The sequence below is a fragment of the Methylobacterium sp. B4 genome (assembly GCF_003201865.1).
In the GTDB taxonomy this organism is placed as follows: domain Bacteria; phylum Pseudomonadota; class Alphaproteobacteria; order Rhizobiales; family Beijerinckiaceae; genus Methylobacterium.
This window is the reverse complement of record NZ_QJJJ01000003.1, coordinates 1-110,005: the sequence shown is the minus strand read 5'-3', so window position 1 is coordinate 110,005 and position 110,005 is coordinate 1. Positions and strand designations below refer to the sequence as shown.

General features: G+C 70.1%; 115 protein-coding genes and 1 riboswitch (1 of these 116 cut by a window edge). Of the genes, 45 read left to right on the top strand and 70 right to left on the bottom strand.

Annotation, left to right across the window (positions count from 1 at the left end):
- Positions 1-473 carry the 3' portion of a peptidoglycan-binding domain-containing protein gene (locus tag BY998_RS06170; protein WP_110350752.1) on the top strand. The gene continues 301 nt to the left of window position 1, outside the view, so only the last 473 of its 774 coding nucleotides appear in the window; its start codon lies beyond the left edge, outside the window; its stop codon occupies positions 471-473.
- Between the two features lie 43 nt (positions 474-516).
- Entirely contained in the window at positions 517-858 is a 342-nt protein-coding gene (locus tag BY998_RS06165) for a DUF1491 family protein (RefSeq protein WP_110350957.1), read from the top strand.
- 23 nt (positions 859-881) lie between these two features.
- Here BY998_RS06165 and BY998_RS06160 read toward each other — a convergent pair whose 3' ends face one another.
- From BY998_RS06160 to BY998_RS06070, 19 genes are all read right to left on the bottom strand, one after another.
- The gene (locus BY998_RS06160; protein WP_110350751.1) at positions 882-1,880 is read right to left on the bottom strand and encodes a DUF2336 domain-containing protein; all 999 of its coding nucleotides are present in this window, start codon (positions 1,878-1,880) and stop codon (positions 882-884) included.
- A 99-nt stretch (positions 1,881-1,979) separates the two neighbouring features.
- Entirely contained in the window at positions 1,980-2,873 is an 894-nt protein-coding gene (locus tag BY998_RS06155; protein WP_110350750.1) for a dihydrodipicolinate synthase family protein, read from the bottom strand.
- Positions 2,874-3,049: 176 nt separating this feature from the next.
- Positions 3,050-3,496 carry a hypothetical protein gene (locus tag BY998_RS06150; protein WP_110350749.1) on the bottom strand — a complete coding sequence of 149 codons (447 nt, stop codon included), beginning with the start codon at positions 3,494-3,496 and terminating at the stop codon, positions 3,050-3,052.
- A gap of 3 nt (positions 3,497-3,499) precedes the next feature.
- Positions 3,500-3,832: a flagellar protein FlgN gene (locus BY998_RS06145; RefSeq protein ID WP_110350748.1), complete on the bottom strand. Its 333-nt coding sequence runs from the start codon at positions 3,830-3,832 to the stop codon at positions 3,500-3,502.
- Positions 3,833-3,837: 5 nt separating this feature from the next.
- Positions 3,838-4,320, bottom strand: coding sequence for a rod-binding protein (locus tag BY998_RS06140; RefSeq protein WP_110350747.1), 483 nt, complete (start codon positions 4,318-4,320; stop codon positions 3,838-3,840).
- A gap of 72 nt (positions 4,321-4,392) precedes the next feature.
- Entirely contained in the window at positions 4,393-4,803 is a 411-nt protein-coding gene (locus tag BY998_RS06135; RefSeq protein WP_110350746.1) for a hypothetical protein, read from the bottom strand.
- 33 nt (positions 4,804-4,836) lie between these two features.
- A complete protein-coding gene (gene fliR, locus BY998_RS06130) occupies positions 4,837-5,607 on the bottom strand; it encodes a flagellar biosynthesis protein FliR (protein ID WP_110350745.1) in 771 nt (256 codons plus the stop codon).
- Entirely contained in the window at positions 5,604-7,685 is a 2,082-nt protein-coding gene (gene flhA, locus BY998_RS06125) for a flagellar biosynthesis protein FlhA (protein WP_110350744.1), read from the bottom strand. The genes fliR and flhA overlap by 4 nt, the downstream gene beginning before the upstream one ends.
- A 330-nt stretch (positions 7,686-8,015) precedes the next feature.
- Positions 8,016-8,282: a flagellar biosynthesis protein FliQ gene (fliQ, locus tag BY998_RS06120; RefSeq protein ID WP_110350743.1), complete on the bottom strand. Its 267-nt coding sequence runs from the start codon at positions 8,280-8,282 to the stop codon at positions 8,016-8,018.
- 59 nt (positions 8,283-8,341) lie between these two features.
- The gene (gene flgD, locus BY998_RS06115; protein ID WP_110350742.1) at positions 8,342-8,749 is read right to left on the bottom strand and encodes a flagellar hook assembly protein FlgD; all 408 of its coding nucleotides are present in this window, start codon (positions 8,747-8,749) and stop codon (positions 8,342-8,344) included.
- 5 nt (positions 8,750-8,754) lie between these two features.
- Positions 8,755-9,288, bottom strand: a complete 534-nt coding sequence (gene flbT / locus BY998_RS06110; protein WP_110350741.1) for a flagellar biosynthesis repressor FlbT — start codon at positions 9,286-9,288, stop codon at positions 8,755-8,757.
- A gap of 10 nt (positions 9,289-9,298) precedes the next feature.
- On the bottom strand, positions 9,299-9,649 hold the full coding sequence (flaF, locus tag BY998_RS06105) for a flagellar biosynthesis regulator FlaF (RefSeq protein ID WP_110350740.1): 351 nt from the start codon (positions 9,647-9,649) through the stop codon (positions 9,299-9,301).
- Positions 9,650-9,689: 40 nt separating this feature from the next.
- Positions 9,690-10,742: a flagellar hook-associated family protein gene (locus BY998_RS06100; RefSeq protein WP_110350739.1), complete on the bottom strand. Its 1,053-nt coding sequence runs from the start codon at positions 10,740-10,742 to the stop codon at positions 9,690-9,692.
- A gap of 7 nt (positions 10,743-10,749) precedes the next feature.
- Complete coding sequence (flgK, locus tag BY998_RS06095; RefSeq protein ID WP_110350738.1) at positions 10,750-12,219, bottom strand: flagellar hook-associated protein FlgK; 1,470 nt, start codon at positions 12,217-12,219, stop codon at positions 10,750-10,752.
- 79 nt (positions 12,220-12,298) lie between these two features.
- Positions 12,299-13,510: a flagellar hook protein FlgE gene (locus tag BY998_RS06090; protein ID WP_110350737.1), complete on the bottom strand. Its 1,212-nt coding sequence runs from the start codon at positions 13,508-13,510 to the stop codon at positions 12,299-12,301.
- Between the two features lie 169 nt (positions 13,511-13,679).
- Entirely contained in the window at positions 13,680-15,008 is a 1,329-nt protein-coding gene (fliI, locus tag BY998_RS06085) for a flagellar protein export ATPase FliI (RefSeq protein WP_110350736.1), read from the bottom strand.
- 4 nt (positions 15,009-15,012) lie between these two features.
- A complete protein-coding gene (flgF, locus tag BY998_RS06080) occupies positions 15,013-15,741 on the bottom strand; it encodes a flagellar basal-body rod protein FlgF (RefSeq protein ID WP_110350735.1) in 729 nt (242 codons plus the stop codon).
- Between the two features lie 4 nt (positions 15,742-15,745).
- Positions 15,746-17,005 carry a DUF1217 domain-containing protein gene (locus BY998_RS06075; RefSeq protein WP_110350734.1) on the bottom strand — a complete coding sequence of 420 codons (1,260 nt, stop codon included), beginning with the start codon at positions 17,003-17,005 and terminating at the stop codon, positions 15,746-15,748.
- Positions 17,006-17,126: 121 nt separating this feature from the next.
- Positions 17,127-17,621 carry a hypothetical protein gene (locus BY998_RS06070; RefSeq protein ID WP_245421493.1) on the bottom strand — a complete coding sequence of 165 codons (495 nt, stop codon included), beginning with the start codon at positions 17,619-17,621 and terminating at the stop codon, positions 17,127-17,129.
- 293 nt (positions 17,622-17,914) lie between these two features.
- Between BY998_RS06070 and BY998_RS06065 the strand changes: the two genes are divergently transcribed.
- Positions 17,915-18,214 carry a PilZ domain-containing protein gene (locus BY998_RS06065; RefSeq protein ID WP_110350732.1) on the top strand — a complete coding sequence of 100 codons (300 nt, stop codon included), beginning with the start codon at positions 17,915-17,917 and terminating at the stop codon, positions 18,212-18,214.
- 355 nt (positions 18,215-18,569) lie between these two features.
- On the top strand, positions 18,570-19,991 hold the full coding sequence (locus tag BY998_RS25010) for a flagellin (RefSeq protein ID WP_110350731.1): 1,422 nt from the start codon (positions 18,570-18,572) through the stop codon (positions 19,989-19,991).
- Positions 19,992-20,096: 105 nt separating this feature from the next.
- Here BY998_RS25010 and BY998_RS06055 read toward each other — a convergent pair whose 3' ends face one another.
- The gene (locus BY998_RS06055) at positions 20,097-20,777 is read right to left on the bottom strand and encodes a response regulator transcription factor (RefSeq protein WP_110350730.1); all 681 of its coding nucleotides are present in this window, start codon (positions 20,775-20,777) and stop codon (positions 20,097-20,099) included.
- A 391-nt stretch (positions 20,778-21,168) separates the two neighbouring features.
- Between BY998_RS06055 and BY998_RS06050 the strand changes: the two genes are divergently transcribed.
- On the top strand, positions 21,169-22,446 hold the full coding sequence (locus BY998_RS06050) for an aminotransferase class I/II-fold pyridoxal phosphate-dependent enzyme (protein ID WP_110350729.1): 1,278 nt from the start codon (positions 21,169-21,171) through the stop codon (positions 22,444-22,446).
- Between the two features lie 149 nt (positions 22,447-22,595).
- Here BY998_RS06050 and BY998_RS06045 read toward each other — a convergent pair whose 3' ends face one another.
- The 7 genes from BY998_RS06045 to BY998_RS06015 all read right to left on the bottom strand — a co-directional run bounded on the left by BY998_RS06045 (position 22,596) and on the right by BY998_RS06015 (position 30,791).
- A complete protein-coding gene (locus tag BY998_RS06045) occupies positions 22,596-23,714 on the bottom strand; it encodes an AAA family ATPase (RefSeq protein WP_110350728.1) in 1,119 nt (372 codons plus the stop codon).
- 20 nt (positions 23,715-23,734) lie between these two features.
- Complete coding sequence (gene hemF / locus BY998_RS06040) at positions 23,735-24,682, bottom strand: oxygen-dependent coproporphyrinogen oxidase (protein WP_110350727.1); 948 nt, start codon at positions 24,680-24,682, stop codon at positions 23,735-23,737.
- Between the two features lie 74 nt (positions 24,683-24,756).
- Complete coding sequence (locus BY998_RS06035) at positions 24,757-26,463, bottom strand: flotillin domain-containing protein (protein WP_245421492.1); 1,707 nt, start codon at positions 26,461-26,463, stop codon at positions 24,757-24,759.
- A 42-nt stretch (positions 26,464-26,505) separates the two neighbouring features.
- Positions 26,506-27,159, bottom strand: a complete 654-nt coding sequence (locus BY998_RS06030; protein ID WP_110350725.1) for an OB-fold-containig protein — start codon at positions 27,157-27,159, stop codon at positions 26,506-26,508.
- A complete protein-coding gene (locus tag BY998_RS06025) occupies positions 27,156-28,295 on the bottom strand; it encodes a PspA/IM30 family protein (RefSeq protein WP_110350724.1) in 1,140 nt (379 codons plus the stop codon). The genes BY998_RS06030 and BY998_RS06025 overlap by 4 nt, the downstream gene beginning before the upstream one ends.
- Before the next feature lie 207 nt (positions 28,296-28,502).
- The gene (locus BY998_RS06020) at positions 28,503-30,200 is read right to left on the bottom strand and encodes a methyl-accepting chemotaxis protein (protein ID WP_110350723.1); all 1,698 of its coding nucleotides are present in this window, start codon (positions 30,198-30,200) and stop codon (positions 28,503-28,505) included.
- Between the two features lie 141 nt (positions 30,201-30,341).
- Positions 30,342-30,791: a tRNA (cytidine(34)-2'-O)-methyltransferase gene (locus tag BY998_RS06015; RefSeq protein ID WP_110350722.1), complete on the bottom strand. Its 450-nt coding sequence runs from the start codon at positions 30,789-30,791 to the stop codon at positions 30,342-30,344.
- A gap of 119 nt (positions 30,792-30,910) precedes the next feature.
- Here BY998_RS06015 and BY998_RS06010 point away from each other — a divergent pair, with 119 nt between their 5' ends.
- The 3 genes from BY998_RS06010 to BY998_RS06000 are packed head-to-tail and all read left to right on the top strand — an operon-like array spanning position 30,911 to position 34,616.
- Positions 30,911-32,767 (top strand): ABC transporter ATP-binding protein, encoded by a 1,857-nt coding sequence (locus BY998_RS06010; protein WP_110350721.1) that lies wholly within the window; start codon positions 30,911-30,913, stop codon positions 32,765-32,767.
- 20 nt (positions 32,768-32,787) lie between these two features.
- Positions 32,788-34,209 (top strand): MATE family efflux transporter, encoded by a 1,422-nt coding sequence (locus tag BY998_RS06005; RefSeq protein WP_110350720.1) that lies wholly within the window; start codon positions 32,788-32,790, stop codon positions 34,207-34,209.
- A 59-nt stretch (positions 34,210-34,268) separates the two neighbouring features.
- Positions 34,269-34,616: a DUF3140 domain-containing protein gene (locus tag BY998_RS06000; protein WP_110350719.1), complete on the top strand. Its 348-nt coding sequence runs from the start codon at positions 34,269-34,271 to the stop codon at positions 34,614-34,616.
- Positions 34,617-34,650: 34 nt separating this feature from the next.
- Here BY998_RS06000 and mtnA read toward each other — a convergent pair whose 3' ends face one another.
- Positions 34,651-35,748, bottom strand: a complete 1,098-nt coding sequence (gene mtnA / locus BY998_RS05995; protein ID WP_110350718.1) for an S-methyl-5-thioribose-1-phosphate isomerase — start codon at positions 35,746-35,748, stop codon at positions 34,651-34,653.
- A 360-nt stretch (positions 35,749-36,108) separates the two neighbouring features.
- On the opposite strand from mtnA, the gene BY998_RS05990 reads away from it, so the two are divergent.
- Positions 36,109-37,152, top strand: a complete 1,044-nt coding sequence (locus BY998_RS05990) for a TadE/TadG family type IV pilus assembly protein (protein ID WP_245421491.1) — start codon at positions 36,109-36,111, stop codon at positions 37,150-37,152.
- A gap of 60 nt (positions 37,153-37,212) precedes the next feature.
- Here BY998_RS05990 and BY998_RS05985 read toward each other — a convergent pair whose 3' ends face one another.
- The 5 genes from BY998_RS05985 to BY998_RS05965 form a co-directional block, all read right to left on the bottom strand.
- Positions 37,213-37,416, bottom strand: a complete 204-nt coding sequence (locus BY998_RS05985) for a DUF1902 domain-containing protein (protein ID WP_110350956.1) — start codon at positions 37,414-37,416, stop codon at positions 37,213-37,215.
- A gap of 85 nt (positions 37,417-37,501) precedes the next feature.
- Complete coding sequence (serA, locus tag BY998_RS05980) at positions 37,502-39,109, bottom strand: phosphoglycerate dehydrogenase (protein ID WP_110350716.1); 1,608 nt, start codon at positions 39,107-39,109, stop codon at positions 37,502-37,504.
- A 163-nt stretch (positions 39,110-39,272) separates the two neighbouring features.
- Positions 39,273-40,448, bottom strand: coding sequence for a phosphoserine transaminase (locus tag BY998_RS05975; RefSeq protein ID WP_110350715.1), 1,176 nt, complete (start codon positions 40,446-40,448; stop codon positions 39,273-39,275).
- A 172-nt stretch (positions 40,449-40,620) separates the two neighbouring features.
- Positions 40,621-41,328: a tRNA (guanosine(37)-N1)-methyltransferase TrmD gene (trmD, locus tag BY998_RS05970; protein WP_110350714.1), complete on the bottom strand. Its 708-nt coding sequence runs from the start codon at positions 41,326-41,328 to the stop codon at positions 40,621-40,623.
- Positions 41,329-41,400: 72 nt separating this feature from the next.
- The gene (locus BY998_RS05965; protein ID WP_110350713.1) at positions 41,401-41,685 is read right to left on the bottom strand and encodes a hypothetical protein; all 285 of its coding nucleotides are present in this window, start codon (positions 41,683-41,685) and stop codon (positions 41,401-41,403) included.
- Between the two features lie 143 nt (positions 41,686-41,828).
- Here BY998_RS05965 and BY998_RS05960 point away from each other — a divergent pair, with 143 nt between their 5' ends.
- Together BY998_RS05960 and BY998_RS05955 are read left to right on the top strand one after the other, a co-directional pair.
- Positions 41,829-42,590: a methyltransferase domain-containing protein gene (locus tag BY998_RS05960; RefSeq protein ID WP_110350955.1), complete on the top strand. Its 762-nt coding sequence runs from the start codon at positions 41,829-41,831 to the stop codon at positions 42,588-42,590.
- Between the two features lie 67 nt (positions 42,591-42,657).
- Positions 42,658-43,452 carry a DUF4239 domain-containing protein gene (locus tag BY998_RS05955; RefSeq protein WP_110350712.1) on the top strand — a complete coding sequence of 265 codons (795 nt, stop codon included), beginning with the start codon at positions 42,658-42,660 and terminating at the stop codon, positions 43,450-43,452.
- A gap of 13 nt (positions 43,453-43,465) precedes the next feature.
- Here the strand turns inward: BY998_RS05955 and rimM are convergent, their stop codons facing one another.
- The 4 genes from rimM to BY998_RS05935 form a co-directional block, all read right to left on the bottom strand.
- Positions 43,466-44,137: a ribosome maturation factor RimM gene (gene rimM, locus BY998_RS05950; RefSeq protein ID WP_110350711.1), complete on the bottom strand. Its 672-nt coding sequence runs from the start codon at positions 44,135-44,137 to the stop codon at positions 43,466-43,468.
- Between the two features lie 151 nt (positions 44,138-44,288).
- Positions 44,289-44,651, bottom strand: a complete 363-nt coding sequence (gene rpsP, locus BY998_RS05945) for a 30S ribosomal protein S16 (RefSeq protein ID WP_110350710.1) — start codon at positions 44,649-44,651, stop codon at positions 44,289-44,291.
- Between the two features lie 105 nt (positions 44,652-44,756).
- Entirely contained in the window at positions 44,757-46,328 is a 1,572-nt protein-coding gene (gene ffh, locus BY998_RS05940; RefSeq protein ID WP_110350709.1) for a signal recognition particle protein, read from the bottom strand.
- Positions 46,329-46,346: 18 nt separating this feature from the next.
- Positions 46,347-46,568 carry a glutathione S-transferase gene (locus BY998_RS05935; protein WP_110350708.1) on the bottom strand — a complete coding sequence of 74 codons (222 nt, stop codon included), beginning with the start codon at positions 46,566-46,568 and terminating at the stop codon, positions 46,347-46,349.
- Positions 46,569-46,870: 302 nt separating this feature from the next.
- Between BY998_RS05935 and BY998_RS05930 the strand changes: the two genes are divergently transcribed.
- The 5 genes from BY998_RS05930 to BY998_RS05910 all read left to right on the top strand — a co-directional run bounded on the left by BY998_RS05930 (position 46,871) and on the right by BY998_RS05910 (position 51,094).
- A complete protein-coding gene (locus tag BY998_RS05930; protein ID WP_110350707.1) occupies positions 46,871-47,335 on the top strand; it encodes a hypothetical protein in 465 nt (154 codons plus the stop codon).
- A 353-nt stretch (positions 47,336-47,688) separates the two neighbouring features.
- On the top strand, positions 47,689-48,777 hold the full coding sequence (locus tag BY998_RS05925; protein ID WP_110350706.1) for an aromatic ring-hydroxylating dioxygenase subunit alpha: 1,089 nt from the start codon (positions 47,689-47,691) through the stop codon (positions 48,775-48,777).
- Positions 48,778-48,853: 76 nt separating this feature from the next.
- A complete protein-coding gene (locus BY998_RS05920) occupies positions 48,854-49,915 on the top strand; it encodes an MBL fold metallo-hydrolase (RefSeq protein WP_110350705.1) in 1,062 nt (353 codons plus the stop codon).
- Positions 49,916-50,000: 85 nt separating this feature from the next.
- A complete protein-coding gene (locus BY998_RS05915; RefSeq protein WP_245421490.1) occupies positions 50,001-50,435 on the top strand; it encodes a RusA family crossover junction endodeoxyribonuclease in 435 nt (144 codons plus the stop codon).
- On the top strand, positions 50,435-51,094 hold the full coding sequence (locus BY998_RS05910; protein ID WP_110350704.1) for a hypothetical protein: 660 nt from the start codon (positions 50,435-50,437) through the stop codon (positions 51,092-51,094). The genes BY998_RS05915 and BY998_RS05910 overlap by 1 nt, the downstream gene beginning before the upstream one ends.
- A 6-nt stretch (positions 51,095-51,100) precedes the next feature.
- Here the strand turns inward: BY998_RS05910 and BY998_RS05905 are convergent, their stop codons facing one another.
- The 3 genes from BY998_RS05905 to hslV all read right to left on the bottom strand — a co-directional run bounded on the left by BY998_RS05905 (position 51,101) and on the right by hslV (position 53,964).
- Complete coding sequence (locus BY998_RS05905; protein ID WP_110350953.1) at positions 51,101-51,913, bottom strand: EamA family transporter; 813 nt, start codon at positions 51,911-51,913, stop codon at positions 51,101-51,103.
- Positions 51,914-51,977: 64 nt separating this feature from the next.
- Complete coding sequence (hslU, locus tag BY998_RS05900; protein ID WP_110350703.1) at positions 51,978-53,291, bottom strand: ATP-dependent protease ATPase subunit HslU; 1,314 nt, start codon at positions 53,289-53,291, stop codon at positions 51,978-51,980.
- Between the two features lie 112 nt (positions 53,292-53,403).
- On the bottom strand, positions 53,404-53,964 hold the full coding sequence (hslV, locus tag BY998_RS05895) for an ATP-dependent protease subunit HslV (RefSeq protein ID WP_181425439.1): 561 nt from the start codon (positions 53,962-53,964) through the stop codon (positions 53,404-53,406).
- Positions 53,965-54,155: 191 nt separating this feature from the next.
- Here hslV and motA point away from each other — a divergent pair, with 191 nt between their 5' ends.
- The 8 genes from motA (at position 54,156) to BY998_RS05855 (ending at position 60,462) form a co-directional block, all read left to right on the top strand.
- Positions 54,156-55,031, top strand: a complete 876-nt coding sequence (gene motA / locus BY998_RS05890; RefSeq protein ID WP_110350702.1) for a flagellar motor stator protein MotA — start codon at positions 54,156-54,158, stop codon at positions 55,029-55,031.
- A gap of 13 nt (positions 55,032-55,044) precedes the next feature.
- Positions 55,045-56,058: a FliM/FliN family flagellar motor switch protein gene (locus tag BY998_RS05885; RefSeq protein ID WP_110350701.1), complete on the top strand. Its 1,014-nt coding sequence runs from the start codon at positions 55,045-55,047 to the stop codon at positions 56,056-56,058.
- Positions 56,042-56,338, top strand: a complete 297-nt coding sequence (locus BY998_RS05880; RefSeq protein ID WP_110350700.1) for a hypothetical protein — start codon at positions 56,042-56,044, stop codon at positions 56,336-56,338. The genes BY998_RS05885 and BY998_RS05880 overlap by 17 nt, the downstream gene beginning before the upstream one ends.
- 255 nt (positions 56,339-56,593) lie before the next feature.
- Positions 56,594-56,920, top strand: a complete 327-nt coding sequence (gene fliN / locus BY998_RS05875) for a flagellar motor switch protein FliN (RefSeq protein WP_110350699.1) — start codon at positions 56,594-56,596, stop codon at positions 56,918-56,920.
- Between the two features lie 22 nt (positions 56,921-56,942).
- Entirely contained in the window at positions 56,943-58,004 is a 1,062-nt protein-coding gene (locus BY998_RS05870; RefSeq protein ID WP_110350698.1) for a flagellar motor switch protein FliG, read from the top strand.
- Positions 58,005-58,041: 37 nt separating this feature from the next.
- On the top strand, positions 58,042-59,106 hold the full coding sequence (flhB, locus tag BY998_RS05865; RefSeq protein ID WP_110350697.1) for a flagellar biosynthesis protein FlhB: 1,065 nt from the start codon (positions 58,042-58,044) through the stop codon (positions 59,104-59,106).
- Positions 59,103-59,549, top strand: a complete 447-nt coding sequence (locus BY998_RS05860) for a hypothetical protein (protein ID WP_110350696.1) — start codon at positions 59,103-59,105, stop codon at positions 59,547-59,549. Before flhB ends, BY998_RS05860 begins: the two co-directional genes overlap by 4 nt.
- A 196-nt stretch (positions 59,550-59,745) precedes the next feature.
- A complete protein-coding gene (locus BY998_RS05855) occupies positions 59,746-60,462 on the top strand; it encodes a response regulator transcription factor (RefSeq protein ID WP_110350695.1) in 717 nt (238 codons plus the stop codon).
- Positions 60,463-60,468: 6 nt separating this feature from the next.
- Here BY998_RS05855 and BY998_RS05850 read toward each other — a convergent pair whose 3' ends face one another.
- The 7 genes from BY998_RS05850 to BY998_RS05820 all read right to left on the bottom strand — a co-directional run bounded on the left by BY998_RS05850 (position 60,469) and on the right by BY998_RS05820 (position 68,882).
- On the bottom strand, positions 60,469-61,125 hold the full coding sequence (locus tag BY998_RS05850) for a transglycosylase SLT domain-containing protein (RefSeq protein WP_181425438.1): 657 nt from the start codon (positions 61,123-61,125) through the stop codon (positions 60,469-60,471).
- A complete protein-coding gene (locus BY998_RS05845) occupies positions 61,079-63,055 on the bottom strand; it encodes a flagellar hook-length control protein FliK (protein WP_110350694.1) in 1,977 nt (658 codons plus the stop codon). The genes BY998_RS05850 and BY998_RS05845 overlap by 47 nt, the downstream gene beginning before the upstream one ends.
- 39 nt (positions 63,056-63,094) lie before the next feature.
- Positions 63,095-64,468: a chemotaxis protein gene (locus BY998_RS05840; RefSeq protein ID WP_110350693.1), complete on the bottom strand. Its 1,374-nt coding sequence runs from the start codon at positions 64,466-64,468 to the stop codon at positions 63,095-63,097.
- Positions 64,465-65,841: a MotB family protein gene (locus BY998_RS05835; RefSeq protein WP_110350692.1), complete on the bottom strand. Its 1,377-nt coding sequence runs from the start codon at positions 65,839-65,841 to the stop codon at positions 64,465-64,467. Before BY998_RS05835 ends, BY998_RS05840 begins: the two co-directional genes overlap by 4 nt.
- A 1-nt stretch (position 65,842) precedes the next feature.
- On the bottom strand, positions 65,843-66,580 hold the full coding sequence (locus BY998_RS05830; RefSeq protein WP_110350691.1) for a hypothetical protein: 738 nt from the start codon (positions 66,578-66,580) through the stop codon (positions 65,843-65,845).
- On the bottom strand, positions 66,580-68,280 hold the full coding sequence (gene fliF / locus BY998_RS05825) for a flagellar basal-body MS-ring/collar protein FliF (protein WP_110350690.1): 1,701 nt from the start codon (positions 68,278-68,280) through the stop codon (positions 66,580-66,582). The genes BY998_RS05830 and fliF overlap by 1 nt, the downstream gene beginning before the upstream one ends.
- Before the next feature lie 134 nt (positions 68,281-68,414).
- Positions 68,415-68,882: a helix-turn-helix domain-containing protein gene (locus BY998_RS05820; RefSeq protein WP_110350689.1), complete on the bottom strand. Its 468-nt coding sequence runs from the start codon at positions 68,880-68,882 to the stop codon at positions 68,415-68,417.
- Positions 68,883-69,065: 183 nt separating this feature from the next.
- Here BY998_RS05820 and BY998_RS05815 point away from each other — a divergent pair, with 183 nt between their 5' ends.
- The 3 genes from BY998_RS05815 to BY998_RS05805 all read left to right on the top strand — a co-directional run bounded on the left by BY998_RS05815 (position 69,066) and on the right by BY998_RS05805 (position 71,372).
- Positions 69,066-70,775, top strand: a complete 1,710-nt coding sequence (locus BY998_RS05815) for a chloride channel protein (protein ID WP_245421508.1) — start codon at positions 69,066-69,068, stop codon at positions 70,773-70,775.
- A gap of 79 nt (positions 70,776-70,854) precedes the next feature.
- Positions 70,855-71,082: a hypothetical protein gene (locus BY998_RS05810; RefSeq protein ID WP_110350687.1), complete on the top strand. Its 228-nt coding sequence runs from the start codon at positions 70,855-70,857 to the stop codon at positions 71,080-71,082.
- The gene (locus BY998_RS05805) at positions 71,079-71,372 is read left to right on the top strand and encodes a type II toxin-antitoxin system RelE/ParE family toxin (RefSeq protein ID WP_110350686.1); all 294 of its coding nucleotides are present in this window, start codon (positions 71,079-71,081) and stop codon (positions 71,370-71,372) included. The genes BY998_RS05810 and BY998_RS05805 overlap by 4 nt, the downstream gene beginning before the upstream one ends.
- Before the next feature lie 9 nt (positions 71,373-71,381).
- Here BY998_RS05805 and fliP read toward each other — a convergent pair whose 3' ends face one another.
- The 10 genes from fliP to flgB all read right to left on the bottom strand — a co-directional run bounded on the left by fliP (position 71,382) and on the right by flgB (position 77,756).
- Entirely contained in the window at positions 71,382-72,161 is a 780-nt protein-coding gene (gene fliP, locus BY998_RS05800; RefSeq protein ID WP_110350685.1) for a flagellar type III secretion system pore protein FliP, read from the bottom strand.
- The gene (locus BY998_RS05795; protein ID WP_110350684.1) at positions 72,158-72,643 is read right to left on the bottom strand and encodes a flagellar basal body-associated FliL family protein; all 486 of its coding nucleotides are present in this window, start codon (positions 72,641-72,643) and stop codon (positions 72,158-72,160) included. Before BY998_RS05795 ends, fliP begins: the two co-directional genes overlap by 4 nt.
- A 15-nt stretch (positions 72,644-72,658) precedes the next feature.
- On the bottom strand, positions 72,659-73,369 hold the full coding sequence (gene flgH, locus BY998_RS05790) for a flagellar basal body L-ring protein FlgH (protein WP_110350950.1): 711 nt from the start codon (positions 73,367-73,369) through the stop codon (positions 72,659-72,661).
- Positions 73,369-73,953: a MotE family protein gene (locus tag BY998_RS05785; RefSeq protein ID WP_110350683.1), complete on the bottom strand. Its 585-nt coding sequence runs from the start codon at positions 73,951-73,953 to the stop codon at positions 73,369-73,371. The genes flgH and BY998_RS05785 overlap by 1 nt, the downstream gene beginning before the upstream one ends.
- Complete coding sequence (gene flgI / locus BY998_RS05780; protein ID WP_110350682.1) at positions 73,953-75,080, bottom strand: flagellar basal body P-ring protein FlgI; 1,128 nt, start codon at positions 75,078-75,080, stop codon at positions 73,953-73,955. The genes BY998_RS05785 and flgI overlap by 1 nt, the downstream gene beginning before the upstream one ends.
- Positions 75,077-75,568 (bottom strand): flagellar basal body P-ring formation chaperone FlgA, encoded by a 492-nt coding sequence (flgA, locus tag BY998_RS05775; RefSeq protein ID WP_110350681.1) that lies wholly within the window; start codon positions 75,566-75,568, stop codon positions 75,077-75,079. The genes flgI and flgA overlap by 4 nt, the downstream gene beginning before the upstream one ends.
- 207 nt (positions 75,569-75,775) lie before the next feature.
- The gene (gene flgG, locus BY998_RS05770; protein WP_110350680.1) at positions 75,776-76,564 is read right to left on the bottom strand and encodes a flagellar basal-body rod protein FlgG; all 789 of its coding nucleotides are present in this window, start codon (positions 76,562-76,564) and stop codon (positions 75,776-75,778) included.
- 25 nt (positions 76,565-76,589) lie between these two features.
- Positions 76,590-76,940, bottom strand: coding sequence for a flagellar hook-basal body complex protein FliE (locus BY998_RS05765; protein ID WP_110350679.1), 351 nt, complete (start codon positions 76,938-76,940; stop codon positions 76,590-76,592).
- Positions 76,941-76,953: 13 nt separating this feature from the next.
- Positions 76,954-77,370, bottom strand: a complete 417-nt coding sequence (flgC, locus tag BY998_RS05760; RefSeq protein WP_110350678.1) for a flagellar basal body rod protein FlgC — start codon at positions 77,368-77,370, stop codon at positions 76,954-76,956.
- A complete protein-coding gene (gene flgB, locus BY998_RS05755; protein ID WP_110350677.1) occupies positions 77,367-77,756 on the bottom strand; it encodes a flagellar basal body rod protein FlgB in 390 nt (129 codons plus the stop codon). Before flgB ends, flgC begins: the two co-directional genes overlap by 4 nt.
- A gap of 156 nt (positions 77,757-77,912) precedes the next feature.
- Here flgB and BY998_RS05750 point away from each other — a divergent pair, with 156 nt between their 5' ends.
- Positions 77,913-80,561 (top strand): heparinase II/III family protein, encoded by a 2,649-nt coding sequence (locus BY998_RS05750; RefSeq protein WP_110350676.1) that lies wholly within the window; start codon positions 77,913-77,915, stop codon positions 80,559-80,561.
- Between the two features lie 40 nt (positions 80,562-80,601).
- Here the strand turns inward: BY998_RS05750 and BY998_RS05745 are convergent, their stop codons facing one another.
- Entirely contained in the window at positions 80,602-80,976 is a 375-nt protein-coding gene (locus BY998_RS05745; protein ID WP_110350675.1) for a hypothetical protein, read from the bottom strand.
- A 130-nt stretch (positions 80,977-81,106) separates the two neighbouring features.
- Positions 81,107-82,372 (bottom strand): glutamine-hydrolyzing carbamoyl-phosphate synthase small subunit, encoded by a 1,266-nt coding sequence (carA, locus tag BY998_RS05740; protein ID WP_110350674.1) that lies wholly within the window; start codon positions 82,370-82,372, stop codon positions 81,107-81,109.
- Positions 82,373-82,559: 187 nt separating this feature from the next.
- On the opposite strand from carA, the gene BY998_RS05735 reads away from it, so the two are divergent.
- Entirely contained in the window at positions 82,560-83,018 is a 459-nt protein-coding gene (locus BY998_RS05735) for a GatB/YqeY domain-containing protein (protein ID WP_110350673.1), read from the top strand.
- 9 nt (positions 83,019-83,027) lie between these two features.
- On the opposite strand, the gene BY998_RS05730 is transcribed toward BY998_RS05735, so the two are convergent.
- Together BY998_RS05730 and BY998_RS05725 are read right to left on the bottom strand one after the other, a co-directional pair.
- A complete protein-coding gene (locus BY998_RS05730; protein WP_110350949.1) occupies positions 83,028-84,137 on the bottom strand; it encodes an L-dopachrome tautomerase-related protein in 1,110 nt (369 codons plus the stop codon).
- Positions 84,138-84,208: 71 nt separating this feature from the next.
- A complete protein-coding gene (locus tag BY998_RS05725; protein ID WP_110350672.1) occupies positions 84,209-85,183 on the bottom strand; it encodes an SMP-30/gluconolactonase/LRE family protein in 975 nt (324 codons plus the stop codon).
- 129 nt (positions 85,184-85,312) lie between these two features.
- On the opposite strand from BY998_RS05725, the gene dnaG reads away from it, so the two are divergent.
- From dnaG to BY998_RS05690, 7 genes are all read left to right on the top strand, one after another.
- Positions 85,313-87,217, top strand: coding sequence for a DNA primase (dnaG, locus tag BY998_RS05720; RefSeq protein ID WP_110350671.1), 1,905 nt, complete (start codon positions 85,313-85,315; stop codon positions 87,215-87,217).
- Positions 87,218-87,420: 203 nt separating this feature from the next.
- Positions 87,421-89,421 (top strand): RNA polymerase sigma factor RpoD, encoded by a 2,001-nt coding sequence (gene rpoD / locus BY998_RS05715; protein WP_110350670.1) that lies wholly within the window; start codon positions 87,421-87,423, stop codon positions 89,419-89,421.
- A 152-nt stretch (positions 89,422-89,573) separates the two neighbouring features.
- The gene (locus BY998_RS05710) at positions 89,574-90,845 is read left to right on the top strand and encodes an adenylate/guanylate cyclase domain-containing protein (RefSeq protein WP_110350948.1); all 1,272 of its coding nucleotides are present in this window, start codon (positions 89,574-89,576) and stop codon (positions 90,843-90,845) included.
- Between the two features lie 53 nt (positions 90,846-90,898).
- Positions 90,899-91,021, top strand: a riboswitch (TPP riboswitch).
- A gap of 79 nt (positions 91,022-91,100) precedes the next feature.
- Positions 91,101-92,321, top strand: a complete 1,221-nt coding sequence (gene thiO / locus BY998_RS05705) for a glycine oxidase ThiO (protein WP_110350669.1) — start codon at positions 91,101-91,103, stop codon at positions 92,319-92,321.
- Positions 92,318-92,530, top strand: a complete 213-nt coding sequence (gene thiS, locus BY998_RS05700) for a sulfur carrier protein ThiS (protein ID WP_110350668.1) — start codon at positions 92,318-92,320, stop codon at positions 92,528-92,530. The genes thiO and thiS overlap by 4 nt, the downstream gene beginning before the upstream one ends.
- A gap of 1 nt (position 92,531) precedes the next feature.
- On the top strand, positions 92,532-93,353 hold the full coding sequence (locus tag BY998_RS05695) for a thiazole synthase (RefSeq protein ID WP_110350667.1): 822 nt from the start codon (positions 92,532-92,534) through the stop codon (positions 93,351-93,353).
- A 6-nt stretch (positions 93,354-93,359) separates the two neighbouring features.
- Positions 93,360-93,977 carry a thiamine phosphate synthase gene (locus BY998_RS05690; RefSeq protein ID WP_110350666.1) on the top strand — a complete coding sequence of 206 codons (618 nt, stop codon included), beginning with the start codon at positions 93,360-93,362 and terminating at the stop codon, positions 93,975-93,977.
- Here the strand turns inward: BY998_RS05690 and BY998_RS24680 are convergent.
- Positions 93,970-94,068, bottom strand: coding sequence for a heme-binding protein (locus BY998_RS24680; RefSeq protein ID WP_245421489.1), 99 nt, complete (start codon positions 94,066-94,068; stop codon positions 93,970-93,972). The two genes, BY998_RS05690 and BY998_RS24680, sit on opposite strands and share 8 nt — an antisense overlap.
- A gap of 339 nt (positions 94,069-94,407) precedes the next feature.
- Here BY998_RS24680 and BY998_RS05680 point away from each other — a divergent pair, with 339 nt between their 5' ends.
- On the top strand, positions 94,408-95,202 hold the full coding sequence (locus BY998_RS05680; RefSeq protein ID WP_110350665.1) for an inositol monophosphatase family protein: 795 nt from the start codon (positions 94,408-94,410) through the stop codon (positions 95,200-95,202).
- Positions 95,203-95,276: 74 nt separating this feature from the next.
- Positions 95,277-95,822 (top strand): adenine phosphoribosyltransferase, encoded by a 546-nt coding sequence (locus BY998_RS05675; RefSeq protein ID WP_110350664.1) that lies wholly within the window; start codon positions 95,277-95,279, stop codon positions 95,820-95,822.
- 194 nt (positions 95,823-96,016) lie between these two features.
- Here the strand turns inward: BY998_RS05675 and purQ are convergent, their stop codons facing one another.
- The 5 genes from purQ to BY998_RS05650 form a co-directional block, all read right to left on the bottom strand.
- A complete protein-coding gene (gene purQ, locus BY998_RS05670; RefSeq protein WP_110350663.1) occupies positions 96,017-96,697 on the bottom strand; it encodes a phosphoribosylformylglycinamidine synthase subunit PurQ in 681 nt (226 codons plus the stop codon).
- The gene (gene purS / locus BY998_RS05665) at positions 96,697-96,936 is read right to left on the bottom strand and encodes a phosphoribosylformylglycinamidine synthase subunit PurS (protein WP_110350662.1); all 240 of its coding nucleotides are present in this window, start codon (positions 96,934-96,936) and stop codon (positions 96,697-96,699) included. Before purS ends, purQ begins: the two co-directional genes overlap by 1 nt.
- Positions 96,937-97,061: 125 nt before the next feature.
- Positions 97,062-97,286, bottom strand: a complete 225-nt coding sequence (locus BY998_RS05660) for a hypothetical protein (protein ID WP_110350661.1) — start codon at positions 97,284-97,286, stop codon at positions 97,062-97,064.
- A gap of 245 nt (positions 97,287-97,531) precedes the next feature.
- Positions 97,532-98,134 (bottom strand): ActR/PrrA/RegA family redox response regulator transcription factor, encoded by a 603-nt coding sequence (locus BY998_RS05655; RefSeq protein WP_110350947.1) that lies wholly within the window; start codon positions 98,132-98,134, stop codon positions 97,532-97,534.
- Between the two features lie 36 nt (positions 98,135-98,170).
- The gene (locus BY998_RS05650; RefSeq protein WP_110350660.1) at positions 98,171-99,565 is read right to left on the bottom strand and encodes an ActS/PrrB/RegB family redox-sensitive histidine kinase; all 1,395 of its coding nucleotides are present in this window, start codon (positions 99,563-99,565) and stop codon (positions 98,171-98,173) included.
- Between the two features lie 155 nt (positions 99,566-99,720).
- Between BY998_RS05650 and phaZ the strand changes: the two genes are divergently transcribed.
- Both phaZ and BY998_RS05640 read left to right on the top strand, forming a co-directional pair.
- Positions 99,721-100,965: a polyhydroxyalkanoate depolymerase gene (gene phaZ, locus BY998_RS05645; protein ID WP_110350659.1), complete on the top strand. Its 1,245-nt coding sequence runs from the start codon at positions 99,721-99,723 to the stop codon at positions 100,963-100,965.
- A gap of 79 nt (positions 100,966-101,044) precedes the next feature.
- On the top strand, positions 101,045-101,770 hold the full coding sequence (locus BY998_RS05640) for a SprT family zinc-dependent metalloprotease (RefSeq protein ID WP_110350658.1): 726 nt from the start codon (positions 101,045-101,047) through the stop codon (positions 101,768-101,770).
- 21 nt (positions 101,771-101,791) lie between these two features.
- On the opposite strand, the gene BY998_RS05635 is transcribed toward BY998_RS05640, so the two are convergent.
- Positions 101,792-102,208, bottom strand: coding sequence for a hypothetical protein (locus tag BY998_RS05635; protein ID WP_110350657.1), 417 nt, complete (start codon positions 102,206-102,208; stop codon positions 101,792-101,794).
- A gap of 223 nt (positions 102,209-102,431) precedes the next feature.
- On the opposite strand from BY998_RS05635, the gene BY998_RS05630 reads away from it, so the two are divergent.
- From BY998_RS05630 to BY998_RS05615, 4 genes are all read left to right on the top strand, one after another.
- Positions 102,432-102,977 (top strand): invasion associated locus B family protein, encoded by a 546-nt coding sequence (locus BY998_RS05630; protein ID WP_110350656.1) that lies wholly within the window; start codon positions 102,432-102,434, stop codon positions 102,975-102,977.
- Positions 102,978-103,028: 51 nt separating this feature from the next.
- Positions 103,029-103,676, top strand: a complete 648-nt coding sequence (locus tag BY998_RS05625) for a hypothetical protein (protein WP_110350655.1) — start codon at positions 103,029-103,031, stop codon at positions 103,674-103,676.
- Between the two features lie 246 nt (positions 103,677-103,922).
- Entirely contained in the window at positions 103,923-105,737 is a 1,815-nt protein-coding gene (locus BY998_RS05620) for a glycosyltransferase family 2 protein (protein WP_245421488.1), read from the top strand.
- The gene (locus tag BY998_RS05615) at positions 105,734-107,404 is read left to right on the top strand and encodes a glycosyltransferase (RefSeq protein ID WP_110350653.1); all 1,671 of its coding nucleotides are present in this window, start codon (positions 105,734-105,736) and stop codon (positions 107,402-107,404) included. Before BY998_RS05620 ends, BY998_RS05615 begins: the two co-directional genes overlap by 4 nt.
- A gap of 13 nt (positions 107,405-107,417) precedes the next feature.
- Here the strand turns inward: BY998_RS05615 and purC are convergent, their stop codons facing one another.
- Both purC and nth read right to left on the bottom strand, forming a co-directional pair.
- Positions 107,418-108,212, bottom strand: a complete 795-nt coding sequence (gene purC / locus BY998_RS05610) for a phosphoribosylaminoimidazolesuccinocarboxamide synthase (RefSeq protein ID WP_003605938.1) — start codon at positions 108,210-108,212, stop codon at positions 107,418-107,420.
- A 194-nt stretch (positions 108,213-108,406) separates the two neighbouring features.
- On the bottom strand, positions 108,407-109,219 hold the full coding sequence (gene nth / locus BY998_RS05605; RefSeq protein ID WP_110350652.1) for an endonuclease III: 813 nt from the start codon (positions 109,217-109,219) through the stop codon (positions 108,407-108,409).
- Between the two features lie 20 nt (positions 109,220-109,239).
- Between nth and BY998_RS05600 the strand changes: the two genes are divergently transcribed.
- Positions 109,240-109,761 carry a DUF2244 domain-containing protein gene (locus BY998_RS05600; RefSeq protein ID WP_110350651.1) on the top strand — a complete coding sequence of 174 codons (522 nt, stop codon included), beginning with the start codon at positions 109,240-109,242 and terminating at the stop codon, positions 109,759-109,761.
- The last annotated feature ends 244 nt before the right edge of the window (positions 109,762-110,005 follow it).

The following is a 110,005-nucleotide window of genomic DNA, read 5'->3' as shown; positions in this document are numbered from 1 at the left end:
AGCCGCTCGCCATGAAGGCGCCTGCCACGCAACGGGACGTTCGCGCGGCCGAAGTGTCGAGGCCGGCGGCCGCTCCGGTGCGGGAGGTGTCCGTCCCGCCCCGCGACCCGATCGCCGAGATGATCCGTTCGGGCGAGACGACCGCCTCCGTCACGCCTAGGGCCGATGCGCGCAGGGCCGAGGCAAGAAGGCCAGAGCCGAAGACGGCCGAGGTGAAACCCGCCGGAAAGCCCGACGCGGCCAAGGTCGATGCTCCGAAGCCGGACCAGGCTGTGATCCGCGTCCAGAGGGCGCTGGCCAAGCTCGGCTATGGCCCGCTCAAGGATGACGGCCTGATGGGGCCGGGCACGAAGGCGGCGATCGAGAAGTTCGAGCGCGACCGCAAGCTGCCGGTCAAGGGCGAGGCCGCCGGGCCGACCCTGCGCGCCCTGACCCGCGAGGTGACGGCCAAGGCCGCCGTCCCGCAGGGCTAAGGCGGCCATCGACGCGGGGATGGCGGGCGCCTATCAACGCCCCATGCCACGTCTCCGCTCGGATTTCTGGGTCTCCGCGCAACTGCGCCGCCTCAATGGCGAGGGCATCCCCGCCGTGCAGCGCCGCCGCGGCTCCGCGGAGGCGGGCGCGATCTTCGTCAAGATCGACCGGCTCGACGGCACGGCCGACCTCTACGGTCCTGCCCCGCAGGCGCTGATCGAGGCGGAGGATTCGGGCGAGCGGCTCTTCAGCCCCATCCTCAGCGCTGCTCCCTCGCCGGATGTCGAGGAGCGGCTGTCCCGCGAGCTGCGCTTCGATTCCGACCTGTGGATCGTCGAGATCGACGACCGCGAGGGCCGGCACGGCCTGCCGCTCGCGGAATAGTCCTCAGCGCCCGCGAGCGCCGGTCAGCTCGTGCGGCGCAGGCGCGACGGGAGCACCGTGCGAAGGCCGCCGCGCTCGCTCGCCGCCACAGCCCCGCGCTTGGCTTCGGGGCCGTGCAGGGGCTGATGCTCTCCGCTCCCCGCCCGCTCCATCACGGAGGCGCCGAGGATCGCGCTGAGCAGGTCGCGGGCGGCAGCGCGGCTGGTCTCGCGGAACAGCGTCACCAGGGAAAAGACCCGGTCGACCGAGCGGGCCACGCTGTCGTTGAGGGTGAGGAAGACGAACACCGCCTCGCCCTCGCGCAGATCCGCCGCGCGCAAGGCCAGGGTCAGAAGGTCGTAGCGGGTGGTCGGGTCGCTGGCGGCCCCGAGATAGTTCGCGGGCAGGCCGAGTCCCTGGCCCAGCGTGGTGATGAAGCCCTGGATGTCCCTGCCGTGCGATTTCTCGACCAGGGTGGTGGCGAGCGCCCGCGGGGCCGGCGGGCAGGGGCGCAGGGCGGCGGTGGCCTCCACGGCCTCCCGGATCGCCCGGCGCTGCTCCGGACCGGCCTGCAGCCAGAGCGGGGCGAGGTCGGCGGGGGGAATGTCGGGACGCGCGAGCAGCGTGGCGCCGAGATCGGCGTCGGTGCGGGCGCGGGCGAGCAGGCGCTCCAGGGCACGCGTCCCGATCAGCGCGCCGGGGTTGGCGGCCAGTGCACGGTCCACCTCGGCCTCCGTCTCGGCCTCTTGCGGCGGGGCGACGGGAAAGCCCCGGGTCGCGAGCGCGGCGCGCACGGCGGGCGGCACGTCGGGGCAGCCGCCGAGCTTGTCGGCGACGATGCGCAGGGTCTCCTCGTCCACCGTGGGGATCAGCCCCGCGGCAAGCGACTCGAAGGCCTGGAGGATGGCGCGGTCGTGGACGGGGGCAGCGAGGAAGAGGTCGGTCTGCACCCGCAGGATCACGGGCTTCAGGTCCAGCGCGGGATCGCGCGAGAGTTCGATGAGGCCGGACAGGTCCGGCGCTTCGGCGACCGATGAGGACATGGCACTTCGATTACGCAGAACTGACAGGCCGCGAGTAGAACGGGTCTGCGTGAATCGACCTTTAAAGGGGTGCCGCCGCCACTGTCCCGCACCGGCCGATCAGGCGGGATCGAGCCCTCTCAGGACCTCGGCCACCCGGTCCTGGACCGGGGGCGGCAGCGGCAGGATCGGCCGCGGCGGATCGGCCCGGCACAGGCCGAGGATGCGTGCGGCCGCATAGGTGACCCGCAGGCTCGAATGCTCCCGGAAGAGATCCCAGAGCGGCTGCATCCGCGCATTCAGCGCCCGCGCCCGGGCGGCCTCGCCCGCCCGGGCCGCCGCCAGGATCGCGAGGCAGGGCTTGGGAAACAGGCCCGCCGCCACGGAATACCAAGCCTCGCCGCCAGCCAGCAGCGCCTCCACTGCGTTCCAGTCCCCGCTGAAGCCGAGCCGAAAGCTCGGAGGCACGGCGCGACGCAGGGCGTCGAGATGATCCGCGACTGCTGCGGCCTCCGGGGCTGGGCTCTTGAGCGCGGCGATGCCGGGGCGAGCCGCGAGCCGGCCGACCAGCGAGGGCGTGAAACGGAAATGCGTGGTGCCGGGATTGTCGTAGATGCACAAGGGCAGGCCGCCCTGCGCCGCGACCGTGGCGAAGTGCTCGAACACCTCCTCGTCGGTCAGCGGCGTGTAGGAGACGGCGGCCAGAAGTCCCGCCGTGGCGCCCGCCGCCCTGGCATCCTGCGCGAGCCGCACGGCCTCGTCGGTGCGCAGCGCCCCGATCCCGACGATGACCGGCACGCGCTCGGCGGCCTCGTCCAGGGCCGCGTCGAGCGCGCGGCGGCGCTCTTCGCGGGAGAGATAGGCGTAGGTGCCAGTGCTTCCGAGGAGCCCGATCGAGTCCACGCCCGCGGTCACCAGCGGGGCGATCAGGGCGCGCAACGCCGCGACATCCACCCGACCTTCGGGGGAGGTCGGGGTGATGGGGAAGGCGGACAATCCGGTGAAGCAGGTCATGGCCGCGGCAGGATGGGCAGGTGCTCGAGAGCGGTCAACGCGGAACCGGGGCACAGTCCTGGCTTTCGACCCGACCCGTCACTGCGGGCGTGAGCGAAGCAGTCGAGCGGAGCGACCAATCCGGTGAGGTCGCGCCCTGGATCGCTTCGGCTTCGCCTCGCGATGACGGCGTACGCCTACGAGCGCACCTCGCGCTTGGCCACGAAGTTCAGCTCGTCCACCAGCACGTCCTTCACCACGTCGGAGCCGAGGCGCTCGTTCACCTTGGTCCGAATCTGGGCGAGGCGGCCATTGATGTCGTAGCGGGCGAGCTTGCGGAAATCGATTGCGGTGTCGCCGTAGATCTGGCGGAAGGCCTCGTCGACGACGAAGGCGTTGGGCGCGACGGGCAGCGTGTGCATCAGCTTGGCGTCCGCCGTGAAGACCAGTACGGCGACGACGTAGCCCTGCACCTTGCCCTCGGCGACCATCGGAATATTGATGGGAGCGAGCTTCTGATATTGCAGCCCTTCGAGATAGGGCTCGGTCGACTTGGTGAAGAAGCCGCCGCCGAACGTCACCGCCGCGTAGCAGGAGATGATGGTGACGGCGCAGATCCACAGGCCGCTGAAGAGGACGCGCATCGCTCAGTCCCGTCCGGCACGCGCGGAATAGGTGCCGTCGGATTCGGCGGCCTGAAGGCTCGCCTGCAGCGTTTCGCCGACCTCCTCCACCGCCCGCAGGTGCAGGGCGACGGCCTCCTGGTTGCGGATCAGCTTGTCCCGCAGGCGGGCGAGCACGATGCCGGTCTCGGCGTCGAGGCTCGCGGGATCGATGCCGCGGGCAAGCCGGGTGAGTTCCAGCAGGCTCCGGCTCTTGGCCCGGTTGACCGCGTCGAGATCGAGGGCAGCGTTGGCCGCCAGAGCCTCGGTCTCGGCCTCGACCGTGGCTTCCAACCGCTTCAGGGAGTCGAGCAGCATCGGGATCAGACCTTGCTCGCCACGCCGGTGGCCGCGGGCGCCGCCGAGGGTGACACCGTCGCCCCCTCGGTGCGCGCGCCGCTCAGCATTCGGGCGATGCCGATGCCGCCGGTCTTCGCGATCTGCTGGCCGATCTGCTCGGAGAGCATCGACTTCCAGATGCCGCCGGCATTGCCCTTGCCGAACACGGTCTCGGCCTTGGGCAGCATCGCCTCGACGAATTGCTGGATCACCTGGCCCTCGAACTTGCGATAGGGGTCGGCGGCGGCGGTGCGGGCGGTGTCGTTCTTCAGGCCCGTCAATGTCCCGTGCACGTCGAGCGGCAGATGCGTGCCGAGGCCCGCCTCGCGGGCCGCCTCGTCCGCGGCGCTGGCGAAGGCGGCCGGGTCGCCGGGCCGCGACAGCTTGGCCGCTGCCTCTTGGTAGCGGGCCGGATCGGCGGCGCGAGCCACGTCCATGACGATGTCGGAAGGGGGGGTGATGCTCATCGGGCCATCGAACCTGACGCGGCGCAGGACACCGCGCCGCCAGAAGATCGGCCGGACCCTAGCCCCGCTGGCTTACGGGAGGCTTGCGTCGCGCGCCTGCGCGAGGCCGTCGAGCCGCTCCATCGCCTCGACCCGCTCGCGCTCGCGGCCGAGCGAGGTTTCGATCCGCTCGGCGCTCAATTCCGCGCGCTTGAGCGCGAGGCCCTGCTCGCGCACCGCGTCAGTTTGGGCCACGGTGATGCGTTCGAGTTCGGTCGCCCGGGCGGCGAGCCCCCGCAGGCGGCGGTTGGCGGCTTCGAGGAAGAGGTGGCCGTGGGCGGAGGATCCGACGGAGGCGAGCAGTGCGGCCCGATCCGCCTCCACGGCCTCGGCATCGCGCCGGGTCTGGGCGAGCTGCCACTCGGCGGCGCGGCGCATCTGCTCCTGCACGGCGGTGAGCCGTTCGGCCCGCTTGAGGCGTTTGGCGAGGTCGGCGGCGGACACGCGATCTCAGTCCTTCCCTAGCCCTTGCCTTCCCTAGCCCTTGCGCAGCCAGGCGAGGTAGCCGGTCAGGAACTGCGTCATGAACTCGCTCGACAGGGTGTAGAGCAGGATCAGCGCACCGAACATCACGAAGGGCGTGGCGACGAAGTAGACGGGGATCGTCGGGGTGAGCTTGTTCACGAAGCCGGAGGCGAGGTTCACCGCCACGGCGTAGATGATGAAGGGCGCCGCGATCCGGAGCGAGAGCGTGAAGGCCTCGCCGATCTGGTCGGCGATGCGCACCAGCGCCGTCTGCGTGCCGAAGCCGTCGCCGGGCGGGATGCGTCCGTAGGAATCGACGAGCCCGCGCAGCAATTCCCAGTGCAGGTCGGCGGCGAACATCAGCGCCACCACGCTGAACACGATCAGCGACTCGATCGCGGGCAGCGCCTCGGTGCCCTCGACCGGCGTGCCCGGCATCGAGCCGAAACCGACCATGGTCGAGACCGCGTTCATCACCGTCTCCAAGACGAAGACGAAGATGCGCCCGAGCAGGCCGATGAGCAGCCCCGTCACCGTCTCGCTGCCGATCCAGACCAGGGTCTCCGTCGGCGCCTGCCCGGGCAGCCGGCCCTGGAACAGCGGCAGCAGCAGCGGCGTGACGGCCAGCGACACCCCGCCCGCGATGAGCAGGCGCACCTGGGCCGGCACGCGGGGGCTGGAGAAGCCGGGCACGATCAGGAGGCATCCGCCGATGCGGCAGAAGATCAGGAAGGTCGCCAGGAAGGCGTCGCCGCCCAGCAGGCTCCCGAAGCCCGGGATCACGAGATGGTGCCCAGCGACTTGATCTCGACGCCGCGGGCGATCTCCAGATGCGAGAGGACGGGCAGCGTCGGGAACATCCGCTCGATGATCATCCGCACGTAGGGCCGGGCATCGGGGGCGGTGACGAGGGCGAAGCCGTGGACCTGCCGCATCCGCTCGCGGATCGCCTCGCCGGCTTCCGAGCCGAACTGCTCCACGAGGCGCGGGTCGATGTCGAACTCGATGACCTCGCCCTTGGCGTCGCGCTTCAGGCTCTGGTGGAAGGTGAGGTCCCAGTTGGCGCCGAGGCGCAGCACGTGCAGCACCCCGTCCTCGGCCAGATCGCCACAGATCTGCTGGGCGACGCGCATGCGCACGTGCTCGGCGATCTGCTCGGCGCGGCGGGCATGGGGCGTGATCTCGGCCACGGCCTCCAGGATCAGGTGCAGGTTGCGGATCGAGACCCGCTCGGAGAGCAGGAGCTTCAGGACCGCCTGGAGGCCCGAATGCGAGATCTGCGAGGGGCAGATCTCGTCGATGAGCCGCTTGTATTCGGGGTCGAGCCGGTCGAGCAGCGCCCGCATGTCCTTGTAGGAGAGGAACTGGGGCAGGTTGTTGCGGATCACCTCGGAGAGGTGGGTCAGCAGCACCGAGGCGCCGTCGATCGCCTCGAAGCCGGAGCGGCGCACCTCGCCGGCATAGGCATCGACGATCCAGAGCGCCCGCATGCCGAAGGCGGGCTCGCGCACCTCCTCGGCCGGCACGTCGGGGCGGGGCCCGTCGCCGACGACGACGAGCAGCTCGCCCGGCCGCATCTCCTGGGTCGCGGCCACGGTGCCGTGGATGCGGATCTGGTAGGTCTTGGGCGGCAGGTTGAGGCTGTCGGTGAGCTTGATGTCGGGCACGACGAAGCCGTACTGGCGCGCAAACTTGCGACGCATCTTGGCGACGCGATGGTGCAGCTCGGCATGGCTGCCCTGGATCTGCGCGGCGACCTGACGGCCGAGGCAGAGTTCGATCTCCGGCGTGCGCAACTGCTCCTTGACCGAATCCTTGACCTCCGTCTGCTTGGCCTCCTCCTCGCGGCGGGCCTTCGCGGCAACGAGGGCGGCCTGCGCGGCGCGGCGCTTCGGGATGGTGATCGCCACGAAACCCATCAGACCGGCCAGGGCGACGAAGGGCAGGAAGGGCAGGCCGGGCACGAGGGCGAACATCAGCATCAGCGCGGCGGCCACGATCAGAGCGCGGGGATAGGCGCTGAGCTGGCCGAGCACCGCCTCTTCCGCCGCGCCGCGGGTGCCGCCCTTGGAGACGAGGAGGCCGGCCGCGAGCGAGACGATCAGCGCCGGGATCTGCGAGACGAGGCCGTCGCCGACCGAAAGCTTGACGAAGACGTCCGCGGCCTGCCCGAGCGGCATGCCGTGGCGGGTCGTGCCGATGATGACACCGCCGAACACGTTGACGGCGATGACGATGAGCGAGGCCACCGCCTCGCCGCGCACGAATTTCGAGGCGCCGTCCATCGAGCCGAAGAAGGCGCTCTCCTCCTCCAGCTCCCGGCGGCGGCGCTGGGCCTCCTTGTCGTCGATCAGCCCGGCATTGAGATCGGCGTCGATCGCCATCTGCTTGCCGGGGATGGCGTCGAGGGTGAAGCGGGCGCCCACCTCGGCGATGCGGGTCGCGCCCTTGGTGATGACGAGGAAGTTGACCGTGATCAGGATCATGAAGACGACGATTCCGATCACGAAATCGCCGCTCATCACGAATTGCGAGAAGCCCTGGATGACGTGGCCGGCGGCATCCACGCCCTTCTGGCCGTTGGCCAGGATCAGGCGCGTGGTGGCGATGCCGAGTGCGAGCCGCAGCAGCGTCGCGATCAGTAGAACGGTCGGAAAGGCGGAGAATTCGAGCGGCTTCTGAATCCAGAGCGCCACCATCAGGATCAGCACCGAGAGCGCGATCGAGAAGGCCAGCCCGATATCGATCAGCACCGCCGGCACCGGCAGGAACAGCACCGCCAGGATCGCGACGATGCCCGCGGCGAAGCCGAAATCCCGCCGCGACCGCTTTTCCAGGACGAGCGCTTCGCTCACCGCCATGACGTGAACCGATTCCCTCAAGGTCGGGGCGGTTCTGGCCGACAAAGCTTGCGCGGGGATGGCCGCTGCGCGCCGGCTCCATGCGACGGGAGTGTGAAGGAAGCGGTTGCGGCCCTGCGGTTTTCCGGGATCGTTCACCGGAATTCACAGGCGGGGGCCGCATGGCAGGGCCTCGAATCCCGGGCTGCGCACGGGCGCCCGTGCTGCTAAAGTCTTTTCCGTCGAAGCTTTTGTCCTTCCCAAGGTCGGGGCTTTCGCGCGGGGCCGGGCGGCCAAGTCTCGACAGCTTCCTCCGTCCGGTCCCAACCGCGGCTTCCCGCGCGGCGCGGTTCAGAACCCCGTCGCGATCCGACCGTAGGTCATCTCGGCGAAGGCGTAGATCTGCGAGCCGACGAAGGTCCCCGTCACCAGCATCACCAGCAGGATCGCGACGATCTTCGGCACGAAGGTCAGGGTGACCTCCTGGATCTGCGTCAGCGCCTGCAGCAGCGCCACCGCGATGCCGACCAGCATCGCCGCGCCGACGGAGGGACCGGCGGCCACCAGCACGGTCCAGATGGCGGAGCGGACGAGTTCGAGGGCGTCGACCTCGTTCATGGGAGGGACTTCCGTCGCTGCATGTCTCTTCGGGTCGGCCGGCGCGTCGCGACCTTGCGCTAGCTGATGGAGATGCCAGAGGCGAGCAGCATCTCGCGGCCGTCGGCGAGCTTGGCCATCACGCCGTCGCCGGTGACGCGCACCGACTGCACCGTGCCGGTCGTCAGGCCGTCCGCCGAAGTCAGCGTGCGCCCGATGATCGCGTCGGCCTGGTTCAGGAAGCTGGAGGCCAGCAGGGAGTCGAGCTTTTGGTTGGTTTTGGTGGCCTGCTCGACCTGCGAGAACGAGGCGAGCTGGCCGACATATTCCGTCGAATCCATCGGCTTCGTCGGGTCTTGATTCTGAAGCTGAGCCATCAGCAGCTGCAGGAAGGTGTCGGCGTTCATCTTGGAGGCGACCGAGGTCGCCGCCTTCGCCGCAGCGCCGGTGGTGGTGCCGGTGCTCGCGCCGGTCGCGGTGACGTCCATGGATTTCAGGCCTTGTCGGGGGAGGGGGCGGCCGGCCGAACGCGGGCCGCGGGCCGGCGGCGCTGGCCGGTCCGGGTCGGGGGCACGAGGAGGGCGGCGGGGGGCACCTCCGGAAGGGAGCCCGCCGCGCCGAGCAGCGTCGCTTCCGCCGGGTAGAGGCCGCGGATGAGCTTCAGGGCCTCGAAGGCGCGTCCCGCCTCGACCAGGGCGTGCGCCGCCGTCAGCCCCTCGCGGATCGCGGGATCGGTGGTGGCGGTAAGGATGCCCTCCTCGATCCGGGCGTAGAGGGAGCGGGCCGGGACCGCCTGGGCCGGCGCGATCAGCATGGTCTGCGCGGCGAAGTAGAGCTGGCGCAGGGGCGTCGTCGCCTCCTCCGCCTGAAGCACGTGGCCCTCCAGCAGGAATGTCGCGTCGTTCATCAGTTCGAGCGCGACCTTGCGGTCGACGCGCACCACTGCGCCGTTGATGTAGACGCGCTCGCCCGCCTTCAGACTCAGATGCATGGTGCGGGCCGTGGCCCGGCCGGACTCGCGCGTCATCGTCCGCCCCTCACCGCAGGCCGTCGCGGATCGAGGTGTTGACCTCGATCAAGGCCGCGAGGCTGCGCTCGGGCGTGTTCAGCACCTCGCCGGCCTCGCGCATGGTCCACAGGCCGATGGCCACGAGGTCGGAGCGCAGGCCCTCGGGCAGCCCGTTCTCGGGGTCGAGCAGGTCGGCGATCAGCACGTTCCAGAGGTTCTGGATCGAGCCGACCGCGGCGTTGCGCTCCGCGCCCGCGGCCGGGCCGCGTGCCTCGGCCGAACGCAACTGGCCGAGGGCCCGGTCGAAGGCCTCGCGCTCGCGCTCGCGACCGAGATCGGGCGCGTCCTCCATGATCTCGGAATAGGAAAGGCGGTACATCGGGGCCGACGCTCCGTGCGCGATGGGGAAAAGCGGGCGGTCAGGAAAGGAAGTTGATCAGGCTGAGGCTGCGCAGCTGCGCGGTCAGCCCGTAGGACATCTGCATCTGGGTGGTGATGGCATCGACCCGCGCCTTGGCTTCCGCGGGATCGACGCTCTCCAGATCCCGGACTTGGCCGGTCAGCAGCGCGGTCTGCTTGGCCATGCGCGCATTGGCCTCCGTGATCCGGCTCTGGCTGCGGCCGAGATCGGCCTGCATCGTCGTCAGGCCCCCGCTGGCTTGTCCGAGCAGATCCATGACTCGGCCGGTGGCCGCCTCCTGCGCGTCCTGCGAGAGGCCGGACAGGCCGAGGCCGGAGGCGATGACGTAGGCCATGCCAAGCTTGCGGAAGGCGTCCGCATTGGCGCTGACCGAGGTGCTGACGGTCTCGGTCAGCGAAATTTGGCTGGCGATCGTCCGGCTCGAAGCCTCAGACCAGGTTTGCTTCCAGTTCGCCTCGGTGAACAGGCCGGCGAGCGGGCCGTCGATGAAGCTCTCGATCTGGGAAGGCGTGATGCCGGACGCCGCTGCGGAGCCGGGGGCGAAGCCGAAATAGAGGGTGAAGGCGTCGTCGACCGCCGTCTTGGCGGCCGAGGCCGGGCTGCCATCGTGGGCCGTCAGCGGGGCCGTCCCGCTGGCGGTGCCGCCGAATACGAACTGGCCGCTCGCGTTGGTGTTGAGCGCGCCCGTCAGCGCCGCGAGTCGGCCGCGGGCGGCCTCCGCGGCCGTCTGCCCGCGCTGGCTGGCGGGAAGTGCGGTGAGTTCGGCAAGCGTCGCGTCGGCGGCCGTCTGGACCTCCTTGAGCGCGCCCTGCGTGGCCTGCAGCCGGAGCGAGGCCGCCGCGTTGCTCTGCGTCAGCGCCGCCAGGACGGCGCTCTGCCGCCGCAGGCCGAAGGCCTCGGTGACGCCGCCCCCGAGCGTCGCGCCGACATCGGCCAAGCGGCCGGTCGCGATCTCCCGGGTCGCCGTCGCGAGATCGCTCTGGAGGCGCGCGGCGCCGGTGCGCGGCGCGTTCCAGAGAGTGAGGCTCGAAATGAAGCCCGTCGTCATCATGGTCGTGTCACCGCACCGCGTCGAGGAGGGTCTTGAGCAGGTCGTTCACGACCCCGATGAGCTTGGCCGAGGCGCTGTAGGAGCGCTCCAGCTGCAGGGCGAGCGCGGCCTCGTCGTCGCCGTTCACGCCGGCCGCGTTCGAGAGCGCCTCGCTGGCGCGGGCCAGCAGGGTCTTCTGATAGGAGGCCTCGACCGAGGCGTCCTTGCGCTGCGCTTCGAGCCAGCCGGCGGACGACGCGGCGAGGCCGGGCAAGCCGGCGGCGCCGCCCAGGCCGATGGCCGGATCGAGGGTCTGCTCGGCGGAGAGCGAGGCCAGCAGGCCGCGCAGGCGCCCCGCATAGGCGGCGTCGCCGCCCGCCGCGGGATCGGCATAGTCGCTGCCGTTCATGCCGCCGCTGCGCAGCAGGACGAGGCTTCCGCCCCGGGCAGGATCGACCGCTTGGTTGACCGCGATCGACGAAGCGAGGCCGCCGCGCCCGGCCGCGCCGGAGGCGGGCAGGCTTGCGTTACCGCCGGCCGTGAACAGGCCGGCCCGCGGACCGTCATCGGGCCCCACCGCGTCGCTCTCGGCGAAGGCGCCGATCAGGCCGCCGGCCAGGGCGTCGAGCTGCGCCTCGTAGGTCACCGCCGCGCCGTCGCGGAGCGCCGCGAGCCCGGCGATCCGCCCGGAGGACAGCGGCATCGGCGAGGCGGCGCCGGCGACGGGCACGCCGTCGATCGTCACGCTGCCGCCGGCCGTGCCGGCGGCGAAGGCGGCGGTGGGAGAGAAGGCGACCGCGCGGGGGCCGCGCTCGAACAGGGTGACGCCGCCATCTGAGTAGAGCGCCATGTCGCCGCCCTCGCGGGCGACGGCGGTGACGCCGATTTCCTGCGAGAGCGCGGTCAGGATGCGGTCGCGGTCGTCCAGCGCGTCGGTGGCGTCTCCCCCGGTCGCCGTGAGCCGGGTGACGGCGCGGTTCGCGCTGTCGAACCGTCCCAAAAGGTCGTTGATGCGGCCCACCGCGTCACGGATGCCCGCATCGGCCTCCGCCCGCACGGCGTGGACGGCGCCCGCCGCTTGATTCAGGCTGCCGGCCAGCGCCTTGGCCGCCTCCACCGCGTCGCGGGCGAGCTGCAGGTTGTCGGGCTGGTTGGCCGCGGATTGGAGGGCGGCCTGGAGCGCCGAAAGGCGCGCGGCCGGCGCGGTCGCGTCGTCGGTGTCGCCCACGGTCTGCGCGAGCTTCGTCAACCCGCTCAGCAGGGCGTCGCCGCGGGCGGCATCGGACGAGGCGGCCAGCGTGCGGGCGTAGAGCGCCGGATCACCCGCGCGGGTGATGGTGACCGTGGCGCCGCCCGCGCTTCCCGCGACCAGCGTCGCGATCTTGCGCGAATAGCCGGGATCGTTCGCGCCCGCGACGTTGCGCGCGGACACGGCGATCTGGTTCGAGTTCGCGAGCAGCGAGGCGCGCGCGGTATTGAGCGCGAGGGTGAGACCCATCGGTCGGTTCCTGGGACGCGCAGACGCGTGGGATGCGCCCGCGGCGGGCGGGCACATCCCGGTGCGGTGGCGCCGCGCGTCAGCGCTTGAGGTTCATCAGGGTTTCGAGCAGTTCGTTGCCGGTCATGAACACCTTGGAATTGGCGGTGTAGACCGTCTGCGACTCGATCATCGTGGTCAGCTCGGTGCTGACGTCGACGTTGGACTGTTCGAGCGCCCCGGCCTTCATGATGCCGCGCCCGCCCTGGCCCGCGAAGCCGATCTGGATGTCGCCGGATTCCGCGCTTGTCGTGAAGACGTTGCCCGCCCGCGGCGCGAGGTTGTCGGGGCTCGCTACATCCGCGAGCGGCACCTTGAAGGCAGCCTTGCGGGTGCCGTCGGAATAGACCGCGTAGACCGTGCCGTCCTCGCCGAAGGCGGTGCCGGTGACGGCGGTGGGCGACGAGCCGTCGGCCGTGCCCGAGAGGTTGTGGTCGCCCGACAGCTGCGTCAGGCCGGCCAGATCGACCTTGACGCTGCGGCCGTTCGGCACCTGCACGGTGGCGGTCCCGCCGCCATTGACCTTGCCGTTGCCGTCGAAGCTCACGGTGGTGGAGCCGACGAAGGCGTTCCCGGAGCCCGGGCTGAAGAAGCTGACCGCCCAAGTGTCGCTGGAGGTCTTGGTCATCTGGACGTCGAGCGTCACCGGCTGGCCGACGTTGTCGTAGACCTTGAGCGAGTTCTTCTTCGAGTAGCCGACGGCGCCCGTCGCCGTGGGATCGTAGACCGGCGTCTCGAAGGAGAGGTTGCCGCTGATCGTGGCATTGGTGGAGGGGCGCGCCTCCTGGCCCATCACGCTGACGTTGACGGGCTGAAGATCGGCGACGCCGTTGAGGACGGGGTTCGGCGTGCCGTTGGCGAGGCTGTAGCCCATCAGGGTGAAGCCGCCGGAATTGACGAGGTTTCCGGTCTTGCCGTCGACGACGAAGTTGCCGGCCCGCGTTAGGAAGGGTGCGCCGCCCGCGTCGCGCACGACGAAGAAGCCGTTGCCCTGGATGGCGAGGTCCTTGTCGGAATTGGTCGAGGCGATGGGGCCGCCCTCGCTGACCGCACGCCGCAAGGTGGTCTCGACCGCGCCGGAATTGTAGTTGCCGACATCGCCGGAATCGAGCAGCAGCGAGGAGAACTCGGCCGAAGTGCGCTTGTAGCCGGTGGTGCTGGCGTTCTGGATGTTCTCGGCCACCGTCGAGATGCGGTTCGACTGAGCGTTCATCCCGGAAACGCCGGTGCGGAGCACGCCGATGAGACTCATGCTGACACCTCGTTGACTTTCGAATTCTTGCGCAATGGACACGGCGTCGCTTGCGCGGGGCTGAAGGAGAAGGTGATCTCGGCCGGCAATGCGTTCGCCGCCTTGCCGGCCGTCCCCGCCAAGGCGGGGTGGCGGTCGTCCGCCGTGTTTGCGAGAGGGAAGATCACGCTCATCCCCGCAGGGACTGGGCGAGTTCGAGGAAGGCGTCGCGGCTCGGGGGCTGGCCCGGCTCCTGGCGCAAGGCCTCGTAGATCCGCGGCACGAGGCTGACGGCCTGGTCGAGATCGGGATCGCTGCCGGCGCGGTAGCCGCCCATCAGGCGCAGATCCCGCGTCTCCTCGAAGCGGGCCATCATGCTCCTGAGCTTGCGCACCAGCTCGCGCTGGTCTCCGGTCCAGACCTCGCCCGCGAGGCGCGAGATCGAACCGAGCAGGTCGATCGCCGGGTAGCGGCCCTGTTCGGCGATGGCGCGGTCGAGCACCACATGGCCGTCGAGCGTGCCGCGGATCGAGTCTGCGACGGGGTCGTTGTGGTCGTCGCCGTCCACCAGTACCGAGAAGATGCCGGTGATCGTGCCCATCCCCTCCGCGCCGGGGCCCGCGCGCTCCAGGAGCCGCGGCAGGTCCGAGAAGACGCTCGGCGGGTAGCCGCGTGCCACCGCCGGCTCGCCGGCCGCCAGCGCCACGTCGCGGGCGGCGTGGGCGTAGCGCGTCACGGAATCGACGATGAGCAGCACCGACTCGCCGCGATCGCGAAGGGACTCGGCCACGGCCAGCGCCACCTTCGGCGCTTGGCGGCGCATCATCGGGCTCTCGTCGCCGGTCGAGACCACGATCACGGCGCGCTCGCGGGCGGCGGCGATCGGCCCTTCGAGGAATTCGCGCACCTCGCGGCCGCGCTCGCCCACCAGGGCCACGACGACGCTGTCGAAGCCTTGGGCGCCGGCCAGCATCGCCAACAGGGTGGACTTGCCGACGCCGGAGCCGGCGAAGATGCCGATGCGCTGGCCGGCGCAGAGCGGCGTGAACAGGTCGATCGCCCTGACGCCCGTGGGCAGCGGCGCCTTCACCCGGGCGCGGGTCATGGCGGCGGGCGGGTCGGCGTCGAGAGGGACGCTGCGCGGCCCCTCCGTGAGCGGGCCGAGGCCGTCGACGGGTCGGCCGAGCGCGTCGATCACCCGGCCCTTCCAGCGCGGGTCCGGGCGCAGTTGCGCCGGGCCGATGCGGTGAGCGAGGCTGCCGATACCAGCCTCGATCCGGCTCTCGAACGGCTTCACGATCGCACCGGCCGCATCGATGCGCACCACCTCGCCGACCTGCGTGCGGCCCTCGGCGGAGAAGCCGATGCGGTCGCCGAGCCGGACGAAGGCGGACACGCCCGCGACCCGCGCCGCGCTGGCGGTGACCTCGCGCACGGGACCGGCGACCCGCACCAGCGGCAGGTCGCGGCGCCCGGCCTCCATCGCTCGGTGGAGGCGCTCGATGGCGTTCTGCGTCATCGCGCTAGCCCTGCGGACCCAGCGTCTTGACGGCGCCGGTGAGGGTGTTGTCGGCCTCCGAGGTCATCGTCGCCGCGCTCTCGAAGGCGCGCTGGATCGCGATGAGCTTGGTCATCTCCAGGATCGGGTTGACGTTGGCGCCCTCGACATACCCCTGCACGAGGCCGATCCGGGTGAAGTCCTGCACCGGCCGGCCGGGAATGCTGGAGGCCACGGCGTTCTCGCCGGAGCGGGTCAGCGCGGCCTTCGGGTCGAGGGTGAACACGCCGAGCGCCCCGACTTGGTTGACGCCCTGGTGGATGCTGCCGTCGCGGCCGATGACCGGCGGGCCGGCCTGGGGATCGAGCAGGAGCGGTCCGCCGCCGGGATCGACCACCGGCAGCCCGCCCACCGTGCGAAGCTGCCCGTTGGCGTCCATCGTCATGCGCCCGTCGCGGGTGTAGCGCGTCTCGCCCTTCAGTCCCTTGACGCCGAGCCAGGCATCGCCCTGGACGGCGACGTCCAGGGGGGCATCGGTGCGCGTGGTCTGTCCGGCGACCCGTGAGATGGTGGCCTTGCCGGGACCGACGAAGGCGACCTCGCCGCGGTTCGAGCGGGCGAGCAGTTCCGAGAAGGTCGTCTCCTCCGCACGGAAGCCGGCGGTCGCCATGTTGGCGACGTTGTTGGCGGTGGTGGTCAGGCGCCGCTCGAGGGCGATCTGGCTCGAGAGGGCGACGTAGAGGCTGCTCTGCATCGTCCTACCTCCCCGCCCGCGCGGCCTGCGCGCTCGTCAACATCTCGGCGTCGATGCCGTTGGCGGATCCGGTGAACAGGGCGAGCACGGGCGCGCTGGCAGTGTTGTTCTGCGCATCCCAGATCGCCGCGAAGCGCCGCACGAAGGCGTCGAGCTTGTCCGGGTCGCGCAAGGCCGCGATGTCGATCTTCTCGGCGATCAGCGCGGCGCGCTTGGCCAAGGCCTGGCTCGTCGCCGCGCCGCTCGTGGCCGGCAGGCCGATCACGGTGTTGGCCACCTGGCTCAGCGCCGCATCGCCGAGGATGTCGTAGGCGCTGCCCAGGGTCGGCGCCTTGCGGGCGAAGTAGAGCGCGAGGCGCACGCCCGTATCCGCGTCGCCCGCCTCCCCCTCCAGCGACTGGCGCAGATAGGCCTGCGTGACGGTCTGCGCCATCGAATCCGGCCCCAGCGCCGTGCCGAAGCCGAGATCGGCGGCGATCCGGTCCGGCGCGGAGAGGGGCGCATTGCGGATCGCCAGGGTCCGGTTCGCCCCGCCCGCGCTCACCAGCGTGTCGGCGTCGCGCCCCGTGCCGCCGGAGGCGCCGTCGGCGCCGAGATCGGTCAGGGCGGTGGTCTCGAAGAACAGGCTTCCGTCGGCGGCCAGCCCCGCCTGGACCTTGCCCTTGAGGGCGGAGGCCTCGATCTGCGCGGCCACCGCCGCTGCGATCTCCGCGGGGGACACCTTCGACAGGTCTTCCACCCGGCCGGCGAGCGCCCGCGCGTCGAGTCGGACCGTAACCGACTGCGTGGTCGCGGCGTCGAGCCGGGATTCCACGACGAAACTCGCCTCCGCCCGGCCGCTGAAGTCGTAGGAAGCGGCCAGGAGTTTCGGCGCGCTCAGCGAGGCGGCACGGGCCTGCTCGCCGAACTTGGCCGCGTCGGCGCCCGCGGTGGAGACGCCCTGCCCGAAGCTGAAGGCCTTGGCGAAGGCGGTGTAGCGCTCGTCGGCCAGCCGGTTGGCGAAGCTCGCCGCGCTGGCGGCTCCCTCCTCCAGCACCTTGCGCATGAAGGCCTTGGCGTAGGTCATCTCCTCCAGGCCGTAGGCCTTCATGGCGTAGGCGTAGAGGCGCTGGTCACCGAGCAGATCGTCGACCGACTTCACCGCGCCGATATGGGCCTCGTAATAGGCGGTCTCGCGCGCGACCGAGGGTTCCGCCGCCTTCCGTGCGAGGGAGGCGGTGAGATCCTTGGCGATCAGCCGGTAACTGGTGAGCGTGTTGGTCACGGACGGGCGCCTGGGCGTGAGCGCGGGAGGAGGGCGACCGTCGGAGCGGCGCGGACGGAACTCGACCCCGGCTCTAGGGCGGCTTGCTTGTCCCGGGCTTGCCGGGTTTCGTCCGGTGAGGTCACAGCGCGACAGGGCCGATGATGGTCTCGGTCGTGATCACGACCCAGCCCGCGCCGGTCCGGCGGATCGACAGCACGCGGCCGGCGCCGGGCAGCACGCTGCCGAGGGAGGCGGTCAGCCGCCCCTCGCGGCTCTCCAGGGTCGCGACGCCGTCGGCGACCCCGCGCAGGGCGTAGGCGCCCGCCTGCGGCGGGGCCGGGCGCTCCGCCGGGTCACGGGGCAGGGCGGCGGCCACGGGGCGGTCCGGCAGCGAGCCGGTGGTGACGGGATCGAAATCGGGATCGGCGAGGCGGCCCTGCGCCACACTCTTCTTCCAGGCGAAGGGCGGGGTGCCGGCGGGCAGCACCGCCTGCACGGCGTAGCCGTGCGTGCCCGTCGAGATGGCGTAGCCGGCAAATCCGCTGGCGGTCAGGGCGAGCAGGACCAGGGCCGCCAGCACGGTGCGCTCGCCGGCCGCCTCCCTGGCGCGGCGGGCCGCGACGCTGACCGCCAAGGGGCGTGACACCGGTCGCGACGTTGGACGCGGCGAGCGGGCGCCGGCGGCGGAGGATCGCCGTGCGGGATCGAACTGCATCGCGGGTCTCGGCGGGTCGGTCCCGGGGCCGGCGCGCGGACACGAAGGCCTCCGCGGCGCTTCCCGGGGGCGGAAGGCGTCATCGTTCACGATCCGTGTACGGTTATGCTTGACGCCGGGTTAACGATGCCCCGCGAAGGGATGTCCCATCTCATCGACAGGGTAGCGGCGGGACTTTAAGCCGGAGTGAGAGACGGGCGCCGGAGGCGAGCATGGCCGATCCGCGGGGGAATGGTTCGCCGGAGGCTGCGGCGCCGGTCGCGCGGGTGGGAAAGCGTCACCGCGTGGTGCAGCAGGGCCGCATCGTCCTGGGTCCCGAGCGGCTCATCGCCTGCACCGTGCGCGACCTCTCCCGCAGGGGCGCGAAGATCTGCCTCGACGCGCGGCACGTCCTGCCGACGCGCTTTCCCCTCGTGATCGCCGCGCACGACCTGCGCACGTTGCCCGCCCGACTGTGCTGGCGGCGGGGCGATCTGGCGGGCGTCGCCTTCGACGAGGCGGCGGCTTCCTAGCGGCTTGTCCACAGACCGTAACACGCTCTGTGGAGAGCCCCGGCGGGACGGCGCCGCCCGGGCGCGCTTAATCGCTTCGTAACGGGCCCCGGTCATTCTCGCGGCATCGAAAGGCGCTCTCGGCAGCCGTCTCGGCCGCCATGCGGAGACCTTCGAAGACAGGCCAGCGGGTGGACCCTACGGGTCCATGGACATGATGTCGGTCCGCTGATCCGGTGGGAGTCCGGAGGTGTGATGCGCGGCAGACGGGCCCCACGGGCCCGCCGCGGCCCTTGTGACGGGCCGTGCGGCCGCACCGGTGCGAGCCCGGCCCTCAAGAACCGTCCCGTCCTCATCATCCCCGGAAGACAGATCCGTGACCAGCCTGCTGACCAACATCTCCGCCATGACGGCGCTGACGACGCTCAAGGGCATCAACAGCCAGCTCGACGCCACCTCCAACCGCGTCTCTACCGGACAGCGCGTCTCGACCGCCGCCGACAACGCCGCCTACTGGTCGATCGCCACCACCGTGCGCACTGACAACGCCTCGCTCTCGGCGGTCAAGGACTCGCTCGGCCTCGGCTCCTCGGCGGTCGACACCGCCTATAACGGCCTGAACTCGATCCTGTCCGACATGCAGAACCTGCGCGCCAAGCTGCAGACGGCGCTGCAGCCGGGTGTGGACCGCGCCAAGGTCCAGACCGAGATCAAGGCGATCCAGGACAAGATGAAGGCCACGGCCGATTCCTCGACCTCGTCGGGTCAGAACTGGCTCTCCGTCGATTCCTCGGCCGCGAACACCAGCTATCAGGCGACGCAGAACGTGGTGGCCGGCTTCTCGCGGGCCTCGTCGGGCAACGTCACCTTCTCGATGATCGGCGTCGACGTGAACGCGATCAAGCTCTACGACGTCAACGCCTCCAGCATCACCACGGCCGCCACCGCCGGCCAGGTGTTCGGCTCGACCTCGCTGACCGGTACGGCGGCCTTCCGTCCCGCCGACGCGACGCCGGCCAACCGTGGCACCGCCGACTTCAGCGGCACCAACGAGGTGGCGTTCTCGCTCACCCTCGGCGACGGCACGACGACCGCGACGATCCGGCTCAACAGCTCGACGCTGTCGTCGGCCGCGGCCAATCTCTCCCGGGTCACCACCACCGAGTTCCTCCAGGCGATCAACAACCAGATCGCCGCCGACACGACCACCACGCCGCTCGCCGGCAAGGTGTCGGCCTCGCTCGACACGGCAGGCCGCCTCACCTTCACGACGACGGCCACCGGCTCGGGCAACGACGCTCAGGTGACGATCCTCAACGTTGCTGCGAGCGGAAGTAACGCGCTGATCGATGTCGGCTTCGGGGCCGGCACGCCGGCGGCGACCGATGCGCGGACCGGCAAGGGCACGGCGGCGGGCACGGCGACGGGCAAGGGCATCCTCGACACCGTCGATTCCGGGACCACGTTCTCGCTCGCCACGATCAACATCTCGAGCCTCGTCGGCACCGCGGGCGACACCGCGCTCGGCAACATCATCACCCAGGTCGAGAAGGCGATCGCCAAGGTGACGGATGCCGGCACCAAGCTCGGCGCCAGCAAGACCCAGATCGATGGCCAGAAGACCTTCGTCGATACGCTGATGAAGGCCAACGACCGCACCATCGGCATCCTGGTCGATGCCGATATCGAGGAAGAGTCGACCAAGCTGAAGGCGCTTCAGACGCAGCAGCAGCTCGCCGTCCAGGCGCTCTCGATTGCCAACTCGGGCAGCCAGACCGTTCTCTCGCTCTTCCGCTAAACCGAGCGGCGAGCCTGGTCTTCGCGGCCAGGCTCGCAACGGAACGCGAAAAGGCCGCGCTCAGATCGAGCGCGGCCTTTTCCTTTCGGAGACGATACGGCCGGTTCAGCCCACGAAGGTGTAGCCCGCCAAGCGCTTGGCCTCGATCGGGTCGTAGCCGAGCCGCATCCGCAGCTTCTTGCGCAGCTTGCTGATATGGCCCTCCACCACGCTCTCCTCCACGCTGGTGTCGAGGTCGCCGTAGACCGCCGTGAAGATCTGGCCCTTCGTCACCTGCCGGCCGCGGTTCTTGGAGAGGTATTCGAGGATGTGCCGCTCGCGCCGGGGAAGGATCAGGCTGGCGCCGTCGATTTCGGGATCGCGCCCGTCCGTATGGACCTTGAGGCGGCCGGCTTGGTCGGGGGCGGGGGCCGGCTCGGCGCCCCGGCCCGTCCGACGCCGGATCGCGCTGGCCCGGGCGATGATCTCGCGGACATGCACGGGTTTGCGCACCACGTCGTCGATGCCGGCGGTGAAGAGCGCCAGGGTCTGTTCGAGCGAGCGGGTCTCGTTGAGAGCGATGATCGGCGCCCGGCTGAGCGAGCGGATCGCCACGGTGCAGGAGGCGCGGTCGGCGCAATCGCCGATCAGGAAGCCGTCGATCGCCTCCACCTCGATCCGCGGCGCGGTGTCGAGCCAGCCCTGCATGGACCCAACCGCCAGTCCCTGCGCCTTCACGCCCTCGGCGCCGAAACCGGCGACGTAATGGTCGGTGACGTTCTGCCGCTCGTCGACAACGATGTACATCGCCAGTGCTCGAAGATGTGCGAGGTCATTGCGTCGCGAGCGATGGTCATTCGCTCGCCGCCATGGCCGATCGGAATGTTGAAGATCGATCGAATGCTGCGATCTGTGGTGGAGGGAGCGTGTTGGTCTTCGATCAACGCTCGCCGGCAGCCGCTTTCTGCAACATTTGACGCTGTTAGCTTTTTGGTTGGAATGGTTAACGACGCGTTAAGGCCGGTCCGGACCGTTACGGGGCGTTAGGAATTGGCCTCTTCGCATCTGCACACGTGACCGAATCGCCACACTGTCACCAGACCATCCCGGTGCGACCCACCCGTTTCCGTCGAAGCGACCTTGACCAAGCGTTCGCCGCGGGCTCGAACGCAGGCTCGGCACCGCCACGAGGAATCCCATGCCGTCGCTGACCACCCTGTCGTCCGAAGCTCTTGCGGAGCTGCGCTCCGGCCTGCGTGGCGAGTACGAGGCCCTGAAAGCGCAGGGGCTCAAGCTCGACATGACCCGCGGCAAGCCCGCTTCCGATCAGCTCGATCTCGCCGCCGAGATGCTGGCCCTGCCGGGCAACCGCGACACCACGGCCGAGGACGGCACGGATGCGCGCAATTACGGCAACCTCCAGGGCCTGCCCGAGACCCGCGCGTTGTTCTCGCCCCTGCTCGGTGCCAGCCCCGATCAGATCGTGATCGCCAACAATTCGAGCCTCGCGCTGATGCACGACGTGCTCGTCTACGCCCTTCTGAAGGGTGTCCCGGGCGGCAGCGGGCCCTGGTCGAAGCAGGAGCCGATCACGATCCTCTGTCCCGTCCCGGGCTACGACCGCCACTTCTTCCTCTGCGAGGGCTTCGGCATCCGCATGATCCCGATCCCGATGACGGGGGAGGGGCCGGACATGGAGGCCGTCGAGCGCGAGGTCGCCGACCCGTCGGTGAAGGGCATCTGGTGCGTGCCGCAATACTCGAACCCGAGCGGCGAGACCTATTCCGACGAGACCGTCCGGCGGTTGGCCGCGCTCAAGGCCGCCGCGCCCGATTTCCGCATCCTGTGGGACAACGCCTACGCGGTGCATCACCTCACCGAGGCGCGGCCCTCGCTTCCGAACATTCTGGAGGCCTGCGCCGAGGCCGGAAATCCGGATCGTGCGATCGTGTTCGCCTCGACCTCGAAGGTGACGCTGGCCGGCGCCGGCCTCGCGATGTTGGCGTCTTCGCCGGCCAACGTGAAGTGGTATCTCGCCCAGGCCGGGCGCCGCAGCATCGGCCCGGACAAGCTCAACCAGCTCCGCCACGTCCGCTTCCTGCGCGACGCCGCCGGCATCGCCGCGCATATGGAGCGCCACCGCGCCCTGATCGCCCCGAAATTCGCGGCCGTGGAGGAGGCGTTCGCCGCCCGCCTCGACGGCTGGGAGGTCGCACGCTGGAGCCGGCCGCTCGGCGGCTACTTCGTCACGCTGGACGTGACCGACGGCACCGCCTCGCAGGTGGTGCGGCTTGCGGGCGAGGCCGGCATCGCGCTGACGCCGGCCGGCGCGACGCATCCCTACGGCAAGGACCCGCACGACAGGACCCTGCGCATCGCGCCGACCTTCCCGAAGCTCGACGCCGTACGCAAGGCGGCCGAGGCGGTGGCGCTCTGCACGCTGCTTGCGGCGGTGGAGGCGCGGGCGGACGGGTGAGAAGCCCGCCGAGCGGTCTTCTCGCCGTCATCGCGAGCGGACGCGAAGCGATCCAGACGCGCGACTTCTCCGAAAGGGTCGGCGCCCTTGATCGCTTCGGCTTCGCCTCGCGATGACGGAGGCGAGGACGCGACCCGAGGGCTGCTCCCTCACACCACGACGGTGATCGCCTGCGCGGCCCGGGTCAGACCCGTGTAGAGCCAGCGGGCGCGGTGTTCGCGGAAGGCGTAGGATTCGTCGAACAGCACGACCTTGTCCCACTGCGAGCCCTGCGCCTTGTGGACGGTGAGCGCGTAGCCGTAGGTGAACTCGTCGGTCTCCCGGCGCAGGAAGAGCGGGATCTCCTCCTCGGAACCCTCGATCACCTGCCGCAGCACCTTGATATCCACGGCCCGGCGGCGCACGGCCGGATCGTCCTCCGGCACCACGTCGAGGCGGACCGTGTCGGGTCGAGGCGGCGCGCGCAGAGCCTGCACCGTCCAGGTCGAGCCGTTGAGCAGGCCCTTGGTGCGGTCGTTCCTGAGACAGACCAGCTTCTCGCCGACCGACGGCATCGGGTCGGTGTGGCCGGCCAGCTCCCGCAGGCGGTTGTTGTAGAGGCGGCGGGTGCGGTTGAGGCCGACCAGGACCTGATCGCAGTCGAGCACCTGGGCCGGGTCGATGTCGCGGCGCCGAACGACCCGGCTCTGCCCGTACTCGCCGACCTCCAGCCGTCCGCCCTCGCGGATCGTCATCGCCATGCGCACGATCGGGTCGTCGGCCGCCTGACGGTGCACGTCGGTGAGCATCACGTCGGGCTCGGCCTCGGTGAAGAAGCCGCCGCCGCGCACCGGCGGCAACTGGGCGGGATCGCCCAGCACCAGCACCGGCTTGTCGAAGGAGAGGAGGTCGTGGCCGAGATCGGAATCGACCATCGAGCACTCGTCGATGACGATGAGGTCGGCCTTGGCCGCCGGGCCGGAGCGATTGAGGCTGAAGGTCGGGCCGCCCTCGTCGCCCTCCTTGGTTCGGTAGATCAGCGAGTGGATCGTCGCCGCGTCGTGGCAGCCCTTCTGGCGCATGACCGAGGCCGCCTTGCCGGTGAAGGCGCCGTAGACGACGGGGCCGTCGATATCGTCGGCGATGCGGCGGGCGAGCGTGGTCTTGCCGGTGCCGGCATAGCCGAACAGCCGGAAGACTTGGTCGCCGCCCTCCTTGCGCCAGCGGGCGATGGCTTTCAGGGCCGCATCCTGCTGCGGGGCGAACTGGGTGGGAACGGACTCGGCCATCGGACTCGCGGACGGAGAGCTTACGGCCAGCGCACGGTCGGCGGCAGCGAGGACAGGATCGAGGCGACGTTGCCGCCGGTCTTCAGGCCGAAGATGGTGCCGCGATCGTAGAGGAGGTTGAACTCCACGTAGCGCCCGCGCCGGACCTGCTGCTCCAGCCGGTCGGCCTCGGTCCAGCCCTGAGCGAGGTTGCGCCAGACGATCTCGGGATACGCCTTCAGGAAGGCCTCGCCGACGTCGCGGGTATAGGCCAGATCCGCCTGCGGGTTCCCGGTCCAGTGATAGTCGTAGAAGATGCCGCCGATGCCGCGGGGTTCGTTGCGGTGCTTGAGGTGGAAATACTCGTCGCACCACGCCTTGTACTTTTCGTAGTCGGCGGCCGGCGCATGCCGTTCGCAGGCCTCGCGCAGGCAGGCGTGGAAGAACTGCGTGTCGGGATCGCCCTGGGTGCGCCGCCGGTCGAGAACGGGGGTGAGATCGGCCCCGCCGCCGAACCACGCCTTCGTCGTGACGACGAAGCGGGTGTTCATGTGCACCGTCGGAACGTTCGGGTTCCAGGGATGGACGATGAGCGAGATGCCGGTGGCGAAGAAACGCGGGTCCTCGGCCGCGCCGGGCATCTGCGCGCGGAACTCCGGCGCGAACTCGCCGTGCACGGTGGAGATGTGGACGCCCGCTTTCTCGAACACGCGGCCCTTCAGCATCGCCATCACGCCGCCCCCGCCCGGCGTGCCGCTATGGTCGGTGCGCTGCCAGGGCGTCTTCTCGAACGTGCCAGCCTCCTCGGGCGCGTCCGGGTGGAACGGGCCGGCGGCCTGATCCTCCAGGGTCTCCAGCGCCGTCAAGATCCGGTCGCGCAGGGTGGCGAACCACGCCTGCGCCTCGCTCTTCAGCGCGGCGAGGTCGTCGGGTGAGGGCAGGGGTGCCGGTTCGGGGGCGGGGGTCGGGGCAGCCGTCGCGTCGCTCATGGCCTCAGGCTTTCCCACCCGAGCCCCGATCCGTCAATTCGGGGCACGGTCGCGTAAGCCCCTCATGCTGCGCCTCATGCCGTGCCCCCGGCGTACCCCTCGGCCTGTCCGTCGACGGTCGGCTCGATCGCCGTGCCGTTCCGCAACCCGCCGACCAGCGCGTCGAGGCTGCCCTTGCCCTCGGCGAAGCCCGCCTCGTTCAGGATCGCACCGAGGATGGGGCTGTTGTACTGGTAGCGCAGCAGGTGGCCCGACAGGCTGTCGCCGAAGCTCGCGGAGGCGCCGTTTCCGCCGCCGCCCATCATGCCGCCCGCGTCGAAGATGCGGATCGAGTCGATCTTCTCCACCGCCCGCATGCTCTCGCGCAGGGCATCCGGGATGATGCCGAGGCGCTTCAGCCCGGTCTCGTAGTTGCGCGCTTCCGCCGAGAGGGCGTTGCGGGCCTCGTTCATCACCCGCTCGCGTTCGGCCTCGGCTTGGCCGAGCTTGGTGATGGCCTCCGCCTTCGAGGCCGCGGCGGTCGCCTCGGCCTCGGCGAGCGTGGTGATGGCGTTGGCTCGATCCTCGGCCGCGCGCCGCTCGGCCTCCGCCGTCACGGTCACGCCGGTCGCTTCCCGCTCCGCCTCGCGCTTGGCGGCGATGACCGCGATCTCGCGCTCGCGCTCGGCGATCTCCTTGGCCTTGGCGGTGGCGACACGCTCCTCGGCCGCCACCGCCAGGGCTTCGGCGTCCTTGGCGGCGGCTCGCGCCTCCGATTCCCGCTGCGAGCGCTCGGCGATCTTGATGGCGTTGTCCTGCAGCACGAGCTGGCGCTCCCGCTCGGCCTCCGCGTTGCGCTGGGCGATGGCCAGATCCGCCTCGATCCGGGCGCCTTCCGAGTTCTTGCGCGCCTCGGCCTCGCGCAGGCGCACCGCCTGCTCGCGCTCGATCCGGGCGGTTTCCTCGCTCTGCTGGGCGCGCTGCTCGGCCTGGGCGGTCTCGGCCCGGGTCTCGGCGGTCTTGTTGGCGATGTCGCGCTCCTGGGCGAGTTCCGCCTCACGGGTGGTGCGCTTGATCTCGAGCTGCTTGAGCGCGGTCTCTCGGTCCTTCTCGGCCACGGCCACCTCGGCGTTCCGCTCGGTGGCGTTGCGCTCCTTGCGACGCTGCTCGGTGATCTCCTTGAGGCGCGCCAGACCTTCGGCGTCGAACGAATTGTCGGGGTTGAAGTGTTCGATCGAGGTCTGGTCGAGGCGCGTCAGCGACGCGGATTCGAGTTCGAGGCCGTTGTGGCGCAGGTCGCCCGAGACCGCCTCCTGCACGCCCTTCACGAAGGCGGCGCGCTTCTCCTGAAGGTCGGGCAGGGTCATGCCGGCGGCCACCGCCCGCAGGGCATCGACGAACTTGGCCTCGATCAGCTCGCGCAGCAGCATGGCGTCGTTGGTGCGGTCGCCGAGCGTCTGCGCGGCGAGCGCGATCGATTCCTCCCGCGGCTCGACCCGCACGTAGAACTCGACCGTGATGTCGGCCCGAAGGCGGTCCTTGGTGATGAGCGATTCGTTGCCCGAGCGCTTCACTTCGAGGCGCAGGGTGTTGAGGTTCACCATGGCGATGGAGTGGAACACCGGCAGCAGCACGGCGCCGCCATCGACCACGACCTTGCGCCCGCCCAGACCCGTGCGGACGAAGGCGGTGTCGCGGGTGGTGCGCCGGTAGAGCCGGCTGAAGACGAAGCCGATTCCGAGAAGCGCCACGACGATGATGCCGGCGATCACCAGCAGGTTGACGATGCCGGAACTGACCATGTCCATCGTGAGCGGCCCTTTCAGTCGTGGGGAAGAGAGCGATCAGAGATCCGGCGCGGCGGGCACCGCGACGTAGACGGCATCGGCCCGGTCCACGATCAGCACGCGGGCGCCGGATTCCATGGCGGGCGCGCCGGGGGCGGCCCGGGCGCGCAGGAAGTGGGTGTTGCCGTGGCGGTCGACCGTTCGGACCTGTCCCGGAAGACCCTGGTCGAGCGGTCCGAGGGTGACCTCGGCGGTCGCCCCGATCAGATCCTCGGCGCTGACCACGTAGCTCTCGTCGCGCGGGATCAGCCGGGCGACGGTCCGGGTCGAGAGGCGCAGGGCCGGCACCGTCGCCGCGCCGGCGAGCACCACGGCCAGGGCGGCCGGCAGGGGCGCGACGATTGCGGCGGCAAGCGTCTGCACCACGAAGCCGGCCAGCGCGAAGGCGGCGAGTGCGAGGATCAGCAGGATCAGGAAGGGCACGCGGCCGCGATTGATCCACGACATCAGCGCGGCGGGCGAGAACGCTCCATCCGCATCCGCTGCCGTCGTCAGGTCGCCGCCACCGGCTTCGTGGCCGAGGGCGCCGTCGACGAGCCCCGAGAGCGATTGCCCGAGCAGGAGGGAGAGCGCTTCCACCAGGACGAGGCCCGCCATCACCGCCGCCGCCAGGGTGAAGGGGAACAGGGCGGACCCTGCCAGCGCCGTCATGAAGGTCGGCCCTGCTTCAGCGCCGCGAGCCGCCGCTCGATGGCGTCGTCGCGGTGCAGGCGGTCGAGTTCCTCGACCGAGGGATCGGCCGCCGCGGAGGCCGTGCCGGTGAGCCGGTCGATCGCCCGCAGCGATTGTTCGAGCTGGCGCGCGCGCTCGGCATCCTCGCCGCCGTAGCCGGTGAGCGGGTCGGTCGCCTTCGCCGGGGGATTGCGCAGCAGCGCGATCCGGTGCTCGGCGTCCCGCCGGGCCGCGGTGGCCGCCTGCATCGCCTTGGAGGCCGCCCCGTGGCGCTCGGCCACCTCGGCGAGGCTCGAATCGATCGCCTCGATCTGGCTCTCCAGGTCGAGCTGACGCGCGATGCCGGCCCGCGCCAGATCCTCGCGCCCGCCCGCGAGGGCGACCGACAGCTTTTCGGGAAGCGCGGCCATTTCGCCGTCGAGCTGGCCCCGTCGGGCGGTGAGGCGGTGCTCCTCCGCCTTGATCTTGCCGAGGTCGAGCCGGGCCTCGTGGATCACCGCGTCGATCTCGCGCAACGCCTGCTCGGCCACCGCGAGGCCGTTGCGGTCCTCCACGGCTTCGAGGGCGGCGTTGGACAGGCCGCCGATGATCCGGCCGACGCGGGTCAGGATGTTCTCGGGCATGCGGGTCTCCTCCTTCGGTGCCGTGACGGAGACGCCCACCTGGATGATGAGCGCGTCGCCCGCGAGGGTGAGGCGGGCACTGGAGAGTTCGCGCCAGGGGCCGTCATAGCCCTCGACGCGGTAGGGCATGGTGCGCCGGCCGCAGAGCGTGGAGAGGGCGATCTCGGAGGCACTCTTCACGCTGAACAGCTTGTCGTCGAGCGGCATCGACGTGACGGCCTCGGGGTCGAGGCCCGCCGCCTGCTGGGCGAAATCGCGGATGCCGAGCGTGACGAGGCGGGCCGGCAGCCCGGTCTCGTCGCGCACGCGGCCGTAGCCGTGCTCGATCAGGGCGACGACGTTGGCCCGCAATCCATGCTCAAGGCGGACCTCTTCGAGGATGACGAACATCCGTCGATAGGCCGCGAGCAGGGTCCGAACCGCATCGAGATCCGCCGGCTCGGGCAGGAGCCGGTAGGTGAGGCGGGAGGGAAGGGCGCCTGAGCGAATCACGGATCGAGGCTAAAACACCGTTTCGGTGTTTTCAAGAATCGCGCAAGCGTCGGATGTGAGACACGGTTGCCGACACTTACTCCGAGTGTGCAGGAGCACATCGACCGTGTCGGGTGGGTCGGCTTCGTCCGCAGCGGCCTAATGGCGAAAAAAAAGCCCCGCCCGAGAGGGGCGGGGTTCGCAGCATCCGGCTGTTGCTGGGTGGGGTCAGGCGGCTCGGACGGTCGAGAGGAAGCGCTGCACCTCGGCCGCCAGGTGCTCGGATTGCCGCGACAGCTCCGCGGCCGAGGTGAGCACCTGACCCGCCGCCGCGCCGGTCTCCTCCGAGGCCTGCGCCACGCCCGAGATGTTGCGCGTCACCTCGGAGGTGCCGCTGGAGGCCTGGGAGACGTTGCGCACGATCTCCTGGGTGGCGGCGCCCTGCTGCTCCACCGCGGCGGCGATACCGGCCGCGACGTTGTTGATCTCGCGGATACGGCTCGTGATCGCGCCGATCGCGGCGACGGCCTGATCCGTCACGCCCTGGATCTCGCCGATCTGACCCGATATCTCCTCGGTGGCGCGCGCCGTCTGGCTGGCGAGTTCCTTGACCTCCGTCGCCACGACCGCGAAGCCGCGACCGGCTTCGCCCGCCCGCGCCGCCTCGATCGTGGCGTTCAGCGCGAGCAGGTTGGTCTGGGACGCGATGTTGGAGATCAGCCCGACCATGTCGCCGATCCGGGCCGACGTCGTCTTGAGCGCCTGTACGAGGTGGGTGGTCTGGTCGGCCTCGCCCACGGCGGCCTGGGCCAGCCCGGCCGAGCCCTGCACCTGACGACCGATCTCCTGGACGGACACACCCAGCTCCTCGGCGGCAGCGGCCACCGTGCCGACGTTGGAGGCGGCTTCCTCGGCCGCCGCGGCCACGGTCGTGGATTGCGAGGCCGTCTCGGTGGCGGTCGCGGTCATCTGCTGGGCGGTGGCCTGCAGTTCGGTCGCCGAGGACGAGACCATCCCGACGATCCCGCCGACCGCACGCTCGAAGCCGTCGGCCAGTTCGACCATCGTGCGCTTGCGCTCGGCCGCTGCGGCTTCGTCCGCGCGCCGACGCACCTCCGCCTCCTCGGCGGCCTTGCGCGCCACCATGGCCTTGATGCCTTCGACGGCCCGGGCGACCGCGCCGATCTCGTCGCCGCGCGCGGCCTCCTTGATCTCGGCGTCGATCTCGCCGCGCGCCATCCTCTGGAGGACGCCCACGAGGCTTCCGAGTGGGCGGGTCACGGCGAACACGACGATCGAACCGGCCAGCGCCATCGCTCCCAGAAGGCCGACAACGGCGAAACCGATGAGCATGTAGGTGCCGCGATCGGCGTCTCCGGTCGCCTGCGCCTTCGATGCGGCGAGTTCGTTGGCCAGCACCGTGGATCGGTTCTGCATCCATTCGTTCAGCTTGAGCCGCGCAGGAATGCCGACATCCCGCGCGATCCGGAAGGCCTCGTCCCCCTGCTGACGCATGCCCAGGTCGTAGACGCGATCAAGCGTGGCGAAGAAGCTGTCGACATCCCGCCGCATGGCCTCGTTGGCGGTCCGCCGCTGCGGCGTGTCCGACAAGTTGAGGAGCCGTTCGACGCCTTCCCGGGCCTCGGTCATGCCGGCCTGCTGGCGCGTGCGGAAGCGAGCTTTGTTCTGCGGATCGCTCTCGAGCAACATGTTGCGGTCCATCACCGCGGCCTCGGTGATGCCGCCGCGCATATGCATCAGCGCATCGAGGCGTATGGCTTGGACGTCGACGATCCGGGCCGTCTGATCCGAGAGACCGCGCATCACGTCGCGGGCGTAGGCGATCAAGCCGGCGCTGATGACGAGTGTCAGGGCGAATGGTAACGCGATCTTAACGATCAGCTTGACGTTGCTGAAGAAATTCATCGCCGGACCTGTGAATGGGCAGGATGCCTAGACTGTATTCAGCGATTCTCCCTGAAGGCCGAGTTAACATACTTTATATTTGCGAGCCGTCAATGGCTGGGGCGGACCATGGAGGGGTGGCAGTGATCGCGCGCGGGATCGTCACCCTACCTGCCGGATCGCCTCGCCCAGGATCATCGCGGCGCAGACGGCGACGTTGAGGGAGCGCAGGCCCGGGCGGATCGGCACGACGACCCGGGCGTCGGCCGCCGCGTGCACCGCCTCCGGCACGCCGGCCGATTCACGCCCCATCAGCAGGCAGTCGCCGTCGCGGAAGGCATGCTGCGTGTAGGGCACCGTGCCGGTGGTCGTGGCGAGCACGAGGCGGAGACCGGCCTCCTGCCGCCACGCCTGAAAAGCGTCCCAGGAGCGGTGCCGGGTGATCGCCACGTGGTCGAGATAGTCGAGCCCCGAGCGGCGCAGGTGACGGTCCGAGGTGTCGAAGCCCGCCGGCTCGATGATCTCCACCGCCACGCCGAGGCAGGCGGCCATGCGCAGCATCGTGCCCGCGTTCTGCGGGATGTCGGGCTGGTAGAGGGCGAGGCGCAGCATCGCGGATTCGGGCAGTGCAAGAGCGGGGCAGGGTCCTGCCTGCGGCATGGGCGCAGGGTTGGCCTTCCGTCAAGGAGGCTTACCTGAGGCTCTCGTTCCTCGCGCGGTCCCTTGAAAACATGTTCCTCGATTGGCTCGAGCGCCGCATCGACCCGTTCGCGCCCTTCGACGATCGGCGTATGCCGCCCAAAAGCGTGCTGGGCTTTGCCGGCTTCTACCTGCGGCCGATCCGCACCGCGCTCGTCGTCCTCTTCGGCATCGCCGTGGTCGCGGGCGGCATCGAGGCTTCGCTCTACCTGCTGATGCGCTGGTTCATCGACCTGATGAGCGTGGCCGATCGCGCCACCGTCATCAGCGACAACGCCATGCCGCTGACGCTCGCCGCGCTGCTGTTGCTGGTGGTGCGCCCCTTCACGATCTGGCTGCACGAGGTCGCCTCGAACCAGCTCCTCGTGCCGCAATCGACCAACCAGATCCGCTGGCGCACGCATCTCTACACGCTCGGCCACTCGCTCTCCTACTTCCAGGCCGACTTCGCGGGCCGGCTCGCCAACCGCACCGTGCAGGTGGGGCCGGCGGTGCGCGAACTCGCCGTCGTGTTCATCGACACGCTGCTCTACGTCGCGATCTACGCCATCACCGCGATCGGGCTATTCTCCTCGATCTCCGCCTGGCTCACCTTGCCGGTCGTGATCTGGGTCGCGGCCTATGCGGGCCTGACGGCGTGGTTCGTGCCCCGTGCCCGCACGCGCTCGCACCTGACGGCGGAGACCCGCTCGACCCTGATCGGCCGGGTGGTCGACAGCTACACCAACATCCTGACCGTCAAGCTCTTCGCCCGCGACCGCGAGGAGCGCGCCGCCGTGCGCGACGCGGTCGATACGCATACGAAGGCTTATCTCCACCAGTTCCGCCTCACCACGCTGACGACGAGCCTGCTCGGCGTGCTCAACAGCCTGCTGCTGTTCGCCACCGCCTATGTCTGCTTTTCCCTCTGGCAGCGCGGCGCGATGACGACCGGCGAGGCCTCGGCCGGACTCGCACTGATTCTGCGGCTGATGGCGATGTCGGGCTGGGTGATGCAGACCGTGCGCGGCGTGTTCGAGAATGTCGGCGTGATTCAGGAGAGCATGCAGACCATCGCCCGGCCGCACGCCCTTACCGACGCGCCCGACGCGAAGACGCTCCACGTCACCGGTGGCGACATCCGCTTCGAGCACGTGGATTTCCACTACGGCCGGGGCGATGCCAGCATCATCGAGGATCTGTCCTTCCACATCCGTCCGGGTGAGAAGGTCGGCCTCGTCGGCGTCAGCGGTGCGGGCAAGAGCACCATCACCGCGCTGCTGCTGCGCCTGCACGATGTCGAGGGTGGCCGCATCCTGATCGACGGGCAGGACATCGCGGGCGTGACGCAGGATTCCCTGCGCGGCGCCATCGCCATGGTCAGCCAGGACACCTCGCTCCTGCATCGCTCGATCCGCGACAATATCGGCTATGGCCGTCCCGATGCGAGCGATGCGGAGATCGAGCGGGCCGCGCGGCTGGCCCATGCCCACGACTTCATCCTCGACCTCGTGGACCACAAGGGCCGGCGGGGCTACGACGCCCATGTTGGCGAGCGCGGAGTGAAGCTCTCGGGAGGCCAGCGCCAGCGCATCGCCATCGCCCGCGTCATCCTCAAGGATGCGCCGATCCTGATCCTCGACGAGGCGACGAGCGCCCTCGACAGCCAGGTCGAGGCGGCGATCCAGGAAGCGCTCGACACGCTGATGGGCGACAAGACCGTGCTCGCCATCGCCCACCGGCTCTCGACCATCGCCGCGCTCGACCGGCTGATCGTGATCGACCGCGGCCGGATCGTCGAGGAGGGCACCCATGCCGAGCTGATCCGACGGGGCGGCCTCTACGCCGACCTGTGGCGGCGCCAGTCCGGCGGCTTTCTGGGAGACCGCGCCTCGGCGCCGGCCTCGTAGAGCGAGAAGAGACGGGTTTCGTGACCACTGCACCGAGCCTGGCGGCGACCGGCTTCGAGCGGCCGCCCGCCGCCGCGTGGCGGGACGAGCTGCGGGCGACCCTGCGCCTATCGGCGCCGCTCGTCCTCATCAACCTCGCCCAGCACGGGCTGGTGGCCTCCAACGCGGTGCTGCTCGGGCGTCTCGGCGCCGAGCCCATCGCCGCGGGCGCGCTCGCCACCAGTCTCTACCTGCTGCTGTTCATCGGCGGCATCGGCCTCACCTCCTCGGTGGCGCCGCTCGTCGCCGAGGCCGTCGGCCGGGCGAGCACCGGGACGCGGGGCGGCGAGGTCCGACGCATCGTCCGGGCCGGGCTCTGGGTCGGCCTCCTCGTCACGCTCGCGCTGATGCCGGTGCTTTGGTTCACCGAGAGCCTGTTGCTGCGGCTCGGCCAGGAGCCGGCGGTGGCGCGGGAGGCCGGCGCCTACATGCGGGTGCTGCAGTGGTGGATGTTCCCGGCGCTCGCCTTCATGGTGCTGAAGGGCGCGCTCGCCGCGCTCCAGCGTCCGGGGCCGCCGCTCGCGGTGAGCCTCGTGGCGCTTCCGCTCAATCTCGGGCTCGGCGCCCTCCTCGCCTTCGGTCCGCCGAACCTCGGCATCGTCGGCGTGGCGCTCGGCACGGTAGTGACCGAATTCCTGGCATTCGCCGCGCTGGTGCTGGTGATCCGCCTCGACCGGAACCTGCGGCGCCACGGGATGTTCGAACGCTTCTGGCGCCTCGATACCGAGCGCCTCGCCCGCGTCGTGCAGGTGGGCCTGCCCATGGGCGTGGCCGGCGTCGCCGAGGCCGGATTGTTCGAGGCGGCGACGGTGGCGATGGGCACCTTCGGCACGGTGCCGCTCGCCGCCCACGCGATCACGCTCCAGATCGCGGCGACCTGCTTCATGGTCCCCAACGGCATCGGGCAGGCCGCGACGGTGCGGGTCGGCCGCGCCCTCGGGGCCGGGGACACGGCCGGCCTGCGCCGCGCCGGGGCCGTCGCGCTCTGGCTCGGCTTCGGCTTCATGGTGCTCTGTGCGGTGGGCCAACTCGCGGCGCCGCAAGTCCTGATCGGGCTGTTCCTCGATGCGGGCGCGCCGGGCGCGGCGGACGTTTACCCAGTGGCCGCCGGCTTCCTGATCTTCTCGGCCCTGTTCGCGATCTCGGACGGGGTGCAGTCGGTGGCGCTCGGCTGCCTGCGCGGCCTGCAGGACACCAAGGTGCCGATGCTGATCGCGCTCGCCGGCTACTGGGGCCTCGGTGTGCCGCTCGGGGCGACGCTGGCCTGGGGGCTCGGCATGGGCGGGCGCGGCATCTGGGCCGGCTTCTGCGCCGGGCTGCTCGCGGTCTCGATCCTGCTCGTGGCGCGCTGGCTGCGCCTCAGCGCGGGGCCGCGCGTCCCATCGGCGCAGGCCGCCGCCTAGAGGAACCGCGCCCGAATGCCCGGGTTTGCGTTCCCGAACGAGACGGCAGGAGCGATCCGATGGCGGACAAGGACGATCACGAGACGATCTGGAAGGACTTCAAGTCCGCCGTGAACATGACCGCTTCGGCGCTCGAGAAGTTTCTGGAGACCGACGAGAGCCAGTCGGTCGGGCAGAAGAAGGACGGAGGCGAGGCCACCGGCCACAAGGAGGGCGGGCGCATCGTCGAGATCCTGCACAAGAAGAAGGCCGACCTCAGCGACGACGACTACGCCCACATGAAGAAGGTCGTCGGCTACGTGCACCGCCACCTCAAGCAGGGCGGCCCGGCCGACAAGGACAAGATGAAGGACTCGCCCTGGCGCCTCTCGCTGATGAACTGGGGCCACGATCCGCTGAAGGATTGAAAGGGGTCCGCGAAAGTCGTCCGGCCCGGCCGGCCTACGCCGCCTTGCGCCGCTCCGGATAGAGGCCTGCCAGACCCTCTTCCGTCGCCTCGCAGACGCCGCGCTCGGTGATGAGGCCGGTGACGAGGCGCGCGGGCGTCACGTCGAAGGCCGGGTTGGCCACCGGGCTTCCCGGCGAGACGACCGCGATGGTGGCGAAGTCGCCGGCATCCGTGCGGCCGGTGAGATGCGTGACCTCGCGGGCGTCGCGCTCCTCGATCGGGATGTCGCGCACGCCGTCCGACAGCGTCCAGTCGATCGTCGAGAAGGGCAGCGCCGCGTAGAACGGCACGCGGTTGTCGCTCGCCGCCAGCGCCTTCAGATAGGTGCCGATCTTGTTGCACACGTCGCCCGCCGCCGTGGTGCGATCCGAGCCGACGATGCAGATGTCGACCTGCCCGTGCTGCATCAGATGGCCGCCGGCATTGTCGGCGATCACCGTGTGGGGCACGCCGTGCGCGTTCAACTCGAAGGCGGTGAGCGCCGCGCCCTGGTTTCGCGGCCGGGTCTCGTCCACGAAGACGTGGACCGGCACGCCGGCATCGTGCGCCACGTAGATCGGCGCGAGCGCGGTGCCCCAATCGACCGTGGCGAGCCAGCCGGCGTTGCAATGGGTCAGCACGTTGACGGGCCTGCCCTTGCGCGCGGCGATCTCGGCCAGGATCTTGGCGCCGTGCTCGCCGATGGCGCGGCAGCTCGCGACATCCTCGTCGGCGATCCGCGCCGCTTCCGTGAAGGCGCGGCTCTCGCGCTCGGCCGCAAGCACGGAGCGCAGCAAAGCCGCCATTCGGTCGAGCGCCCAGCGCAGATTGATCGCGGTCGGCCGCGTGGCGGCGAGCGTCGCGCTGGCCCGCTCGATCCCAGACTCGCTCGCATCCTCCCGCATCGCCAGGGCGAGCCCGTAGGCGGCCGTGACGCCGATCAGGGGCGCGCCGCGCACCACCATGGTGCGGATCGCGACCGCCGCGTCGTCGAGGCTGGTCAGCCGCTTCACCTCGAAGGCGAAGGGCAGCCGTGTCTGGTCGATGACCGCGACGGAGCGCCCGTCGGCATCGGGGAAGATGGTGCGGTAGGGGCGTCCGTCGATCTTCATAGGGTCCGTTTCGCACGAACAGCCCGCTCGCGCCAATCCCGTGGAGCGAAGCTTGTCCGCGAGGGCATCAGCAGACGGCCATCGCATCCTGGCAGCTACTTCGAGCGTATTATCATATGATATTCATGCCGGTCTCATGGAGGAAGCGTTCATCGGAGAACAGGGCGCGAAACGGATCGCTCGCGGAAGCACTGATATCGTAGGGTTAATTGATCAAGACTTCGATGATTGTCGATAAAATCCGAAGACTGTTTCAGGGAATCGCAACGGACGGCGTGCATGTCTGTCGCATCGGGGCGGTGAAGCCGCCTGCCGCGATCCGAGCGGGTGGACGAAACGATGGTGCGACCGATTCAGCGATTGGCGGCCGACGAGGGCGGTGCCATCGTCGTGATCTTCTGCCTGATGCTGCCGCTGATGGTCGGGGTGACCGGCATGGCGGTGGATTTCGGAAGCGCGCTGCGTGTCCGCACCATCGAGCGCCGGGTCGCCGATGCGGCGGCCCTGCTGATCGCCAATGCCGAGACGCCCGACGCCGCCACGCAAGCGATCGCGCTGGCCAAGGCCGATCTCGCGGCTCAACTCGGCACGCGCAGCGATACAGGCGGCTACACCGTCCAGGGGCAGTGGCTGGACAGCGCCAATTACCGCCTCACGATTTCGGTCCGGGTCAAGACCAGCCTGATCAATCTCGTGCCCGGAATGCCCAAGGAACTGGTCGTCAGTACCGCGACCACCGTTAACCGCATCGCGCCGCAATACGAGACCGTTCCGCCGACCATGTCCCAGCTGTCGCCGGAGGCGGCCGACTACAACCGAGTGTATTTCTACTGCTACTCGACCGATCCGGCGCGCCAGAAGAGTGCCGACGGCGGGCGCAGGGAGATCACCCTGATTGCCGACAACGCCGATCCACCGACCGTCTACGACCTGAAGAAGATGCCGAAGTGTCAGGCGAGCGAGGTGCCCAGCTACATGCTGCGCAACGTGCGCGACGCGAGGACCCAGCCGCGGCGATGGGACGAGGTGGGCAACAACACGTACGAGTACTACACCGATGTGACGATCGACCCGATCACGCGGGTGCAGACCTTCAATCTGAAGGGCTACAATCTCGGAAAGAAGTCCACGGTCGACCTGACGAACACCCCCATCCTGGAAACGATCATCTGCGATACGGAAATCAAGTGCCGTACCGCGAAGTCGAAGGGCGGCGACATCCCCGACCGGAAGACCAACCGGAACCCGCTGACCGCGACGACAAGCTGCCTTGAGGGCAAGTACATGTATTACGGCTGGGAGGATCGTCCCGGCGGTGACCGGGACTACGACGACATCCGGCTCGTGATCAGCTGTCCCAAGCAGATCAAGGTCGTCGACAAGCAGGTCCGCATCGTCGAGTGAGGCGCGGCTGCGCCGGAGCGCTCGACCTGCTCCGGCGCAGCCGCGATCGGGACGAGCCCGTCAGCGCGGCACCCGCTCGACATAGATGTCGATATAGGCGCCGTCCTCTAGGCCGAGCAGGTCCCGGATCATGCCGGGGAGCTTGCACAGCAGGGCGGGCATGGTCGGCGCCTCGGTGGTGAGCCCCGGGATCGGGGAGTCGTGCACGAAGAAGACGCCCGCTGACGCGTCCCAGGCGCAGCGGACGGTGACTTTGCAACCCATCTTGCGGTCCAATTCGTCGGAGGGGAGGGGGGACGGCGCGGAAGTCTGCGCGTCGTCGCCGTCGAGGGGGCGGCCGGGCGCGGCCTCAGAAACGGACGGGCCGGACACGCTTCACCTGCGGAATCTCCTCGATCGCCCGAAGCACGTCCGGGGACACCTCGGCATCCACCGAGACGAAGGCGATGGCCGCGCCGCCCTTCGACTCGCGGCCCATGGCGAAGGTCCCGAGGTTGACGCCGGCCTCTCCGAGCACCGAGCCGAAGCGGCCGACGAAGCCGGGCCTGTCGTGGTTGCGCACGTAGAGCATCAGCGGCGCGAAGGGCGCGTCGATGTTGATGCCGCGGATCTCGATGACGCGCGGCTTGCCGTCGTTGAAGACGGTGCCGGCGGCGTCGCGCGGCATGTCCTCGTCCTCGACCGTGATGCGCACCACCGACTCGTAGTCGCTCGCGCCGCCCTCGCGCTTGATCTCGTCCACAACGATCCCGCGATCCCGCGCGATCACCGGGGCCGAGACCATGTTCACCTCCTGCAGGATCGGGCGCAGCACGCCGGTGACCGCAGCGGACGTGAGCGCGCGGGTGTTCATGCCGGCCACCGCGCCCTCGTAGGTGATGCGGATACCCTTGATCGGCGCCTCGGTGAGCTGGCCCAGGAACGAGCCGAGCTTCTCGGCGAGCACCACGAAGGGTTTGAGTCGGGGCGCTTCCTCGGCCGAGATGGAGGGGAAGTTGATCGCGTTGGTGATCGCACCGCTGAGCAGGTAGTCGGCCATCTGCTCGGCGACCTGGAGCGCGACGTTCTCCTGCGCCTCGGAGGTCGAGGCGCCGAGATGGGGCGTGCAGATCACGTTGGGATGGCCGAAGAGTGGGTTCTCGATCGCCGGCTCGGTCACGAACACATCGAGGGCCGCGCCCGCCACCTGGCCGGAATCCAGGGCGGCGCGCAGGGCCACCTCGTCCACGAGGCCGCCGCGAGCGCAGTTGACGATGCGCACGCCGCGCTTGGTCCTGGCGAGGTTCTCGGCCGAGAGGATGTTGCGGGTCTTGTCCGTCATCGGCACGTGCAGGGTGATGATGTCGGCGCGCGCCAGCAACTCGTCGAGCTCGACCTTCTCCACACCGATCTCGACGGCGCGCTCCGGCGTCAGGAAGGGATCGTAGGCGACGACCTTCAGCTTGAGGCCGATCGCCCGGTCGGCGACCACGGCCCCAATATTGCCGCAGCCGATCACGCCGAGCGTCTTGGCCGTCAGCTCGACGCCCATGAAGCGGTTCTTCTCCCACTTGCCGGCCTGGGTGGAGGCGTCCGCCGCCGGGATCTGGCGGGCCAGCGCGAACATCATGGCGATGGCGTGCTCGGCGGTGGTGATCGAGTTGCCGAAGGGGGTGTTCATCACGATCACGCCCTTGGCGGTGGCGGCCGGCACGTCGACGTTGTCGACGCCGATGCCGGCGCGGCCGACCACCTTGAGGCGGGTCGCCTCGGCGAGCAGCTTGCCCGTCACCTTGGTGGCGGAGCGGATGGCGAGGCCGTCATATTGACCGATGATGGCGGCGAGCGCCTCCTTGTCCTTGCCGAGACCGGGCTGGAAATCGACCTCGATGCCGCGATCCCGGAAGATCTGGACGGCGGCGTCGGAGAGGGCGTCGGAGATCAGGACTTTGGGCTTGGCCGGGTGAGAGTTGGGCATGGGAAGCACCTCACGTCGTGCAGGCGCGCAGGATCGCTCGCTCGGTTGCGAGGCTTGGCCGGCCGGCGCGTCATCGCGCGGACCACAAGACCGGCGGATCGCTGGAGCGCGTTGGAAAGCAAATGGCCGGTCTCGCGACCGGCCATCGTGACGTCTCGGACCCTCAGGCCGCCGCGGCGGCGAGCGCCGCCTTTTCCTGGGCGAAGGCCCAGTCGAGCCAGGGCGTGAGCGCCGTGAGGTCGGAGGCCTCGACGGTGGCTCCGCACCAGATACGCAGGCCTGCCGGCGCGTCGCGGTAGGCGCCGAAGTCGAAGGCGATCCCTTCACCCTCCAGCCGCTTCACGATCCCGGCGGCGACCTGCTTCACCACGGCGTCGCCCTTGGCGAGAACGTCCGGGTCGGTGATCACGAGGCAGACGCCCGTGTTCGAGTAGGTGGCCGGGTCCACCGCGAGGTGGCCGATCCAGGGCGTGCGCGCCACCCAGTCGTGGATCACCCGGGCATTGGCGTCCGCCCGCGCGTGCAGCGCGTCGAGGCCGCCGATGCTCTGCGCCCATTTCAGGGTGTCGAGGTAATCCTCGACCGCCAGCATCGAGGGCGTGTTGATGGTCTCGCCCTTGAAGATGCCCTCGATCAGCTTGCCGCCCTTGGTCAGGCGGAACACCTTCGGGATCGGCCAAGCGGGCGTATGGCTCTCCAGGCGCGCCACCGCGCGCGGCGAGAGGATCAGCATGCCGTGCGCGGCCTCGCCGCCCATCACCTTCTGCCAGGAGTAGGTGACGACATCGAGCTTGTCCCACGGCAGCGGCATCGCGAAGGCGGCCGAGGTCGCGTCGCAGATCGTGATGCCCTCGCGGTCGTCGGCGATCCAATCGCTGTGCGGGATCTTCACGCCGGCGGTGGTGCCGTTCCAGGTGAAGACGACATCGTTGTTCTTGGTGTCGATCGCGTCGAGCGCGGGCAGGATGCCGTGCTCGGTGGTGCGCACGAGCGGATCGATCTTGAGTTCCTTCAGGGCATCGGTGACCCACTCCGCGCCGAACGAATCCCAGGCCATGACTTCGACGGCCTTCGGGCCGAGCATCGACCACATCGCCATCTCGACGGCGCCGGTATCGGAGCCGGGGACGATGCCGATGCGGTAGTCGGCGGGAACGCGCAGAACCTTGCGGGTGAGTTCGATGGCCTCGACGAGCTTGGACTTGCCAGCGGCCGAACGGTGCGAGCGGCCGAGTGCGGCGCCCGAGAGGGCATCGAGGGTCCAGCCGGGACGCTTGGTCGTGGGGCCGGACGAGAAATAGGGCACGCGCGGGCGAGCGGCGGGAGCCGTGGTCGTCATATCTGCCATCCTTCCAGATGAGCGCCTCCCGTTGGGGGGAGGTGTCCCGCTGCCGGAAATGACGGATTCCGCCTCACAAGGCAAGGGGCTTTTCCAGCATTCACGCGGGTGCGCGCGAGAGTTGACGGAAAGATAATTCAGTCTTCGACAGACTAGTCGAGAGAAGATCGATCTACGGTTCCTCCGGCGCGACAAGGTCGGGCCGGCGCGCCCGCGTCAGCGCGCGGCTCTGCTCCGCCCTCCAGCGGGCGATGGCCGCGTGGTTGCCGCCCATCAGCACGTCGGGAATGGTCCGGCCCTCCCACTCCCGGGGGCGGGTGTAGTGCGGGTATTCCAGCAGCCCGCCCTCGAAGCTCTCCTCGACGCCCGAGGCGTGCTTGCCCATCACGCCGGGTAAGAGGCGTACGCAGGCGTCAACCAGCACCAGGGCCGCGATCTCGCCGCCCGAGAGCACGTAGTCGCCGATGGAGACCTCCTCCAAGTCGCGCGCCCGGATCACCCGCTCGTCCACGCCCTCGAAGCGGCCGCAGACGATGACGGCGCCCGGTCCTTCCGCCAGCGCCCGCACACGCGCCTGCGTCAGCGGTCTTCCGCGCGGCGACATCAGGAGCCTGGGGCGGGGATCGTCGGCCGTCGCCGCGGCGTCGATGGCCGCGCCGAGCACGTCGCAGCGCAGGACCATGCCGGCCCCGCCGCCTGCCGGGGTGTCGTCCACGCTCCGGTGGCGGCCGAGTCCGTGCTCGCGGATCTGCCGGGCCTCGAGGCTCCAGGCCCCACGGGCGAGCGCGTCGCCGGACAGAGACTGTCCCAGCGGCCCGGGAAACATGTCCGGGTAGAGCGTCAGCACCGTGGCCCGCCAGGGGGCAGCATTCTCGTTCATACCGCTTGATGGCGGTGCCGGAGGGGGCGGTCAACGCAGGAGCCGGCTCCTCGCTTTGCCGGCATGCCGCCCTCAGCGCCGTGCGGTCGGAGCGTGTCGCCTCGGGGTCGAATGCCGCTGGCCCTTCAGCCGCCGCTGCGAACGCGGAGCCAGGCGGCTTTGCGCGGGCGCGATCGTCCGGTCGACCAACGGCTCGGCGTCGACGCCCGCGGGGCGGTTCACCGTCGAGAGGCCGAAGGTGTCGGGCGAGCCCATGGGAAGCCCGACGGTGTCGCCGGGCCCGAAAGCCCGGGCAGGCCCCGCCGCGGGCAGCATCAGTGCCAAGGCGGCAAGACCGAGAAGCAGGGGTGCGCGCATGGCATCTCTCTTTCGCGCCTTGGTCGGAAACGAGCCTTCACTGAACGACGCCTGCCGCGATTGGTTCGAGACCGGGGCTCCCCGCCTGTCGTTTCGACCGGGGCCGCGGGCACGTTTGGCCCCGCGGCGGGTTGTCCGCGGGCATGACCCATTCCCTCAAGCGTTCCCTTGCGCGCGCCCTCGCCGCCGGCGCTCTTCTCGTGCTGTCGCTGCCGGCCCATGCGGCCGAGCCGCTCGCCCCGCCCGGCGCCCCGGCGGAGCGCTTCCCGACGCCGGACCGGCCGGTCGCCGAAATCGTGGCGCCGCAATGGGCGCACGAGCGTCAGCGGGACAAGGCGGACGAGGTCGGGCAGGTGGCGCGCCTGATGCGGATCAGGCCCGGTGAGACCGTGGCGGATATCGGCGCGGGAAGTGGCTACTACGTCTTCCGCCTCAGTCCGCGCGTCGGTCCGCAGGGTCGCATCCTCGCGCAGGACATCACGCCGGATTACCTCGCGGATCTGGAGCGCCGGGTGGCGGAGGCGGGGCTCGCCAACGTCACCGTGGTGCGGGGCGAGGCTCACGATCCGCGGCTTCCGCCCGGCTCGGTCGACGCCGCGCTGCTCGTCCACATGTATCACGAGATCGCCCAGCCCTTCGGCTTGCTCTGGAACCTCGCCGCCGCGATGAAGCCCGGCGGCCGCGTCGGAATCGTCGATGCCGACGCGATCCCGTCGCAGCACGGGACGCCGCCGAAGCTTCTGCGCTGCGAACTGACGGCTCTCGGCTATCGCGAGGTCTCGATGTCCACGCTCAAGGGCGGCGTCGGCTACCTCGCGGTGTTCGAGGCGCCGGCCGCCGAGCGGCGGCCCGATCCTGCCACGATCCGGCCCTGCCGGGACGAGGCCACGCGCCGCCGGGGCTGATCGCCTTTACCGAATCGGAGCAATTGCCCGGCCACCTGAACGGCCGACGGCTCCTTCGGTTCGCGCGATGATCCTCAGCCTCTGGCTCGACCAACCGGTCTGGGCGATGTTCGCCCTCCTGGCCGCGGGTTTCCTGGCGGTCTGCGGCCTCCTGAGCCTGCTCACCAACCTTCCCTGGACGCGGCCGGCCTTGCGCGCGGTCGCGGCGGGCATCGTGCCGCCCTATATCGGCGTCGTCGCGGTGCTGCTCTCGCTGCTGACCGGCTTTGTCGCCAACGATGCCTGGGAGCGTCAGCGTCAAGCCGGGCGCGTGGTGCAGGCGGAACGCGCCCATGCCCTGGCGATCCACGATCTGAGCGTCGCCTCGGCGCCCGACATGAGCGGCCTGCGCGGCGCGCTCTTCGCCTATCTCGACGCCGTGGTGCGGGAGGAATGGCCGTCCATGGCCGAGACCGGTTCCGCCGCGCCGGCCGCGGGGCAAGCCCTGGGCCGCCTGCTCCAGGCGGCGGCGGACCCGCGCACCGCCTCGGAGGCGGGGGAGGCCACGCACGCGGCCCTCCTGGGCGCGGTGATGCAGCTGCGCTCGGCCCGCAGCGAGCGCCTCGCGCTCAGCGCCGCCCGCAGCGACGAGAGCAAGTGGCTGACGCTGCTCGTGCTGGCGGCGCTGACGCTGACCGCCATCGCCCTCGTCCATTGCGAACGCCCGCTGGCGCAGGCCACGACGCTCGGCCTGTTCTCGCTCGCGATGGTGACGACGCTCGGTGTGATCGCGATGCACGAGCGCCCCTTCGACGGGCCGTTGGCGCTGACGCCCGACCCGATCCGCCTCGCCCACACCGCGATGACGTCGGGCCAGCGCTGAGGGAAAGGGGGGGTCAGCCCGGATCGTCGGCGGGCTTCGGGCCGGGCGGGGCGAACAGATCCTCGGGCGGATCGGCCACGACCCGGCCGCCGGCGATGTCGAGGCTCGGCACGAACGCTTTCGTGAAGGGCAGGAGCGCGGTCGGGCCGCCGGCCGCCGGACGGATCTCGAGGAGGTCGCCCCCGCCGTAATTCGGCACCGCCACGATGGTGCCGATCACGCTGCCGGCCTCGTCCTCGACCCGCAGTCCGATCAGGTCTGTCAGGAAGAATTCGTCCTCCTCGGCCGTCTCGCCGAGCCGCTCGCGGGGGATCGAGAGGGTGACGCGGTTGAGCGCCTCGGCACCGGTCCGGCCGTCCACGCCCTTCACCCGCACGATCAGCAGGTCGGGCGAGCCGCCGGGCGCGGTGCGGGCATCGGTGATTTCGAGGTCGCGCCCGTCGGAGGCACGCAAGGCGCCGTAGCCCGCGATGGCGAGGGGCTCGCCGGTATGAGATTTCAGCCGCACCTCGCCGTGCAGGCCGTGCGGCCGGCCGAACTCGCCGAGCACCACGAGGCTCGGGTCGGAGGAGGTGGGCGGTGCCGGCTGAGGCGCCGGCGGCTTGCGGGCGGAAGTCACGGCGCGCGCTCCGAGCGGCTCGGGCCGCGCGGGTCCGCGCGAGGAGGATCCGGGGCGGCGGGCCATGCAGGGGGCTCGTGGGCAGCGGGTCTCGACGGCCTCTCCTCCCCGTACGGGGAGAAGGGGGATGAAGGGGTCACAGGGTGAGCGGCGCGGATCGTTCCGCCCCGCTCCCTCCCCGACCCCTCCCCGCAGAGGGGAGGGGCGAAGCCGTGCCTTAGGCGGCGGCGTCCTCGGCCGGGGCGGCGGCCTTCTCGGCGCGCTTGGCGGCGCGCTCCTTGGACTTCTCGCCCGGCTCGGCCTTCTGCGGGTTGTTGCGGGCCGGGCGCTTGGCGAGGCCGGCGGCGTCGAGGAAGCGCAGGACGCGGTCGGTCGGCTGGGCGCCCTTGGCGAGCCAGGACTGCACCTTCTCGGTGTCGAGCACGATGCGGGCCGGATCGTCCTTGGCCTTCATCGGATCGTAGGCGCCGACCTTCTCGATGAAGCGGCCGTCGCGCGGGGCGCGGGCGTCGGCGACGACGATGCGGTAGTAGGGGCGCTTCTTGGCGCCGCCGCGGGTGAGACGGATCTTGAGGGACACTGGTAAACTCCTGAGTTCCGAATGATGCGAGCGAAGAGCGAGAAGTGAGGAGCGAATAGGATCCGAGGGATCGATCTATTCGCTACGCCCTGCTCGCCACCCGCCCTATTTCTTCTTCCCGAACGGGAAACCGCCGAGACCGGGAAGGCCCGGCCCCTTCGGTCCACCGAGGCCCGGAAGGCCCGGCATCTTTCCGCCGCCCGGACCCCCGAGGCCCGGCGGCATCGGCGGCAGCTTGCCGCCGAACTGCTTCTCGATCTGCGCGATCTGCTCCGGCGTCGGCTCGGGCATGCCCGCCGGCATCTGCGGCATGCCCCCCGGCATCCCGCCGCCGAGCCCGAACATGTTGCCGAGCGCCTGGCCGATCCCGCCGCGCTTGCCCGAACTCATGGACTTCATCATGTCGGCCATGGTCCGGTGCATCTTGAGGAGCTTGTTGATCTCCTCGACCTTCACGCCGGCACCGGCCGCGATACGCTTCTTGCGGCTGTTCTTGAGCAGGTCGGGGTTCTTGCGCTCGCCCGGGGTCATCGAGGAGATGATGGCGCGCTGGCGCTTGAACATCTTCTCGTCGAGGTTGGCGCCCTCGACCTGCTTCTTCATCTGCCCCATGCCGGGCAGCATCCCCATCAGGCCGCCGATGCCGCCCATCTTCTCCATCTGGGCGAGCTGCATCGACAGGTCTTCGAGGTCGAACTTGCCCTTCCGCATCTTCTCGGCGGTGCGCAGGGCCTGCTCGTGGTCGATAGTCTCGGCCGCCTTCTCGACGAGCGAGACGATGTCGCCCATGCCGAGGATGCGGTTGGCCACCCGCTGCGGGTGGAACTCCTCCAGCGCATCGACCTTCTCGCCGACGCCGACGAGCTTGATCGGCTTGCCGGTGACGGCGCGCATGGAGAGCGCCGCGCCGCCGCGCGAATCGCCGTCCATGCGGGTCAGCACGATGCCGGTGACGCCGAGGCGCTCGTCGAAGGCGCGCGCGGTGTTGACCGCGTCCTGGCCGGTGAGCGCGTCGGCCACCAGCAGCACTTCGTGGGGCTTGGTCGCCGCCTTCACTTCGGCGGCCTCGGCCATCAGGCCCTCGTCGACCGTGGTGCGGCCGGCGGTGTCGAGCATCACCACGTCGAAGCCGCCGAGGCGGGCGGCTTCCATGGCACGCTTCGCGATCTGCACCGCCGACTGGCCGGCCACGATCGGCAGGCTCTCGACCTCGACCTGCTTGGCCAAGACCGCGAGCTGCTCCATCGCCGCGGGACGCCGCGTGTCGAGGGAGGCGAGCAGGACGCGGCGCTTGTCGCGCTGGTTCAGCCGGCGGGCGATCTTGGCGGTGGTGGTCGTCTTGCCCGAGCCCTGGAGGCCGACCATCAGGATGGCGACGGGGGCCGGGGCGTTGAGATCGACGACGCTGGCCTCGGTGCCGAGCATCGCGATGAGCTCGTCGTTGACGATCTTCACGACCATCTGGCCGGGCGTCACCGACTTCAGCACGACGGCGCCCACCGCCTTCTCGCGCACCCGGTCGGTGAACGAGCGCACCACCTCCAAGGCCACGTCCGCTTCCAGCAGGGCGCGGCGTACCTCGCGGAGAGCCGCGGTGACGTCGGCCTCCGTCAGCGCGCCGCGGCGCGTCAGCCCGGAGAGGATGCCGGAGAGGCGGTCGGAAAGGCCTTCGAACATATGTCTCGTCAGCCCGGGTTACTGGTGGAGGCCGGCATTGGCCACGCGGCGGGCCTGCAACGCGTCCTCGAAGGCGGCGACCGCGCGGGCGAACTTGTCCCGGCAGGCGGAATCGCAGAAGCCGACGACGGCGCCGCTGTAGAGGGTCAGCGCCTCGGGTACGATCGGCTTGCCCGACCAGGGGCAGAGATCGTTGATCGCATCCTCGATGCGCAGGGCAGTATCGTTCGCGGGCGCCATGGCGAGGCTCGGATTGCGGCTTCGGCGAAACTCCGGCAACGACGAGGGCGCCCGAGGGCGCAGACGCGCTGTCGGACGTTGACCTCCGGCCTCTCGGGCCGGGCGGCGGCTCATCGTGACGATCGTTTCGTCGAAATGGAGCCGGGCGGATAGGCCCTGCGCACCGGCAAGTCAATCCCGAGCCCGCGCTGCCTGTCTCCCGTCAGGACGGTGACCGGGGCGTTAAGCTTTACGCTTCGTTAAGTATGTTGGGCTCTGATGGCCTCCGACGCACCGCTGGAGGTGCCCGAAGGACGACCCCGATGTCGGAACCCGCGCGACAGGCCCCGCACTCCGAACCCGGCATCCGCACCCCCGCCGGCGGCGCCCCGCTGCGCGATTGGCTCGCCGCCATGCGGGTCGCGGCGACCGAGAGCCGGGCGCCGGAGCCGAGCGAGCCGGCTGCCCCGATCGAGGAGCCGCAGCCCGAGACGCGCGGCGCCGGCTGGGCGCCCCGGCTCGTCACCGCCGCGGCCAAGCCGGCCGAAGCGGCCGACGAGGACATTGCCGAGATCATGGCCGAGAACATGATGCTCAAGGCGCGCCTTCGGCTTGAGGCCGAACGGCGCGACGACCTCCAGCTGATCCTGGCCCAGGAAATCCGCGAGCTGCGCGCCCACATCGCCGAGGAGGTCGGCAAGATGGAGGATCTGCGGGCCGAGCGCGACCTTTGGCGCGCCCGCTGCGAGGCCCTGGCCGCTCCGCTGTTCCAGACCCAGCAGCGCTGAACCTTTTCCAAGACCCCGAACATGCGAAGGGCCGCCCGATGGGGCGGCCCTTCCATTGTCGAACCGGTCAGTCCGACGAAACCTGCCGTGATCCCGCGAATGCGTCAGGCGCACACGCCGGAGGCAACGGTCCAGGTCTTGGTCGTCGGCGACGGCTGATGACAATGAGACACTGGATCACCTCCTTTCGTTCGTTGCGGATGAGCCCAAGGTAGGGACGTTTTCCGCCCGGCGAAAGGGCCGCCGCTGCGTTGTCTCGCCGCGGTGCACAAGGGGTCGCCGGCCGCGCGTCTGGCCGGCGCGGGGCGAGGCGCCTAAAGAGGGCGCTCGTCAGCATCGGTCGCCCCCGCCACATGTCCTCCTCCGCCGCCCCGCGCGCCTCTACCGCCGACGACGTCCTCGACCCGCGCGCCATGCGCGAGCCGCTGCCCAATGCCTGGTACTGCGTCGGCCCGGCCTCCGCGGTGGCGGGCGGCAAGATGCGGGCGATGGCGCTGAACGGCGAGCAGGTCGTGCTCGGCCGCGGCAAGGACGGCGTCCCGTTCGCCCTGCGCGACCGCTGCCCCCATCGCGGCATGGCGCTCTCCAAGGGCAAGTTCGACGGCGACACCCTGATGTGCCCGTTCCACGGCTGGCGCTTCGGCACCGACGGGCGCTGCCGCGACGTGCCGACGCTCTCCGAACACGACGCCTCCGACTTCTCCCGCATCGCGGTCCAGCGCTTCCCCATCGTCGAGAGCGCGGGCTTTCTCTGGGTCAACCCGCATCTCGGCCCCGCCGACCCGGAGGCGGTGCCGGCCGTGCCCGCCCTCGATTTCGAGCCGGCGGGCAGCCTCGTGCTCGAATTGGAGGTCGAGGCCTCGTTCGATCTGACGACGCTGAGCCTCGTCGATCCCGGCCACGTCGCCTTCGTCCACGACACCTGGTGGTTCCGGCCCTCCAAGGAGCTGCGGGAGAAGGTGAAGACCTTCCAGCCCGTGCCGCACGGCTTCGTCATGACGAGCCACGCCACCACCACGAGTTCGCCGGTCTACCGCCTGCTGGGCGGCGCGCCGGAGGTCGAGATCGAGTTCCGCCTGCCCGGCGTGCGGCTGGAGCGGATCAGGGCCGGCGCCAAGCACGTGGCGAACTACACCTTCGCCACGCCGATGGGCCCCAACCGGACGATGCTGACCAACGCGCTCTACTGGAGCATGCCGGCGCTCAACCTGCTGAAGCCGGTGGCCCGGCCGCTGATGCGCCAGTTCCTGACCCAGGATCAGCAGGTGCTCCAGCACGCCCAGGCCGGGCTCGATCGCAAGCCGACCCTGGTGCTGCTCGGCCAGGGCGACCTGCCCTCGCAATGGTATTTCCGCCTCAAGCGGGAGGCCCTGGAGGCCGCCCGAGAGGGAAGGCCCTTCGCCAACCCGCTCACCCGCCAGGAACTGCGCTGGCGCTCCTGATGCCGGGCCTTGCTGCATCCCGCGGCATCGGGTCCGCGCCGCTTGAACGGCGCCGGGGCCGGGCCATCTTGGCCGTATGAAGAAGCGTGGCCTGCTCACGGTCGCCAGCGCGGCCACGGTGATGACGCTGGGCGGGGTCGGCTACGCTGCCCGCCGACGCGGAAAGAATCCGTATTACCGCGGGCCCAAGAGCGACCACTTCGACGGCCTGCGCTTCCACGCCCCGAACCAGCCGCCGGACAAGTCGCTCGGCGATCTCGCCCGCTGGCGCAGGACCGGCAAGCCCGAGGCCTGGCCCGGCAGCTTCCCGAGTCCGTTCCCGGCGGACAAGCCGCCGGAGCGGGTGCAGGGCCTGCGCGTCGTGCTGATCGGCCATGCCAGCTGCCTGTTCCAGGTGGCGGGCCGCAACATCCTGGTCGATCCGGTCTTTTCCAAGCGTGCGAGCCCGTTCCGCTTCGCCGGCCCCAAGCGGGTCAATCCGCCGGGCATCGCCTATGCCGACCTGCCGCCCATCGATGCGGTGCTGATCACCCACAATCACTACGACCATCTCGACGGCCCGACCGTCGCCCGGCTCTGGCAGGACCATCAGCCGCTGATCGTGGCGCCGCTCGGCAACGACGCGATCGTGCGCGGCTACGACGACACCCTGCATGTCGAGACCCGCGACTGGGGCGAGTCGGTCGATCTCGGCGCGGGCATCACCGCCCATCTCACCCCCGCCAACCACTGGTCGGCCCGCGGCCTGAACGACCGGCGCATGGCCCTGTGGTGCGCCTTCCTGCTCACCACGCCGCGGGGCGTGCACTACCATGTCGGCGATACCGGCCTCGGCGACGGCGCGATCTTTCGCGAGATCCGCGCCCGGTTCGGCCCGCCGCGGCTCGCCACCCTGCCCATCGGCGCCTACGAACCGCGCTGGTTCATGCAGCCCCAGCACATGAATCCGGCCGATGCGGTGGAGGCCCTGACCCTGCTCGGCGCCGATCAGGCGCTCGGCCACCACTGGGGCACATTCAAGCTCACCGACGAGGGCATCGAGCGGCCGGTCGAGGCCTTGGGCGAAGCGCTCGCGGCGGCGAGCCTGCCGCCGGAGCGGTTTTTGGCGTTGCGGCCGGGGCAGGTTTGGGAGGGATAGATCGCTCTCTCTACTCTCTTAAGTTGTGGTGCGCGAGATTGAGTGGTAGCTTCGTCCAACGGCCGTGCGAGCCGCGAAGGCAAGCGTGACCTTGGCTGATCAGGATACGATTTATCCGCTCGAGTTCTTCGTTGCCTCCACGCCGATCTCACTCCAAGCAAGTGGACGGTCCAAGGAGCGGTGGAAGTCGGAGGTCAGGCAAGCGGCGCGTGCGCGGATTGAAGAGACCGATCCGCTAGGTTTTCTCGATCGCCGCCCACTCAGTCTAACGATCTACTACTTCGCGGCTTTGCAGATGGAAGGTGACATCGACAATATCGTCAAGCCGATCATGGATGCGCTGATCCATGTGGCCTGCATGACCGATAACGATGTCGAGCGCGTCCTCATCCAGAAGTTCGAGCCCGATGTGGAGTGGATTTTCTCCGATCCGAGTGCGCAACTAGCTGAAGCCCTGGATGTCCCGCGGCCCACGGTCTACGTCAGGATCGACGACGACCTGAGTTGGAGGCTCCTGTGATGGAACAGGTTCGATCGCTTCGACCGGATGCCGAGCGACAGTTCATCGACACCTTGCGTCGGCGCTTCGAGGAGGAAGGATTCGCCTTCACCGCGGAGCCCGATCCGAAGCAGTTGCCCAGTTTCCTCGGATCCTACGTTCCGGACGCGCTTGCCCAGAAGGCCGGCAGCAACATTGTCATCGAAGTTAAACAACAGCCGAGCCTGACCTCGCAGCGAGCGTTATCGGACATCAAGCGTCGCTTCGATGGACAGCCGGACTGGCAGTTTCGCGTGTTCTATAGGGGATCGGACCCGCACTCGGCCGACACGATCGCGCCGGTCGCGCCGGATGTCGTCCGGCGAGCAGTCGAAGACGTACGGAGGCTCACGACGCAAGGCGATCGTCGCGCAGCCTTCATCATGGGTTGGTCTCTTCTGGAGGCCGCACTCCGTGCGCGTCGTGACGGAGCGGAAAGCCAAGCCCGCATGCCGGGCACCGTCGTCCAGACTCTGGCAATGGACGGCATGATCGAGCCTGAGACGGAGCGACGTCTCCGCCATCTGGTCCCCCTCAGAAACCGCCTCGTCCACGGCGACTTGGCCTTTGAGCCCACAGCGGGGGATGTCGAGACGATCCTCACGACCGTTGATGAGGTTCTGAACGCCGATCTCTCTTGAAGGAAGTCAGCGGTTGTCGTCGGCGCGCCGCCGACCCATCACCGTGATCCCCGCCGAGGCCGCCACGATGCAGCCGATCGCGCCCCATTGCACGAGCGTCAGGCGCTCTCCGAGCAGGGCGAGGGCGGCGAGCGCGGCCACCGCCGGTTCGAGGCTCATCAACACGCCGAAGGCCGGGCGGGGCAGGCGGGTCAGCGCGAACATTTCGAGGGAATAGGGCAAGGCGCTCGACATCACGGCGATGACGAGGCCTGTCCCGAAGGTGGCGGGGACGAGCAGATCCGCGCCGGCCTCCGCGATCCCGACGGGTGCCACGACGAGGGCAGCGACCGCCATGCCGAGGGCCACGGCCCGCCCGCCGCCGGCCCGGCCGGCGCGCTGGCCGAACACGATGTAGCCCGCCCAGCACAGGCCCGCGCCCAGCGCCAAAGCGGCGCCGGTCGGATCGAGGGTACTCGTCTCGCCCAGCGGCAGCAGCAGGCCGAGCCCGAGCACCGCGAGCCCGATCCAGGCGAAGTCGAGCGCCCGGCGGGAGCCGAAAAGCGCGACGGCCAGCGGACCCGTGAACTCGATGGCCACCGCGACGCCGAGGGGGATCGTGCGCAGCGCCAGGTAGAACAGCAGGTTCATGAGCCCGAGCGCCGCGCCGTAGAGCGCGATGGCGCCGATCTCTCCGCGCTCCGGGCTGCGCCGCCAGGGCCGCCAGACGGCGAGCAGGATCAGCGCCGAGAAGCCGACTCGGAGCGTCGTGACGCCCGCCGCGCCGACGACCGGAAACAATCCCTTGGCGAGCGCCGCACCGCTCTGGATCGACACCATCGCCGCCACGAGTGCGAGGATGGGCAGGCCGGCGCCGCCGGGACCGCTCCCTCGGCTCACGCGATCACAGGATGAAGCGGCTGAGATCCGCGTTCGAGGCGAGATCCTGCACCCGGTCGCGCACGTAGGCCGCATCGATCGGCACCGTCTCGCCGGAGCGGTCGGTCGCCGTGAACGAGATCTCGTCGATCACCCGCTCCAGCACGGTCTGCAGGCGGCGGGCTCCGATATTCTCCACCGTGCCGTTCACTTCGACCGCCACGCGGGCGAGCGCGTCGATGGCATCCTCGGTGAAGTCGAGGGTGACACCCTCGGTCTGCATCAGCGCCACCGTCTGCTTGATCAGGCTCGCTTCCGTCGCGGTGAGGATCTGCTTGAAATCCTCGACCGTGAGCGGTTGCAGCTCGACCCGGATCGGCAGGCGGCCCTGCAACTCGGGCAAAAGGTCGGAGGGCTTGGAGACGTGGAAGGCGCCCGACGCGATGAACAGGATGTGGTCGGTCTTCACCGGCCCGTGCTTCGTCGCCACCGTGGTGCCCTCGATCAAGGGCAGCAGGTCGCGCTGCACGCCCTCGCGGGACACGTCCGCACCGGAGCGGCCTTCCCGGGCGCAGATCTTGTCGATCTCGTCGAGGAAGACGATGCCGTTGTCTTCGACCTCGCGGATCGCCTCGCGGGTCAGGGCGTCGTCGTCCACGAGCTTGTCGCTCTCCTCGGCGATCAGGGGAGCGTGGGCGTCCGCGACGGTGATGCGGCGCGGCTTGCCGCGCTGGCCGCCGAGCGCCTTGCCGAGCATGTCGGACAGGTTGATCGCGCCCATGGAGGCGCCGGGCATCCCGGGGATCTCGAACATCGGCAGGCCCTGCGATCCGCCGGCCGCGAGTTCGATCTCCACTTCCTTGTCGTCGAGCTCGCCGGCCCGCAGCTTCTTGCGGAAGCTCTCGCGGGTCGCTTGGCTCGCGGTGGGGCCGACCAGCGCGTCGAGGATGCGGGACTCGGCCGCCGCCTCCGCCTTGGCCTTGACCGACTTGCGCTTTTCCTCCCGCGTCAAACCGATGCCGACCTCCACGAGGTCGCGCACGATCTGCTCCACGTCGCGGCCGACATAGCCGACCTCGGTGAACTTCGTGGCCTCGATCTTGAGGAAGGGCGCGCCGGCGAGCCGGGCCAGCCGCCGGGCGATCTCGGTCTTGCCGCAGCCCGTCGGCCCGATCATCAGGATGTTCTTGGGCGCGACCTCGTCCCGCAGCGGGCCCTGGAGCTGCTGCCGGCGCCAGCGGTTGCGCAAGGCGATGGCGACGGCGCGCTTGGCATCCTTCTGGCCGACGATGAAGCGGTCGAGCTCGGAGACGATCTCGCGGGGAGAGAAGGTGGTCATCGGGCTCCTGCGGCCGTTTTTTGGATTGTCCGGGGCTACGCGACCGGCGCGACACCTTCCCCGATAGGTCGATCTAAGCGGGCATAGCCCGCCTTTCCAGGGCGCCCGCGCCTCAGGCCGCGTCGAGCGTTTCGATCACGAGGTTGCCGTTGGTGTAGACGCAGATCTCGGCGGCGATCTTCATCGAGCGGCGCACGATCGCCTCGGCGTCGAGGTCGCCGTCTTCAAGGGCGCGGGCGGCGGACAGGGCGTAGTTGCCTCCCGAGCCGATCGCCATGACGCCGGTCTCGGGCTCCAGCACGTCGCCGGAGCCGGACAGCAGCAGGCTCACCTCACGATCAGCCACCAGCATCATCGCCTCCAACCGGCGCAGGTAGCGGTCCGTGCGCCAATCCTTGGTGAGTTCGACGCAGGCGCGGGTGAGCTGGCCGGGATACTGCTCCAGCTTGGCTTCCAGCCGCTCGAACAGGGTGAAGGCGTCGGCGGTCGCCCCCGCGAACCCGCCGATCACGGTGCCCTTGGCCAGCCGCCGGACCTTGCGGGCATTGCCCTTCACGATGGTCTGGCCGAGGCTGACCTGACCGTCGCCGCCGATCACCACCCGGCCCCCCTTCCGGACCATCAGGATCGTGGTGGCGTGCATCTGCGGCAGGCGATCGTCGGTCTGGGCCAAGGAGGCGCTCCGGTTTCGTCGGAAGGTGGGGTTCGAGCCTCAGTTATGCGCTCGCGGGCCCACCTCCAAGCCGGGGCGCCGCATCGCCCCACAAAGCTCCGCGCAAGCCACCGCGCCTATTCGCTGCGGCTCGAAGGGGCGTCGCCTGCCGATGCCCGTCCCCGCAAACGGTTGTCTCCGGAGCCTTCCTCATGGGCATCCTCGTCGGCCTTGTCATCGCGATCGGCTGCATGCTCGGCGGCTTCGTCGCCATGGGCGGGCACCTGATCGTGATCTGGCAGCCCTGGGAGTTCGTCATCATCTTCGGCATGGCGGCGGGCACCTTCGTCATCGCCAACCCGATGAAGACCGTGGTCGATTCCGGCAAGGCGACGATGGAGGCCTTCACCAACAAGGGCCCCAAGCGCCAGGACTTCCTCTCGCTGCTCGGGCTGCTGCACGCCCTGATGCGCGAGCTGAAGACCAAGCCGCGCAACGAGGTCGAGACGCATTTCGACGATCCGGCCAATTCCGAGATCTTCAAGAACTATCCCGAGGTGACCAAGGATCAGGATCTGGTCTTGTTCATCTGCGACTATTGCCGCCTGATCCTCATCGGCAACGCCCGCTCCCACGAGATCGAGGCGCTGATGGAGGAGGAGATCGGCACGCACAAGAAGTACAAGCTCAAGCCCTATGCCGCGATCAACACCGTGGCGGAGGCGCTGCCGGCGCTCGGCATCGTCGCGGCGGTGCTCGGCATCGTGAAGGCGATGGGGGCGCTGGACCAGTCGCCGCAGATCCTCGGCGGCCTGATCGGCGCCGCGCTGGTCGGCACCTTCATCGGCGTGTTCGCCTCCTACGGAATGCTCGCCCCGCTCGCCGTGAAGATCAAGGGCGTGCGCGAGAAGCAGTGCAGCGTCTACACCATCGTGAAGCAGAGCCTGATCGCCTACATGAACGGCGCGCTGCCGCAGGTCGCGATCGAGCACGGACGCAAGGGCATCGCCGGCGGCGACCGCCCGACCATCGACGAGGTCGAGAGCGCCACCGTGCCGGGCGCCCGCGCCGAGCCGGCCGCGGCCTGAGGGTTTTTTCCAGATGGACGAGACCCAGACCTCCGATCGGACCGACCAAGCCTTCGACGCGCTGCCCGAGGCCGCGCCCGGTCCTGAACTTCCGCCCTTCGTGACCGCAACCAAGCCCGCGGCCGACATCCGCGCCCGGATCCAGGAAGCCGGCGGCCTGTCGCTCGACCGGCTGCCGATGCTCCACGTGGTGTTCGACCGCCTCGCCACCGCCTGCAGCGATGCGGCCAAGCATCTGGCCGCCTCCCCGACCTTCTACTCGCTCAACGGCGTCGAGAGCGGGCGCTTCGGCGAGTTCCTCGACGCCTACGACGCGAACGCGGTGGTCGGCATCTTCCAGGCGCCCGACTGGGATGGGCACGTGCTGGTCGGGCTCGACCGCGACTTCATCTACACCATGGTCGAGGTACTGTTCGGCTCCGACGGCTCCGAGCCGCCGGTCGAGGACGAGCGCACTTTCTCCGCCATCGAACTGCGCATCGCGCAGATGGTGTTCGAGCAGGTCGGCAAGGCGCTCGAATCCTCCTTCGGCCTCGTCTCGCGGACGGCCTTCCGGCTGGAGCGGACGGAGACGCGGATGGAATTCGCGGTGATCGGCCGGCGCTCCAACAAGGCGGTGCAGGCCAAGTTCCTGCTCCAGGCGCTCAACCGCGGCGGCGAGATGTTCCTCATCATCCCGCAGACGGTGCTCAACCCGCTGCGCCCGGCGCTGGGCAAGGTGCTGACCGGTGAATCCGCCGCCCGCGATCCGCGCTGGGCCGAGCAGATCGCGGCGGAGGTGCAGAAGACCACCGTGCGCCTGCGCGCCGTGCTCGAGGAGCGCCACCTGACGCTCGGCGAGATCGCCGGGCTGAAGGTCGGGCAAGTGATCGGCCTGGACGCGACGCCCGCCACCCGGATCAAGCTCGAAGGCAATGACCGGCCGCTGTTCTGGTGCCGGGCCGGGCAGTCGCAGGGCGCCTACGTCCTGCGGGTGGAGGACGCGATCAATCCGGAGAAGGAGGGCGGCCATGGGCTCGCTGGTTGACGGCATACTCCTCGTCGCGCTCGTCGCCACGAGCGCCTGCGTGGTGCCGATGTACCTGAAGCTCAAGCGCCTCGACCGGACCCAGGCCGAGTACGGTGCGGCGGTCGCCGCCTCCGGTGTGGCGCTGACGCAGGCCGGCGAGGCGGTTCGCTCCTTCAAGGAGGAGGGCCGCGAGGTTCTGGAGGCCCTGAGCCTCAAGATCGAGGAAGCGCGGGCTGCGCTCGACGCGCTGGAGGCTTCGCGGGCGGCGCTCCTGGCGGCGCGTTCCGAGAAGGCGTGAGGTTCCTGTGACCTCGCGCTGAAGACCGGCACCCGCAGCCGTCACCTCGCCCTGAGGTGCTGCAAAGCGGCTTTGATGGGGCCTCCTGATCCCGCGCGTGTCTCGGCAAACCCTTCGAGGGCGTCGCTCTGCGCCGCTGGCCAGGGGGAGGGCGTGGGTGGGATCGGCGAAATCCGACGCATCCGGCACCAGCCTCGCGTCAGCCAGACCCGCTAGACCGTCTCCGAGGCCAAGCCGACCCCACGAGCCCGAGCGATGAGCAGCAGCCCCTTCCCCGAGACCGATCTCGCCGGCACCGAGCCCCGCGTCGGCGACGGGCGCAACCTCGATTCGATCCTGCGCATCCCGGTGCTGATGCAGGTCGTTCTGGGCTCCGCGACCATGCCGGTGGCCGACCTGATGAAGCTCGGGCGCGGGGCCGTCGTGCCCCTCGACCACCGGGTCGGCGAGCCCGTGGACGTGATGGTCAACGGCCGGGTCATCGCCCGGGGCGAGATCGTCATCGTCGAGGAAGACAACTCCCGCTTCGGCGTGTCGCTGACCGAGGTGGTCGGCCCCTCCGCCGCCGATCAGAACAGCTGAGTCTCGGGGCAAGCGCGCCACCATGGCATCGAGCCCCCTTCCAGCGGACGCCGTACCTCCGGGCGCCCTCGCCACCCGCGCGGCGGCCCGGCGGCTCGACCCCGTCGATCAGGTGGCGGCGCTCCTGCTCGCCATGGGCAAGCCCGCAGCCGGGCGGCTCATCAAGTATTTCGAGCCGGATGAGCTCAAGCGCATCACCCGCTCGGCCTCCAATCTCGGCGCGGTCAGCCCCGAGCAGCTCGACACGGTGGTGGAAACCTTTTCCGCCGAGTTCTCTGCCGGCAACAGCCTGATCGGCACCGCGGGCGAGGTCGAAAAGCTGCTCAGCGGCCTGCTGCCGGCCGATCAGATCGCGGACATCCTCGCCGATCTGCGCGGCGGCGCCACCCGCTCGATATGGGAGCGGCTCGGCACCGTGCAGGAGAGCGTCCTGGCGAGCTACCTCGTCAAGGAGCATCCCCAGACCGCGGCGCTCATCCTCTCGAAGGTCAAACCCGCCACCGCCGCCAAGGTGATGGGACACCTGCCGGCCCCCTTACGCAACACGGTGATGCGGCGGATGCTGAGCGTCAAGCCGATCGTCGACGACGTGCTGCAGGCCATCGAGAAGACCCTGCACGAGGACTTCATGATCAACGGCGCGCGCAATTCCGGCGCCGACACGCACGCCAAGATGGCCGACATCATCAACAAGATGGAGCGCCAGCAGATGGACGACGTGCTGACCAGTCTCGGCAAGTCGCGCCCGAAATCGGTGGAGATCCTCAAGGGCCTGCTCTTCACCTTCGACGACATCGTCAAGCTGGCGCCGCGCGCGCGCACCACCCTGTTCGATGCCGTGCCCAACGACCGGCTGGTGCTGGCGCTCAAGGGCACGGACGCCGACTTCCGCACCACCGTCCTCGGCGCCCTCTCGGCCCGGGTGCGCCGCATGGTCGAGCACGAACTGAACGGCGGCGAGCCGGCGGCGCAGCGCGACGTGCTGGAGGCGCGCCGCTCCATCACCGATCTGGCCATGGAGATGGCCGGGCGCGGGGAGATCGAGATCAATCCGGGAGGCGAGGATGAGGCGCTCATCCGCTGACCCGCGCCGCCGTCGCGCTCGCCTGCGGGGCTGAGGCGTGGCGGACGGCGAGGACAAGGAGAGCAAGACCGAAGCCGCCACGGAGCGGCGTGTGCGGGAGGCGATCGAGAAGGGCGACATTCCGTTCTCGCGCGAGGCGCCGGTCTTCGCCTCGACGCTGGGCCTGCTGATCGCGCTGGCGCTGTTCGCCCGCGGTCAGGCGGCGCAGCTCGCGAGGGATTTCGCGCCGCTCCTCGACGATCCGCGCGGCTTCTCCCTGGAGACCGGCGGGGATGCCATGCTGCTGCTCAGCCGGGTGGCGCTGGCGGCGGGCCGCTTCCTTCTGCCGATCCTGCTGATCCTGGCGGTCTGCAGCCTCGCCGCCTCGCTGCTCCAGAACCTGCCGCGCCTCGTCCTCGACCGGATCACGCCGAAATGGTCACGGGTCTCGCCGATGGCGGGCTTCTCACGAATCTTCGGGACCTCGGGTCAGGTCGAGTTCCTGAAATCCCTCGTTAAATTCCTGTCGGTCAGTGTCGTCGCCCTTCTGCTCCTTCGCTCGGAGCGGACAAGAGCCGTGAACGCCATGTTCGTCGATCCGAGCCAGTTGCCCGAACTGATCCTGACGGTCTCGATCCGGCTCGTGTCGGCGGTGGCCATCGCCACCATCGTCATCGTGGCGGGCGACCTCGTCTGGGCGCGGCTGCGCTGGCAGCGCTCGCTCCGGATGTCGCGCCAGGACATCAAAGACGAGCACAAGCAGACCGAGGGCGATCCCTTCATCAAGGCCCGGCTGCGTTCGCTCGCCCAGGACCGCGCCCGCAACCGGATGCTCGCCAATGTCGACCGGGCGACCGTGGTGATCGCCAACCCGACCCACTTCGCGGTGGCCCTGCGCTACGAGCCGGCCGAAAACCCGGCCCCCCTCGTGCTCGCCAAGGGCCAGGATCTCATCGCGCTGCGCATCCGGGCGATCGCCGAGGAAAAGGGCATCGCGGTGATCGAGGACAAGCCTCTCGCAAGGTCGCTGTACGATGCTGTGCAGGTCGATCAGACGATTCCCGCCGAATTTTACCGCGCCGTGGCGCAGATCCTTTTCTTCCTTTTCGCGAGAGCCCGATGACCCCCCAGGTTCACCGTTTCGCGCCCGCATTGCCGATGCCGCCCAACGCCTTCGCGGCGGCCGAGGAACTCTTCGCCCAGGCGCTGCGCGGCTTCATCGCCGAGCTGTGCCTGCTCGACGGCGCCGTGCTGATCGGCTGGATCCGTGGGCAGCGGCACGGCAACATCGCCGACCTCGTCGCCTCCTCCGCCGAGCTGTTCTTCAAGGATTCGGTCCTGACCTATGCCGACGGGGCCGACGTGAGCCTCGACTGGGGCAATTCCATGCAGGTCGTCCTCGATCTGGAATTCGCGAGCGAGCCCGTGACGGTGTTCTTCAAGCTGGTACTCGACGACCTGTTCGCGGGCGTCGCGATCCAGCGCATCGTCGCCGAGAACACCGCCGCGATCGGGCTGGACGGCTTCGCCAGCGCCCTCGACCAAGCCCGGGTGGGAAACGCCTGAGTTGTGCCCGAATGCAACGCGCGCAATGGGAATTCGGGCGGCATCGTGGTGATCACGCGCGCGTGATTGACCCTCCCGCCGCGCTACGACATGGATACCCCGCTGCGGCGACCCGGCGTCCGAGAGGCGACTCGGCCCGACGCGCTGCGACACCGCTCGGTTCACGGAGCGGGCCGGATCAGGGGGATGATCGCCGATGTATTTTCTGGTCGATCCGCGCGACACGGTGAAGGCGGGTTACAAGGCCAGCTTCGAGCGTGAGGGGATCTCCTCGTTCGCGCTCATGCCCGACGAATTCCTGAGCTGGCTCAGGGCGGCCTCCCGCAGCGATGTCGAGGCGATCCAGGGTTTCCTCCTCGGCGATTTCGAGGAGCGGGCGAAATGCGCGGGCGTCATCCGCAAGCAGTCCCGTGCGCCGATCATCGCCCTGGCCGACCTGCGCTCGCTCGAGCAGACCGTCGAACTCCTCGAAGCCGGCATCGACGACGTGCTGCCCAAGCCCGTCCATGTCCGCGAGATCCTGGCCCGGTCCGAGGCGATCTGGCGCCGGGTCAACGCTGCGCAAGGGGCGTCTCAAGCTCCCGCGGGCGAGGCGGAGGCCGGGACGGGCGGCGAGGCCGGAGCGGTCGAGCGGCTCAAGGTCTTCCACGACGGCCGCGACCCCGAGATCGACGGCGTTCCGCTCTCCCTGCCGCGGCGGGAGCGCCACATCCTCGAATACCTCGTGCGCAACCGCGGGCGCCGGCTCACCAAGACGCAGGTCTTCAACGTGGTCTACGGCGTCTACAGCAACGGCGTCGAGGAGAGCGTCATCGAGGGCCACGTAAGCAAGCTGCGCAAGAAGCTCGCTGAGCGTCTCGGCCACGATCCGATCGAGGCCAAGCGCTACATGGGCTACACCTACGTCGGGTGAGCCCGGCTACTGGCAAAACGCCTTCGCCCCCGGCGTCCAGTTGCCGAAGCCGGTCGCGACCATGTTGGTGATGACGCGGCACACGTAGACCTTCTGCGCCGGGTTGTTGTTGGGGCCTGCATGGTAGCGCGCCACGGCCAGCGTCCAGCTGCCCTCGCGCTCCTTCAGCTCCTTCAGGAAGCGGGTGGCGTATTCCACGTTTTGGGCCGGATCGATCATCGCCTCCAGCGAGGCGAACTTCGCCCGGTGATAGTGGTGGTTGATCTGCATGCAGCCGAGATCGACCAGGCGCACGCCCTCGCGCTGCGCCTGCGTGAGGCGCTGCACCACGTCGCCGGCGCTGGTGCCGAAATAGGCTTTGCCCTGGATGTTCATGGCGTAGGGCTGGAGCGAGCCGCGCTTGCCGCTCTCCGTCAGCCCGACCGCGTAGAGCATGCCGAGCGGCACCCCGTACTTGGCGGCGGCCTGCGCCATCTGGCGCTCGCAGATCCGGGAGGTAGCTGCGGGCTCGCCGCGTGCGGGCGCGGCGACCATGCCGTCGCCGGCCGTGCTCGCGTGAGCCGAACCCGCTTGCCGATCGGCGGAATGTGCGGTCGCCGCGTCCGTTCCGACGGCGCTAGAGATACAGGCTGCCGCGATCGCGCCCGCCAGAATCCGTCTCATGCTCCTGCTCCTCTCTGGGCTTCGCGGCCTCGTCCGCGTGGGGGGACGGGCGTCGGCCCGAATGATCTTGCGTCGCCGCGCCCGGCTGTCCGTCGTGCTGGCCGCCTTGCGACTCCGCGAAGGCGCCGAAGCCCTGGCCGCGCGGGCCGGACTCGCCCGATCCGGTGCCGCCGCCCTGGATCGTCACCGCCTCAGGCTCGTACCCGGCCTCGCGCAGCAGGCCGGAGAGCAGATCGCCCTCCTTGCGCAGCCGCTCGGCGGTCTCATCGCGGCTGGTGCGCAGGTTCATCTCGAGGCGTCCGTCCTGCAGGCGCATTCGCACCAGCACTGAGCCGAGTTCGGCCGGATGGAGCTGGAGCGTGAGGATCTTCAGCGGCCCGGCCTCGCCCGGGACAGGGATCGGACGGGCCAGGGCGGCGGGTGCCGCGGGCAATTGGGCCGAGATCGCGTCGACGATCTGGCGCAGCGGCGAGCCCGGCGTCGGAACTGGTGCGGCCGCGGTCTCGTGCGCCGCCGGTTCGACGGACGGTGCCTCCGGGACCGGCGCTTCGGCGCCGGGCAGTTCGGTCGCGGCACCCGCTTTCGCCTGACCTCGCCGGGGCTCGACCTCCGTGCCCGGCATCGATGGGGCTGCCTGTTCCGCAATCGGTTCGCCGCGCGCGCCGCCGGCCGGATGCGCCCTCTGCGGTTCGGGACCGCGCTCGGCCGGTGGCGTCGCGCCGGGTCGGGGCATTGTGGACGGTTCGGAGACATCCGCGGCCGCCGGTCCGACGAACGAGTTTGGAGCCGCTCGATCGCTTCCGCTCGGGTGTGGCCGCCCAGGTTCGGGACCGCGCTCGGCCGGGCCCGTTGCGCCGGGTTGGAGCAGGGGCGACGGCTCCGAGGCATCGGCCGCCGCCGGTTCGACGGACCGGGAGAGAGCCGTCGCATCGGTCGTGCCGGCGGGTCGGATGGTGCGCCCGCCTCCCGCTTGGCCTTGAGGGGACGCGGGCATCGCAGCTTGGGCCGGAGCGGCTTCGACCGCTGCCGACCCGGTTGGAGAGGCTTGTTCAAATCCCGGTTGCCCGGGCTGTGGCGACTCGCCGAGCGGCGGCGCGGCGGCGCGCATGTCGGAGCTTCGCGCCGCGTCGGACATCGTCGGACGAGGCGTTGCCGGCTGCGGCGATACGAGGCCGGCCGCCTCATCGGTGCGGGTATCGCGTCCAAGCCCGAACATGCCTGCCGGCTCCGGCGGGGTGTCGGTGGCCGACGGTCCTCCCGCGGGGGAGCGGAACCCCGCCATTTGCTGCTCCCGAACCGGAGCCGACCGATCAGCGGATTCTCTTGGTGCCGTATCCGCATCGGATGCATCCGGGAGAATCGAGGTGGCGCGCGCGCCCGACTCCGCGGCCGGGATTTCCGGCGCGGCACCGGTGCCGACGGGGGCCGGGTTGGCTGCCGGTGCGGAGCGTTCGCCCGCCACCTTCCCGAGGCCCGGGGCGTCCGACAGCGAAGGCGCCGATCCGCGCGGCCGAACGGGCGCAAAATGCGTCTCCAGGCCGACCACCGAGACCGGTCCCGTCGTCTCCGCCGAAATCGTGTCGGCTCGTGAGCCGGACCGGGCCGCGGCGCGCTGCACCATGGCCTCGACCCCGGCGGAGGGGGCGGGAGCGAAGAGGGGTGCGGCGGGGCCGGCGAGCGCCATCAGTGCCTGAAGGGCGGAACCGGGTTCGGTGCCGGGGGCGAGAGGCGTTTCGCTTGCGGAGGCGGCGGGCTTGTCCGCTCCGGCTTCGGGTTCACCCGTCGCGGCCTCGCCGCGCTGTGGCGCCCCGCTCTCGAGGGCGCCGAGCATCGCCTCGAAGCCGGGGGCGGCGCCCACTTCCTCGCCCACGGGGGAGCGGCCGGCCTCGGGCTTGGACCGCAGCGGGATGAGGGTGTCGAGAGACCGCATCACGGCTCGATCGTCCGGTAATTGGAGAGTGGAAAGGGTTCAGGGGGTGCCGGCGGCACCCATGGCGCGCTCGGCCCGAGCCAGGGCTTCCTGCGCCCGCATAAGCGAGCCGGATTCGGGAATCGGGCGGCTGACCGAGGCCGCCGGGGCGGCGGCCGCGTCGGCAGCCGTGGTCGGCGTGCGGATCTGCCGGGCCGTCGAGAGCGCGGCATCGAGCAACTCCGCGTCGGCCGGCGCGAAATCGATGCGGTCGAGGCCGCGCAGGGCCTCGTAGCCCTCCTCGAAGCGTCCGTCGGCCACGATCAGCGCCGCGCCGCGATAGAGCCGCGCCTGCGCCGCCGGCCGCGACTCCGGCGCGGCGAGCCCCATCGCCCGCTCGGCGGCGAAGAGGGCCGTTTCCCGGCGGCCCTGCTCCAGCCCCGCCCGCCCCACGAGCAGGTAGAGGTCGCGCCGGCTCTCCGGTTCGATCTCGTCGAGCATCCGCTCCAGGCTGGCGATGCGGGTGCGGTCGCTGTCGAAATCGAGGCGGGTGAGCGCCCCGGCGAAGCGCTGTCGGAAATTCCCGGCGTAGACCGAGCGGCGGAACCGGCGCAGGTACTGGATCGACAGCGCCTCGAAGCGCCGCGCGTCGCCCCCCTGCGCCACGACGAAGATCTGACGGCGCAAGGCGCCCTCTTCCACCAGGGTGCCGGGCGCCAGGAGACGGGCGAGATCGAGAAGTTCGAGCGACTTGGCGGGAGCCTCGCGCACCATCAGCGCCGATTGGGTCAGCGCGAGTTGCCCGGCGAGCCCGGCAGGCATCGTGCGCGGATCGATGCCCGCGAGCTTGGCCCGCGCGTCCCGTTCGCGCCCTTCGAGATAGGCGAGGGCGCCGAGCGCCAGGGGCTGTTCCGCCTCCGACGCCTTGCCGGATGTGAGCAATGCTCGCAGCACCGCCGGCCCACCCCCCGCGAGCGCGAAGGTGACGGCGGCCCGCACGTTCTCCGCTTCCGCCCAGGTCTCGGGGGCGAGGGCGGTCAGCCGCTGCTCGATATGGCCGAGGAGCTGGCGCTGCGCGAGGTGCGCCTGGGTCGAGCCGCGGGCGATGCGGTCCTGCAGCAGCTGGAGGGTGCGCGTCAGTTCCACGGGTAGGTCGTGCGCCGTCACCGGCAGGGGCTCGATGGGCTTTGCCGGTGCGCCATGGCTGTCGGCTGCGGGCGCGTCGCCGTGCTCGGCGGCGTCGGCCGGAGCGGCGACCAGGACGAGCGCGAGGAGGACGGCGGCGCGCCGCGTCCCGGTCCTGCTCGCCGCTTGTCGCGTCCACCCGGACCCTCCGGGCGGGCCGCACTGTCGAAGCGCTTGGCTGGTCCGCGCGATGCCGGCCTTACGAAGGAGCCGTGCTGTCGGACCGGCCGAAACAATCCAGAAGCTCATTCCGGCAGGCCCCGCAGCAGGATCTCGATGCGGCGGTTCTCGGCGGCCTTCGGGTCGGCGGCGATGCGGGGCTGGCGGTCGGCATAGCCCTCGATACGCTCGATGCGCGCCTCGTCGAGACCGCCGCGCACGAGCATGTAGGAGGCCATCTGCGCCCGGGCCGAGGAGAGGCGCCAGTTGTCGTAGCTCTCCGAGCGGAACGGCCGGCCGTCGGTATGACCGCGCACGACGACGCGACCGGGGCGTGCGTTGAGGATCTTGGCGATGCGCTCCAGCGCCTTGACCACCTTCGGAGTCGGCTCGGCCGAGCCGATCCCGAACATGCTGAAGTTGATCTCGTCGGTGATGCTGATGAGCACGCCCTCGCCGGTGCGGCGCACCTCGACATGCGGCGCGGGCATGCCGTTGGGCAAAGCCGGCACGACCCGGGCGATCTCGGCCTTCAGGGCGGACAGGGCCGCGGTCTCGGCTGCCTTCGCCACATGATCGGCCGCGGCGGGCGGCTCCTTGAAGGCGGACGCTTCCGCCTTGGCCACGAGCTTGGGCTCGGGCTGCGCCGGCTTGAACTCGGATGCGATCGGCTCCGGCGCGGTTTCGGGCGCAGGCTTGGCGATCTCAGTGGGTTTGGGACCGGACAGTTCGAGCGGCATCGGTTCGGCGGAAGCGAGCTTCACCCCGGCCTGCCGCATGGCGTCGCGCAGGCTCTGACGCGCAATTTCCTTGGAATTGTCCTTCGGCGCGTCCTTCTTCCCGACGGTCGCCGCCCCGGCGCGCGCGTCGATGCGGGCCTCGGCCGGCGCCGCGGCGACGGTGTCGAGGGCGCCGGGATGGTCGGTGCGCTGGCGCGGCAGGGCGGCGACCTGCCAGTAGAGCGGGTCGAAGGGGTCGCGCCCGGTCTCGCCGCCGGCCACGCCCGGCTGACCGGTGTCGAGCGCGCTCGCATCCGCGCTGGCGGCGTCCGGCCCGGCGGCCTCGGCCTCCGCGGCGAGTTTGGCGAGGACGGCGTAGGGATCCTGGAACAGGGCGGTTTCCCGGGCGCGGCTGCCCGGCGGTCCGGCCTTGCCGTCCCCCTCGGCGCTGCCGCCGTCACCCTTGCCCTTGCCGGTCGGCGCAGGGTCGTTGGGGGTGTCCTGCGGGTCGTTCACGCCCTTGCGGTCGTGGGTGACCTCGGCGAGCTTCACCGGGTTGAAATACTCGGCGATGGTCTGCTTCTGCTCCTTGCTGGTCGAGTTGATCAGCCACATCACCAGGAACAAGGCCATCATCGCCGTCATGAAGTCGGCGAGCGCGATCTTCCAGGCGCCGCCGTGATGGCCGTCCTCGTGGTCGCCGTGGCGCTTGATGATGATGATCTCGTGAGGGCGTTCCGACATCTCACGCCTCCGCGACCGCCGCGGCGATCAGGCGGCTCCAGGCCGCGAGTTCGGTCTCGATCACGGTCTCGCCCGCATGCACGCTCACCTCCGGCCCCGCATCCGCCTCGAAGGCGATGCCGGCCGAAAGCCCGCCGAGCCGGGCTTCGAGCGCCGCGATCAGGTCTTCCGGGCCGCGCACCCGCACGACCGGCCGATGCGGTTCGGCCAGGATGCGCCTGAGGGCGGCGCCGAGTTCGTCGAGCGCCCGATGCTGCAGCGCCTGGTCGAGGACCGGCGCGATCAGCCGCGCGACGCGATCCGACAAGGCGGCGTCGAGCGCCTGCATCGCCGCGGCGAAGTCGGCGGCCAAGGTCTCGCCCTGTGCCGCGCTCCAGTCCCGGCGGGCCTGCGTTACCTGCTCCTCGAACCGAGCCTGCTGCGCCGCGCGCTCTTGCGCGGACTGCGCCTGTGCCTCGGCCAGCGCCTCCGCCCGGCCCTGCTCGCGCCCCCGCGCCTCGGCGGCGGCGATCAGCGCCTCGCGATCCTCGACCGGACGCGCGACGGCGGCACGGGGCAGGAACGGTTCGATCTCGGGCCCGGCAGGGGCAGGGGCTGAAGCAGCGACCGGGATCGGCGCCGGCGCTGCCGCCGGAGCACGGAACCATGCCGAGGAGAAGTCCGGCTCCTCGGCCACCGCCGCGGGCGGCGGCGGGGGCGCGGAAAAGTCCGGCAGGTAGCGGGCGAGCACTGCGTCCATCACGCCGGCTCCTCACGCATGAGCCAGCGCTTGAGAACGGCCGCGACCTGCTCCTCGTCGATGTCGATGAGCTGCTCCAGCCGCTTCTGCGGCGAGCGGGCCATCTTGTCCTCCAGCTCCTCCAGCAGCCCGGCCACGCCCGGCGCGGGAAGCTTGGCAGGCTCGCCCGGGCCGGCGGCGCCGGGAAGCGCGGCAGCGGACGCGGAGAGAGCCAAGCTGTCCTCGGCGGCAAGGCTCCCGGCGAGCGCAGGCGCGCTCTCGGGGCCGGCGAGCGCCATGGCCTCGAGCCCGGCGGTATCCGGCGTCGCCAGGATCGCGCGCAGGGCCGGGCGCAGGCCGAACCAGATCAGCAGGCCGGCCACGACGAGGATCGTCGCCGCGTTGATGAGCGTGCCGGACTGCTTCATCATCACGTCGGTAAGCGAGAGCGGCGGCACCGGTTCCAGCGGCTGGCCATCGTTGACGAAGCCGACCGCCGCCACCTTGATCGTGTCGCCGCGCTCCTTGCTGAAGCCCGCCGCCGAGCCGACCAACTCCTCGATCTCCGAAATCTGCCTGTCGAGGCCCGCCTTGTCGTCCGGGCCGGCAAGGGCGGTCAGCCGCGAGCGGTTGACCAGCACCGCGACCGAGAGCCGGCGGATGGCGTAGCCGTCGCTCACCGTCTGGATCGTCTTCTGGGAGATCTCGTAGTTGGTGAGATCCTCCTTCTTCGAACTCTCGTTGCTCGACTGGTCGTTGCCGTCCGAGCGGGTGCGCTGGTCGGGCAGGTTCTCCTGGGCGCTGGTGGGGCGCTGGCTGTTGCGGTTCTGGCTGTTCTCGTTCTCGCGCATCGAGCGCACCGAGCGCTCGACCCGCTGGTCGGGGTTGTAGATCGTCTCGTTGGTCGAGGTCTTGTCCGTGTTGAGCTGCGTCGCGACGCTGACCTCGAAATTGCCGACCCCGAGATAGGGGCTGAGCGTGCGGCGGATGTTGTCCTGCATCTCGCGGCTGACCGATTTCTCCAGCGTCGCCATCCTGCCGGTCGGCGCCGTGCCGGCGTCGTCGCCCGCGAGCAGCACGGTGCCCTCGGAGCCGATCACGGTAACGCGGTCGGGCTTCATGCCGGGAATGGCCGAGGCGACGAGCTGACGGATGGCCTGAGCGCCGGACACGTCGTCGGCGGGCTCGGTGCGCACCACCACGGAGGCCGAGGCCGGCTGCTGGTCGCGGCGGAACGAGCCGCGGTCGGGCAGGACGAGGTGGACGCGGGCGGCGCGCACGCCCTTCATGCCCTGGATGGTGCGGGCGATCTCGCCCTCCAGCGCCCGCACCCGGGTCACCTCCTGCATGAAGGAGGTCATGCCCAGCGAGCCCAGGTCGTTGAACAGCTCGTAGCCGGACTTGGAGCTCTGCGGCAGGCCCTTCTCGGCCAGCAGCATCCGCGCCTGCGCGGTGTGGCCGAAGGAGACGAGCACCGCCGTGCCGTCGGACGACACGTCGAAGGGGATGCCGCTGTCCTTGAGGACGCCGCCGATGCGCGCCACGTCCTCACGGGACAGGCCGGTATAGAGCGTCTCCTGCGCCGGACGGCTGAGGTAATAGGCGCCGATTCCGACGCCGAGAAACACCAGCAGGCCGACCAGCCCGAGGGCGATCAGCCGCCTCGCGCCGAGATCGACGATGTTGCTCCACAATCTCTCGGCTTGCTCGCGACCGAACATCCCGGACCGATCCCGTTGGCGACCTGACATGGTTCGCGAGCTTCTCTGAGGGGTCAGCCTTGCGCGGGGATTGCAGCGCGGCGCCGGTCCGTCAGGGCGCCCGACCCTGCCTGTCGGCGTGCGGGCCTGTGCCTTCAGGCCTGCCGGATATCGTCCGGGCCCACGGCCTCGCCGCGGGCAAGGGCGAGTGCCCGCAAAAGGGCCGGCTCGAGGCTACCGAGCTCTTCCAGATGCGCTTCGGTCAACCGGAGCAGAAGGGCCTCGGCGTCCGCCGTCAGGGCGAGTTCCATCCGACGCCTGTCCCGGGCGCCGCGGTTCTTGGTCAGGAGCCCGGCCTCGACCATGCGCGCGACGAGTTCGGCCGCGCTGTGCGGGGCGATCAGCAGCCGCTCGGCGATGTGGCCGACCGTCGGCGGCACCGGCCCGAGATGGCCCGCGACGGTGAGCAGGGCCTGATGCTGCTGCGGCGGCAGCCCGGCCGACGTCGCCGCCGCCTCGCTGAAGGCAAGGAAGCGCCGCAGCTCGTAGCGAAAGGCCGCGAGCGCCGCGTAATGCGACCGCGACAGCGCGTCCGGCCCCCGATCCGATACCTCACCCACCATTCACCGCCCGATCCATCCCCGAGACCTAGATTATATCGTAGTACGACATATAAAGGTCGCAACCGACCCGAGGAGGTATGCGTGAACCAGGAAGTGCCGGTCCACCGGCAGCTGCCGAGCCAGATCGTGCGGCGTCCGCTCGGCGACTTCACCGCCGACCGGCGCATCTTGGTGCTGGTCGGGATGGCGCTCGTGATCGGTGCGGGCGCGACGCTGGCGGCGGCCGGCCTGCTGCGGCTCATCGCGCTGGTGACGAACCTCGCATGGTTTGGCGCGCTCGACACCGTGCCGCGCTCGCTCGGCAGCCTGACGCCCTCGCCCTGGATGGTGTGGGTCCCGGTGGCCGGCGGCCTCGTGATCGGGCTGATGGCCCGCTACGGCTCGGAGAAGATCCGCGGTCACGGCATCCCCGAGGCAATCGAGGCGATCCTGATCGGCGCGAGCCGCATGTCGGCCAAGGTCGCTCTGCTGAAGCCGCTCTCCTCGGCGATCTCGATCGGCACCGGCGGACCCTTCGGTGCGGAGGGACCGATCATCATGACGGGCGGCGCCGTCGGCTCGCTCTTCGCGCAGCTCTTTCATCTCAGCGACGCCGAGCGGAAGGCGCTCCTAGTGGCGGGCGCCGCCGCCGGCATGACGGCGATCTTCGGCACGCCGGTTGCAGCGGTGCTGCTCGCCGTCGAATTGCTGCTGTTCGAGTGGCGGCCGCGCAGCTTCGTGCCGGTAACGGCGGCCGTCCTCACCGCCGCGGCGCTCCGTCCGCTGCTGTTCGAGGCGGGCCCGCTCTTTCCCTTCGCCAGCGACCCGGCGCTGCCCGGATGGGGGCTGATCGCCTGCGCCGGCATCGGTCTCCTGGCCGGGCTCATGTCGGGCGTGCTGACCACGCTGCTCTACCGGCTGGAGGATGCCTTCGAGCGGCTGCCGCTGCACTGGATGTGGTGGCCGGCCATCGGCGGCCTGTTCGTGGGCCTCGGCGGGCTGATCGAACCGCGGGCGCTCGGCGTCGGCTACGATGTGATCGGCGACCTTCTCGGCGGCGACCTCGCGGTGAGGGCCGTGCTCCTGATCCTCGCGGTCAAGGCGGCGATCTGGCTGGTGGCGCTCGCCTCCGGCACGTCGGGCGGCGTCCTGGCACCTCTCCTGATCCTCGGCGGGTCGATGGGCTGGCTCGCCGGCCTCGCTCTGCCCGGCGCTCACGGCTTCTGGGCTCTGCTCGGCATGGCGGCGATGCTCGGCGGCACCATGCGCGCGCCGCTCACCGGCGCCCTCTTTGCCGTCGAACTCACCGGCGATGTCCGCGTCCTCGGCGCCCTGCTTGCGGCGACGGTGACCGCCTACGCCGTCACGGTTCTGCTCCTGAAGCGCTCGATCCTCACGGAAAAGCTCGCCCGCCGCGGCCAGCACGTCACCCGCGAATACGCCATCGACGCCTATGCGCTGACCCGCGTGCGCGACGTGATGGTCCGCGACGTGGACACACTCGACGCCGAGAGCGGCGTCGCGGAGGCGGTCGCCGCGATGGAGGCCGGGCGGCACCAGGCCTATCCGGTGCTCGACGCCGCCCGCCGCCCGGTCGGCCTCGCCACCCGGGGGCAGGCTCTGCACTGGACGCTGGAGGGCGGGCACGGCGCGGATCTGCTGGGAGCACTGGCGGCCGGCCTGCCGCTGGCGGTCGTTCATCCCGACGACGTGGTGGCCCACGCCCTGGACGTGATGACCGCGACAGGGCAGGGCCGCCTCGGCGTGACCGATCCCGACACCGGCGTTCTGGTCGGGCTGCTGACGCGCCGCGACCTGCTCCAGGTGCGGGCATCCACGGTGCGGGCCGAGACCGAACGGCGGGCCTACCGCGCCATGCTCCGCTTCAGAAGAACGACCGCATCGAACCGCTGACCGGAACAGCTTTCCGCTTGAAAGTCGCGCTTCGTTCTGCACGCTTCCGATCGGCTTACCGATCCCGAGAGGCACAGAGATGACGAAGCTGCTTGAACGGGCCATGGAACGTGCACAGGCCCTGCCTGCGACCGTTCAGGATGAAATCGCACGTCTCGTCCTCGCTTATGCTGGCGAGGACGAGGTTCTCACGCTGACGCCCGCCGAAGAGGCCGACTTGCTCGAAGCGCGGGCTGAGATGGAGCGGGGAGAGTTTGCGACTGACGAAGATGTGAGCGCGATCTTCTCGAAGTACCGGACACCGTGATCGAGCCGCAGCGTCTGCCGCTCCGCTTCCAGAGACGGGCGCTTTCACAGATCGACGCAGCTCTCGGCTATGTCCGTGATCGCTCACCACAGGGGGCTGCGAAGATCGAGGCTCGCCTGAGTTATCTGCTCCGCATATTGCAGGAGCAACCCTATCTCGGCGTCAGAACCTCGGTACACGGAGTGCGGCGCGTCTTCCTGACACCGTACCCTTACCTGATCGATTATTACCTCGGTGACGAAATCGTCGTTCAGAGATTCCGCCACACTGCACGGCGGCCGCTCAAGTGAAGGGCTCCGTCAGAAGAACGATCGCACCAGCCCACTCACCAAAAGATTCCAGCCGTCGATCAGGATGAAGAACAGCACCTTGAACGGCAGCGAGATCACGGTCGGCGGCAGCATCATCATGCCCATCGACATCACGATGGTGGAGACGATGATGTCGATCACGAGGAAGGGCAGCACGATCAGGAAGCCGATCTCGAAGCCCCGGCGCAGCTCGGAGATCATGAAGGCCGGGATCAGGATGCGCAGGTCGATCTTCTCGCCCGCTTCCGCCTTCGGGAAGTTGCGGCTCGCCAGATCCGTGAAGGTCTGAAGATCCTTCGGGCGCACGTGCTGCGTCATGAACTCCCGGAACGGCTCGATGATCTTGGTGAAGGCCTCCTCCTCGCCGATGCGGTTCTCCTGAAGCGGCTTCACGCCTTCGTTCCAGGCGCGGTCGAAGGTCGGCGCCATGACGTAGAAGGTCATGAACAGGGCGAGCGAGACGAGGAACAGATTGGCCGGCGTGCTCTGCAGGCCGAGCCCCGAGCGCAGGAACGAGAAGGCGACGGCAAAGCGCGTGAAGCTCGTCACCATCACGAGCAGGCCCGGCGCCAGCGACAGCACCGTGAGCAGCGCGACGAGCTGGATGATGCGCCCCGACGCCGCCCCGTTGCCGGGCGGCAGCAGCGCGTCGAGGCCGGGCACGCCGGTGACGCCGCCGGGGGACGCGCCCTGCGCCAGGGCGGCGCTGGCGGTGAGACCCAGAACAATGCCGGCCGACACGAGGCGTCGAGCGATTCGGTTGCTCATTGCACCACCAGGGATTCGACGATGAGTTCGCGCACCGCACCCTTGGTGCGGATCGCGACGCGCTCGTTGAGATCCTCGCGCAGGTGCTGGAGGCCGCTCGCACCCTCGATCTGCGCCATCGAGAGCGTGCGCAGGTAGGCGAGCGCGTCGGCGCGGATCTCGGCCAGTGTCACGTCGGGGTTCGGCAGCGACCCGGTCTTGAAGACGATCGAGGACTCGATCCGCACCCACGAATCCGTCGGCTCAGCGAGGTTGGCCACCACGGAGCCGATGCTGCGCAGGCTCAGGTCGCCCGTGTAATTCAGCACCTTCACCGCCTTGTCGGCTTCCTCGCGCTTCTTGAGGTCCACCGACTTCTCGACGCTGCCCAGCAGGTAGACGCCGAGCCCGCCCCCGGTGCCGACGGCGACGAGCGTGACCAGGGCGAGCGCCCCGATCCAGCCCTTGCCGCCCTTCTTCGCGCCATCCTTGTTCTCGGCCATGCTCGCGTCTTCCGCTCAGAACGGCGCCACGGTCTCGAAGACCTGCTGGCCGAGCGTCGGATTCTGCACGTCGGTGAGACGCCCGCGCCCGCCATAGGAGATGCGCGCCTCGGCGATCTTGTCGTAGTCGATGGTGTTCTTGCGCGAGATGTCCCGCGGGCGGACGATGCCGGCGACGTTGAGCACGCGCACCTCGTTGTTCACCCGCACCTCCTGCGAGCCCGAGATCACCACGTTGCCGTTGGGCAGCACTTCGGTGACGACCGCCGCAACGGAGAGGCTGAGCGATTCCTTGCGGTCGATCGAGCCCTGGCCCTTGGTCTCGGTGCCGGAGCGGATGCCGGTATCGGCGGTGGCCGAATCCTTGAGGCCCGAGACGCCGTAGCCGAAATCGAAGCCGAGGAAGCTCTTCTGGCTGCGCTCGCGTTCGGTGGCGTTGTCGAACTGCGCCTTGTCGTTGATGGCGATGCTGACCGTGATGACGTCGCCGACGTCGCGGGCGCGCGGGTCCTGGTAGAGCGTCGCGCTCGCCGGGCTCCAAGTCGAGTGGTAGCTGTGGCGCGCGCCCAGGGCGCCGAAGGAGGTCGGCAGCGGCTCGCGGGGCGCGTTCAGCCCGGTGCCGATCGGCGTCAGCACGGGCGGACGGCCGAGGCGGTCGAGATCGCTCTGGCAGGCGCCGAGCGAGAGGGCCAGCAGGGCCGCAGCCGCAGGCGGGAAGGGACGCATCATGACCTCTGGTTCTTCTTTTGAGCCGGGGCCGTCGCGTCCTTGCGGCCGGACTCCGACATCGCGCGGGCAAGCCCGGCGGCACGGGCCGCCTCCATCTCCGAGAGGATGGCGCTCGCGGTGCGGGCGTTGAGCTTGGTCAGCAGGGCGGCCGCCGCCTCGTCGGGCATGTTGGCGAGCTGCAGCGCCGCCGCATCGGGCCGCATCTTGGCGTAGACCGCGACCACGCTCTCGTCGGCCTTGGCCAGGAACTCGTTGCGGCGCTTGAGCCAAGCCTCGTACTCGGCGCGCTTCTCTTCGAGGAGCCTGACGCGCTCCTCGACCTGCCGCTCCATCACCGCGAGCTGTTCCTTCTGCCACGCGAAGCGGGCATCGGCCGCGGCGTCGGCGATGGTGGCGCAGTAGCCCGTCTTGGCCGGCTCCTTCGCTACGAAGTCCTGAGCCGAGACGTCTTTCGGCGCGTCGCGGGCCGCGAGTGCCCGCATCGCGGCGTCCTTGGCCGGGTCGGCATGGTCGCCTCCGGCCGCGAGGGCGGTCCCGGACAGGGCGAGCCAGCACAGGGCGATGCGCAGCGTTGCTCTCATCACTGCACCACGAGTTCGGCCTGGAGGGCGCCGGCGGTCTTCACCGCCTGCAGGATCGCGATGATGTCGGTGGGCTTCAGCCCGACCTGATTGAGGCCGCGCACCAGCGTCTGGAGGTCGGAGCCGCCGAGGATGGCGAGCTTGCCGCGCTCCTCCCGCGCCGCGACCTCGGTCCGGGGCACCACGACGGTCTGGCCGTTGGAGAAGGGCTCGGGCTGCGACACCTCGGGTGCCTCGGTGACGCGGACCGTGAGGTTGCCGTGGGTCACGGCGACGGTGGAGATCGTCACGTTGCGCCCGATCACCACCGTGCCGGTGCGCTGGTCGACCACGACCCGGGCCGGGGTGTCGGGCTGGATCGTCAGGTCGCCGATCTGCGCCACCAGCCGGGTCTGGGCCATCTGGCGCCCGCGCATCACCACGACCGAGCGCTGGTCGCGGGCGCTGGCGATGCGTCGGTTGAAGGCGCCCATCGACCACGCGTTGATGGCGTCGGCGACCTGCGTCGCGGTCTTGAAGTCGGGATTCTTCAGCTCGAACACGAGTTCCGGCAGATCGCGGAAGGTGCCGGGCACCTCGCGCTCGATCAGGGCACCGTTGGGGATGCGGCCCGCCGTCGGCACGCCCTGGGTCAGTTGCTCGGCCTGTCCCTGCACCGTGAAGCCGGAGACGGCGAGCGGCCCCTGCGCCGCGGCGTAGACGAGGCCGTCGCCGCCGGTCAGCGGCGTCATCAGCAGCGTGCCGCCGCGCAGCGAGGTGGCGTCGCCCATGGAGGTCACGGTGACGTCGATGCGCGAGCCGGTGCCGGTATAGGGCGGCAGGTCGGCGGTCACCATCACGGCGGCGATGTTGCGGGTGCGCAGGCGCGCGTCGCGCACGTTGATGCCGAGCCGGTCGAGCAGGGATTGCAGCGATTGCTCGGTGAACTGCGCGTTGCGCAGGGTGTCGCCGGTGCCCTGGAGGCCGGTGACGAGGCCGTAGCCGAAGATCTGGTTGTCGCGCACGCCCTTGAGCGTGGCGATGTCCTTGATCCGGGTCCCGGCCGCCCGGGCCGGACCCGCCATCATCGCGAAGCCGAGGCCGGTGAGTAGGCCGAGCAGGACGGCGAGGAGCAGGCGGCGGGTCATTGCGCGCCGATCCGGATGCGGCCGTCGGCGGTCACCGTGCCGAGCACGATGCGGTTGGTGTCGGTGTTGCGCACGCGGATCGTCTCGCCGAGACCCCCGTTCTGGAGCGGCGAGCCCACCGCGGTGATGACGAGTCCGTTCTCCTCGAAGATCATCTGCGTCGGCGCCCCCCGGCTCACGAGGCGGGGATCGTCCACGGCGTTGACCGGCACCGGCTCGCCCGGCAGCAGCATCCGCCGCGCGACCCGGCCGGCGATCGCCGCCGAGGCGTCGATGACGGCCGTGCGCGCCCGGTAGGTCGCGGGGTAGGCCTGCATCCGCAGCATCGAGTCCTTGATCGTATCGCCCGGATAGATCGTGACGGTGGGCACCGGCAGCATGAGCTCGGTGCTCGCCGCACCGTCGATGACCTGGGCGGGGGCCGCCTGGACCGGACCGGCCGCCAGGGCGGCGAGCACGAGGCCGCGGACGAAAGTCTTGCGGGGCATGGGGAATCGCGCCGAAGGAGGAGGGGAGGAGACGGCGGTCATGCCGTTTCCGGTTGGTCGCTTCGGGATGCGTCGGGCTCCGTCATCGCGAGGCGGAGCGGAAGCGATCCGGAGCGCGACCTTGCCGGACGATGCGGAGCCCTGGATTGCCACGGCTTCGCCTCGCAATGACGGAAAAGTCACCGAAGTCATCGAGCGAACGCCGTATCAGCGGATGCCCTTGGAAACTGTCCCGGCCATTTCGTCGGCCGCCTGGATCACCTTCGAGTTCATCTCGAAGGCGCGCTGGGCCGTGATCAGGCTGGTGATCTCCTTGACCGGATCGACGTTCGAGCCTTCGAGATAGCCCTGCTGCAGCCGGCCGTAGCTCACGTCTCCGGGATTGCCGACGACGGGCGCGCCGGAGGCGGGCGTCTCGCGGTAGAGGCCGTTGCCGAGCGGCTCCAGGCCGGATTCGTTGGCGAAGTTGGCGAGCGTCAGCTGGCCGATATTCTGCAGGGCGACCTGCGCGTCGATCTTGGCGAAGACCTGCCCCGATTCGTTGATCGTCACCTGCGTCGTGTTGGCCGGGATCAGGATCGCCGGATCGACGGCGTAGCCTTCCATGGTGACGAGCTGGCCGGCGTTGTTCTTGTTGAACGAGCCGGCGCGGGTGTAGTTGATCTCGCCCGCCGGGCTGGTGATCTGGAAGTAGCCGCGCCCGTTCACCGCCAGATCGAGCTGGTTGCCGGTGTTGGCGAGCGACCCCTGCCGGTGCAGGTTGCGGATCGCGGCGGCGCGGACGCCCAGCCCCAGCATCGCGCCCTCCGGCACCGCCTCCTGGCCCGCCTGGTTCGGCACGCCCTGCTGCCGCTCGGCCTGGTAGAGCAGGTCGGTGAACTCGGCCCGCGCGCCCTTGAACCCGGTGGTGTTCAGGTTGGCGATGTTGTTGGCGATGACTTCGAGATTGAGCTGCTGGGCGGACATGCCCGTGGCGGCGATGGCGAGCGCGCGCATGGCGAGGGATCCTTGGAGTGGCCGATCAGATCGGCATGCGGCTGAGTTCGAGGTAGGCGGCGACCACCTTGTCGCGGATCGCCACCACGGTCTGGAGGCTTTGCTCGGCGGACATCACGGCCTCGACCACAGCTTGAGCGGTGGCTTTGCCCTGGATGCCGGAGATCGCCGTGGCCTCGCCGGCGCGCAGGGCATCCCGGGCGCTGGCGGCGACCTGGGCCATGACGTTGCCGAAATCGGTCGGCGCCGGTGCGGCGCCGGCGATGCCGGACACGGCGGCGGGACTGAAGACGGCCTTCTGGGCCGGCGTCGTCTCGGCAAACGAGGTGCCGGCGACCTTGTCGAAGGCGGCGAGCGAGGTGAGGGCTTCGATCATCGCGGGCGGACTTTTAGGATTTCAGGAGATCGATGACGCTGGCGACCATGGCCCGGGCCTGTTTGATGACCTGGAGGTTCGCCTCGTAGGAGCGGTTGGCCTCGCGCATGTCCGCCATCTCGACGAGCATGTTCACGTTGGGCAGCTTGACGTTGCCGTTCTCGTCCGCCGCGGGGTTGGCGGGATCGTGCTCGGTCCGGAACGGGGCGTTGTCGGTGCCGATCTCGCGCAGGCTCACCGAGGCGACGCCCGCCGCCCGGTCGAGTTCGGCCCGGAAGGTCACCGTCTTGCGGGCATAGGGATTGGCACCCGGCGTCGCGCCGGTCGATTGCGCGTTGGCGAGGTTTTCCGAGACGACCCGCATGCGCAGCGACTGCGCTTCGAGGCCGGCGCTCGCGAGCCGGGAAGCGGAGAGCAGGGGATCGATCATGACCCGCTCCGCACGGCCGCCATCAGCATGCGGTGGAAGGACTTCACCACCGCCGTGTCGAGGTTGTGCTCCCGGGAGACGGTGCCGGCCTTGAGCATCTCCTGCTCCAGGCTGACCGCGCTCGACGATTCGAGCACCTCCCAGCCCCCGGTCGACTTGGCCTCCTGCACGGGGATGCGGCTCCCCTGCGCCTCCAGATGGGTCCTGGCCGTCGAGGCCATGTCGAGGCCGGTCCGGGCCAGGACCTGGGCGAAGGGCACCACGTCCCGGGCCTTGTAGCCGGGGGTGTTCGCGTTCGCGACGTTCCCGGCGATGGTGGCCTGCCGCGTCGCGAGGTGCCGCGCGTGCTGCGAGGCGAGGTCGAACAGGTAGACGCCCGTCGTCATGGCAACGCCCCCATCCCAAGGGCCCCTGGAGAAACACGGAACGCGGGCGGAGTCGGAAGGCGAACCCCCGCGTCGGCGGGGAGATTTAGGCAGGCAATCTTGCACGAAGCTGGCTCCCGTCTTGACAGGGGCCGCCTCCGCGGTGGCGCCTGGGCAATGGACCAGATCGTAGAGCAGGCCGCGGCCCTGGCGGCTTCCGACGGTGCGGACGCGGATGGTCTCCGGCCGGCCGCGGTTCGCTACGCCGGCGGTGCCGGGACAGGCGGGGGGGAGGGGCTGCATCGCATCGGCGTCAACAACCGCTTCTCGCGGGTGGGACTGGGTTTTTCCGATCTCCGTCCCGGCGCCTGGGCCTGCCTGCACTTCGCTCTCGCCTTCGACGAGGGCGAGGAAGCGGCGTTAGCCGTCGATTGCGCGGCCGCCGGCTTCGACTTCCTGGCCGCGGACGGGTCCAGCCTCGATCTCGATCACGTGCCCGGGCTGGCCCGCAGCCTGCTCGACCCGCAAGTCGCCTGGATTCCCGGCCCGGCGCTCCTTGGGCCCGAGCCGTTCCGCATCGCCTTCCGGGTGCCCGATCAGGCGCAGGGCCTCGTCGTCACCCTGCGCTCCTGGAGAAACACCCGCGAGATCGGCGTGGCCGACCCGGTCCTGCGCCTCGGCGAGCCCGATCCCGAGGCAGGGCCGCGTCGGCGCTCCCTGGCGGAGGGGCTGACGCTGCGCTACGCCCTCGCCGAGGAGATCGCGCTGGTGCTGCGCGGCCAGATCTACGCCGCCCGGGCCGACGAGCACGCCGCGCGGGTGCGCCTCCTCTACCGGGACCGGACGGGCGCCGAGATCGCGCCGCCCTACGCCGACACGATCTCCGTGCCGGGGCTCGGCGCGGTCATCAACCTCTCGGCCCAGCCCCAGGCCCGGCGCTTCACCCTGACCCTGCGACCGCCGCCCGGCGCCGCCTCGGTCGAGCTGGCCTTCGGCGTGTGGGAGGATGCGCCGGCCGCATCCGAGGTCGAGCTGATCGGCCTGCCCGAACTCGCGCTCGAGGACGACTTCCGGCTCGAGAGCCTATGCGACGACGACCTCCTCGACGCGCCGGCATTCCTCGCCCGCCTCGCCGGCCGGCTCGGCCTGCCCGGGGGCGTACCCGCGTCGTGGCTGGCAGCTTCGGAGGCGTCCGCCCCGGCGATCCTCGCTCAAGCCCGTGCCGTGCGGGCCGGCCCGGATCGCAGCCTGCGGATCGAGGGCGAGCGCGTGATCCTCAGCCTCGCCGGCCTACCCGACTGGACGCTGCCCGCGGCACCGGACTGGCGCGAGGACCCGTACCGCTCGGTGGCGTGGCGCCTTGCCTATCAGTCGCTCGCATGGCTCCTGCCGCTCGCCGCCCTTGCCGACGGGGCGATCCGCGCACGGGGCATTGCCGCCGCGTGGTCGCGAGCCAATCCCTGGGGACAGCCGGCGGACGGCTTGAGCCTGCATCCGGCCGCGCTCGCGCCCCGTGGCGAGGTGCTGGCGAGCCTGCTCACGGGCGAGGACGCGCCGGTTCGCGCCGAGCTGGCCGCCGAGGCCGCGCGGCACGGCTTCGCCCTGGCCGAGATCGTCGGCCAGAATACCCTGGCCCGGGCGCTGCACGGCCTTCAGGCGGCAGCCGCCCTCCTGGCGCTGGCGCGGGCTCTGCCCGGCTTCGCCTTCTCGGACCACTGGGAGTCTATGGCCGGGCAAAATCTCGCCCACGGCTTCGACGCGCTCCTGCAAGAGGACGGAAGCTTCGCCGAAGCCTCGCCCGTGCGCCGCCTCGACCTCTTGAGTCATGGACGGGCGATCGCCGCCGCCCTCGGCGAAGCCGAGCCGGGTCCGGTGATCCGCCGCCGTGTCGAGGCGGCTCTGCCGGGGCTCGCCGGGCTGCTCGACCCCGGCGGGCGGCTGCCGCCCTTCGGCGACGCGCCGGCCGGCCTCGATCATGCGGCCTGGATCGCCCGGCTCGGCGCCCGGGGCCGCGACCTCGTGGCGGAACGCGAGGCGACGCCGATCCCGGAGAGCCGCACCGCCGGTATGTTCGCCCTGCGCGACCACGGCCTGGAGCGCGGCTGGGGCCATTTCGCCCTGACCCATGCCGCGCAATCCCCGCACGGGCACCGCGACTGCACCTCCTTCACCTTCGCCACCGGCGCCCGGCGCTGGATCGTGGAGGGCGGCGGCGCCGAGGGCGTCGAGGTCGGCCCGGCGCGGCACTACCTGCTCTCGTCCCGCGCGCACAACGTCGCGATCCCCGACGGGCGCGAGACGGTGGCCGGTTCGGGCAGGATCACCGCACGCGTCGCGCGCGACGGAGTAAGGGTACTGAAACTCGTCACCGGCGTGCACGGGCCCGACTACGCCCATGCCCGCCTCTTCCTCGTGCTCGACGACCTGAGCGGGATGGCGGTGATCGACCGCTTCGTGCGGCCGGGGCGCTCCGTCTCCTTCGAGGGACGGCTGCACTTCCCCCCCGACGCCCTCGTGGCGCTCGCGAACCCGCGCCGGGCGCTGGCCCAGCAGGACGGGCGACGCCTGGAGTGCTTCGCCGTTCCGCTGAAGGGCCAGCCCGCCGGAATGGAGGCCGGCTTCGGGCGGAACGACCGGCCGCAGGCGATGGAGGGATTTTGCGCGGCAGGCTCGGGCGGGCTGAGGCCGGCCCCGGTGCTCCGCTACGCCTTCACCGGCCGCGACAGCGTCTGCGGCGGTGTCGTCATCGCCGCGGAGGCGAGTGTGGAGCAGCGGCTGGTACGGCTGCTCGCCGAGAGCGAGGTGCGGCGGCTGGTGGAGGAGTGAGTGCCGGCGGTCCCGCCGGCACGAGGGCGTGCTCGGATCGTCAGAAGCCCACGCCGATCACGGCCACGGCCCGGTCGATGGACAGATAGAACACGCCGAAGGCCACCATCGCCGCGGCGGCGAATTCCAGCGTCTGGTTCGGCAGGGTCTGGAAGCGGCGCATGGTCTCGCGGCCGAAATAGGCGGAGGCCCAAGCGAGCGTCAGGACGGCGGGCATCACGAACAGGTAGGAGAGCGTGCTCTCGATCCGCATCGGGCCGGCCGGGTCGATCAGGGCGCGGATGTTGCGCACCCAGGGGGCATAGGCCGCCGCGTAGAGCGTCATCAGCCAGGACAGGCTCACCGCCACGCCCAGGTGGAAGGTGAAGAGGCGATGCAGGCGCGAGAAGTCGTCGCGCGCGTCGTCGAGCGTCATCCGGCAAACCCCCAAGATCCCGGCCGCTGATTCTTGTCCGATCCGGCCATGAATCGGGGATGGGGGGTAAGCTGGAGTTTTTTATGACACCGGGACGGCAGCCGTCGGGCCGCCGTCCCAAGACTTGAGCTTACTGCGCGACCTCGGGGCGGTTCTCGCGCATCAGCTTCACGAAGCGCTCGAACAGGTAATGGCTGTCGCGCGGACCCGGCGAGGCCTCCGGGTGGTGCTGCACCGAGAAGGCCGGGCGGTCGGTGAGCGAGAGGCCGCAATTCGAGCCGTCGAACAGCGAGACATGGGTCTCGACCGCCGTCTGCGGCAGGCTCGCGGGATCGACCGCGAAGCCGTGGTTCATCGAGACGATCTCGACCTTGCCGGTGGTGTGGTCCTTCACCGGATGGTTCGCGCCGTGGTGGCCCTGGCCCATCTTCACCGTGCGCCCGCCGAGCGCGAGGCCCATGAGCTGGTGGCCGAGGCAGATGCCGAAGGTCGGCACCCGCTCGTCGAGCAGCCTGCGGATCACCGGCACGGCGTATTCGCCGGTCGCCGCCGGATCGCCGGGGCCGTTGGAGAGGAAAACGCCGTCCGGCTTCAGCGCCAGGATGTCCTCCGCCTTGGTCGTGGCCGGCACGACGGTGACGTCGCAGCCGGCTTCCGCCAGAAGGCGCAGGATGTTGCGCTTCACGCCGTAATCGATCGCCACGACCTTGAGGCCCTGGCCCGGCGCCCGCGAGCCGTAGCCGCCCTTCACCGCCCAGACCGTCTCCGTCCAGGCGGAGGTCTCGCGGGAGGTCACCGGCGGCACGAGGTCGAGCCCTTCCATCGGCGCCAGCGCGGCGGCGCGGGCCTTGAGCGCCTCCCGGTCGAAGCGGCCCTCCGAATCGTTGGCGATGACGGCATTGGGCATGCCGCGGTCGCGGATCAGCGCGGTCAGCGCCCGCGTGTCGATCCCGGTGATGCCGACGATGCCGCGCGCCCTGAGCCAGCCGTCGAGATGCGAGGACGAGCGCCAGTTCGAGGGTTTGGTGACAGCCGAGGCGATGACCGCGCCGCGTACGCCGGAGGCCGGCGCCTGATCCAGGCTCTCCAGATCCTCGTCGTTGGTGCCGACATTGCCGATATGCGGGAAGGTGAAGGTGACGATCTGCCCGGCATAGGACGGATCGGTCAGGATCTCCTGATAGCCCGTCATCGCCGTGTTGAAGCAGACCTCGCCGTCGGCGACGCCGGTCTGTCCGATGCCGAAGCCCTCGAGCACGGTGCCGTCGGCCAGCACGAGCAGCGCCGTGACGAGCGGCTCGCTCCAAGGCTCGGGGATCTTGGGCTCGGGGATCTTGAGCTCGGCCGAACTGCGCGCGGGATCGGTGCGCAGGGTCGCGGGTTCGTCTTGCAGCATGGGTCCGATCCGGCTTATGTCCGCCGCCTCGCGCGGCCGCAGATCCGGGCCGCGAGGCAAGGCGATCTCTCGCGGGGCTCATAGCGAGCCGGCCGCGCCCGGGTCAATCTGGGCGCGGGAGCAGCCCTGCGCAATGCCCTGGACAAGCAGGGCACCCGTGCCGAATCATCCGACTGGAGTCATCATCATGCTGCGCGAGCGCCTCACCGCCGAGATGAAGGAGGCCATGAAGGCCGGCGAGAAGCAGAAGCTCTCGACCGTGCGCATGATCCAGGCGGCGCTCAAGGACAAGGACATCGAGGCGCGCGGACTCGGCAAGAGCCAGCTCGCCGACGACGAAATCCTCGCCCTTCTCCAGAAGATGATCAAGCAGCGCCAGGAGGCCGCGGGCGTCTACGAGCAGGGTGGCCGCCCGGAACTCGCCGAAACCGAGCGGGCCGAGGCCCAGGTCATCCAGGCCTTCCTGCCGCAGCAGATGGACGAGGCCGAGACCCGCACGGCCATCATGGACGCCATCGCCGAGACCGGCGCGGCGGGCCCGAAGGACATGGGCAAGGTAATCGCCGCGCTGAAGGCCAAGTATGCCGGCCGCATGGATTTCGGCCGCGCCAGCGGGGTCGTGAAGGACGCGCTCGCCGGGAAGTAGTTCGACGCGTCAAGCCGGCCCGGCATCGATCCGCATTCGGAAGATGGCGTAGGGCGGCTCCTGCCGGTCGGTGCCGCCATTGTGCTCCGGCCGGCGGTTGGCCTGGGCGGAGGACAGGTAGAGCCAGCCCTCGTCGGTGATCCAGAACGTGTCCGGCCAGATCAGGCGCGGGTCGTTGGCCAGCACCTCGACCTGTCCGTCCGGATCGCGGCGGCCGACGCCGTTGAATTCCTGAAGGCTGAGATAGATCCGGTCCCGCGAATCGGCGGCGAGCCCGCCGGTCAGGCCCTTCTCGCCGAGATCCTGCACCGTGGCGGCGACGGCCCCGTCGTCCCGGGACTCGTCGAGGAGCGCCGCTGTGTCCACGGCGTAGAGCTGCCGGCTCATCAGCGGCGAGTAGTACAGGCGCGTCCCGTCCGGGCTCAGGGCGATGCCGTTGGCGCCGCCCTGGATCGGGCTCGTGCTGCCGTCCGCCTTGCGCTTCAGCAGCGTCCGGCCCTCGACGATCTTGAGGAGGCCAGGCACCGACCGGGTGCTGTCATGGCTTCCCAGCCGACGCAGGGCCCGGCCGCTGGCGAGATCGACCGCGATCAGCGCACCCTCGCCGGTCTGCCCCTGGTCGGTGATGTAGGCCGCTTCCCGGCCCGGCCGCAGATCGACCCGCAGATCGTTGAGCGAGGAGGTCGGCGTCACGACCGCTTGCAGGGAGATCGTGCGCAGGACCCCGTTCGCCGCGGGATCGATGCAGACGAGCTTGGCTGCGCCGGCTACGGGCTCGCCGGAGGAGGCCATCAGCCCGGCATCCAGCAGCCAAAGGCGGTTGCGGCTGTCGAACACCCCGTTGGGCACGTGGAACAGCGTGTCCGCTGCGCGTGCCGGATCGGGTCGGTTCGCCGCCTCGCTCGGATAGGGAACGACGCGCCCGTCGGGAAACAATTCGCCCGCGGTGAAGACCGTGTGCTCGTCGAAGCGCGGCATGAACAGGAACATGCGGCCCTCCTTCGAGAGCGTCAGTCCCGTGGGTGTGGTCGGCGCCCGCGCCGCGACGACCAGCTCCAGCTTGCCGACCGGTCCGGTCGCGGGCTGGGCCCGGGCCGATGACGGCAGAGTCGCGTGCATGGCGGCAAGGGCTGCGGCGCCGGCCAGCAGGGCGCGTCGGTCGATCCGCTGCGCGGGCGAAAAATCCTCGGTCACGTCGCCACCCCGGCGCCGCGCGCCTTCGTCTCGACCGCGAGCACGCGCTTGCCCGCGCAGATGAACAGCCGGCGCCCGTCCGGCCCACCGAAGGCGATGTTGGCGCACGGTCCCTGCGTGGGGATGCGGCCGAGAAAGCGTCCGTCCGCCGCCCAGATCCGCACGCCGTCGCCCGTGCCGGCATAGACCCGGCCGTCGGTGTCGACCTTCACGCCATCCGGCACGCCCTCGGGCACCGTCGCGAACACGCGCCCTCCGGAGAGTGCACCGCCCGAGACGTCTAAGGCGCGGATTTCGCTCGCTGCGCCTTTTTGGGGGCCGCCCGACTCGCAGACGTAGAGGATGCGCTCATCGGGCGAGAAGGCGAGGCCGTTGGGCTGCTTGAAGTTCGTCGCGACAGGCGTCAGCCCGCCCTCGCGCGCGAGTCGGTAGACGTAGCGGCCCCGCTGCTCGGAGGGGCGCGGCTCCCCCTCCGCGGCCTGATCGATGCCGTAGCTCGGATCGGTGAACCAGAGCGCGCCGTCGCGCGCCGTCACCACGTCGTTGGGCGAGTTGAGGCGGCCGCCCTCGAAGCGCTCGGCCAGGACGGTGATCGCGCCGTCCGATTCCCGGCGCACCACCCGCGCGGTGCGGTGCTCGCAGGTGACGAGGCGGCCCTCGCGGTCGAGCGTGTTGCCGTTGGCGTTGTTCGAGGGCTCGCGGAAGGTCTCGACGCGGCCGTCCGTTCGGATCAGCATCATCCGGTTGCGGCGCACGTCGCTGAAGACGAGACCGCCGAGAGCGGGTGCCCAGACCGGTCCCTCGCACCATTCGCCCGCCTCGTAGAGCGTCTCGACCCTCGTGGAAGGATCGAGAACGGCGGCGAGGCCGTCGGCGGCCCGTGCCCTGGGGATGAAGCCGCCGAGCAGGGCGAGGCCGAGGAGCGGACGGCGGGGGATGCCACGGCGGGGAGCAGGCGAGGCGATTGTCATCGGGCCGCCAACGCATTGCTTCGGCGAAAGCTCCGCGCCAGAGCTCTTAAGACTCCGGCAGGCCGCCTGCGCTAGACTGTTGGGCCGAGCCGGTCCCCGTCCGAGCGATCCGCTTCACCGAAGAACGCCGTGCGTTACCCACCCCACATTCTCGAAGAGATCCGTTCCCGGGTATCCGCCTCCGAGGTGGTCGGCCGGCGCGTGCGGCTGAAGAAGGCGGGCCGCGAGTGGCGCGGGCTCTCGCCCTTCAATTCCGAGAAGACGCCCTCGTTCTACGTGAACGACCAGAAGCAGTTCTACCACTGCTTCTCGTCGGGCAAGCACGGCGACATCTTCACCTTCCTGATGGAGACCGAGGGCCTGAGCTTTCCCGAGGCCGTCGAGCGGCTGGCGAGCGAGGCGGGCGTCACCCTGCCCAAGATGACGGTCGAGAGCGAGCAGGCGGAGGAACGGCGCAAGGGCGCGCTCGAAGTCATGGAACTCGCCACCGTCTATTTCGAGGATCAACTGCGTGGGCAGGCGGGTGGCGAAGCCCGGGCCTATCTCGACCGGCGCGGCCTGAGCGAGGCCACGCGCAAGACGTTCCGGCTCGGCTATTCCCTCTCCGGGCGCTACGCCCTGCGCGACCATCTCGCGGCCAAGGGCGTCGATCGCGACCTGATGCTGGAACTGGGGCTGCTCGCCACCGCCGAGGGCGTGTCGGTGCCCTACGACAAGTTCCGCGACCGGATCATGTTTCCGATCCTCGACATCCGCGGCCGGGTCGTGGCCTTCGGCGGCCGGGCGATGCAGGCGGAAGCCAAAGCGAAGTACATGAACTCGCCGGAGACCCCGCTCTTCCACAAGGGGCGGATGCTCTACAACCTGCACGCCGCCCGGAAGGCCGCGCACGACCGCAGCCGCATCGTCGCGGTGGAGGGCTATGTCGACGTCATCGCCATGACGCTGGCGGGCTACCCCGAGACGGTCGCGCCGCTCGGCACCGCGCTGACCGAGGATCAGCTTGCCCTGCTCTGGCGGCATGCCGACGAGCCGATCCTCTGTTTCGACGGCGACGGGGCGGGCCAGCGCGCGGCCTTCAAGGCGCTCGACGTGGCGCTTCCCATGCTGGAGCCCGGCAAGTCGCTGCGCGTGGCGATGCTGCCGCAGGGCCAGGACCCCGACGACCTGATGCGCTCGGGCGGCCCGGCGGCCATCGAGACGGTGCTGGCGGGCGCGCGTCCCCTGGTCGAGGTGCTGTGGGCGCGCGAGACCGAGGCCGGCTCCCTCGACACGCCGGAACGCCGGGCCGGACTCGCCCGGACCTTGCGGGAGGCGGTGGCCGGCATCCGCGACGAGACCGTGCGGCGCTTCTATCGCGACGACATCGAGGAGCGCCTGCGCGGGCTGTCGGGCGGCCGGCCCGAGCGCGGGTCGCGCGGCTATGCTGCCGGACCGCGGGCCGCGCCGTTCCAGCGCCGACCCCGGCCGGGCGACCCGCCGCCCTCGCCGCGCATCACCACAGGCTTCAATCCGCTGCTGAAGGCGGGGGCGCCGGCGCCCGCTTTCGGCGGGCGCTCGGCCAAGCGCGAGGCCATGATCGTCATGAGCCTGCTCGCGCATCCGGAATTGCTCGGGATCGAGGAGGAGGCGCTGGCGGCTCTCGAACTCTCCAACCCGGATGCAGACCTGCTGCGCAATCTCCTGCTCGACCGGGCTGCCGAGGCCGGCACCCCGGAGCCGGAACTGGTGGACTCCCGCCTGCGCAGGGCCGGACTGGAGGAGGCGCATGCGCGGCTCCTGGCGCTGGTCAACCCCGGCGACCGCTGGATGCTCGATCCGAACGCCGACCCGCAGCGTCTGGAACATACCCTGCATCAGGCCGTGATCTTGCACCGGCAGACGGGAGCGCTACATAGCGAACTTCACCAAGCCGAACGCGCTCTTGCCGAGGATGGCTCCGAGGCCAACTTCGCTTGGCTGTGCGACGTGCAGCAGCAATTGGCGGTGATCGCGGCGGCCGAAGCGGAAGCGGAGGCTCTCGAAGGGGAATGAATTCTTGCCAGCGTGTCCGAACTGCGATGGCGGCCGGAGGCCGCCTTGGTTAACGGTCGGTCAACGCACGGCACGTTAGAGCGGATGCAACGAGAATCGGCGCGGGCACTCGACAAGCGCGCCATTCCACTACATTGCGACGGGTCTTTCGCGGAGCGCGCGGGCTCAGCCTGCGCCGCCGCCACGAGAACAATAGGCTGAGCATGGCAACGAAGGCAACCGAGCGGGACGATGCGGACGCCGCCCAGGATCAACCGACGGACGGCCCCCTCCTTGACCTGACGGATGCCGCCGTCAAGCGGATGGTCAAGCTCGCCAAGAAGCGCGGCTACGTCACCTACGAGGAGATCAACGAGGTTCTTCCCGACGGTCAGGTCGACGGCGACCAGATCGAGGACGTGCTCGCGCAGCTCGACGACATGGGCATCCGCGTCGTCGAGGCCGAGGAATCCGAGGAGACCGCGACCGAGGCCAAGACCAACGGCGAGGCCTCCGAGGAGGAAGAGAGCGCCGAGGGCGGCGAGGTCGCCGAGACGTCCAGCTCCCGCGCCGTCGCGGTGGCGGCGCCGACGACCCGCGAGCCGACCGACCGCACGGACGATCCCGTGCGCATGTACCTGCGCGAGATGGGCTCGGTGGAGCTGCTCTCGCGCGAGGGCGAGATCGCGATCGCCAAGCGCATCGAGGCCGGCCGCGAGGCGATGATCGCGGGTCTTTGCGAGAGCCCGCTGACCTTCCAGGCCATCATCATCTGGCGCGACGAGCTCGTCGACGGCAAGGTGCTGCTGCGCGACATCATCGACCTCGAAGCCACCTATGCCGGCCCCGACGCCCGCGGCGCGCCGCAGGAGGCGGAAGCCGAAGGTGAGGAATCCGAGGAGGGCGAAGGCGCCGTCCCGCCGGAAGGCGGCGACGACGAGGACGACATGGAGAACAACGTGTCGCTCGCGGCCATGGAGGCCGAGATCAAGCCGCGCGTTCTCGAAACGTTCGACAACATTGCCTCGAACTATCGCAAGCTGCGCAAGCTCCAGAACGAGGAGACGGAGCTGAAGACGGGTGGGGGCACGCCCACCTCCGCCCAGACCAAGAAGCAGGCCGAGCTGAAGGACATCGTCGTCACCGACGTGAAGTCGCTCTCGCTCAACGCCAACCGCATCGAGGCCCTGGTCGAGCAGCTCTACGACATCAACAAGCGCCTCATCTCGCATGAGGGCCGCCTCATGCGCGCCGCCGAGCATCACGGCGTCGCGCGCGACGAGTTCCTGCGCCACTACCAGGGCTGGGAGCTCGACCCGAACTGGATGCAGCGGGTCGCGACGCTCGGCGGCAGGGGCTGGAAGAACTTCGTCGAGAAGGGCGGCCGGCAGGTCGCGGACCTACGCGAGCAGATCCTGACGCTCGCCTCCGAGACGGGCCTTCAGATCGGCGAGTATCGCAAGATCGTCGCGATGGTTCAGAAGGGCGAGCGCGAGGCCCGCCAGGCGAAGAAGGAGATGATCGAGGCCAACCTCCGCCTCGTGATCTCGATCGCCAAGAAGTACACCAACCGCGGCCTGCAGTTCCTGGACCTGATCCAAGAGGGCAACATCGGCCTGATGAAGGCGGTCGACAAGTTCGAGTACCGCCGCGGCTACAAGTTCTCGACCTACGCCACGTGGTGGATCCGGCAGGCGATCACGCGCTCGATCGCCGACCAAGCGCGCACGATCCGCATTCCGGTGCACATGATCGAGACGATCAACAAGATCGTCCGAACCTCGCGCCAGATGCTGCACGAGATCGGACGCGAGCCGACTCCAGAGGAACTGGCCGAGAAGCTGGCCATGCCGCTGGAGAAGGTGCGTAAGGTTCTCAAGATCGCCAAGGAGCCGATCTCGCTCGAGACGCCGATCGGCGACGAGGAGGACAGCCACCTCGGCGACTTCATCGAGGACAAGAACGTCGTCCTGCCGATCGATGCGGCGATCCAGTCGAACCTGCGCGAGACCACGACCCGCGTGCTGGCCTCGCTGACGCCGCGCGAGGAGCGCGTGCTGCGCATGCGCTTCGGCATCGGCATGAACACCGACCACACGCTCGAAGAGGTCGGTCAGCAGTTCTCGGTCACCCGCGAGCGCATCCGCCAGATCGAGGCGAAGGCCCTGCGCAAGCTCAAGCACCCCAGCCGGTCGCGCAAGCTTCGAAGCTTCCTCGACAACTGAGCGGAAAACAAACAGGCCGTCCTTCGGGGCGGCCCTTTCGTTTGGTAGGTGCGTCGCCCCGAACAGCGGATCAGAGTCCGGCCTCACCTCGGATGGTGACGCCCATGCGCGACGAGCCTTGCTTCGACGCCCCGAGAGCCCACCTTCCCCCGATGCGCGACGCGGACGCCCCGAGACCCCTACCGACCGCCCTCGCCGACGGATCGGAAGCCGAGGACGTCCCGTTCGGGTCGCTCCAGGCTTGCGTCGGGCTGCGCGACTGGCTGCTCGGCGAAGGCGCGCGCCTGCCCAAGGCCGACGACCTGCTGGCCGGGATGGCCGAACACCTCAACGCGCTCGGCGTGCCCGTCGATCGCGCCTCCACCACGATCGACACCCTTCACTCCGAGTATTCGGGCGTCGGGCGGGTGTGGAACCGGGAGACCGGAACCTCCGTGCGGCTCTTCCCCCACGGCGAGGCCTCCGTGAAGGCCTACCGGGCGAGCCCCTTCTACACCGTGCACGAATCCGGCGAGTGGCTGATCATGGATCTGTCCGAGACCGCCGACGACGCCTACGCCGTCATCCCCGAACTGAAGGCCGACGGCTACACGCACTACGTCGTGGCGCCGCTGATCTTCACCAACGGCACCAAGAACGGCATCACCTTCGCCACCCGCGCCGAGGGCGGCTTCCGCGACGAGGATATCGCGATCCTGCGCTTCGTCATGCCGACGCTGGCGGCGGTGATGGAGATGCGCCTCCTCAACAAGCAACTCGACACGGTGCTTCGCATCTATGTCGGCGACGAGCCGCACCGGGCGATCCTGGCGGGCGACATCCGCCGCGGACAGGTGCGCCGCATCCGCTCGGCGATCCTGTTCGCGGATATGCGCGATTATACCCGGCTCTCCGCCAACCGGACGCCGGAGGGCGCGGTCGATCTCCTCAACGCGTTCTTCGACTGCCTCGTCCCGCCGATCGAGCGGGAGGGGGGCGAGGTGCTGAAATATCTGGGCGACGGCCTGCTGGCGATCTTCCGCGAGCCGGGCGACGATCTCGGCGGGGCGGCGAAAAGTGCGCTGATGGCCGCGGAATCGGCGCTCGCCGCGCTGGCCGAGGCGAATGCCGTCGGGCGCTTCGGCGAGGGCGCCCGCACGGTCGATGCCGGCATCGCGCTCCATCACGGCGAGGCGGCCTACGGCAATGTCGGCTCCGGCACCCGGCTCGACTTCACCGTGATCGGCCGCGACGTGAACCTCGCGAGCCGGCTGGCGCGGCTCAACCGCACGCTTCAGGAGCCGCTCCTGATGTCGAAGCCCTTCGTCGACTTCCTCTGGGGCGATCCCGAACCGCTCGGGAGTCACGCCCTCGACGGCTTCGACGAGCCGATGCCCGTGTTCCGGCCGGGTCGCAAGGCCGCGACCAAGGCCGCCGCCGAGTAGTTGCAGACCGCTGCGTGGGGGATTGACCGCGGGGCCGCGCGGGCCCACATCGGGAACGTTCCAGGGAGATCCCCGACAAGGGGCTGAGAAACCGCTATCGCCGTCGCCGGCAGCGCGGAAATCCTTCGAACCTGATCCGGCTCATACCGGCGTAGGGATTGGACCTGAAGGGCGGCTCGTCGCGAGCGGACCCGCTTCGATCGAAGCACATGGTGCCAGTTCCTGCGGGTAACCCTGCGGAAGGCACGTTTCCCGATGTCAGATCTGCTGACCTCCCCGATCGGTCAGCGCCGGACCCTGGCGCTGCGCCCCCGCGCAGCCGAGATGCCGCCCCGCGCCGACGTGGCCGTGGTGGGCGCCGGGCTGATCGGCCTCTCCATCGCCTGGCGCCTGGCGCAGGCCGGCCGTTCCGTCGTCGTGGTCGAGCGCGAGAGCGTCGGCAGCGGCGCGAGCCTCGCGGCCACCGGCATGCTGGCCCCGGCCGCCGAGCACGAGCCGGGCTCCGACCTGCTGCTGCCCCTGGCTCTCGAATCCCTTCAGCGCTGGCCGGCCTTCCGCGACGCGCTCCAAGCGGCGTCCGGCCGCACCATCGATTACCGCGAGGACGGCACCCTCGTGATCGCCATCGGCCGGGACGAGGTGGAGCGTTTGCGCTTCCGCCACGATCTCCAGCGGCGCTCCGGCGTCGCCGCCGAGTGGCTGTCCGGCCCGGAGGTGCGCGCCCGCGAGCCGCTGCTGCGCCCGAACGTGACGGCGGGCATCCTCTGCCCGCTCGATGCGCAGGTCGATCCGCGTCTCGTCATGGAGGCGCTGCTGCGCGCCTGCGAGGCGGCCGGCGTCACCATCGTCGAGCGCGTCGCGGTCGACGGGCTCGAGCGGCAGGGTGGGCGCTTCACCGGCCTGCGGGTCGGCGAGCGCACGCTCTCGGCCGAGACCGTGATCCTGGCCGCGGGCGCCTGGAGCGGCGAGACGGGTCTCCTGCCCGACGACCTCGCCCTGCCGGTCCGCCCGCTGAAGGGCCAGTCGCTGGCTCTGCGCACGACCAAGCGCACCGGCACCCTGTCCCGCATGGTCTGGACCGACGCGGTGCACATGGCGCCCAAGGGCGACGGGCACCTCATCGTCGGGGCCACGGTCGAGGATTGCGGCTTCCGCAGCGGCGTCACGGCGGGCGGCCTGTTCGCCCTGCTGGAGGGGGCGCGCCGCGTCCTTCCGGGCATCGAGGAAATGGAGGTGGACGCGGTCTGGAGCGGCTTTCGCCCGACGTCGGACGACGACGCTCCGATCATCGAGGCCGCCGCGCCCGGCCTCGTCGTCGCCACCGGCCATCACCGCAACGGCTACCTGCTCGCTCCGGCGACCGCGGATGCGGTGGCCGCGCTGCTGGGCAATGGCGCCTTGCCGGACTTCGCCCGCGGCTTCGGCCGGGCGCGGTTCGCAGCGCAGGGCGAAGCCCGGGGGAGGGCGGTGGCATGAGGCTGACCGTCAACGGAGAATCCTGCGAGCGCTCCGAGAGCGACCTCGCCGCCCTGTTCGCGTGGCAGGCCGAGGAGCGGGGCATCGAGAGCGCCGAGGGCATCGCCATCGCGCTCAACGGCCGGGTGGTGCGCAGGAACGCCTGGGCCGAGACCACACTCAACGAGGGCGACCGCATCGAGATCGTCCGTGCCATGCAGGGAGGCTGACATGAACCACCACGACACCACCCTCGCTCAGACATCCGCCGGAACGACAGCCGAACCGGAGGATGCCCTGGAGATCGCCGGCATCCGGCTCTCCTCGCGCCTGTTCATCGGGACCGCGGGCTACCCGAGCCAGGAGATCATGGCCGAGGCGGTGCGCGCCTCGGGCGCGGAGGTCGTCACCGCCTCGATCCGCCGGGTCTCGCTCCAGGGGCACGGCTCGGACACGTTCCAGAAGCTGAAGGGCGCGCGCTTCCTGCCCAACACCGCCGGCTGCGAGACGGCCCGCGACGCCATCATGACCGCCGAACTCGCCCGCGAGGCGCTCGGCACGAACTGGATCAAGGTCGAGGTGATCGGCGACCGCGAGACGCTCTACCCCGACGTGGCCGAACTCCTGGAAGCCTGCCGCCACCTTGTGGACGACGGCTTCACCGTGCTGCCCTATTGCAACGACGACCCCGTCGTCTGCGAGCGGCTGGCCGATCTCGGCTGCGCCGCCGTGATGCCGATGGGCTCGCTGATCGGCTCCGGCATGGGCGTCGCCAACCCGGCCAATCTCGAACTGATCTGCCGCCGGGCCAAGGTGCCGGTCATCGTCGATGCCGGCATCGGTACCGCCTCGGACGCGGTGATCGCCATGGAACTGGGTGCGGCCGCCTGCCTCATCAACACGGCGGTCGCCAAGGCGGACGACCCGGTGCGAATGGGAAGCGCCATGCGCCACGCGGTCGAGGCGGGCCGCCTCGCGTATCGGGCCGGGCGGATTCCGCGCCGCGGCCGGGCCGAGCCGTCGAGCCCGCAGCTCGGCCTCGTCGGCTCGTGAGGGCGGGTGACGCTTCCGGCGCTCCTCGTCGTCACCGACCGCCACGGTGCGGCGCGGCCGCTGACTGAGACCGTCCGCGCGGCGGTGGCGGGCGGTGCGCGCTTCGTCTGGCTGCGCGACCGCGACCTCGACCGGGGCGCGCGTCGGGATCTCGCCCGCGACCTGATCGCCCTGCTCAGGCCGGCGGGCGGCCGCCTCGTCGTCGGCGGCGACGCGGATCTGGCGGCCGAGACCGGGGCGCAGGGCGTGCACCTGCCGGGCTCCGCCGGGATCGACGGCATTCGTGCGGCGCGGAAATCACTCGGCGCGGCGGCATTGATCGGGTTCTCCGCCCACTCGGTCGCGGAGATCGCTGCGGCCGAGGCGATGGGTGCCGACTACGCCACGCTCAGCCCGATTTTCCCGACCGCGAGCAAGCCCGGCTACGGTCCCGCCCTCGGCCTCGCCGCCTTGCGCGCCGCGGCGGCCCATCGCCTGCCGGTCTTCGCGCTCGGCGGAATCGAAAGCGACAACGGCCGCGCCTGCCGCGAGGCCGGGGCGGCGGGCGTCGCCGTGATGGGCGGCGTGATGCGCGGACCCGATCCGCGCGCTGCCACCGCCCGGCTCCTCGCAGGGCTCATTTGAGAGCGGCGATGCCCGCTTGGCAGACCACCGTATCCTGATCGCCCGTGCCGCCGGAGCAGCCGATGGCACCGACGATCCGGCCCTCGTCCACCAGCGGAAACCGCTCGGCGAGGCCGCCAGTTCCGGGTCGAGGCTGCCGTGATAGGCCGAGCCGGCGGCCTGTGCTTGCCCGCCTCGGCTTCCGCCGCTGGACCGCGCGACGGGCTGCGTCGAGGCCGATCGACGTGCCGTAGAGTTGACCGAACGGCACGGCCTCCGGCGGTGGACCGCCGGCGGGGCACGCGACTTGCGCGAAGGCTCGCTCTGCCGGACCCTGCCGGATATCGCCCTTGCGCCGATCACCCCTGGCGCTGCGGCGCGAGGCGTATAGAAGCGCTGACAGATTCCTCTTCCAGCAAGGCGCCCCTCGGGGGCTTCGAGCGCGAACCGCATGATCAACTCCCCCCTGATGACCGTCATGGTCGATGCCGTGCGCAAGGCTGCCCGCGGGCTCAAGCGCGACTTCGGCGAGATCGAGAACTTGCAGGTCTCCCGTAAGGGCCCCGGCAACTTCGTCTCGGCCGCCGACCGGAAGGCGGAGGAGGTCCTGCGCGATGCGCTGATGAAGGCGCGGCCCGGCTACGGCCTCATCATGGAGGAGAGCGGGAATATCGAGGGCACCGACCGGAGCCATACCTGGCACGTCGATCCCCTCGACGGCACCACCAACTTCCTGCACGGCATCCCGCATTTCGCGATCTCGGTCGGGCTCGAACGCGACGGGCAGATCGTGGCCGGCGTGATCTACGATCCGGCCAAGGACGAGCTGTTCATCGCCGAGCGCGGCAAGGGCGCCTTCCTCAACAACCGCCGCCTGCGCGTCTCGGGCCGCCAGGACCTCGCCGACGCGGTGGTGGCCTACGGCACGCCTTATCTCGGCCGCGGCAGCCACGGCCGCCTGCTGAAGGAGATCGCCGCGGTGATGGCGGTTTCCGGCGGCACCCGTCGCTTCGGCTCGGCGGCGCTCGATCTCGCCTACGTCGCTTGCGGCCGGACCGATCTCTACTGGGAGCGCGACCTGCAGACCTGGGACATCGCGGCCGGCATCATCCTCGTGCGCGAGGCCGGCGGCTTCGTCTCCAGCGCCGACGGAGGCGCGGAGCCGCTCGCGGCCCGCTCCGTGGCCTGCGGCAACGAGGTGTTGCACCGCGAGCTGATCGGTCTCCTGCGCAAGGCCGCCGCCTGAGGGCGCGGGGCATCGCTTGCCACCGCTCCTCCTGTTCCGATCTCCCGCGTTCTTCTGAGAAACGAGCGACCCGCATGGAAGCCCGCCGCCACTCCGCCCTCAAGGATTCGGTCCGCTCGATTCCCGACTATCCGAAGCCGGGCATCATCTTCCGCGACATCACCACCCTTCTGAGCGACCCGCGCTCCTTCCGCCGGGCGGTCGATTCGCTGATCCACCCCTATGCGGGCGGCCGGATCGATCAGGTCGCGGGCATCGAAGCCCGCGGCTTCATCCTGGGCGGGGCGGTGGCGCACCAGCTCTCCTCGGGCTTCGTGCCGATCCGCAAGAAGGGCAAGCTGCCCCACAAGACCGTCTCGACCGCCTACGCGCTGGAATACGGCACCGACGAGATCGAGATCCACGTCGATGCGATCCGGCCCGGCGACCGGGTGATCCTCGTCGACGACCTCATCGCCACCGGCGGAACCGCCACGGCGGCGGTGAACCTGCTGCGCCAGCTCGGCGCCGAGGTGGTGGCCGCCTGCTTCGTGATCGACCTGCCCGAGATCGGCGGCGCCCAGCGCCTGCGCGATCTCGGCGTCACCGTGCGCACGCTCATGGAGTTCGAGGGGCACTGACCCTCGCCGGTGCCCGTCATCCCGGGACGGGCGAGCGCGGCTTCAACGAATCGGGATGTTCGCCTCGTCATGGCGCGGTAGAGCGAAGCGATCCAGGTCGCAGCCCTGTCCGGGTCTGTCGCGCCCTGGATCGCTTCGCCTTCGCCTCGCGATGACGGACTGCAACGAGCGCGAAGCGTTCCGAGACGCTCCGTTCAGGCAGCCAAGCTGTCGAACAGCCCCTTGCCGTCCGTGCCGCCGACCAAGGCGTCCACGAAGTTTTCCGGGTGCGGCATCATGCCGAGCACGTTGCTCTGCTCCGAATAGATCCCGGCGATGGAGTTGAGCGAACCGTTGCGGTTTGCATCCTCGGTGAGGCCGCCCTCGGCGTCGCAGTAGCGGAAGGCCACGCGGCCCTCGTCCTCGAGCCGACGGATCGTCTCGGGATCGGCGAAGTAGTTGCCCTCGCCGTGTGCCACGCAGACGTCGATGACCTGTCCCTGGCGGTAGGCCGAGGTGAAGCGCGTATCGCTGCGCTCGACCCGCAGGAACTGCCGGTGGCAGATGAAGCGGCGATTGACGTTGCGCATCAGCACGCCGGGCAGCAGTCCCGACTCGCACAGGATCTGGAAGCCGTTGCAGATGCCGAGCACGAGGCCGCCCTTCGCGGCGTGCGCTCGAACCGCATCCATTGCCGCCGCCCGGCCGGCGATGGCGCCGCAGCGCAGGTAATCGCCGTAGGAGAACCCGCCTGGCACGACGGCGAGATCGGTGCCCGCGGGCAGTTCCGTCTCGGTGTGCCAGATGCTGGAGACCTCGGCCCCGGAGCGCCGGAGGGCCCGGGCCACGTCGCCGTCGCGATTGGAGCCCGGGAAGACGACGACGGCCGCGCGCATCAGACGATCTCGACGGTGTAGTTCTCGACGACGGTGTTCGCGAGCAGCTTCTCGCAGGCGGCCTTCAGCGCCGCCTCGGCCTGCTCACGGTTCTCGCCCGCCACTTCGAGATCGAAGACCTTGCCCTGGCGCACGCCGGAGATCGCGTCGATCCCGAACGAGGTCAGGGCCGCTTCGATCGCCTTCCCCTGCGGGTCGAGAACGCCGGTCTTCAAGGTGACGACGATGCGGGCTTTCATGGCGGGGACTCGTCTGGAGGGTCGGCGGGCCGCGTCGGTCGAGCGACGAGGCCGGGACGGAGGAGGGCGGTGTTCGCTGCCGTGCGAGCCATCCGCAGCGAGCCGGCTCGCGGCTCGCGAGCGTTCTACCGGCGCGCGGTCGAGCCGATCGGCTCGGCCTCGGTGGCCCGGCGCCAGAGCTGCAGCATGATCCAGGCCGCGATCAGGCTGAACACGCCCATGAGCACATGCCCGACGCGATCACCCAGGTCGAGCAGCCCGGCCAGTGCCCAGCCAGCCGCGATGGCCGCCGCGAACACTTCGGTTCCGACCAAGATCATCAGGCTCAAAATCGTGATGAGGTTTCGCATAGGCGCGCGCACCCGTTCCGTCTCTTCAGGCGAACTAGCCCGAGCCCGGTATCCGGCGCAACCGTTCCGGACGGATGCCCCCATTCCATCGGCGATGAGGGGGACAGGGATCAGGCCGGAAGACGGCACCGCACGCGCTTCAGACAGGACGGCGCCCCGTTTCGCTTCGGCTGCAAAGCGACGGCCGGCGTCGGGCCGATTCATAAAAGAAGGGCCGGCGGTTCGATCCGCCGGCCCTTCGGATGTCAGCGCGGTGCCCGCTTGGCGAGAATCCGCTGAAGCGTGCGGCGGTGCATGTTGAGCCGCCGCGCCGTCTCGGACACGTTGCGCCCACACAGCTCGTAGACACGCTGGATATGCTCCCAGCGCACCCGGTCGGCCGACATCGGGTTTTCCGGCGGATCGGCCCGCTCGCCCGGCTGAGCCATGAGCGTGCCGTGGATCTCGTCGGCATCCGCCGGCTTGGCGAGATAGTCGAAGGCACCGAGCTTCACCGCCGTGACCGCCGTGGCGATGTTGCCGTAGCCGGTCAGAATGACGCCGCGCGCTTCGGGGCGACGCTCCTTGAGGCGAGCGATCACGTCGAGCCCGTTGCCGTCGGCCAAGCGCATGTCGATCACGGCGAAGGCCGGTGCCCGGCTCTCGACGGCCGCCACGCCCTCGTTGACGCTCTCGGCCACGTGCACTTCGTATCCGCGCGCTTCCATGGCCCGGGCCAGACGGGTCGAGAAAGGCTTGTCGTCGTCAACGATCAGCAGGCTGCGATCGCTGAAGGCGGCCAAGGGATCGGATTCGGAAAGAAAAGCGGCGTCCGAGCCCGCCACTGTCGTACCGCTCTGCGTCAGCATGCGGCGCTCCTCGTCGGTTCGTGTCATCTGAACGCATTATATGGGTGCGGCATCGCGTTCCGTTAGGGGTGTCAGAGAATTGTGCGCAACGCGTTGGGGCGCAATCGCATCCCTCTCGAAAATGTGACGCGCCCAGGAGATCCGGACCGCGGCGCCGTGCTGCCCAATTTCCGTACTGTTCGAGAGCATGAACTGCGCGCCGGACCGCTCGATCAGCGTCTTGGCGATGAAGAGGCCGAGACCGAGTCCACCCCCTGTCTGGTCGGCCTCGCGCGAGCGGCCGCGCCCGCGGGTCGTCACGTAGGGCTCGCCCGCCCGCAGCAGCACCTCGCTCGGGAAGCCGGGGCCGTCATCGCGGATCGCCAGCCAGACGCGCTCGGCGCTCCAGCGTGCCTCGACCGTGACCCGCGTCTCGGCGAAGTCGACGGCGTTGTCGAGGATGTTGGCGAGGCCAAACATCACGCCGGGATTGCGACGGCAGACGGGTTCGGGACCCTCGCCCTGCTTGGACACCTCGACGGCGACGCCCATGGCACGCTGGGGCGCCACCAGCTCCTCGATCAGGTGACCGAAGGTGACGGTGGCGAGGAAGCCGCCGCCCTCCTCGGTGTCCTCGCCCATGGAGGTCAGCTTCGAGAGGATGCCCCGGCAGCGATCCACCTGATCCCGCAGCAGGCTCAGATCCTCGGCCACCGCCGGGGAGGCGGTGGGGCCGAGCTGCCTGTCGAGTTCCTTGGCGACGACCATGATGGTGCCGAGCGGCGTGCCGAGTTCGTGCGCCGCCGCCGCCGCAAGCCCGTCGAGCTGCGACAGGTGCTGTTCGCGGGCGAGCACGAGTTCGGTCGCCGCGAGCGCCTGGGCGAGCTGGCGGGTCTCCTCCGCCACCCGCCATGCGTAGACGCCGGTGAAGGCGGTGCCGAGCAGGATCGCGGTCCAGACGCCCGAGACGTAGAGGAAGGGCAACTCGATGCGCCCATCGGCGAACCAGGGCAGGGGCCGGTGAACCAGGGCCAGCAGGGTGGCGAGGCCGACCGCGAGAAGGCCGAGCGCCAGCGTCCGCTCCGGGGGCAGGGCGGTGGCCGAGATCAGCACCGGGGCGAGAAACAGGAGCGAGAAGGGGTTCTGAAGTCCGCCCGTGAGGAACAGCAGGCCGGCGAGCTGGACGATGTCGAAGGCCAGGAGAAGGGCGGCCGAATCGTCGCTGAGGCGGTAGCTCGCCGGGAAGCGGATGCGCAGGGCGAGGTTCAGCCAGCACGAGGCGGCGATGACAAGGAAGCACCAGCCGAAAGGAAGATTCAGCCCGAGACCGAACCGGGCGCCGATCACCGCGGCGCTCTGCCCGGTCAGCGCCAGCCAGCGCAGGCGCACGAAGGTGTCGAGCCGCAGGTGGCGGCCCGTCGGCGTGAGAGTGTCGTGGGCCGCGTCGATCATGGTGCCGCTACGATAGGGCTGGCCGGGGCCGCGTCTACTGTGACATCCGCGGGCGCTATGATCGTCGAACCGCATTTCTTGGGTCGATTCGATGGATCATCGGCAGACCAACATCTGTTAAGAGCGATTCCGGGAACAGGTTGAGGGATGCCGAGATGGACCTGGCATATGTCTGGTACGAGACCGCGCGCGCGATGCTGACGCCCGCCCGGCTCGCGGCCGATGCGGCGCGGCACAGCCTGGAAAACCCGGGAAACCCCTTCGCCTACGGCCCCTATGCCCGGTCGGCTTCGGCCGCCCTCGAGATGTTCGAGCGGGTGACCCGGCGCTACGGCAAGCCGGCCTTCGGCCTCACCACGACCGTGGTCGACGGCCGGTCCGTGCCGGTCACGGAGCGTGTCGTCTGGGAAAAGCCGTTCTGCCGCGTGATCACCTTCGACCGCGCCTTCGCCCACGGCCCGGTCCAGTCTCAGCCGAAGCTCCTGATCGTGGCGCCGATGTCGGGCCATTACGCGACGCTCCTGCGCGGCACCGTCGAGGCGATGCTGCCCGATCACCAAGTCTTCATCACGGATTGGTCCGACGCGCGGATGGTGCCGCTGCTCGAAGGCCGCTTCGATCTCGACACGTATATCGACTACCTGCGGGCGATGTTCCGCGACCTCGGACCGGACCTGCATGTCATGGCCGTCTGCCAGCCGGCCGTCCCCGTCTTCGCGGCGGTCGCGCTCGCCGAGGCGGCGGGCTCGGCCGACGTGCCGGTCTCGATGACGCTGATGGGCGGCCCGATCGACACCCGCCGTTCGCCCACGGCCGTGAACTGCCTCGCGCAGGAGCGCGGCATGGAGTGGTTCGAGAAGAACTGCATCACGGTCGTGCCGCCGATCTATCCCGGTGCGCTGCGGCGGGTCTATCCGGGCTTCCTGCAGCTCTCGGGCTTCATGGCGATGAACCTCGACCGGCATGTCACTGCGCATACGGACATGTTCCACCACCTCGTCACGGGCGACGGCGACTCGGCCGAAAAGCACCGCGAGTTCTACGACGAGTATCTCGCCGTGATGGACCTCACGGCCGAGTTCTACCTGCAGACCGTCCAGACCGTGTTCGTCGATCACGCCCTGCCGCGCGGGCGCATGCGCCATGCGGGCAAGCTCGTCGATCCGGCCGCGATCCGCCGCTGCGCCATCATCGCGGTCGAGGGGGAGAACGACGACATCTCCGGCGTCGGCCAGACCCGGGCGGCCCTCGACCTGACCCCGAACCTGCCGGAGGCGCGCAAGGCCTACCACCTTCAGGAGAAGGTGGGACATTACGGCGTGTTCAACGGCTCGCGCTATCGCTCCGTCATCGCCCCGCGCATCGCTCGCTTCGTGCGGGAGATGGAGGCGGGCGCCTGACGCGGCCGCGCGTGAATTTCCGGTGAGCGCTGGGCGGCCGGGATGGCTGAGCGGGCCCGCTGCGGCTAGGTTGGCGGCCATGACGCGCGCCCTGCTGCGACGGCCGGATCCGGATCACATCGAGATCGCCCACGACGGGCAATCGTTCCGCGTTGCGATTCTGCGGCGCCCGACCGCGCGCCGGCTGACCCTGCGGGTCTCCAGCGCCACGGGCGCGGTGGTTCTGACGCTGCCGACCCGCTCCTCGCTGGCCACGGCTCAGAAGTTCGCCCAGAGCCACGGCGGCTGGATCGCCGCGCGCCTCGCCAAGTTGCCGGAGCGGGTGCCGTTCACGGTCGGCTGCATCATCCCCGTGCGAGGCGTGCCGCTTCGGATCCTGGCGCGGGAGGGCCGCGGCGCGGCCGAGGCGGATGCCGAGAACGGGACGCTCGCTGTCCCGGGCGAGGCGGCTCACACGCCCCGGCGCGTACGCGAGTTTCTGGTTCGCGAGGCGCGGCGCGACCTCTCGCTGTCGGTGGCGACCTACTCGGCGCGGCTCGGGCAGCGCCCGGCGCGGGTGACGCTGCGCGACACGCGCAGCCGCTGGGGCTCCTGCACGGCACGAGGAGAGCTGAACTTCTCCTGGCGCCTGATTCTGGCGCCGCCGGTAGTGCTCGATTACCTCGTCGCCCACGAAATGGCGCATCTGCGGGAGATGAACCACTCATCCCGCTTCTGGGCGCTCACGAACGAACTCTGCCCCCATGTGGAGGAGGCGGAGCGTTGGCTGAAGCGGCACGGCTCGGAGTTGCACCGCTACGGCTGAGACCGGTCCGGACCGGTGGGCTCAGCCCTTGGTGACGATCGCCCGGCTGCGGGCGCGGCTGCGCTCTGCCGGCCAGGTCGGACGCGGATCGACATGGCCGGGCCACAGGGTGCGCGGAGCGACGTTGTCGCAGACTTCCCGCTGGCGCAGGTAGGTCGGGCGGCCGAGCTCGTCCCGGCGCAGGACCGTGCCCCCGTCCCGGCAGAAGCCGGCGATGGCGGCGGCGTCGCCGCGGCGTCCGCGCGGATTCCGCTCGACCGGCGGATGCTCGATCGTGAGCGGAGCCTGGTGGTTGAGGGAGCGCTCGATATAGGTCGTCGTCGCTTCCGGCGGGAGATAATCCGATTCCTCGAAGGGCAGGGACAGGGCGGAAGCGCTCCCGCAGCCCGCGGCGACGATGAGCGCCGCGAGGGTGACGGGTTGGGCGAGGCGGCGCATGGCGGGTTCCTCGAATGATGAGCTTGGCCTTACACTAGGGCAGGCGGGTGCCGAGCGGTAGCCGCTCCGACACACCTTCGCCGCGATTGCTTGACAGCGGGATACCTGCATGGTCCCAACAGCCGGGCCCGCGCGGACCTCGAGAGGACGCCCATCGCCAGCGCGCGAGGGAATCTCGCCGGTGCCCGCGCGCCGCGCCGCGAAGTGATCCATCGGAGTTCGTATGAGTCTTTTTGCGGCCGTGGTTCGGGCAGGACGCTCGGGAGCGGGCCGGCGCGGTGTCGCCCTGGCGACCCTGGCTGCCGCGACGATGCTGGTTGGCAGCCCTGCGGCGCAGGCGCAGGGCACCGTGCGCAAGACCTTCGACGATTGGCAGCAGCGCTGTGAGACGCCCGCGGGCGCCAAGGCCGAGCAATGCGCCCTGGTGCAGTACGTGGCGGCGGAGGACCGGCCGAACCTCAACCTCGTCGTGATCGTGCTGAAGACCGCCGACAATCGCGGCTACCTGCTGCGGGTCGTGGCGCCGCTCGGCGTGCTGCTACCCTCGGGGCTCGGTCTCAAGATCGACCAGACCGATATCGGCCGCGCGAGCTTCGTACGCTGCCTGACGACGGGCTGCGTCGCCGAGGTGGTCATGGACGACGGCCTGATCCGCTCGCTCCGCAGCGGAACGCAGGCGACCTTCATCATCTTCCAGACGCCCGAAGAAGGCGTCGGCATTCCGGTCTCGATGAAGGGATTCGGCCCCGGCTTCGATACGCTGAAGTAGGGCCGCCCCTATTCTGGTTGCGAGCGCTTCATGAGAGATGGAAGGGGAACGATGCGCGGGGCATGGCTGATCCTCGGCGGGCTCGTGCTCGCCTTGCCCGGCTTCGCCCCCGGTTCGGCGCGGGCCGAGACGGGAAGCTTCTTCAAGAACATGTTCGGCGGCGGCGAGGGCGGCACCTCTCCGGTCACGGCGCCGAAGGCGCAGGACCCCGACGACGTCTATTGTCCGCCCGTCTTCGTGCCCGATGGCGGCGCCGCGGTGCAGGCCTTCGCGGGCGCGGCCGGGGACAAGACGAGGCTGCGCCATCAGGTCGTGTTCGGCCGGCTCAGCCGGGAGTGCAAGGCGCGGCCGGACGGCTCGGTGGCGGTTCGGGTCGGCGTCGAATTGCGCGCCCTGCTCGGTCCGGCCGGCGCCCCCGGCCGCTTCGACGTGCCGGTGACGATCTCCGTGAAGTACAACGAGAAGCCGGTCATGGCCCGCACCCATCGGGTTGCGGTGCCGGTCGCTTCGGGTTCCGCCCAGGGCGAGGCGACGGTGATCGAGAACGATCTCAGCGTGCCGGCCGACAAGGCGATGGGCTACGATATCGAGGTGAGCCTGGCGAGCGCGGCCGCTCGCGCCAAGCCGGTCGCCCGCCGCCGCAAGCCGGCGCCAGCCGCCGCAGCCGCCGAACAGAGCGACGCCCCGGCGGCCGAGTGATGGAAGCGCCTGAGCGAGAGGGGTCGAACCCCGGAGGACGGCATCGCCCTTCCTGACCTGTGGCGAGGCCGGGAGACGCCGTTCTCCCTCCTGCCCGCCGACGGCCCTCTCTTCGACCGCCGCCTCGAACTGCCGTGCGCCCCGCGGGGCGCCTGGATCGTCCTGAGCTACACGCTCCCGGCGCGCGCCCGGCCGCAACGCCCGCTCCTGCGGCTGCTGCGCGCCTCGGGGCGGCGGGACACCGTCGTGCTGCCGGGGCTCGCCCTCGGCGCCGCGCGCTGGCTCGGCTACTTGCCGCCGGACTGCGAGGGGATCGAGATCGCCGCCGAAGCGGGCTTCGCGCTGGAGCGGGTCGGGCTGCGCAGCGCCCGAAGCGTGTTCGCGGAGGCTCTCCTCAAACGTCCGCTTCGCGCCGCGACGGCCCTGCATGCCTTGGCCCGACGCGACGAGCGGCGCTGGCGCGACAGCCTGCGCGGGGCGTGCGCGGTGACGCCCCTGCGCCGCTACCCAGCCTGGAAAGTGCCGCGCCTGCGGCCGTCCGCGAGCGCGGAGACGGCTTCACCCCTCCGGATTCGCCTGGTCCTGTTCGCGTCCCGCGCTCGTGCGGACGCCGTGGCGCGCAGCCTGGCTTCCCTGCGCGGGCAGACGCATCGCGACTGGTCCCTCCGTATCCTCTGGATCGACGGCGATGCGCCCGAAAAGCCGCCCGGAAGCGATCCGCGCGTCACGTCCGCGGCCTGGACGCCGCACGCGACCGGCCCCGGGCTGTGCGGGGACGCCGACCTGTTCGGCGTGATGCGCGCGGGCGACGTGCTCGCCCCGGATGCCCTGATCCTGCTTGTCCGGGTCGTCACGGACGAGCGGCCGGACATGGTCTATGCCGACGAGGAGGTCGGCTGGCGCCGCATCGTCCCGCGCCTCAAGCCGGATTGGAGCCCCGACTTTGCCCTCGCGGCCGGCTATGTCGGTGCCCCGGCGCTCCTCGCCCGCGCTTTTCTCGCGCGTATGCCCGACGAGCCGGCGGAGACACCCGAGGATTTCGCGCTCGCCCTCGACCTCGCGGCCTGCGGCGCGGCGCGCGTCGCCCACCTGCCCCGCATCCTGTGCCGCCGCGAGCCCATCGCCGTGGCGTACGACCGCGCGGAAAGGCTCGACGGGCACCTGCGCGCCATCGGCTCACCCGCCCGGGTGATCACCCGCGACGGGGTTCTCGACCTCGATTGGCCAGTGCCGGAGCCTGCACCGCTGGTCAGCCTCATCGTCCCCTCCCGTAATCGGCTCAGCCTGATCGCGCGGGTGACGCAGGACGTTCTCATGGGGACCGACTATCCCGCCATTGAACTGGTGATCGTCGACAACGGATCGACGGAGCCGGCGGTGCTCGCGCTCTACGACGAGCTGCGTGCCGATCCACGGGTGCGCATCGAGAACCATCCCCAACCCTTCAACTTCTCGGCCATGGTCAATGCCGGCGTGCGCCGCGCGGGCGGCGACATCCTGGTCCTCCTCAACAACGACGTGGCGGTGCTGCGGCCCGACTGGCTGCGCGTCCTCGTCGGCCAGGCCGTCCGGCCGGAGGTCGGCGCGGTCGGCGCCAAGCTCCTCTACGGGGATGGACGGCTCCAGCACGCGGGCGTCGTGGTGGGGCTCGGCGGCGAGGCGGGCCATATCCTGCGGCGGCGGCCGGCCGATACGAGCGGCCATCTCGACCGCTTGCGCGTCGCCCACGAGGTCTCGGGCGTGACGGCGGCCTGCCTCGCGGTGACGCGGGAGAAGTACGAGGCGGTGGGCGGCTTCGACGAAGCGGCCTTCGCCGTCGATTTCAATGACATCGATTTTTGCCTGCGCCTCGGAGCCCGGGGCTGGAAGACGGTGTGGACGCCCCACGCCGTGCTGTCCCACCTCGAATCGGTAAGCCGTGGGCGCCCGACCGGCACCGCCCGCGAGCGCTTCGAGCGCGAGGCCGCCGCCTTCACCGAGCGCTGGCGCGCGGTGATCCGCCACGACCCGTTCTACCATCCGGCTCTCTCGCTCACGACCTTCGGCGAGGAGTTGGAATGAGCGCGGATGCCGACGCCCTTCCCGATGCCCTTCGCTTCGCCGCCGAGCCTGTGCCGGGACGCCTTCGGCGCCTCGGCCGGGCGCTGCGCCGTCCGAGCGAGGCCCTGTCGATCCTGTGGACCCGCCTCTCCGGCCGCCGGCTGCGGGCGGCCCAAGCCGTCACCGCATTGATCGGCGCCCATCACGACCTGCGCGTACCCGAGTCCCTGGTGCCGCCGGGTGAGTCGGACGCCGCTCTCGCGGCTGCCGGCATCGATCGCATCGAGCCCGACGCGGAAGGACGCATCCGCATCGCTCCGGACGGGCCGCCGCTGATCCTTCTCACCGCGCGGGGCGAGGATGGCGCGGCGGGGGCAGGGGCAGCGATCGCCGCCGCCTTCGCGGATGAAGGCATCCACGCCCTCTACGGAGACGCGCTCGTTCGCCTGCCTGACGGGACATCCTGGCTGCCCATCCTGCGCCCGGCTTTCGACGCCAACTATCTGCGGGCCGTCGATTACGTCGGCCCGGTCGTCGCCTTCCGCCGTGCCAGCGCCCTCGCTGTCGGGATCGATCCGCTCCCCGGTGTCGCAGCGCTCGACCTGCTGCTCGGCCTTGCCGACCGGTTTGGGAGTGGGGCGGTGCGCCATCTCCCGCGCATCCTCGCGCTTCGTAGCATCGATGCGGCAGGGGAGGGGGAGCAAGCGGGCAGTCGCCGCGCCCGCCTGAGCGCCGTTCGCAAAAGCCTCGCCCGGGCGGGGGAGGGGGAGGCGCGATCCCTTGTGCGGCGCGACGGCGTGATCGAGGTTCTGCTCCCGCTGCCGGAACCGTACCCCCTCGTCAGCCTGATCGTCCCGACGCGGGACCGGCTCGACCTTCTCAGGCCTTGCATCGAGAGCCTGCGCCGCCGCACCGACTGGCCGGCCAAGGAAATCCTGATCTGCGACAACGACAGCCGCAATCCCGGAACGCTGGACTATTTCCGCCAACTGGAAGCGGAGGGCGCGGCGCGCGTCGTCGCCTGTCCCGGCCCGTTCGACTTCGCGGCGATCAACAACCGGGCCGCCTCCGAGGCGAACGGGCGGCTTCTGGCCTTCATCAACAACGATGTCGAGGCCGAGGCCCCGGACTGGCTGGAGCGCATGGTCCGCGAGGCTTTGCGTCCGAAGGTCGGTGCGGTCGGGGCACGGCTGATCGATGGCGAGGGTCGCATCCAGCACGGCGGCATCGTGCTCGGCACCGGCGGGCTCATCACGCACGGCCACCGCTTCTTTCCCGGCGAAGCGTCCGGCTATCTCGGGAGCCTTACCGCCACCCGCTCCGTCGCGGCCGTCACTGCCGCCTGCCTCGTGATCGAGGCCGAAAAATTCCGCTCCGTCGCTGGCTTCGATGCCTCTTCGTTCCGGATCGATTTCAACGACGTCGATCTGTGCCTGCGCCTCAACGCGGTCGGCCTGCGCACACTCTATGTCGGCGGCGCCGTCCTCCACCACCGGGAATCGGCCAGCCGCCGTCCCTCCGCCGAGGCTGCGGCGCGGCACCGCGCCGAGGTCGAGGCCCTGAAAGAACGATGGGGGCCGCTGCTGGCGCAGGACCCCCATTATCATCCGGGCTTCGACCCCGGCCTCTCGACGCACTCGCGTCTGCGCCCCGGCTGGACCGGCCTGGAGCCGGCCGAGCCGCGCTGACGCAGCGGACGTCCTACTGCACGAGGCGCGGGCCGCCCGCCTGCACCTTCTCGTTCTCCGACATGATGCCGAGACGCTTGGCGACTTCCGTGTAGGCCTCGATCAGACCGCCGAGATCCTTGCGGAACCGGTCCTTGTCGAGCTTGTCCGAGGACTTGATGTCCCACAGCCGACAGGAATCGGGGGAGATCTCGTCGGCGACGACGATGCGCATCAGGTCGCCTTCCCACAGGCGGCCGGTCTCCATCTTGAAGTCGACGAGACGGATGCCGACGCCGAGGAAGAGCCCGGACAGGAAGTCGTTGACGCGGATGGCCAGCGCCATGATGTCGTCGATCTCCTGGGGCGTCGCCCAGCCGAACGCGGTGATGTGCTCTTCCGACACCATCGGGTCGTTGAGCTGGTCGTTCTTGTAGTAGAACTCGATGATCGAGCGCGGCAGCTGCGTGCCCTCCTCGAGACCGAGCCGCGTCGCCAGCGAGCCGGCGGCGACGTTGCGCACCACCACTTCGAGCGGGATGATCTCGACCTCGCGGATCAACTGCTCGCGCATGTTGAGCCGGCGGATGAAGTGCGTCGGGACGCCGATGTCGTTGAGGTGCTGGAAGACGAACTCGGAAATCCGGTTATTCAGCACGCCCTTACCGTCGATCACCTCGTGCTTCTTCGCGTTGAAAGCGGTCGCGTCGTCCTTGAAGTGCTGGATGAGCGTTCCCGGCTCAGGTCCCTCGTAGAGGACCTTCGCCTTGCCCTCGTAGATGCGACGGCGGCGGTTCATAGGCGTGTACCGTGGTTTGAGGAAGTCCATGGGGCCGGGGCTCCTTCGGAACTGGCACGTGAAGCGAAATCCGCGGCGCGGCGGCCCGTCTGGCGGGCAGACGGCCGGAGCACGTCCCCGAGGGAGACATTCCCGGCCGCCTTAGCATCAATCTACCGGAATGAGGTTTGCAGCACAACGCGTTGCCCGGCCAACGCCTTGCCCGCACGGGCGCAGGCGGCGCGCTAATTGCCGCCCGAGAGGGCGGCGAGGTCCAGTGTCTTCGACGGGTAGCGGCAGAGATCGGCGATGGCACAGCGCGGGCATTCGGGCCGGCGGGCCTTGCAGGTGTAGCGCCCGTGCAGGATGAGCCAGTGATGCGCGTTGAGCCGATACGGCTCCGGCACCCGCGCTTCGAGCCCCGCCTGCACCTTGTCGGTCGTCGGCGCGACGACGAGCGGAATGCGGTTCGAAACCCGGAAGATGTGGGTATCGACCGCGATGCGCGGCACACCGAACGCCACGTTGAGCACCACGCTCGCGGTCTTGGTACCGACGCCGGGCAGGACTTCGAGTTCCGCCGCCTCGCGCGGAACCTCGCCGCCGTGCCGCTCGATCAGGATCTGCGAGAGGGCGATGACGTTCTTCGCCTTGGTGTTGAACAGGCCGATCGTCCGGATGAAGTGGCGCACCCGCTCCTCGCCGAGCGCGACCATCTTCTCGGGCGTGTCCGCGATCGCGAAAAGAGGCTCGGTCGCGAGATTGACGCTCTTGTCCGTTGCCTGGGCCGAGAGCACCACGGCGACCAGCAGCGTGTAGGGATTGAGGTAGACGAGCTCGGACCGCGGCTCGGGATCGGCTGCGCGCAGCCGGGAGAAGATCTCTACCAGGGTGCGGTCATCGACGGGCTCCGGTGCCGTCACGACACTGCTGGTCAGTGTCTCCTGCAGCTTGGCCTTGGGCTTGGGCGGCTTCGCCTGCGCCGGTGCAGAATTCGCCGGCGCCTTTACACGGGCTGCGGCACCGGAACTGCGGACGGACGGTTTTTTCACGGACATCGGCGCGTTATATTCGCGCCATGGCGAGCGGCAACATTCCTGCGCATCCCGACGGGCTCGATCCCGCGACCATGGACCGGCCGGTCTACTCGGCCGTGATCCGGCCCCACCAATCCCTCAGCCCAGACGGCTTCCAGATCGTGATGGGGCTGTGCTGCCTCGTGTCCCTGGCCATCTCCTTCGCGTGCTGGCGCAAGGGGTTCTGGCCCGTCGCGGGCTTCTTCGGCCTCGACATGCTGGCGCTCTACATCGCGCTGAAGGCGAGCTTCCGCCGCGGGCGATCCTTCGAGGAGGTGATGATCTCGCCGGTCGAGGTGTCTCTGGCCCGCATCGATCCACGAGGCGTGCGGCGCGAGTGGCGCTTCAACCCGCTCTGGACCAAGCTGACCCGGGTGGAGGACGAGGAGTTCGGCCTGCGCACGCTGACCCTGATCTCGCGTCGCGAGCACGTCGTCGTCGCCCGTGACGCCTCGCCGAGCGTTCGTGAGGCGGTCGCCGAAGGGCTGACGCGCGCACTGGCGCAGGTGAAGAAGGGTTTTTGAGTCCACGACTCCTTGCCAATTACACTCCGTCGGCGCAGTGGCTCAGGAATGCGCTCAGGGGCGTGCTGACGGCTCCCGGCGTTCATTTCTCGGATTTTCCGATTGACGGCGAGGCGGGGCTGCCGTAAACCCACTTTCACCGACGGGGTGCCGCGGTCCACCGCTTGGTGGTCAGGTGCCTCGGGGTCTTCGGAGTTTGTGGTGGAGCGGAGCTGATCCGGGTGACTGGATCGGGCGATCGCTG

Bases quoted from the DNA above. Each gene is read 5' to 3' on its own strand.
- BY998_RS06165 (WP_110350957.1), top strand. From the start codon at position 517: ATGCCACGTCTCCGCTCGGATTTCTGGGTCTCCGCGCAACTGCGCCGC.
- BY998_RS06160 (WP_110350751.1), bottom strand. From the start codon at position 1,880: ATGTCCTCATCGGTCGCCGAAGCGCCGGACCTGTCCGGCCTCATCGAA.
- BY998_RS06155 (WP_110350750.1), bottom strand. From the start codon at position 2,873: ATGACCTGCTTCACCGGATTGTCCGCCTTCCCCATCACCCCGACCTCC.
- BY998_RS06150 (WP_110350749.1), bottom strand. From the start codon at position 3,496: ATGCGCGTCCTCTTCAGCGGCCTGTGGATCTGCGCCGTCACCATCATC.
- BY998_RS06145 (WP_110350748.1), bottom strand. From the start codon at position 3,832: ATGCTGCTCGACTCCCTGAAGCGGTTGGAAGCCACGGTCGAGGCCGAG.
- BY998_RS06140 (WP_110350747.1), bottom strand. From the start codon at position 4,320: ATGAGCATCACCCCCCCTTCCGACATCGTCATGGACGTGGCTCGCGCC.
- flhA (WP_110350744.1), bottom strand. From the start codon at position 7,685: ATGGCGGTGAGCGAAGCGCTCGTCCTGGAAAAGCGGTCGCGGCGGGAT.
- fliQ (WP_110350743.1), bottom strand. From the start codon at position 8,282: ATGAACGAGGTCGACGCCCTCGAACTCGTCCGCTCCGCCATCTGGACC.
- flgD (WP_110350742.1), bottom strand. From the start codon at position 8,749: ATGGACGTCACCGCGACCGGCGCGAGCACCGGCACCACCACCGGCGCT.
- flbT (WP_110350741.1), bottom strand. From the start codon at position 9,288: ATGACGCGCGAGTCCGGCCGGGCCACGGCCCGCACCATGCATCTGAGT.
- flaF (WP_110350740.1), bottom strand. From the start codon at position 9,649: ATGTACCGCCTTTCCTATTCCGAGATCATGGAGGACGCGCCCGATCTC.
- BY998_RS06100 (WP_110350739.1), bottom strand. From the start codon at position 10,742: ATGATGACGACGGGCTTCATTTCGAGCCTCACTCTCTGGAACGCGCCG.
- flgK (WP_110350738.1), bottom strand. From the start codon at position 12,219: ATGGGTCTCACCCTCGCGCTCAATACCGCGCGCGCCTCGCTGCTCGCG.
- BY998_RS06090 (WP_110350737.1), bottom strand. From the start codon at position 13,510: ATGAGTCTCATCGGCGTGCTCCGCACCGGCGTTTCCGGGATGAACGCT.
- fliI (WP_110350736.1), bottom strand. From the start codon at position 15,008: ATGACGCAGAACGCCATCGAGCGCCTCCACCGAGCGATGGAGGCCGGG.
- flgF (WP_110350735.1), bottom strand. From the start codon at position 15,741: ATGCAGAGCAGCCTCTACGTCGCCCTCTCGAGCCAGATCGCCCTCGAG.
- BY998_RS06065 (WP_110350732.1), top strand. From the start codon at position 17,915: ATGGCCGATCCGCGGGGGAATGGTTCGCCGGAGGCTGCGGCGCCGGTC.
- BY998_RS06055 (WP_110350730.1), bottom strand. From the start codon at position 20,777: ATGTACATCGTTGTCGACGAGCGGCAGAACGTCACCGACCATTACGTC.
- BY998_RS06050 (WP_110350729.1), top strand. From the start codon at position 21,169: ATGCCGTCGCTGACCACCCTGTCGTCCGAAGCTCTTGCGGAGCTGCGC.
- BY998_RS06045 (WP_110350728.1), bottom strand. From the start codon at position 23,714: ATGGCCGAGTCCGTTCCCACCCAGTTCGCCCCGCAGCAGGATGCGGCC.
- hemF (WP_110350727.1), bottom strand. From the start codon at position 24,682: ATGAGCGACGCGACGGCTGCCCCGACCCCCGCCCCCGAACCGGCACCC.
- BY998_RS06035 (WP_245421492.1), bottom strand. From the start codon at position 26,463: ATGGTCAGTTCCGGCATCGTCAACCTGCTGGTGATCGCCGGCATCATC.
- BY998_RS06030 (WP_110350725.1), bottom strand. From the start codon at position 27,159: ATGACGGCGCTGGCAGGGTCCGCCCTGTTCCCCTTCACCCTGGCGGCG.
- BY998_RS06020 (WP_110350723.1), bottom strand. From the start codon at position 30,200: ATGAATTTCTTCAGCAACGTCAAGCTGATCGTTAAGATCGCGTTACCA.
- BY998_RS06015 (WP_110350722.1), bottom strand. From the start codon at position 30,791: ATGCTGCGCCTCGCCCTCTACCAGCCCGACATCCCGCAGAACGCGGGC.
- BY998_RS06010 (WP_110350721.1), top strand. From the start codon at position 30,911: ATGTTCCTCGATTGGCTCGAGCGCCGCATCGACCCGTTCGCGCCCTTC.
- BY998_RS06000 (WP_110350719.1), top strand. From the start codon at position 34,269: ATGGCGGACAAGGACGATCACGAGACGATCTGGAAGGACTTCAAGTCC.
- mtnA (WP_110350718.1), bottom strand. From the start codon at position 35,748: ATGAAGATCGACGGACGCCCCTACCGCACCATCTTCCCCGATGCCGAC.
- BY998_RS05985 (WP_110350956.1), bottom strand. From the start codon at position 37,416: ATGGGTTGCAAAGTCACCGTCCGCTGCGCCTGGGACGCGTCAGCGGGC.
- serA (WP_110350716.1), bottom strand. From the start codon at position 39,109: ATGCCCAACTCTCACCCGGCCAAGCCCAAAGTCCTGATCTCCGACGCC.
- BY998_RS05975 (WP_110350715.1), bottom strand. From the start codon at position 40,448: ATGACGACCACGGCTCCCGCCGCTCGCCCGCGCGTGCCCTATTTCTCG.
- trmD (WP_110350714.1), bottom strand. From the start codon at position 41,328: ATGAACGAGAATGCTGCCCCCTGGCGGGCCACGGTGCTGACGCTCTAC.
- BY998_RS05965 (WP_110350713.1), bottom strand. From the start codon at position 41,685: ATGCGCGCACCCCTGCTTCTCGGTCTTGCCGCCTTGGCACTGATGCTG.
- BY998_RS05960 (WP_110350955.1), top strand. From the start codon at position 41,829: ATGACCCATTCCCTCAAGCGTTCCCTTGCGCGCGCCCTCGCCGCCGGC.
- BY998_RS05955 (WP_110350712.1), top strand. From the start codon at position 42,658: ATGATCCTCAGCCTCTGGCTCGACCAACCGGTCTGGGCGATGTTCGCC.
- rimM (WP_110350711.1), bottom strand. From the start codon at position 44,137: ATGGCCCGCCGCCCCGGATCCTCCTCGCGCGGACCCGCGCGGCCCGAG.
- ffh (WP_110350709.1), bottom strand. From the start codon at position 46,328: ATGTTCGAAGGCCTTTCCGACCGCCTCTCCGGCATCCTCTCCGGGCTG.
- BY998_RS05935 (WP_110350708.1), bottom strand. From the start codon at position 46,568: ATGGCGCCCGCGAACGATACTGCCCTGCGCATCGAGGATGCGATCAAC.
- BY998_RS05930 (WP_110350707.1), top strand. From the start codon at position 46,871: ATGTCGGAACCCGCGCGACAGGCCCCGCACTCCGAACCCGGCATCCGC.
- BY998_RS05925 (WP_110350706.1), top strand. From the start codon at position 47,689: ATGTCCTCCTCCGCCGCCCCGCGCGCCTCTACCGCCGACGACGTCCTC.
- BY998_RS05920 (WP_110350705.1), top strand. From the start codon at position 48,854: ATGAAGAAGCGTGGCCTGCTCACGGTCGCCAGCGCGGCCACGGTGATG.
- BY998_RS05910 (WP_110350704.1), top strand. From the start codon at position 50,435: ATGGAACAGGTTCGATCGCTTCGACCGGATGCCGAGCGACAGTTCATC.
- BY998_RS05905 (WP_110350953.1), bottom strand. From the start codon at position 51,913: ATGGTGTCGATCCAGAGCGGTGCGGCGCTCGCCAAGGGATTGTTTCCG.
- hslU (WP_110350703.1), bottom strand. From the start codon at position 53,291: ATGACCACCTTCTCTCCCCGCGAGATCGTCTCCGAGCTCGACCGCTTC.
- motA (WP_110350702.1), top strand. From the start codon at position 54,156: ATGGGCATCCTCGTCGGCCTTGTCATCGCGATCGGCTGCATGCTCGGC.
- BY998_RS05885 (WP_110350701.1), top strand. From the start codon at position 55,045: ATGGACGAGACCCAGACCTCCGATCGGACCGACCAAGCCTTCGACGCG.
- BY998_RS05880 (WP_110350700.1), top strand. From the start codon at position 56,042: ATGGGCTCGCTGGTTGACGGCATACTCCTCGTCGCGCTCGTCGCCACG.
- fliN (WP_110350699.1), top strand. From the start codon at position 56,594: ATGAGCAGCAGCCCCTTCCCCGAGACCGATCTCGCCGGCACCGAGCCC.
- BY998_RS05870 (WP_110350698.1), top strand. From the start codon at position 56,943: ATGGCATCGAGCCCCCTTCCAGCGGACGCCGTACCTCCGGGCGCCCTC.
- BY998_RS05860 (WP_110350696.1), top strand. From the start codon at position 59,103: ATGACCCCCCAGGTTCACCGTTTCGCGCCCGCATTGCCGATGCCGCCC.
- BY998_RS05855 (WP_110350695.1), top strand. From the start codon at position 59,746: ATGTATTTTCTGGTCGATCCGCGCGACACGGTGAAGGCGGGTTACAAG.
- BY998_RS05850 (WP_181425438.1), bottom strand. From the start codon at position 61,125: ATGAGACGGATTCTGGCGGGCGCGATCGCGGCAGCCTGTATCTCTAGC.
- BY998_RS05845 (WP_110350694.1), bottom strand. From the start codon at position 63,055: ATGCGGTCTCTCGACACCCTCATCCCGCTGCGGTCCAAGCCCGAGGCC.
- BY998_RS05840 (WP_110350693.1), bottom strand. From the start codon at position 64,468: ATGAGCTTCTGGATTGTTTCGGCCGGTCCGACAGCACGGCTCCTTCGT.
- BY998_RS05835 (WP_110350692.1), bottom strand. From the start codon at position 65,841: ATGTCGGAACGCCCTCACGAGATCATCATCATCAAGCGCCACGGCGAC.
- BY998_RS05830 (WP_110350691.1), bottom strand. From the start codon at position 66,580: ATGGACGCAGTGCTCGCCCGCTACCTGCCGGACTTTTCCGCGCCCCCG.
- fliF (WP_110350690.1), bottom strand. From the start codon at position 68,280: ATGTTCGGTCGCGAGCAAGCCGAGAGATTGTGGAGCAACATCGTCGAT.
- BY998_RS05820 (WP_110350689.1), bottom strand. From the start codon at position 68,882: ATGGTGGGTGAGGTATCGGATCGGGGGCCGGACGCGCTGTCGCGGTCG.
- BY998_RS05815 (WP_245421508.1), top strand. From the start codon at position 69,066: ATGGCGCTCGTGATCGGTGCGGGCGCGACGCTGGCGGCGGCCGGCCTG.
- BY998_RS05810 (WP_110350687.1), top strand. From the start codon at position 70,855: ATGACGAAGCTGCTTGAACGGGCCATGGAACGTGCACAGGCCCTGCCT.
- fliP (WP_110350685.1), bottom strand. From the start codon at position 72,161: ATGAGCAACCGAATCGCTCGACGCCTCGTGTCGGCCGGCATTGTTCTG.
- BY998_RS05795 (WP_110350684.1), bottom strand. From the start codon at position 72,643: ATGGCCGAGAACAAGGATGGCGCGAAGAAGGGCGGCAAGGGCTGGATC.
- flgH (WP_110350950.1), bottom strand. From the start codon at position 73,369: ATGCGTCCCTTCCCGCCTGCGGCTGCGGCCCTGCTGGCCCTCTCGCTC.
- BY998_RS05785 (WP_110350683.1), bottom strand. From the start codon at position 73,953: ATGAGAGCAACGCTGCGCATCGCCCTGTGCTGGCTCGCCCTGTCCGGG.
- flgI (WP_110350682.1), bottom strand. From the start codon at position 75,080: ATGACCCGCCGCCTGCTCCTCGCCGTCCTGCTCGGCCTACTCACCGGC.
- flgA (WP_110350681.1), bottom strand. From the start codon at position 75,568: ATGCCCCGCAAGACTTTCGTCCGCGGCCTCGTGCTCGCCGCCCTGGCG.
- flgG (WP_110350680.1), bottom strand. From the start codon at position 76,564: ATGCGCGCGCTCGCCATCGCCGCCACGGGCATGTCCGCCCAGCAGCTC.
- BY998_RS05765 (WP_110350679.1), bottom strand. From the start codon at position 76,940: ATGATCGAAGCCCTCACCTCGCTCGCCGCCTTCGACAAGGTCGCCGGC.
- flgC (WP_110350678.1), bottom strand. From the start codon at position 77,370: ATGATCGATCCCCTGCTCTCCGCTTCCCGGCTCGCGAGCGCCGGCCTC.
- flgB (WP_110350677.1), bottom strand. From the start codon at position 77,756: ATGACGACGGGCGTCTACCTGTTCGACCTCGCCTCGCAGCACGCGCGG.
- BY998_RS05750 (WP_110350676.1), top strand. From the start codon at position 77,913: ATGGACCAGATCGTAGAGCAGGCCGCGGCCCTGGCGGCTTCCGACGGT.
- BY998_RS05745 (WP_110350675.1), bottom strand. From the start codon at position 80,976: ATGACGCTCGACGACGCGCGCGACGACTTCTCGCGCCTGCATCGCCTC.
- carA (WP_110350674.1), bottom strand. From the start codon at position 82,372: ATGCTGCAAGACGAACCCGCGACCCTGCGCACCGATCCCGCGCGCAGT.
- BY998_RS05735 (WP_110350673.1), top strand. From the start codon at position 82,560: ATGCTGCGCGAGCGCCTCACCGCCGAGATGAAGGAGGCCATGAAGGCC.
- BY998_RS05730 (WP_110350949.1), bottom strand. From the start codon at position 84,137: ATGCACGCGACTCTGCCGTCATCGGCCCGGGCCCAGCCCGCGACCGGA.
- BY998_RS05725 (WP_110350672.1), bottom strand. From the start codon at position 85,183: ATGACAATCGCCTCGCCTGCTCCCCGCCGTGGCATCCCCCGCCGTCCG.
- rpoD (WP_110350670.1), top strand. From the start codon at position 87,421: ATGGCAACGAAGGCAACCGAGCGGGACGATGCGGACGCCGCCCAGGAT.
- BY998_RS05710 (WP_110350948.1), top strand. From the start codon at position 89,574: ATGCGCGACGCGGACGCCCCGAGACCCCTACCGACCGCCCTCGCCGAC.
- thiO (WP_110350669.1), top strand. From the start codon at position 91,101: ATGTCAGATCTGCTGACCTCCCCGATCGGTCAGCGCCGGACCCTGGCG.
- thiS (WP_110350668.1), top strand. From the start codon at position 92,318: ATGAGGCTGACCGTCAACGGAGAATCCTGCGAGCGCTCCGAGAGCGAC.
- BY998_RS05695 (WP_110350667.1), top strand. From the start codon at position 92,532: ATGAACCACCACGACACCACCCTCGCTCAGACATCCGCCGGAACGACA.
- BY998_RS05680 (WP_110350665.1), top strand. From the start codon at position 94,408: ATGATCAACTCCCCCCTGATGACCGTCATGGTCGATGCCGTGCGCAAG.
- BY998_RS05675 (WP_110350664.1), top strand. From the start codon at position 95,277: ATGGAAGCCCGCCGCCACTCCGCCCTCAAGGATTCGGTCCGCTCGATT.
- purQ (WP_110350663.1), bottom strand. From the start codon at position 96,697: ATGCGCGCGGCCGTCGTCGTCTTCCCGGGCTCCAATCGCGACGGCGAC.
- purS (WP_110350662.1), bottom strand. From the start codon at position 96,936: ATGAAAGCCCGCATCGTCGTCACCTTGAAGACCGGCGTTCTCGACCCG.
- BY998_RS05660 (WP_110350661.1), bottom strand. From the start codon at position 97,286: ATGCGAAACCTCATCACGATTTTGAGCCTGATGATCTTGGTCGGAACC.
- BY998_RS05655 (WP_110350947.1), bottom strand. From the start codon at position 98,134: ATGCTGACGCAGAGCGGTACGACAGTGGCGGGCTCGGACGCCGCTTTT.
- BY998_RS05650 (WP_110350660.1), bottom strand. From the start codon at position 99,565: ATGATCGACGCGGCCCACGACACTCTCACGCCGACGGGCCGCCACCTG.
- phaZ (WP_110350659.1), top strand. From the start codon at position 99,721: ATGGACCTGGCATATGTCTGGTACGAGACCGCGCGCGCGATGCTGACG.
- BY998_RS05640 (WP_110350658.1), top strand. From the start codon at position 101,045: ATGACGCGCGCCCTGCTGCGACGGCCGGATCCGGATCACATCGAGATC.
- BY998_RS05635 (WP_110350657.1), bottom strand. From the start codon at position 102,208: ATGCGCCGCCTCGCCCAACCCGTCACCCTCGCGGCGCTCATCGTCGCC.
- BY998_RS05630 (WP_110350656.1), top strand. From the start codon at position 102,432: ATGAGTCTTTTTGCGGCCGTGGTTCGGGCAGGACGCTCGGGAGCGGGC.
- BY998_RS05625 (WP_110350655.1), top strand. From the start codon at position 103,029: ATGCGCGGGGCATGGCTGATCCTCGGCGGGCTCGTGCTCGCCTTGCCC.
- BY998_RS05615 (WP_110350653.1), top strand. From the start codon at position 105,734: ATGAGCGCGGATGCCGACGCCCTTCCCGATGCCCTTCGCTTCGCCGCC.
- purC (WP_003605938.1), bottom strand. From the start codon at position 108,212: ATGGACTTCCTCAAACCACGGTACACGCCTATGAACCGCCGCCGTCGC.
- nth (WP_110350652.1), bottom strand. From the start codon at position 109,219: ATGTCCGTGAAAAAACCGTCCGTCCGCAGTTCCGGTGCCGCAGCCCGT.
- BY998_RS05600 (WP_110350651.1), top strand. From the start codon at position 109,240: ATGGCGAGCGGCAACATTCCTGCGCATCCCGACGGGCTCGATCCCGCG.